General features: G+C 65.0%; 88 protein-coding genes and 1 pseudogene (1 of these 89 running past the window's edge). 67 read left to right on the top strand and 22 right to left on the bottom strand.

The window, feature by feature from the left end; all coding sequences use genetic code 11:
* Nucleotides 1-2: 2 nt before the first annotated feature.
* Both KGZ40_01395 and KGZ40_01390 read right to left on the bottom strand, forming a co-directional pair.
* Nucleotides 3-1,547 carry a threonine synthase gene (locus tag KGZ40_01395; protein MBS3956179.1) on the bottom strand — a complete coding sequence of 515 codons (1,545 nt, stop codon included), beginning with the start codon at nt 1,545-1,547 and terminating at the stop codon, nt 3-5.
* A gap of 65 nt (nt 1,548-1,612) precedes the next feature.
* Complete coding sequence (locus tag KGZ40_01390; GenBank protein MBS3956178.1) at nt 1,613-2,152, bottom strand: GNAT family N-acetyltransferase; 540 nt, start codon at nt 2,150-2,152, stop codon at nt 1,613-1,615.
* 120 nt (nt 2,153-2,272) lie between these two features.
* On the opposite strand from KGZ40_01390, the gene KGZ40_01385 reads away from it, so the two are divergent.
* Nucleotides 2,273-3,457, top strand: coding sequence for a cofactor-independent phosphoglycerate mutase (locus KGZ40_01385; protein ID MBS3956177.1), 1,185 nt, complete (start codon nt 2,273-2,275; stop codon nt 3,455-3,457).
* Between the two features lie 40 nt (nt 3,458-3,497).
* On the opposite strand, the gene KGZ40_01380 is transcribed toward KGZ40_01385, so the two are convergent.
* From KGZ40_01380 to KGZ40_01360, 5 genes are all read right to left on the bottom strand, one after another.
* A complete protein-coding gene (locus KGZ40_01380) occupies nt 3,498-4,106 on the bottom strand; it encodes a flavodoxin family protein (protein ID MBS3956176.1) in 609 nt (202 codons plus the stop codon).
* On the bottom strand, nt 4,103-4,732 hold the full coding sequence (locus KGZ40_01375; protein ID MBS3956175.1) for a PadR family transcriptional regulator: 630 nt from the start codon (nt 4,730-4,732) through the stop codon (nt 4,103-4,105). Before KGZ40_01375 ends, KGZ40_01380 begins: the two co-directional genes overlap by 4 nt.
* 183 nt (nt 4,733-4,915) lie before the next feature.
* Complete coding sequence (locus tag KGZ40_01370) at nt 4,916-6,703, bottom strand: ABC transporter ATP-binding protein (protein MBS3956174.1); 1,788 nt, start codon at nt 6,701-6,703, stop codon at nt 4,916-4,918.
* On the bottom strand, nt 6,703-8,469 hold the full coding sequence (locus tag KGZ40_01365) for an ABC transporter ATP-binding protein (GenBank protein ID MBS3956173.1): 1,767 nt from the start codon (nt 8,467-8,469) through the stop codon (nt 6,703-6,705). The genes KGZ40_01370 and KGZ40_01365 overlap by 1 nt, the downstream gene beginning before the upstream one ends.
* Nucleotides 8,470-8,607: 138 nt before the next feature.
* Complete coding sequence (locus tag KGZ40_01360) at nt 8,608-9,609, bottom strand: EamA family transporter (GenBank protein ID MBS3956172.1); 1,002 nt, start codon at nt 9,607-9,609, stop codon at nt 8,608-8,610.
* 357 nt (nt 9,610-9,966) lie between these two features.
* Here KGZ40_01360 and KGZ40_01355 point away from each other — a divergent pair, with 357 nt between their 5' ends.
* From KGZ40_01355 to KGZ40_01330, 6 genes are all read left to right on the top strand, one after another.
* Nucleotides 9,967-10,278 (top strand): hypothetical protein, encoded by a 312-nt coding sequence (locus KGZ40_01355; GenBank protein ID MBS3956171.1) that lies wholly within the window; start codon nt 9,967-9,969, stop codon nt 10,276-10,278.
* Nucleotides 10,279-10,611: 333 nt separating this feature from the next.
* Nucleotides 10,612-11,271 carry a cupredoxin domain-containing protein gene (locus KGZ40_01350; GenBank protein MBS3956170.1) on the top strand — a complete coding sequence of 220 codons (660 nt, stop codon included), beginning with the start codon at nt 10,612-10,614 and terminating at the stop codon, nt 11,269-11,271.
* 93 nt (nt 11,272-11,364) lie between these two features.
* The gene (locus KGZ40_01345) at nt 11,365-13,806 is read left to right on the top strand and encodes a homocysteine S-methyltransferase family protein (protein ID MBS3956169.1); all 2,442 of its coding nucleotides are present in this window, start codon (nt 11,365-11,367) and stop codon (nt 13,804-13,806) included.
* Nucleotides 13,803-14,471, top strand: coding sequence for a methylenetetrahydrofolate reductase C-terminal domain-containing protein (locus tag KGZ40_01340; GenBank protein MBS3956168.1), 669 nt, complete (start codon nt 13,803-13,805; stop codon nt 14,469-14,471). Before KGZ40_01345 ends, KGZ40_01340 begins: the two co-directional genes overlap by 4 nt.
* Complete coding sequence (locus tag KGZ40_01335; GenBank protein MBS3956167.1) at nt 14,468-15,340, top strand: methylenetetrahydrofolate reductase; 873 nt, start codon at nt 14,468-14,470, stop codon at nt 15,338-15,340. The genes KGZ40_01340 and KGZ40_01335 overlap by 4 nt, the downstream gene beginning before the upstream one ends.
* 193 nt (nt 15,341-15,533) lie before the next feature.
* Nucleotides 15,534-16,277, top strand: coding sequence for a helix-turn-helix transcriptional regulator (locus KGZ40_01330; GenBank protein MBS3956166.1), 744 nt, complete (start codon nt 15,534-15,536; stop codon nt 16,275-16,277).
* Here the strand turns inward: KGZ40_01330 and thiF are convergent.
* The 3 genes from thiF to KGZ40_01315 form a co-directional block, all read right to left on the bottom strand.
* Nucleotides 16,203-16,841 (bottom strand): sulfur carrier protein ThiS adenylyltransferase ThiF, encoded by a 639-nt coding sequence (gene thiF / locus KGZ40_01325; protein ID MBS3956165.1) that lies wholly within the window; start codon nt 16,839-16,841, stop codon nt 16,203-16,205. The two genes, KGZ40_01330 and thiF, sit on opposite strands and share 75 nt — an antisense overlap.
* Before the next feature lies 1 nt (nt 16,842).
* Nucleotides 16,843-17,082 (bottom strand): MoaD/ThiS family protein, encoded by a 240-nt coding sequence (locus KGZ40_01320; protein ID MBS3956164.1) that lies wholly within the window; start codon nt 17,080-17,082, stop codon nt 16,843-16,845.
* Between the two features lie 83 nt (nt 17,083-17,165).
* Entirely contained in the window at nt 17,166-18,944 is a 1,779-nt protein-coding gene (locus KGZ40_01315) for an aldehyde ferredoxin oxidoreductase (protein ID MBS3956163.1), read from the bottom strand.
* A gap of 175 nt (nt 18,945-19,119) precedes the next feature.
* On the opposite strand from KGZ40_01315, the gene lpdA reads away from it, so the two are divergent.
* Complete coding sequence (lpdA, locus tag KGZ40_01310) at nt 19,120-20,520, top strand: dihydrolipoyl dehydrogenase (GenBank protein ID MBS3956162.1); 1,401 nt, start codon at nt 19,120-19,122, stop codon at nt 20,518-20,520.
* A 13-nt stretch (nt 20,521-20,533) separates the two neighbouring features.
* Complete coding sequence (gene lipA / locus KGZ40_01305; GenBank protein MBS3956161.1) at nt 20,534-21,439, top strand: lipoyl synthase; 906 nt, start codon at nt 20,534-20,536, stop codon at nt 21,437-21,439.
* Nucleotides 21,440-21,456: 17 nt separating this feature from the next.
* Here the strand turns inward: lipA and KGZ40_01300 are convergent, their stop codons facing one another.
* Entirely contained in the window at nt 21,457-22,512 is a 1,056-nt protein-coding gene (locus tag KGZ40_01300) for a diguanylate cyclase (protein MBS3956160.1), read from the bottom strand.
* Nucleotides 22,513-22,723: 211 nt separating this feature from the next.
* Between KGZ40_01300 and KGZ40_01295 the strand changes: the two genes are divergently transcribed.
* Nucleotides 22,724-23,017 (top strand): DUF2469 family protein, encoded by a 294-nt coding sequence (locus KGZ40_01295; protein MBS3956159.1) that lies wholly within the window; start codon nt 22,724-22,726, stop codon nt 23,015-23,017.
* 8 nt (nt 23,018-23,025) lie between these two features.
* Nucleotides 23,026-25,191 carry an NAD-dependent DNA ligase LigA gene (gene ligA, locus KGZ40_01290; GenBank protein MBS3956158.1) on the top strand — a complete coding sequence of 722 codons (2,166 nt, stop codon included), beginning with the start codon at nt 23,026-23,028 and terminating at the stop codon, nt 25,189-25,191.
* Here the strand turns inward: ligA and KGZ40_01285 are convergent.
* Entirely contained in the window at nt 25,177-26,427 is a 1,251-nt protein-coding gene (locus KGZ40_01285) for an MFS transporter (GenBank protein ID MBS3956157.1), read from the bottom strand. The two genes, ligA and KGZ40_01285, sit on opposite strands and share 15 nt — an antisense overlap.
* A 268-nt stretch (nt 26,428-26,695) precedes the next feature.
* On the opposite strand from KGZ40_01285, the gene gatC reads away from it, so the two are divergent.
* The 13 genes from gatC to KGZ40_01220 all read left to right on the top strand — a co-directional run bounded on the left by gatC (nt 26,696) and on the right by KGZ40_01220 (nt 46,054).
* Nucleotides 26,696-26,998, top strand: coding sequence for an Asp-tRNA(Asn)/Glu-tRNA(Gln) amidotransferase subunit GatC (gene gatC, locus KGZ40_01280; protein MBS3956156.1), 303 nt, complete (start codon nt 26,696-26,698; stop codon nt 26,996-26,998).
* On the top strand, nt 26,998-28,530 hold the full coding sequence (gene gatA, locus KGZ40_01275) for an Asp-tRNA(Asn)/Glu-tRNA(Gln) amidotransferase subunit GatA (protein ID MBS3956155.1): 1,533 nt from the start codon (nt 26,998-27,000) through the stop codon (nt 28,528-28,530). Before gatC ends, gatA begins: the two co-directional genes overlap by 1 nt.
* On the top strand, nt 28,491-30,137 hold the full coding sequence (locus KGZ40_01270; GenBank protein ID MBS3956154.1) for a HAMP domain-containing histidine kinase: 1,647 nt from the start codon (nt 28,491-28,493) through the stop codon (nt 30,135-30,137). The genes gatA and KGZ40_01270 overlap by 40 nt, the downstream gene beginning before the upstream one ends.
* Before the next feature lie 112 nt (nt 30,138-30,249).
* Nucleotides 30,250-31,755, top strand: a complete 1,506-nt coding sequence (gene gatB, locus KGZ40_01265) for an Asp-tRNA(Asn)/Glu-tRNA(Gln) amidotransferase subunit GatB (GenBank protein ID MBS3956153.1) — start codon at nt 30,250-30,252, stop codon at nt 31,753-31,755.
* Between the two features lie 132 nt (nt 31,756-31,887).
* Nucleotides 31,888-33,570 (top strand): hypothetical protein, encoded by a 1,683-nt coding sequence (locus KGZ40_01260; GenBank protein MBS3956152.1) that lies wholly within the window; start codon nt 31,888-31,890, stop codon nt 33,568-33,570.
* A gap of 115 nt (nt 33,571-33,685) precedes the next feature.
* Nucleotides 33,686-34,711, top strand: a complete 1,026-nt coding sequence (locus tag KGZ40_01255) for a tetratricopeptide repeat protein (GenBank protein MBS3956151.1) — start codon at nt 33,686-33,688, stop codon at nt 34,709-34,711.
* 58 nt (nt 34,712-34,769) lie between these two features.
* Nucleotides 34,770-36,263 carry a hypothetical protein gene (locus tag KGZ40_01250; GenBank protein ID MBS3956150.1) on the top strand — a complete coding sequence of 498 codons (1,494 nt, stop codon included), beginning with the start codon at nt 34,770-34,772 and terminating at the stop codon, nt 36,261-36,263.
* A gap of 488 nt (nt 36,264-36,751) precedes the next feature.
* Nucleotides 36,752-38,143 (top strand): twin-arginine translocation signal domain-containing protein, encoded by a 1,392-nt coding sequence (locus KGZ40_01245; protein MBS3956149.1) that lies wholly within the window; start codon nt 36,752-36,754, stop codon nt 38,141-38,143.
* 28 nt (nt 38,144-38,171) lie between these two features.
* A complete protein-coding gene (locus KGZ40_01240; protein MBS3956148.1) occupies nt 38,172-40,385 on the top strand; it encodes a nickel-dependent hydrogenase large subunit in 2,214 nt (737 codons plus the stop codon).
* 20 nt (nt 40,386-40,405) lie between these two features.
* Nucleotides 40,406-41,695 (top strand): hypothetical protein, encoded by a 1,290-nt coding sequence (locus tag KGZ40_01235; GenBank protein MBS3956147.1) that lies wholly within the window; start codon nt 40,406-40,408, stop codon nt 41,693-41,695.
* A 158-nt stretch (nt 41,696-41,853) separates the two neighbouring features.
* Nucleotides 41,854-43,215 carry a hypothetical protein gene (locus tag KGZ40_01230; GenBank protein ID MBS3956146.1) on the top strand — a complete coding sequence of 454 codons (1,362 nt, stop codon included), beginning with the start codon at nt 41,854-41,856 and terminating at the stop codon, nt 43,213-43,215.
* A 21-nt stretch (nt 43,216-43,236) separates the two neighbouring features.
* A complete protein-coding gene (locus KGZ40_01225; protein ID MBS3956145.1) occupies nt 43,237-44,076 on the top strand; it encodes a hypothetical protein in 840 nt (279 codons plus the stop codon).
* Between the two features lie 22 nt (nt 44,077-44,098).
* Nucleotides 44,099-46,054 carry a cell wall-binding repeat-containing protein gene (locus KGZ40_01220; protein MBS3956144.1) on the top strand — a complete coding sequence of 652 codons (1,956 nt, stop codon included), beginning with the start codon at nt 44,099-44,101 and terminating at the stop codon, nt 46,052-46,054.
* A 36-nt stretch (nt 46,055-46,090) separates the two neighbouring features.
* Here KGZ40_01220 and KGZ40_01215 read toward each other — a convergent pair whose 3' ends face one another.
* Nucleotides 46,091-46,282, bottom strand: coding sequence for a hypothetical protein (locus KGZ40_01215; GenBank protein MBS3956143.1), 192 nt, complete (start codon nt 46,280-46,282; stop codon nt 46,091-46,093).
* Nucleotides 46,283-46,436: 154 nt separating this feature from the next.
* On the opposite strand from KGZ40_01215, the gene KGZ40_01210 reads away from it, so the two are divergent.
* Both KGZ40_01210 and pncA read left to right on the top strand, forming a co-directional pair.
* A complete protein-coding gene (locus KGZ40_01210) occupies nt 46,437-47,903 on the top strand; it encodes a nicotinate phosphoribosyltransferase (protein ID MBS3956142.1) in 1,467 nt (488 codons plus the stop codon).
* An 86-nt stretch (nt 47,904-47,989) separates the two neighbouring features.
* Entirely contained in the window at nt 47,990-48,562 is a 573-nt protein-coding gene (pncA, locus tag KGZ40_01205; GenBank protein MBS3956141.1) for a bifunctional nicotinamidase/pyrazinamidase, read from the top strand.
* 12 nt (nt 48,563-48,574) lie between these two features.
* Here the strand turns inward: pncA and KGZ40_01200 are convergent, their stop codons facing one another.
* From KGZ40_01200 to KGZ40_01190, 3 genes are all read right to left on the bottom strand, one after another.
* Nucleotides 48,575-49,147 (bottom strand): hypothetical protein, encoded by a 573-nt coding sequence (locus KGZ40_01200; protein ID MBS3956140.1) that lies wholly within the window; start codon nt 49,145-49,147, stop codon nt 48,575-48,577.
* 142 nt (nt 49,148-49,289) lie between these two features.
* Entirely contained in the window at nt 49,290-50,249 is a 960-nt protein-coding gene (locus tag KGZ40_01195) for a carbamate kinase (protein ID MBS3956139.1), read from the bottom strand.
* Between the two features lie 4 nt (nt 50,250-50,253).
* Nucleotides 50,254-51,591, bottom strand: coding sequence for a GTPase (locus KGZ40_01190; GenBank protein ID MBS3956138.1), 1,338 nt, complete (start codon nt 51,589-51,591; stop codon nt 50,254-50,256).
* A 233-nt stretch (nt 51,592-51,824) separates the two neighbouring features.
* Between KGZ40_01190 and KGZ40_01185 the strand changes: the two genes are divergently transcribed.
* From KGZ40_01185 to KGZ40_01170, 4 genes are read left to right on the top strand one after another with little or no spacing between them, the layout of a single operon-like run.
* Entirely contained in the window at nt 51,825-52,703 is an 879-nt protein-coding gene (locus tag KGZ40_01185) for a DegV family protein (protein MBS3956137.1), read from the top strand.
* 12 nt (nt 52,704-52,715) lie between these two features.
* Nucleotides 52,716-53,297, top strand: a complete 582-nt coding sequence (locus tag KGZ40_01180; GenBank protein MBS3956136.1) for a flavodoxin family protein — start codon at nt 52,716-52,718, stop codon at nt 53,295-53,297.
* A complete protein-coding gene (locus tag KGZ40_01175; protein MBS3956135.1) occupies nt 53,294-54,196 on the top strand; it encodes an NAD(P)-dependent oxidoreductase in 903 nt (300 codons plus the stop codon). Before KGZ40_01180 ends, KGZ40_01175 begins: the two co-directional genes overlap by 4 nt.
* A 4-nt stretch (nt 54,197-54,200) precedes the next feature.
* Complete coding sequence (locus KGZ40_01170) at nt 54,201-54,527, top strand: hypothetical protein (protein MBS3956134.1); 327 nt, start codon at nt 54,201-54,203, stop codon at nt 54,525-54,527.
* A 403-nt stretch (nt 54,528-54,930) separates the two neighbouring features.
* Here the strand turns inward: KGZ40_01170 and KGZ40_01165 are convergent.
* A pseudogene (locus tag KGZ40_01165) lies at nt 54,931-55,194 on the bottom strand (redoxin domain-containing protein).
* Nucleotides 55,195-55,203: 9 nt separating this feature from the next.
* Nucleotides 55,204-55,341, bottom strand: a complete 138-nt coding sequence (locus KGZ40_01160) for a redoxin domain-containing protein (GenBank protein MBS3956133.1) — start codon at nt 55,339-55,341, stop codon at nt 55,204-55,206.
* A gap of 138 nt (nt 55,342-55,479) precedes the next feature.
* Between KGZ40_01160 and KGZ40_01155 the strand changes: the two genes are divergently transcribed.
* The 4 genes from KGZ40_01155 to KGZ40_01140 are packed head-to-tail and all read left to right on the top strand — an operon-like array spanning nt 55,480 to nt 60,873.
* Nucleotides 55,480-56,259: an NYN domain-containing protein gene (locus KGZ40_01155; protein MBS3956132.1), complete on the top strand. Its 780-nt coding sequence runs from the start codon at nt 55,480-55,482 to the stop codon at nt 56,257-56,259.
* A 33-nt stretch (nt 56,260-56,292) separates the two neighbouring features.
* The gene (locus tag KGZ40_01150; GenBank protein MBS3956131.1) at nt 56,293-57,801 is read left to right on the top strand and encodes a cell wall-binding repeat-containing protein; all 1,509 of its coding nucleotides are present in this window, start codon (nt 56,293-56,295) and stop codon (nt 57,799-57,801) included.
* 7 nt (nt 57,802-57,808) lie between these two features.
* A complete protein-coding gene (gene rlmKL, locus KGZ40_01145; GenBank protein ID MBS3956130.1) occupies nt 57,809-60,097 on the top strand; it encodes a bifunctional 23S rRNA (guanine(2069)-N(7))-methyltransferase RlmK/23S rRNA (guanine(2445)-N(2))-methyltransferase RlmL in 2,289 nt (762 codons plus the stop codon).
* An 8-nt stretch (nt 60,098-60,105) separates the two neighbouring features.
* Nucleotides 60,106-60,873, top strand: coding sequence for a DUF45 domain-containing protein (locus KGZ40_01140; GenBank protein ID MBS3956129.1), 768 nt, complete (start codon nt 60,106-60,108; stop codon nt 60,871-60,873).
* Nucleotides 60,874-60,904: 31 nt separating this feature from the next.
* Here the strand turns inward: KGZ40_01140 and KGZ40_01135 are convergent, their stop codons facing one another.
* Nucleotides 60,905-62,080 carry an acetoin utilization protein AcuC gene (locus KGZ40_01135; protein MBS3956128.1) on the bottom strand — a complete coding sequence of 392 codons (1,176 nt, stop codon included), beginning with the start codon at nt 62,078-62,080 and terminating at the stop codon, nt 60,905-60,907.
* Between the two features lie 252 nt (nt 62,081-62,332).
* Here KGZ40_01135 and nifV point away from each other — a divergent pair, with 252 nt between their 5' ends.
* The 12 genes from nifV (at nt 62,333) to serA (ending at nt 76,794) form a co-directional block, all read left to right on the top strand.
* Complete coding sequence (gene nifV, locus KGZ40_01130) at nt 62,333-63,472, top strand: homocitrate synthase (protein ID MBS3956127.1); 1,140 nt, start codon at nt 62,333-62,335, stop codon at nt 63,470-63,472.
* 48 nt (nt 63,473-63,520) lie between these two features.
* On the top strand, nt 63,521-64,780 hold the full coding sequence (locus tag KGZ40_01125) for a 3-isopropylmalate dehydratase large subunit (GenBank protein MBS3956126.1): 1,260 nt from the start codon (nt 63,521-63,523) through the stop codon (nt 64,778-64,780).
* A 53-nt stretch (nt 64,781-64,833) separates the two neighbouring features.
* Nucleotides 64,834-65,337, top strand: coding sequence for a 3-isopropylmalate dehydratase small subunit (locus tag KGZ40_01120; GenBank protein MBS3956125.1), 504 nt, complete (start codon nt 64,834-64,836; stop codon nt 65,335-65,337).
* A 13-nt stretch (nt 65,338-65,350) separates the two neighbouring features.
* Nucleotides 65,351-66,028: a hypothetical protein gene (locus tag KGZ40_01115; GenBank protein MBS3956124.1), complete on the top strand. Its 678-nt coding sequence runs from the start codon at nt 65,351-65,353 to the stop codon at nt 66,026-66,028.
* Between the two features lie 170 nt (nt 66,029-66,198).
* Nucleotides 66,199-67,290 (top strand): isocitrate/isopropylmalate dehydrogenase family protein, encoded by a 1,092-nt coding sequence (locus KGZ40_01110; protein ID MBS3956123.1) that lies wholly within the window; start codon nt 66,199-66,201, stop codon nt 67,288-67,290.
* A 21-nt stretch (nt 67,291-67,311) separates the two neighbouring features.
* Nucleotides 67,312-68,616 (top strand): PD40 domain-containing protein, encoded by a 1,305-nt coding sequence (locus tag KGZ40_01105; protein ID MBS3956122.1) that lies wholly within the window; start codon nt 67,312-67,314, stop codon nt 68,614-68,616.
* A 476-nt stretch (nt 68,617-69,092) separates the two neighbouring features.
* Nucleotides 69,093-70,751, top strand: a complete 1,659-nt coding sequence (ilvD, locus tag KGZ40_01100) for a dihydroxy-acid dehydratase (GenBank protein MBS3956121.1) — start codon at nt 69,093-69,095, stop codon at nt 70,749-70,751.
* Between the two features lie 8 nt (nt 70,752-70,759).
* Nucleotides 70,760-72,505 carry a biosynthetic-type acetolactate synthase large subunit gene (gene ilvB, locus KGZ40_01095; protein ID MBS3956120.1) on the top strand — a complete coding sequence of 582 codons (1,746 nt, stop codon included), beginning with the start codon at nt 70,760-70,762 and terminating at the stop codon, nt 72,503-72,505.
* Complete coding sequence (gene ilvN, locus KGZ40_01090; GenBank protein ID MBS3956119.1) at nt 72,506-72,991, top strand: acetolactate synthase small subunit; 486 nt, start codon at nt 72,506-72,508, stop codon at nt 72,989-72,991. It begins immediately after the preceding gene.
* Between the two features lie 23 nt (nt 72,992-73,014).
* The gene (gene ilvC, locus KGZ40_01085) at nt 73,015-74,019 is read left to right on the top strand and encodes a ketol-acid reductoisomerase (protein MBS3956118.1); all 1,005 of its coding nucleotides are present in this window, start codon (nt 73,015-73,017) and stop codon (nt 74,017-74,019) included.
* A 34-nt stretch (nt 74,020-74,053) separates the two neighbouring features.
* Nucleotides 74,054-75,217 carry an alanine--glyoxylate aminotransferase family protein gene (locus KGZ40_01080; GenBank protein ID MBS3956117.1) on the top strand — a complete coding sequence of 388 codons (1,164 nt, stop codon included), beginning with the start codon at nt 74,054-74,056 and terminating at the stop codon, nt 75,215-75,217.
* The gene (gene serA / locus KGZ40_01075) at nt 75,214-76,794 is read left to right on the top strand and encodes a phosphoglycerate dehydrogenase (GenBank protein ID MBS3956116.1); all 1,581 of its coding nucleotides are present in this window, start codon (nt 75,214-75,216) and stop codon (nt 76,792-76,794) included. The genes KGZ40_01080 and serA overlap by 4 nt, the downstream gene beginning before the upstream one ends.
* Nucleotides 76,795-76,805: 11 nt before the next feature.
* Here the strand turns inward: serA and KGZ40_01070 are convergent, their stop codons facing one another.
* Nucleotides 76,806-78,134, bottom strand: a complete 1,329-nt coding sequence (locus tag KGZ40_01070; protein MBS3956115.1) for an ATP-binding protein — start codon at nt 78,132-78,134, stop codon at nt 76,806-76,808.
* Between the two features lie 146 nt (nt 78,135-78,280).
* On the opposite strand from KGZ40_01070, the gene KGZ40_01065 reads away from it, so the two are divergent.
* On the top strand, nt 78,281-79,861 hold the full coding sequence (locus KGZ40_01065; protein ID MBS3956114.1) for a 2-isopropylmalate synthase: 1,581 nt from the start codon (nt 78,281-78,283) through the stop codon (nt 79,859-79,861).
* A 137-nt stretch (nt 79,862-79,998) separates the two neighbouring features.
* Here the strand turns inward: KGZ40_01065 and KGZ40_01060 are convergent, their stop codons facing one another.
* Entirely contained in the window at nt 79,999-80,298 is a 300-nt protein-coding gene (locus KGZ40_01060; protein MBS3956113.1) for a hypothetical protein, read from the bottom strand.
* A gap of 302 nt (nt 80,299-80,600) precedes the next feature.
* Between KGZ40_01060 and leuC the strand changes: the two genes are divergently transcribed.
* The 8 genes from leuC to KGZ40_01020 all read left to right on the top strand — a co-directional run bounded on the left by leuC (nt 80,601) and on the right by KGZ40_01020 (nt 90,591).
* Entirely contained in the window at nt 80,601-81,863 is a 1,263-nt protein-coding gene (leuC, locus tag KGZ40_01055) for a 3-isopropylmalate dehydratase large subunit (GenBank protein ID MBS3956112.1), read from the top strand.
* A gap of 22 nt (nt 81,864-81,885) precedes the next feature.
* On the top strand, nt 81,886-83,592 hold the full coding sequence (locus KGZ40_01050) for an O-antigen ligase family protein (GenBank protein ID MBS3956111.1): 1,707 nt from the start codon (nt 81,886-81,888) through the stop codon (nt 83,590-83,592).
* A 199-nt stretch (nt 83,593-83,791) separates the two neighbouring features.
* Nucleotides 83,792-84,595 (top strand): hypothetical protein, encoded by an 804-nt coding sequence (locus KGZ40_01045; protein ID MBS3956110.1) that lies wholly within the window; start codon nt 83,792-83,794, stop codon nt 84,593-84,595.
* Entirely contained in the window at nt 84,592-85,842 is a 1,251-nt protein-coding gene (locus KGZ40_01040; protein MBS3956109.1) for an NHL repeat-containing protein, read from the top strand. The genes KGZ40_01045 and KGZ40_01040 overlap by 4 nt, the downstream gene beginning before the upstream one ends.
* Nucleotides 85,843-86,050: 208 nt before the next feature.
* The gene (locus KGZ40_01035; GenBank protein ID MBS3956108.1) at nt 86,051-87,415 is read left to right on the top strand and encodes a hypothetical protein; all 1,365 of its coding nucleotides are present in this window, start codon (nt 86,051-86,053) and stop codon (nt 87,413-87,415) included.
* A gap of 105 nt (nt 87,416-87,520) precedes the next feature.
* Nucleotides 87,521-88,531 carry a hypothetical protein gene (locus KGZ40_01030; protein MBS3956107.1) on the top strand — a complete coding sequence of 337 codons (1,011 nt, stop codon included), beginning with the start codon at nt 87,521-87,523 and terminating at the stop codon, nt 88,529-88,531.
* Entirely contained in the window at nt 88,524-89,783 is a 1,260-nt protein-coding gene (locus KGZ40_01025) for a hypothetical protein (GenBank protein MBS3956106.1), read from the top strand. The genes KGZ40_01030 and KGZ40_01025 overlap by 8 nt, the downstream gene beginning before the upstream one ends.
* A gap of 94 nt (nt 89,784-89,877) precedes the next feature.
* A complete protein-coding gene (locus tag KGZ40_01020; protein ID MBS3956105.1) occupies nt 89,878-90,591 on the top strand; it encodes a SagB/ThcOx family dehydrogenase in 714 nt (237 codons plus the stop codon).
* Nucleotides 90,592-90,606: 15 nt separating this feature from the next.
* On the opposite strand, the gene KGZ40_01015 is transcribed toward KGZ40_01020, so the two are convergent.
* Nucleotides 90,607-91,599, bottom strand: a complete 993-nt coding sequence (locus KGZ40_01015) for a flippase-like domain-containing protein (protein MBS3956104.1) — start codon at nt 91,597-91,599, stop codon at nt 90,607-90,609.
* A 113-nt stretch (nt 91,600-91,712) separates the two neighbouring features.
* On the opposite strand from KGZ40_01015, the gene leuD reads away from it, so the two are divergent.
* The 12 genes from leuD to KGZ40_00955 form a co-directional block, all read left to right on the top strand.
* Nucleotides 91,713-92,210, top strand: a complete 498-nt coding sequence (gene leuD / locus KGZ40_01010) for a 3-isopropylmalate dehydratase small subunit (protein ID MBS3956103.1) — start codon at nt 91,713-91,715, stop codon at nt 92,208-92,210.
* Nucleotides 92,207-93,316 (top strand): 3-isopropylmalate dehydrogenase, encoded by a 1,110-nt coding sequence (gene leuB, locus KGZ40_01005; protein MBS3956102.1) that lies wholly within the window; start codon nt 92,207-92,209, stop codon nt 93,314-93,316. The genes leuD and leuB overlap by 4 nt, the downstream gene beginning before the upstream one ends.
* A gap of 170 nt (nt 93,317-93,486) precedes the next feature.
* Complete coding sequence (locus tag KGZ40_01000) at nt 93,487-93,903, top strand: FxLYD domain-containing protein (GenBank protein ID MBS3956101.1); 417 nt, start codon at nt 93,487-93,489, stop codon at nt 93,901-93,903.
* A gap of 1 nt (nt 93,904) precedes the next feature.
* Nucleotides 93,905-94,441, top strand: a complete 537-nt coding sequence (locus KGZ40_00995) for a hypothetical protein (protein MBS3956100.1) — start codon at nt 93,905-93,907, stop codon at nt 94,439-94,441.
* Nucleotides 94,442-94,471: 30 nt separating this feature from the next.
* Entirely contained in the window at nt 94,472-95,173 is a 702-nt protein-coding gene (locus KGZ40_00990) for a tetratricopeptide repeat protein (GenBank protein ID MBS3956099.1), read from the top strand.
* Nucleotides 95,174-95,251: 78 nt separating this feature from the next.
* Nucleotides 95,252-96,742 (top strand): NHL repeat-containing protein, encoded by a 1,491-nt coding sequence (locus KGZ40_00985; GenBank protein MBS3956098.1) that lies wholly within the window; start codon nt 95,252-95,254, stop codon nt 96,740-96,742.
* A complete protein-coding gene (locus KGZ40_00980) occupies nt 96,742-97,308 on the top strand; it encodes a GerMN domain-containing protein (protein MBS3956097.1) in 567 nt (188 codons plus the stop codon). The genes KGZ40_00985 and KGZ40_00980 overlap by 1 nt, the downstream gene beginning before the upstream one ends.
* Before the next feature lie 240 nt (nt 97,309-97,548).
* Nucleotides 97,549-99,000 carry a hypothetical protein gene (locus KGZ40_00975; GenBank protein MBS3956096.1) on the top strand — a complete coding sequence of 484 codons (1,452 nt, stop codon included), beginning with the start codon at nt 97,549-97,551 and terminating at the stop codon, nt 98,998-99,000.
* 32 nt (nt 99,001-99,032) lie between these two features.
* Nucleotides 99,033-99,296 (top strand): hypothetical protein, encoded by a 264-nt coding sequence (locus KGZ40_00970; GenBank protein MBS3956095.1) that lies wholly within the window; start codon nt 99,033-99,035, stop codon nt 99,294-99,296.
* An 81-nt stretch (nt 99,297-99,377) separates the two neighbouring features.
* On the top strand, nt 99,378-99,998 hold the full coding sequence (locus tag KGZ40_00965) for a hypothetical protein (protein MBS3956094.1): 621 nt from the start codon (nt 99,378-99,380) through the stop codon (nt 99,996-99,998).
* Nucleotides 99,999-100,173: 175 nt separating this feature from the next.
* A complete protein-coding gene (locus KGZ40_00960; GenBank protein MBS3956093.1) occupies nt 100,174-100,611 on the top strand; it encodes a hypothetical protein in 438 nt (145 codons plus the stop codon).
* A 12-nt stretch (nt 100,612-100,623) separates the two neighbouring features.
* Nucleotides 100,624-100,789, top strand: the 5' portion of a protein-coding gene (locus KGZ40_00955) for a cell wall-binding repeat-containing protein (GenBank protein MBS3956092.1). 2,336 nt of this gene lie beyond the right edge of the window; only the first 166 of its 2,502 coding nucleotides appear in the window; the start codon lies at nt 100,624-100,626; its stop codon lies off the right edge, out of view.

The following is a 100,789-nucleotide window of genomic DNA, read 5'->3' as shown; positions in this document are numbered from 1 at the left end:
CGCTAGCCGAGCCACTCACTAATCGCGCGCTCGATGCCTTCGCGGCTCGCGTCGACCACGGTGCTGAAGCGTTCGGTCGCCCCACTGAGCGCCGCGAGTGTCTGCGGGACACAGGCGCTCGCGGGCGCGAGCGCCTGTACCTCGGCGAGGATCTCGACGCCTGAAAGCTGGGCGACAGCAGGCGGCAGGGCATCTGCGCAGGCGAGCCCGGCGAGCGCGCGGTAGACGTCAGCGCCGAACTTCGCCCAGTGAGCGGTGGATACCACGAGCATGGGGTTGTCGGCGCGCTGCCGCTCGGCGACCTCCCACGCCACGGCCGTGTGCGGGTCGAGCAGGTAGGCGTGCTCCTCCCACACGCGGCGGATGGTGGCGAGAGACTCGTCGTTGGTCACGTAGTCGCCGCTGAAGTGTTCTCGCAGCGCGCGGTGCGTCTCACGGTCGACCTGGAAGCGTCCGGTTTCTCGAAGCGATGTCATCCACCCGGTGATGCGCTCCGGGTCGCGGGTGAGCTCGTAGATCTGGCGCTCGAGGTTGCTCGACACGAGGATGTCCATGCTCGGACTCGGCGTGGTGACGAAATCGCGTCCGGAGATGTCGTAGGCACCGGTGGCGATGAAGTCGGTGAGCACGTTGTTCTCGTTGCTGGCGCACACGAGACGTCCAAGCGGCACGCCGATGCGTTTCGCGTAATACGCGCCGAGGATGTTGCCAAAGTTCCCGGTGGGTACGCATACGTCGATCTCGCGGCCCGCGATCACGCCGCCGGATGCGACCATGTCTGCGTACGCGCTCGCGTAGTAGGCGATCTGCGGGAGCAACCGTCCCCAGTTGATCGAGTTTGCCGAGGAGAGGCGGAGGCGATGGCGATTGCGAAGATCGGCGGCGAACGTCGCGTTCGAGAACGCGTTCTTGACGGCGGTCTGGCAGTCGTCGAAGTTGCCGCGGGCACCAAAAACAGCGACGTTGCTCCCGTGCTGGGTCACCATTTGGGCGCGCTGGATGTCTGAGACACCGCCTTGGGGGTAGAAGACGGCGATCTTGGTGTGCGGCCGGTTGGCAAACCCTTCGAGCGCCGCCTTGCCGGTGTCGCCTGAGGTGGCCACGAGCACGAGGAAGTCTTCATCGAGCGTGTTGCGGGACTGCTTGATCGAGATGGCCTCCGAGAAGAACAGCGGCATGCACTGGAGCGCCATGTCTTTGAAGGCGCTTGTTGGGCCGTGCCAGAGCTCGAGCACGTGGATGTCGGGGCGGACCTCGACTACCGGCGCGATGCGCGGGTCTGCCCACTGGCGGCCGTACGCTTCGCTCATGAGCGCTTCGATGCGCTCGCTTGGCAGATCGACACCAAGGCGTGAGAAGATCGCGGCCGCACGCTGCCGGTATGGCCACTGGGCCATGACGAGAATCTCGTCGAGGGTGAGCGCGGGCAGCTCGTCGGGGATGTACAGACCGCCTCCGGGCGCGATGCCGGCGACGATGACGTCGGTAAAGGCGGGGTGCGACGTGTCTGCGCCGCGGGTGTCGTGGTACGTTGTCTCTCGTCTCATGCGAGCATGATACCTGAGAGCCTGGCGGGTTGGGCACTGGTGGCTCGGCCAGGCTGGCGTGGTGTCTACTCCGAGAACTCGCCGGTGAGATCCTCGGCGAGAAGGTCCATCAGAAGTCCGTCGCGCCATTCGCCGTCGGGGCTTTTCTCGTAACGTCGCAAGATGCCAACCGGCTGGAACCCGACCTTCGCATATGCACGGATGGCACGCGCGTTCTTGGCGGTCGGATCGATCTGGATACGGTGATGGCCGCGTGTCTCAAACAGGTAGCGTGCGAGCGTGCGAAGCGCGTCCGGGCCGAGGCCTCGGCCCGAGTAGGGCGAAAGCACGGCGATGTCGATCGCGGCGAAGCGGTAGTCGGGGTCGTTTTCTTCGGTGTACATGATCACACCGGCGAGCGTGTCAGCGAACACGATGGCGAAGACGTGAGAACCATCCTCGGTAAGCCAGCGTCTCACCTTGTCGGGATCCGTTCCCCACCAGGGTGATGTGGTTTCGTCGGTGGCGATGGCCGCCGAGAGGAGACCCGCATCGGTCGCGGTCGCAGGGCGAAGCGTGACGCGGGCACCGGTGAGAACCGGTTCACTGGCGGTATCAGCGGTCATGCGGGTCCTCCATGTGGCTGGCGGCGGTCTAGCGGTTGCGGGTTCCGGTGTCGCGGACCGCGCGCGATGTCAGGACGATGGTGTACGCTTTGATTCGTACCCGAGCGGGGAGGGATACGTGTGCGGTACTGCGTGATCATTTTGGATGGCGCCGCGGGCTGGCCGATGCCCGAGTACGGCGGACGGACGAGTCTTCAGGCCGCCTCGACGCCGCACCTTGACCGGCTTTGCCGAGAAGGCGCTGTGGGGCTTGCGCAGACGGTGCCAGAAGGAGCGGAGCCGTCGTCGTCGGCTGCGTGCACGTCGATCCTTGGCTACGATCCGATCTCAAACTATGTGGGACGCGGTGCGATCGAGGCTGCGAGTATGGGCATCAATCTCGCGCCGGATGAGGTGGCGCTGCGTCTCAACCTTGTGACACTCGATGATGGCCTTATGGCGAGCTACTCGGCGGGCCACATTCCCACGTGTGACTCGCGCGAGCTCGTTGGAGAGATCGCGGCCGTGCTCGATGACGGCGTCACCCGTTTGTATCCTGGGATCGCTTACCGGCACATCCTCGTGGTCAAAGGGCACAAGGAGTTGCTGGCGTGCCGCTACACTCCGCCCCACGACATCTCGGACAAACCCTGGGCCGACCATGCGCCTGCCGGAGCGGGTGCTGAACTCGTGATCGACTACATGGAGCGCGCCCGTCCGGTGGTCGCCGCTAGCGCGGTCAGGGCGCGGCGAGCCGAACAGGGTCTCGCGCCTACGGATGTCTGGCCGTTCTGGCCTGGTGAGGCGCCGGCTGGGCTCGCGTCCTTCTCTGCGCGCTACGGCGTGCGCGCCGCCATGACTTCCGGTGTCGACCTGCTCAACGGACTCGCGGTTCTTCTCGGCATCGAGCGGCTCGCGATCGTCGGCGTGACGGACGGCCCCGACACAGACTACGCCGCGCAGGCGGAAGGCGCGCTCCTGGCGCTCGACTCACACGACCTGGTGGTGGTCCACGTCGAGTCGCCGGATGAGGCGGGACATGCTGGCGATGCCGCCGCCAAGATAGCCGCGATTGAGGCGATCGACGCAAAGATCGTCAGCCGCGTCATGGCAAGCGCCAACGGTGACCTGCGCATCCTTGCGATGCCTGATCATCCCACGCCAATTGAGATCAAAACTCACGTGGGTGAGCCAGTCCCGTTCGTGCTATGGGGCCCGGGTGTGAAGCGAGTTGCGGCCAATACGTACGATGAGTTCGCGGCTGGCGAGACAGGTCTTGTCGTTGATCCTGGGCACAGTGTCATGGAGATGCTGCTCGAGCGGTAGTAGTGGGACCGGGCATGCTCGAGGATCGGTGTGCGGCGTCTTAGATCTTTCCCGCGAGAATCCGTCCTAGCGAACGCGCGGTATCGCGTTCCGGTTCCGGTGTCTTGGCTTGACGCCATGTGCCCGTGACGGCGAGTGAACCGATGGTCCGAATGCCGCCGGCGCCTAATGCGCCGCGCAGGTGACGCACCGGGCCTGTGGTGTAACCGAAGAACGTCGCGAGCGGCTCGGGCGCTGAACACGCGGTGATGATGACCGCCCGCCGGGTATTTGCGGCCACGGGGCGTGGCGCGATCTCCCGCGGGCTCATCCCTGGGAGTCGCAATTGTCCAGAATCGGCGAAGTAGCGGCCAATACGGTCGAGCAGGGCCGATGTCACTTCTTCGGGCCTCCGGAAGTACGATGGAGTGCCGATGATCACACCCTGGGCGGAGTCTATAAGTAACGCGAGGTGTCTCAGGTCGTCTTCGATCTTGCACCATCCGGCGACCTTGCACATCCCGCACCCAGTGCACGTGCGAATGTCGAGTTCCGCAAGGCGCACCCGTTCCACCACGGCCCCTGCGGCCTCTGCCGCCGTAGCGGCAGTCTCGACCGAGCGGCTCACGGCGCCCCGTCGCCTGCTTGTGTCGATTGCGATGATCTTCATCGCGCTCCTCCTTCCGGCGTGCTGGTCTTGGGTGCGAACAAGCGGCCCTGTGCGCCCGGCTCGAGCACTCGTTCCTGTTCGAACGTAGTAGCGAGCATCTCGACCGAATCGTCGATCCAGTCGATCTCGGCTCTAAGACGCGCCATTGCGGCGTCGAGTGACAAGCGGCTGAGGACCGACGCGTGGCCAACAGGCTCGTGGGGACCATGAACGGTTGAGGCGCTCGCGCGTTTCCTTAGCGTTTCGAGACGCTGCTGCAGGGTTTCCCGGCGGGCGTGCAATACGCCAAGCAGGTCCGCTTCGGTGAGATGCTCTGCGAAGCGGAGCCGGACAAGGAAAGGGTCGCGGACGGGAGGGGGAGGCTCTGCTCGCGTGATCCAAGTGTCGAGATCGCGGGCGCCGCTGGCGGTGATCGAGTAGATAAGCCGGTCGGGCCGTGAGCGCTGGCGCTGCCGTTTGACTGAGACCTGAGCACGGTCTTCCAGCCGGTCGAGGGTGCGGTAGATCTGCGACTGGTCAGCCGTCCAGAAGTGGGAGGCGGACACGTCGAAGCAGGCGGTCTTGAGCTCGTAGCCGGTCATGGGCCGCTCACGGAGGAATCCGAGGATCGCGTATTCGAGCGACATGGTTCGTCCCGCCGTAACGCCATATAGGACAACGCAAGTATAGGACAGAACGTATAGGGATGCAAGTGGCTAAAACTAGGGGTTAGGATGATGAGTCTAGATCAAGTGGTACTTGAGGGTTTGGGATATAACCCCTGGTGAGACGGCATAACAGAACCTCAATCATGAATCGAGGTCTCATTATCAGCTGAACTGGCTCCGATGGAGACGCGCGAAGACACCGTCTAACGCGAGGAGGTCGGTATACGTGCCGTCTTCGACGATGGCGCCGCTGTCGATCACGATGATCCGGTCCGCGTCGCGCACGGTGGACAGGCGGTGAGCGATGATGAGCGCGGTACGCCCGGTGAGGAGTTCGCTGAGAGCCGACTGGATGAGCGTCTCTGTGCGCGTGTCGACCGAAGAAGTCGCTTCGTCGAGGATTAGGATGGCCGGATCGGCGAGTATGGCGCGAGCGAACGCGATCAGTTGCCGCTGTCCTGTCGAAAGTGTGCCGCCTCGCTCGGTCACCTCGGTGTTGAGCCCGTCAGGGAGGCGATCGGCGAGATCGAGTATTCGCGCGGCACGGGCTGCCGCCTGAACTTCGGCGTCGGAGGCGCCATGCTTGCCGTAGCGGATGTTCTCGGCGATCGTGCCGGCAAACAGGAAGGGATCCTGCAGTACGATGCCGAGATTGCGGCGAAGCGAGCGCATTGTGACCGAGCGTACGTCGTGACCGTCGATCAAGACGGAACCGCAGGTGGGGTCGTAGAAGCGGGGTACGAGATTTACGAGGGTCGTCTTGCCCGCTCCAGTCGCTCCCACGATGGCGACCGTGGCACCTGGTTCCACCAACAGGTCGATGTCATGGAGCACTTGTGGGCCGGAGTCGTAGGAGAAGCACACGCCGCGCAACTCGATGCGCCCCGCTATGCGGCCGAGCACAAGCGCGTCCGGGGCGTCGGCGACGGTCGTCTCTGTGTCTAGCAGGTCGAACACTCGCTCCGCTCCTGCGAGCGCGGAGTGCGTCTCGGCATAGAGGCTGGAGAGCTGGCTGATGGCGTTGAAGAACGAGCGCGAGTAGCCAAAAAACGCGACGACCACGCCGATTGTCACGAGGTCACCCAACGCGAGCCAGCCGCCAACAGTCGCGACGATCGCCGTTGCCGTGGCTGAGATCACCTCGAGTGTGGGAGGGAACGCCGAGGAGACCGCGGATGCGGCGATATTGGCGTCGCGGTTGGCGGCGTTTCGCTCCGCGAACATCCCGCGGTCTGACTCGGTGCGGTTGAACGCTTGCGCGACGCGGATGCCCGCAAGCTCTTCGGCGAGTGTCGAAGAGACGTCACCGATCGCCTCCTGGCGCCGACGGAAGGCCCGCCGCGCGATCGTGCCAAACAGGCGCGTCGTGCCGAGCATCACCGGAACGGCCACGAGCGTGGCGAGTGCCAGCCGCCAGTCGACGATAAGCATGCCCGTCAGGGTCGCGACGAGTCCGAGGCCCGCTCCGAGCACACGTCGGAAGCTCTGCGAAAGAAATGAGTTGACCTGCTCGACATCGTTGATGAGGCGGCTCATGAGGTCGCCTGACTCGACCGTTTCGAAGAAGGACACAGAGAGCCGCTGTACCGTCGAGAAGACCTCTTCGCGCAGGTCGAAGAGCGCCCGCTGTCCAGCGGCGCCCATCAGGAGGATCTGTGCACGCTGTGCCCACCAGCCGACGGCCGCGGCCGCGAGCAAGAGCGCACCAGGGAGTGCGAGTACGCTGGCATCGCCGCCCGTCTCGGCGGCGTTGAGCGCGGTATCGATAATCAGCCCGGTAAGGCCCGGTTGCGCGGCCAGCGCAGCGGATGCAACGACAAGCCACACGATTGAGAGCGCGGCGTCGCGGCGGTACGGCACAAGATAGCGCAGGAGTCGGCGCACCGCTTCCTGCGTCGAGCGCGGCTTTTCGGACTTGGCTATTGAGCGCAGCGAGGTGCCGTGTGGCATCACGCATCACCCGCCATTGCCGAGCGGTCGGCTCGCTCGGCGCCTGCGAGCTGGCTCGCGGCGATCTCGGCGTATGCGCAGCTCGTCGCTAGGAGTTCGGAGTGGGTGCCGGTCTCCGTGACGCGACCGTTTTCGAGCACGACGATGAGGTCGGCTCGGCGCACCGTGGACAGCCGCTGAGCGACCACGAAGACCGTGCGGCCCTCCATGAGTTCGTCCAAGTTTGCGCGGAGTGCGGCTTCCGTCTCGGCGTCTACGCTCGACGTCGAGTCGTCCATGATGAGAATGCGCGGGTCGATCATGAGCGCACGGGCAATCGCGATGCGCTGACGCTGACCGCCTGAAAGCTTGATGCCCCGTTCCCCCACGCGGGTGTGGTAGCCGTCCGGAAGCGCTGTGATGAACGCGTGCGCCTGTGCCGCGCGCGCGGCGGTTTCGATCCGTGCGTCATCTGCGGTTGGCAGCCCGTATGCGATGTTGTCCCGGACCGACCCCGAGAAGAGCACCGAGTCTTGCATGACGACGCCGATGCGGCTACGCAGGCTCGCAAGCGTCACGTCACGCACGTCGCGTCCGTCGATGAGCACCGCACCGCCGGTGACGTCGTAGAAGCGCGGAACGAGGTTTACGAGACTCGTCTTCCCGGATCCGGTCGCGCCCACGATCGCTACCACCGTGTCCGGTTCGGCGAAGAAGCTCACCCCCGAGAGAGTCTCGCGCGTATCGCCCGGATAGCGCAGATGCACGTCGCGAAACTCGATCCGCCCGACCGGATCCGGCAGCACGAGCGCGCCGGGTTTCTCGGCCACGTCAATAGGGGAATCGAGGACTTCAAAGAGGCGTTCGGCGCTCGCGCTCGCACGGGCGATCTGCTGCGCTCCGAAGCCGAGAATGAACAGTGGCTGGAGGAGCAGGAAGAGGTAGCTCGTGAATGCGACTAGCTCGCCTACGGTAAGCGAGCCATCGATAATGCGCGCCGCTCCGGCCACGGTGACGAGTCCGACACCCATCGTGCCGATGCTGAACAGGAGCGGGAAGGCGTCGGCGACGGTGCGGCGCACAGTGAGCGCCTGTTCGAGGAGAGCATCATCGGCGGCGCGGTAGCGTGTGGCCTCGTGCTCCTCTTGCGCGAATGCCCGGACCACGCGTACGCCGGCGACGTTTTCTTGCAGCACAGTGTTGAGCGCCGAGAGCCGCACCTGGAACTCCCGGAACATCGGACCGAGACGCCTTACGAACAGCAGGAGAACCGCGAGCGTAGCGGGCAGGGTGAGAAAAGCGATGAGTGCGAGGACGGTGTCCATTGCGAGCAGGAGGACGATCGCGCCGATGAGCAGGAGCACCGCCGATACCGCCTGCACGAGGCCTCCGCCGACAAACTCGCGCACAAGGTCGACGTCGCTCGTCACGCGGGTGATGAGCTGACCGGTGCTTGCCCGGTCGTGGTAGGAAAACGAGAGTCGCTGAAGCTTTTCGAAGATGGCGTTACGCATGTCGAACGCGACTCCGTGGCTCACTTTGGCCGAGAGGAATCCTTGGAGGAATGTAGCGATCCCGCCAAGGAGCGCCGCCAGCACGAGTCCGCCCGCGGCTTTCGCGATGAAGGTCATGTCACCCTCGGCGATGCCGCGGTCGATGATGAGGCGTACGATCTGCGGGGAAACGAGTCCCGCGCCTGAGGCCGCGAGGACGGTGAGGACGGCAAGCGCGGCAGTGAGCCGGTACGCGTGCATGAAGCGCAGTGCGCGCAAGAGTGCTGTCGACACGTGACTCCTCGGAAGGCGGGTGGGCGGTTAGATAGTACCCGCAATTACGTGAAGGTGGGTCGCGCAACGAGAACAGGCCCCCGGGGGGTCGGAGGCCTGTTCTCAGAAGAGGGGGGGGGTACGTCTGCTTTATCACTTCTATGGTTGCTTACGAGTATCTCCTGCGGTGGCGTAGGAGGCGTGAATCGGTTGTGGAGATGGCGTGGAAGCGTGTGCGGACGCGCGCGTGGGTGCGGTCGTAGTGAGCGCGACGCCGACGACGATAATCGTCATGCCAGCGATTACCCATGCGTCAACCGGTTCGGGTGTCGCTATGACGCCGAGTACTCCGGCCGCCCATCCGAGGAATACCGCGACGACAGGGTTGACGTAGGTGTACGTCATGACCTTCGAAGTGGGCACGTTTGCCAGCAACCACACGAACGCGGTGAACGCGATGCACGACCCAAAGACGGTGAGGTATGCGAGCACCCACATGCCTGTGGGCGTTACAGCTGCCATCAGGGGCGCTTCACCCAGGACGATCCCGAGCGCGGTAAGGAGAATTCCGGCGATCGCGAGTTCGTATCCGGTGGCGACGATAGCGTTGACTTTGACCGGGCGGCGCTTGGAGATGAGCGAGCCGGTGGTCCACAACAGGGTCGCGAACACCTGCAGCGCGACCCCGATCCACTCGGCGCTTGATCCGTGGAGGCCCGTGATGCGCGGCCACATGAGCACGCCAAGACCGATAAAGCCGATGACGAGACCGGCGATCCCGCGTCCCGTGGGACGCTCGAAGCCGCGAAGCAGCCACTCGGCGCCGGCTACCCATAGCGGCACGACCGCGACGATGAGCGCCGAGAGGCTCGACGGGATGTACATTTCGGCGAGCACGGTGAAATACATGCCGCCGCATAGCAGGAAGATGCCTACGATTGTGAGGGTCTTCAGGTCGTGCGCGGAGAGGTTGAGGCGCCAGCCGCGCAGGCGCGCGAATGCAAGCAGGATGGCGCCGGCGGCCGCGAGGCGCACTCCGGTAAACAGCGTAGGCGGCATGTCGTGTTCAAGCCCGATGCGAATCGCGAGGTATGTGGAGCCCCAAACTATGTAAAGGGCTGCGAAGGCAGCGATGAGTTTGGTGAGCGGTACTCGCGGCACGGGTGGTCCTTTCGATGCCCGAGAGAGCGCAGAGCGCGGATGCCAATCGGCACAGCATACTCCTGTGTGGGGCGAAGATGCATCCCGAAACCTGGACCAAGATGCAACAGGCATGTAACAGACAGGTAGCGCGGATTTCACCACTGCTCTTGCGATGCGCGTTACCGTGGGAGCGGAGCTGGTGCCATGCCTACCGCGCATCGCTCTCCCTTCCGGCCCGGGCGCCACACCCCGGGTCGGCCCCTTTCCGGGCGTCGTGGCATCCATTCCGATTGGCACAACCTTAGCTAAGCTAAGGGCGGCTCACGAAGGTGGGTCTCTCTTGATGATCGCCTGAGGAGAGGACCATCCCGCTCGATGGAAAACGGCAAGCTCAACTGCTGGGAATATCAGGGGTGCGGAAGGGGTCCAGGCGGACCTCGATCCCGCGAGGGGGCACGGTGTCCCGCGTCGGCGTGTGAAGCGCTCGCTGGAGTGCACGAGGGAGTTGCCGCAGGGCGCGCATGCTGGGTGATCGAGGGGACGTACTGCGACGGCTCTTCTGCCGGGCCGTACGAGATAAAGATCCACGTCTGCCGGAAGTGCGCGTTTTACGCACGCGTCCAGGTCGAAGAGGCGTTCACGCTTGTCTCAGACGAGGACCTCGTGAGGCGCACGTGCGTTGAGTAGCCGGGTGTCCGTGCCGCGGTCATGAACTTCGGGTACGGTGGGGATTTTTCGCAATACGAGGCGAGGCCGCCGATTTCCCCGAGCGAACCATCGTCCTTGCGGCTTCAGGCCCATTCGAGTTCTTCAACGACCTCGCAATTAGGATTATGCGCCATCACGCGACAGATACAACGGATCTGCGCAAATTTGTTGCAGCGAGATGACAAGCGGTCGCTATCGCCGCTAGACTGGTTCGAACGGGGGGCTTATCCACACTATCCCCAGAATCCACAGGATGGACCCTGTCCGCGCGTGCCCCGTACGAGACCAGTTACCGAGCCGGAGAGGGCTCCGATGTTCCCGAAACAACTGCATGTGCCCGTCCTTGTTGCGATAGCGGCAGCCCTCGTCGGCGTCATCGTCATGCTTGTGGCTGACCCGGGCACGCCAGAGAGCGTGAAGCAACCGGATGCCGCCATCTCTAGAGTCATGACCAACGCGGAAACCGACACCTCGGCCGATTTTCCGGTCCGCCTGCTTGAGGGTAGCGACATTCAGCATGAGTCTGTGCACATGTTCGAGGCGCTCATGGGCATTGAAGGGGTCGGCACGGCCACGCTCGATCCTGAGGGCCTCGTGTTGAACGTTGCGTACGACTCAACGGTTGTGTCCGAGGATTCTATCCGCGCCGAGTTGATCGCATCGCGCTACCTTGCGGTCACTTCCGCTGACGCCACGCCGATGGAGCTCGCCGCGGACGGCGCCGTCCAGCGTATCGGTATCGTCGACAAGCAAGGCTTCGAGCCGGCATACATCCTCGCCAAAGCGGGCGTGCCACTTGAGCTTGCCTTCGGTCCGGCCACCGATTGCCGGACCAACATCAAGTTCCCGCAACTAGGAGTCGCCGAGGACATCTCTTCCGGTGCGACGGTGAAGTTGCCGGCGTTGCAGCCGGGCACGTACGACATCGTGTGTGGCGGGGATGGAAAGAAAGGTGCCATCATCGTCGAGTAGTCTGGGCACGTGAGCATGCGTGCCAGCGCGACCACCCGTGGCGACCACCAGTGGCGACCACGCTCGGCTTGTTGACCCGGAGGTAGACCAGGAATGCCTGACATCTCGATGAGGCTCGGAAGAGACGTGCTCGTGATCGACGGCGGGTTTGGCACCATGCTGCAGCGCTTTGGGATCCCCGCAGAGCAGTGTCCGGTCCAACTCAACGTGACGGCACCGGAAATCGTGCGTGATATCCACAGTGCGTACGTCATCACCGGCGCGGAGTGCGTGACTACGAACTCTTTTGGCGGATCGCGGGCGAAACTTGCCGAGTATGGCCTTGCGGACCAGGTGGAGGGGTTGAACCGCGCTTCCGTGCGACTCGCGCGCGAGTCCGGTGCGCAGCATGTGCTAGCCGACGTGGGCCCTACAGGACTCGTGCTCGAACCGCTCGGGCGGGCCGTCTTCGATGAGGTTTTCGAGATATTCGCCGAGCAGATCGCCGCTTTGGCTGCCGAGAAGCCCGACGCCATCCTCATCGAGACGATGACCGACATAGCTGAGGCCCGATGCGCTGTGCTTGCCGCGCGCAGCGTGTGCGATCTTCCGGTGCTGGTGACCGTGACGTTCAGTGCGGGCGGAGTCATGGATCTTTCAGGAACCGGCCCCGAGGTCGCAGCGGTAGTGCTCGAAGCCGCAGGCGCCGACGCGGTTGGAGTGAACTGCGGTCTTGGGCCCGCACAGATGTTGCCGATCGTCGAGGTGATGGCTGCGACGACGGCCCTGCCGATCATTGCGCAGCCCAACGCCGGGATGCCAACCCTCGCCGACGGTGTGACGGTCTTTCCCGGCACCGCCGATGAAATGGGGCTGTTCGCCGCGCGCTTCGTAGAGGCAGGGGCCTCGCTCGTGGGCTCGTGTTGCGGGTCGACGCCGTCGTTTACCGGCGCGATCGCGGACTTTGCCAAGAGCGTGCCTGTGCGATCGGGTCGCACCGGGCTACCCGGAACAGTGCTCGCCGGACCGCGCGGGCTTGCGATCATCGGCGCAGGCGGGCCTGTCGCGGTGATCGGCGAGCGCATTAACCCCACCGGCAAGCCGGAGCTCGCACACTCGTTGGCCGCAGGCTCGATGTCGGTCGTGCGCGCCTACGCGGCCGAGCAGCAGGCTGCTGGTGCCGACGCACTCGACGTGAACGTAGGGGCCGCGGATGTTGACGCGCGCGAGGCGCTCAGCGCCGCCGTGCTCGCGCTCTCGGGCACCGCCGACGTGCCGCTCGTGCTTGATACGACGGATGCGGCGGCTCTCGAGGCGGCGCTGAGCGCCTACCCCGGCCGCGCCCTCGTGAACTCCGTGAACGGTGCCGAGGATTCCCTCGGCACCGTTCTTCCGCTCGCGGCCCGCTACGGCGCGGCCGTGGTCGCGCTTGCGCTCGACGATGACGGGATCCCGCCGACCGCCGAGGGACGCGTGCGCATCGTCGAGCGCATTCGCGCGCGCGCCCACGCGCTCGGCATGCGCGACCGCGACCTTGTTGCCGACACGCTCGTGATGACCGCAGCCACCGACACGAGCGCTCCACGCGTGACGGTCGATGCGATGGAGGCTGTCAAGAAGCTCGGTATTTCGACGCTCCTCGGAGTGAGCAACGTGAGTCACGGTCTGCCCGACCGTCCCGTCCTCAACGCCGCCTTCGCTACGGTCGCGGGTGTCGCTGGACTCGATGCGGCTATTGTCAATCCATCTGACGTGGTTGTGCGTGGCGCGATCGATGTCGTGAACAGCGCGCGCGCCGCCGGCTCGAACGCTTACGCCCACGGCGATGCATGGGCCGCGTGGGATGCGGCGCTTGCAAGCGCGCTCGATAAGGCCGCCGGCGCAGCGGATGGCGCCTCGGACGTCGCTGACGGCACCGCCGCCCCCGACGCCGCTGTGCGGCTTGCGGTCGCGGTCGCTCGTGGCGACATCGATGGGGCACCGGCGCTCGTTGACGAGGTTGTCGTGTCCGGCACCGCCCCCGACCGGCTCATCGGTGAGGTCCTCACGCCGGCGATGCAGTCACTCGGTGACTCGTTTGGCAGGGGTGAGGTGTTCTTACCGCAGCTCATGGTCGCCGCGGAGGCTATGAAAGTCGCCGTCGCGCGGGTCAAGACCTACTTGCCCGAGGGCGGCGACGAGCCTGCGGGACGTGTCGTGTTTGCTACCGTCAAAGGTGACATCCACTCCATCGGCAAAGACATTTGCGTGTCGCTTCTCGAAAGCCAGGGATTTGCGGTGAACGATCTCGGTGTCGACGTGGCCCCCGAGAGGGTCCTGGAGGCCGCCGCCGAGGCGGACGCAGTATGTCTCTCGGCACTCATGACCACGACGCTTGGAGCGATGGAGGAGACCGTTCGCCTGATCGCCGCACACCACGGCGGTGTGCCGGTGCTGGTGGGAGGCGCGGTAGTGACCGGGGAGTGGGCGGCTCGCGTCGGTGCGGGATACTCAGACGACGCACCGGGGTGCGTACGGCTCGTGAGCGAGGCGCTCGGGTCGAAGGGGCCGAGATGATCATCACCAGACCACGCGAGTGGGAGCGCGTCATCGCCAACCTCGATGAGGTGCAAGCGAAACGCGTCTTCATTATGGGATGCGGTCAGTGCGCCACCATTGCCGGGACTGGCGGTGAGAACGAAATCCGCAACGCGATTGTGCGCCTCAAGGAATCCGGCCGAGAGGTTACCGGCTGGGCGGTAGGCGAAGTTGCCTGTCACTCCGGTGGTACGCGGTTGGAAACGCGACGCCACTCCGGTGGCATCGGGGAGGCCGATGCGGTGCTCGTGCTTTCGTGTGGCGCGGGTGTCCAGACTGTCGCCGACGCAACCTCCAAACCTGTCTTCCCGGGTCTTGAAAGCGCATTTCTTGGCAACGTCGTGCGTCACGGCGTGTTCGAGGAGCGTTGTCAGATGTGTGGCGAGTGCGTACTCGACCTCACTGCAGGTATCTGTCCCGTTACGACGTGCCCCAAGGGCCTGCTCAACGGTCCGTGCGGCGGCATGTGGGACGGTATGTGTGAGGTCGTGACTGATCGCGAGTGCACGCACGTGCTCATCCGCCGTCGCCTGGTCGAGCAGGACCGCTCTGGCTTTGGCGCGCTCGCTCCCAAGGACCACAGCAAGAAGCTCAAGCCTGGCAGCGTGAACCTGCGCGGCGAGCGCGGGAAGAGCCGCCGATGAGCCGCCTGCGCGACGCCCTGGAGCGCGGCGAGTTCGTCGTGACCGGCGAGGTCGCGCCGCCGCTCGGTACCGACATGGCCGCCATGCGCAAGTCGGTCGCCGTACTCGGGCCGTCGTGCCACGCGCTCAACGTGACCGACAATCAGGGTGCGACGCTGCATCTTTCGAGCCTGGCCGCCTCTCGAACGGTGCTTGAAATGGGCTTCGAACCGATCTTTCAGCAGACCTGCCGGGACCGCAATCGTCTTGCGCTCCAGTCTGATCTGCTCGCCGCATGGACGCTCGGGCTCGAGAATCTGCTCGTGGTCACTGGCGACGATCCTCGCGGCGGCGATTACCCAGCGGCCAAGGGCGTCTTTGACCTTGACTCAACGCAGCTCCTCGCAGTTGCCCGCGGTATGAACGAAGGCCACGACATGCAGGGTCGCGAGCTAGCGGGAGGAACCGGCTTTTACCTGGGCGCAGCAGCGTTTCTCGAGGCCGAGCCGTGGGACGTCCAGCGCGAGCGAGCGTTGCGCAAGATCGAGACGGGCGCGGCGTTCTTCCAGACGCAAGCGGTCTTCGACATAGACAAATTCGCCCGCTCCGCCGCCGACCTGCGCCCCACCGGGGTCAAGCTCATTGCAGGGATATTGCTGCTCAAGAGTCCCCGTGTCGTGAAGTTTATCAACGAGCGGCTCGCCGGCCTCATGGTGCCCGATCACATTGCTGAGCGGATCGAGCGCGCATCAGACCCTCTTGCCGAGTCGATCGAGCTCGCCATCGAGCAGGTTAGAGCGTTACGAGAGATTGCCCACGGAGTTCACATCATGCCGCTCGGGGTCGACGACGCGATAGCCGAGATCCTCGGCGGCGCCGGTCTCTCGTAGGTTGTCGGGTTGACCGCTGGATAGCCCTGGTTTGGAGGCGCGCGATAGGGTTCGCCTGAGTCATGCGGCACCGGGTCCTCGTGGTAACGCTCGAGTAAGTGGGAGCGATTGTTCCAACTAATCAGAGGGTTATTGAGCACCGCCCGGTACCGATGCCGTCGGCGATATGGCCGACTGAGGAGGCAGGGCACTCATGGGCAGGCCGCCGTATCCGGGCAGGTTGCACTACTTCATAGGCCGGAAGACTCGCGCGCTATTGATCGAGCGCTTCGCAAAACATCCCGATCACGAACCTTACCTGCGAGAGCTTGGGCGCGGCATCTGCGGCGGTATGGGAGCGCTCCACACAGAACTTCGCGAGCTGTCGCGGATCGGACTCATCAGTTCGAGCGCGCGCGGAGGTGCCAGGTATTTCAGACTCAATCTTAGTCACCCGCTCACTCGCCCGCTGTGCGATCTGGTGGCCGCGTGCGACCTGGTCGACTCGACCCCGATCGATCGATTAAAGGGTTTGAGTGTCGATACTTGTTCGTTCATCGTCGATAGACGAGCACCGTGCACGTATGTACGAACACGCGACATCGACGCAGAGCAACTTGCTCGTGTCGGCCGCGCCCTCGCTCACCCGGCGCGCATCCGCATCCTTCAGATCATCGCCGAACACGGTGAATGCAGGGGCCAAGAGGTGTTCTCGGGACTCCCGCTGGCCCAATCGACGATCTCGCAGCACCTAAAGGTGCTCGGCGAGGCCCAGCTGATCTCGTCACACGCCGTGGGGACCGCGCTTATGTATCGCCTGAACCGCGATACGCTGGACTCGTTCGCTTACGACATAGCCGACGGCTTCGCGAGCCCACACGCATCAGGGCTCCGTGTGACCGAGAAGGATGCGAATGGCCGCGTGCGCCTGGTGCCCGGCGGCGATCGCCACCCGTGATGCCAGCAGTGGCAACCCGTGGCGCACGTCGCTGTGCAAGTCGCCCACAAGGTAGAAGTTCTCGGCGATTCGTTCAGTGAGCACGTCGTTGGCGGTCGCGAACCCTGCGAGCCCCGAGGCGGTTACGAGCGGGATGTGCGGCGTGTGGCGCAGGGCGACGTTCGCGATCATCGCTTTTGTCTCGGCGCTGTCGACCGCCTCCACGACAACGTCGGCCCCATCGACGGAGGCGAGCAAATTCTCCTCGGTCATGCGTTCATCGACGATGGTGAGAGCGACATCTGGCATGATGCGGCGTAGTACGTCGGCAAGCGCGACGGTCTTTCGCATCCCGATGTGCTCGCGAAAGAAGTACTGGCGGTTGAGGTTATCCTCTTCGACGATATCGAAGTCGATCAGCGTGACGCGGCCGAGCCCCGAGCGCACGAGCATGACGGCGGCGTTGCTCCCGAGCCCGCCACAGCCCACGATCGCCACGTGTGAGTGCGCGAGCCGGTGCCGGAGCGCCTTTTCGTCGTCGTGGGCGATCGGAAAGCCACCCGGTGCGGTGTTGTCGTCGAGCACGTCAGCCCCCCGCCACCGGCGGGAAGATGGCGAGCCGGTCACCGTCGGAAAGTGCCGCGCCGTCGTCTGCGTGTCGGCTGTTCACGAACACTACGCGGGGCTCGTTGGGCAGTCCAAGGCGCGCGATCACGTCGGCGACCGTCGTTCCTTCGGGCAGATCGAACTCGCGGGGAGCGCGGCCTCCGAGACCGTCGGGCTGGTAAGCCGACAGGTGCGCGAACAGTGCCACGTGGACCTTCATGTGACGTGAGCCCTTCGGAGCGCGGATGGGCGGGAGAGAGACCGGGTGCGACGCTCGAGCGCCGCACCCGGTCGGTGCACGTGCTACGCAAGGCCCATCTCACGAGCCGTCTCGGGCACCCAGGCAAAGACCGTGTCGAGGTCCTCGTCGGTCACCTGGAACACAATGTTGTGTGGCGGAAGCGGCTGCGTCTTAAAGAAGCCCGGCAGGCGATCGTCTGCGGCGGTGAACCCCGCTCGTTCGTTGAAGAGGCGCTCGTAGACGAGCGCTTCCTTGCCGAGCTGCATAAGCGCGTCAGCGTCCCACGCATCACCCGTGTGCGCTTGTACCATGTCGTGTATCGCGGTGAACGCATCGGGGATGTCGAGCACGGCGAATGCGACGAAGATGCACAGCCCCACGCTGTCGAGCATCGCGGTTGCGATCTGGAGGTTCTTCGAGAGCTCCGCCTGACCGTCCGGTTTAAGCGGGTCGATGTCGCCGCCCACTTTGAGGATGTTGGCGGTGATGGTGTAGCCCGCAGTGTGGTCGGCGCCTTGCGTGCTGGTCGCGTAGGTTACACCGATACCCATGACGGAGCGCGGGTCGTACGCGGGCATCGCCTGTCCCTTGACAACCGGGATGCGCGCCACACCAAACGCCTCGCCCGTCGCGAGCGCTCCGTCCCAGAGCACCCGACCAGGCTCTCCGTCGCCAGCGCCGCTCATGAGCGCCTTGAGCGCCGCGTCGGCGTCACCGAACGCGATTGCGCCGGAGTCCATGTAGACCGCCATCGTGGCACCCATCTCAATGGTGTCGAGCCCGAGATCGCCGCAGGCGCGGTCGAGCTCGGCGATCTCGTCGAGGTCGCCGATCCCGCAGTTCGCCCCAAACGACCACGTGGTCTCGTACTCTGGGCCCTTGGTCTTGTAGTGGCCGTCTTTGTCCATCCAGTAGCGCGAGCACTGGATCGTGCAGCCTGTGTGGCACGCGTGGTGCTCGTGGCCGCCGCGGGCAAGAATGATCTCACGCTGGCGCTCGCCGCCAATGTCATCGGCCTTTTCGAACGAGCCTTCTGAGAAGTTGCGTGTGGGCAGGCCTCCCGCTTCCGAGAGGATGTTTGTCAGCACGTTGGTTCCGTAGGTGGGAAGCGCCTGGCCGGTGACCGCATGCTCTTTGAGGGCAGCGGCGAACCGGCGCATCGCTGACTGGAACGCGTCCTTGTCGGCGTGTTCCTTGTACGGCAGGCCCTTGTCGGAGATGACGATCGCCTTGAGCCCCTTGCTTCCCATGACCGCGCCGAGTCCTCCCCGACCGGCGAAGCGGTTGGGGTAGCCCTTGGGATCGGAAATCGCGATGCCGGACGCCTTCGCGCCCATCTCGCCGGCTGGTCCGATCTGGATCGTAGCGTAGCGGTCGCCCTCAGGGCGGGTTGCCGCGATCGTCTCGGCGAGGTCGTAGTTGCCGAGTCCGGTCCACTCGTCGGCCCCGTTGATCGAAACGGTGCCGTCCGCTTCGATCGTGAGACAGTAGCGTGCCGCGCTGGCGGCCGGCTTGCCCGTTATGACGAGCGCGGCGATGCCGAGGCGCGCGAGCGCGTGTCCCGCCTGCCCGCCCGCGTTCGACTCTTTGATGCCACCGGTGAGCGGGCTCTTCGCACCGACCGACAGGCGCCCGCCGTTAGGAGCACTCGTGCCGCCGAGCAGACCGGGCGAGAAAACTAAGACGTTGTCCGGTCCGAGCGGATCGGCCCCGGGCGGGACTTCGGAGAAGACGATCGCATCGGTGAGTGCGCGGCCGCCGTAGCGGTGCCACGCATCGGGGAGTGGCTCGCGGATCACGCTCAGGTTACCCATGTCCACCCGCAAGATGTCTCTTGTCATGCAGGACCTCCGATCTCCGGTGGGATAGCGGCGGGGGCGGCGAACCCGCCCCGCGTAAACTCTATACCCATGAAATGGGGCGGCCACGGGCCGACTGTGCCGCGACCGAATGCGCGCGTCCGGGTGCTAGAATGCGCAGGACGCAGACGGGCGCGATATCGCCGAGGAGGACTCGATGAGGATCGTGGTGCTAGGTGGAGGGCCGGGCGGGTACGCCGCCGCGTTCGAGGCGGCCCGGCTCGGTGCCGAAGTCGTGCTTGTTGAGAGAGAGCGCCTGGGCGGGACGTGTCTGAACCGGGGGTGCATCCCCACCAAGACCATCCTTCGTTCGGCGCACATCGTGCGCGACACCGCGCGCGCGGGCGAGTTCGGTCTCACCGTGCCCGGCGTGGCCACAGTCGATGTCGAGTCCTTGCGGGCCCGCAAGGAAGCGGTCGTCGACGAGCTCGTGAGCCAGGTCGAGGCAAGCGCGAAGCGGCTCAAGGTGCGTGTCGTTTACGGCGACGGCCGCCTCGCCGGGCCGCGCACCGTAGAGGTGCGACCTGTCTGTGGTGCGCAGACCGAGCGCTTCGAGGGCGACGCGGTCATCCTCGCGACGGGGTCTGTCCCGTTCCGCCTGCCGATGATCGACCACGACCTGTCTGGCGTGTGGACGAGCGACGACGCGATCGCGCTTAGCGAGATTCCCCGTGAGGTCATCATCGTGGGCGGCGGCGTGATCGGGCTCGAGTTCGCGTGCGCGTACGTGGCGTTTGGTTCGGACGTGACGGTGGTCGAACTTATGGAGCAAGTGCTCCCCGGCACCGACCGGCGCGTGGTGAAGGCGATCCAGGCCGCTATCGAAGAGATGGGTGTGCGCTTCTTCCTCGGCAACGCGGTCGAGAGTGTTGCGCAGGAAGGCGATCGTGTGACCGCGACGTTGCGCAGCGGCGAGACGCTCGAGGCCGATGTTGTGCTGTCGGCACCGGGACGCATGCCCAACTCGGCAAATCTCGGCTATCCCGAGGCTGGCATCGAGATGGATCGCGCGGCCGTGAAGGTCGACGAGTTCTTCCGCACGAGCGTTGCTGGCGTCTGGGCGATTGGTGACCTTATCGGCGGGATGATGCTCGCGCACGTCGCCGAGGAGGAGGGCGTTGTCGCGGCCCGTAACGCCGTCGCCGAGCTAAAAACTGTGGGTGCCGCGCCGCACCTCGAGAGTGTGCGCTACGAGTGCATTCCCGCGTGCGTCTACACATTCCCTGAGGTTGCGGTGGTAGGTTCTTCGCGCGACAGTGCCAAGGAACGCGACATCAACGCCGTGCAGGCGGTCGCGAAGTTCGCCGCCAACGGCAAGGCGCTCGGCGAGGGCGAGGCAGAGGGCTTCGTGCAGATCGTCGCCGAGGAGGGTTCCGGCCGCATCGTGGGCGCTCAGATAGTTGGCCCGCACGCTGTTGAGATAATCCATGAGATAGCCGTCGCGATGCGTCACGGGCTTTCAGTGCGCGATCTTGCCGAGACGGTGCACGCGCACCCCACGGTGAGCGAGGTCGTCAGGTTCGCCGCGCTTGACGCCGCCAGGAAGTGCGGTTGCTGATGCGGACCGCTCGATGAGGCCGCGCGCTTACCGGCACGGTCACGACGCGGCCACAAGGCGGATGCCCGCGTGGCTCAAGCGTCCGCTTGCCACCCCCGGTAAGGCGGCCGCGGTCGAAGGGCTTCTCGGCGAGCTTAGGCTCCGAACCGTCTGTCAGAGCGCCAAGTGTCCGAACCGCGGTGAGTGCTACGCGAGCGGGACGGCGACATTTCTCATCATGGGCGACGCGTGCACGCGCGGTTGCCGCTTTTGCGCGGTCGACACGCGCGAGCCGGCGCCGCTCGACGCTGACGAGCCAGCGCGCGTGGCCGAGGCGGCGCGGCGGATGGGGCTTGTTCATGTGGTTGTCACGTCGGTGACCCGCGATGATCTGCCCGACGGCGGGGCGGCGCACTTTGTCGCGGTGATCGAGGCGTTGCGCGCCGCGGTGCCCAAAGCGGCCCTCGAGGTGCTCACGAGCGATTTCGCCGGCAGGCTCGAGGGCGTCGACGAGGTGATCGACGCTGGCCCTGATGTCTTCAACCACAACGTCGAGACGGTCCCGCGGCTCTACCCCGAGGTACGTCCCGGTGCCGACTACGCCCGCTCGCTTGCGGTGCTCGCACGTGCCGCGGGGCGCCATCGCGCGACCGGTGCTGCGCGCACTCCCGCGAAATCTGGCCTCATGCTCGGCTTCGGCGAGAGCGTCGACGAGGTGCTCGGCGTGATGCGCGACCTGCGCGCGTCGGGGTGCGAGACGCTCACCCTCGGCCAGTACCTGAGGCCGAGCCCGGCACACCTTCCCGTGGCTGAGTTCGTCGAGCCGGAGGTGTTCACGCGGCTCGCGCGTGAGGCGCGCGCGATGGGGTTTGCGGCGGTCGCCTCGGCGCCGTTCGTGCGCTCGAGCTACCACGCCGACGAGCTGTATCAGAACAGCTGACTACCGGGTTCGTGACGCTACGGTGCAGCGGCGGTCGTGTCGAGCACGTTTGCCGCTCCGGCCTGGTCGCGTCCCGCCGATTTCGCCGCGTAGAGACTTACGTCGGCAGCGGCGAGCAGGGAGTCGAGGGTGTCCTCGGTGTGCGGGCTTCCGGGAAGCAGCACGCCGCCGCCGATGCTCACCGACAGTGCGAGCCGCTCGCCGCCAGCACCGTGACAGACCGAGGTACGGACCGCGTCAAGAATGCGGCCGGCAAGGAAGCGATACTCCGCTACATCGGCTTCCGGAGCGACGATGGCAAACTCGTCGCCCCCGTAGCGTGCGACGAGGTCGCTTTCACGTGTAGCGGATTGAAGGTTCTTCGCGATACACAGGAGCGCGGCGTCGCCGGTCGCGTGTCCGTGCACGTCGTTGATGTCTTTGAAGCGGTCGACGTCGATGAGGAGCACCGTGAGAGGGTGTTCGTAGCGGTGTGCCCACGCGACCCACTGCTTGAGGTGGCTGATAAACCCACGCCGGTTGTACAGCCCGGTCTGCGTGTCGCGTACCGCGTAGGAGGCGAGCGCGACGTTGTCACGAAGCGCGCGCCTGAACACGCGCGCAAGAAATCGAGCGAGAGAGTCCGTGCCACGCGAATGTTCGATCGCGGCGATGAGCCGTTCGACGTGACGTGAGTACGCTTCGCGGTGGATGCCCGTGCGCCCCGGTTCCGTGAGCTCGAGCAGTTCGGTGAAGACTGAGTCGAGCATGAAGAACTCGAAGTGGGCTGCGATGTCGAGCATCTCGGCGGGAGACAGGGTGGTAACGTCATCGGGAATTGCTGAGCGCACGTCGTCCCGGACGCGTGAGAGGGTGGCGAGCAAGTCGTCCGGATCGGACACGACATCAGGGATGAGGCCCTGTTCCCATGCGGTGAGCAGGCCGCTCCACCATGCGACATGCGTCTCTTCTTCGCGCGCGAGGTTCTCAAACAGGGCAGCGAGTCCGGCATCGGGGCAGTTCATGCTGAAAGAGCGGTATGTTCGCGCCGCCAGCGTATCGAGCTGAACGCACATCGCAAGGATTTCGCGCATCGCGTCGCCCCTCTTCGTCGTTGGCCCGTACAGAGAGTATATGCCTCTACGCCGGTGAGGTAACCGGCTGCGTAACCGGCGAGCGTGCTTGCACCCTGCCCGTCACACGGGGAAGATAGCCGTATGACGTACGAACCCCGTGCGGGGCGGTATTGGTGATGTGACAGATCGATAGATGGCGCGCCGTCATGGCGTGCCGGTGAGGGGCATGATGGACAGCATCGACGAACTGGACATGTATGAAGCCGAGAAACGGCTCGCGCTCTACAACGAGTACCGCGACGCGACGCGGGTCTTCCGTTACTACGTCGAGACGGAGTTGCGGGCCTACCTCGCCGATCAGGTTACCGTCGAGCCGGTCGAGGCACCGGGCGGGACGTACTTCAAGGTGCACTTGACCGACGTTTGGATCTACGAGGCCGAGCGGCCCAACCGGTCCGCTCCGGAGGTCGTCGTCTACGAGGTGGGTCCGGTACACGTCCAGCGTCTCAGGGTCGAGGAGTAGTCGCCCAGATGCCCGGCGCGCCTGCCGAGCGAAACGCGGCGGCAACGCGGGCCGCGGCGTTGCGCGAAGAGATCGCGCTCCACAATCATGCCTACTACGTGCTCGACGCACCCGAGCTAAGCGACGCCGCCTACGACGCGCTCGTGCGCGAGCTAGGGGAGATTGAGGCCGCCTACCCTGACCTCATCACTTCCGACTCGCCCACCCAGCGGGTCGGCGCGGCGCCAGATTCGCAGTTCGCGCCGGTTGCCCACGCGCACCGCATGTACTCTCTCGACAACGCGATGGATCTCGGCGAGCTCGACTCGTGGCTCGCACGCGTGCGTGACGCGGTGGGTGAGCGGCCGTGCGCGTACGTGTGTGAGCTTAAGATCGACGGGTCCTCGCTCTCGCTCACGTACGGTGACGGGGTGCTTGTACGGGCGGCGACTCGCGGAGACGGGCGGATGGGCGAGGATGTGACCGCAAACGTGCGCACGATACGTGACGTGCCGCTTCGATTGCACGCCGAGGCACCCGGAACGATCGAGGTGCGCGGCGAGGTGTACCTTCCCATCGCGAGTTTCGTGAGAATCAACGAACAGAATGCTGACGCTGGGTTACCGCCTTTCGCCAATCCGCGCAACGCCGCAGCCGGTGCGGTGCGGCAGAAGGATCCAGCCGTGACCGCCGCACGCGACCTTGCGACATTCATCTATCACGTCGCAGACCCGCGCGACCTCGGACTCGCGTCGCAAAGTGAGGCGCTCGGCTGGTTGCGAACGGCCGGCTTTCACGTCAACCCCGATGTCATCGTGTGTTCGACCGCCGAGGAGGTCCACGAGTTTTGCGCTTCGGCGGCACAGAAGCGCGACGCGCTTGCGTACGAGATCGACGGCGTGGTCGTGAAGGTCAACTCATTCGCGCTGCAAGATGAGCTCGGCTACACCGCGAAGGCCCCCCGGTGGGCGATAGCGTTCAAGTTCCCGCCCGAGGAGAAGACCACCGTTTTGCGCGACATTCGCGTTCAGGTTGGACGCACGGGCGCTCTCACCCCCCTTGCCGAGTTTGACCCGGTCACGGTTTCTGGCTCGACTATCGCGCGCGCCACACTCCACAACGCCGATGAGATCGCGCGCAAGGACGTACGCATCGGCGATACGATCATCGTCCGCAAGGCAGGAGACGTCATCCCTGAGGTTGTCGGTCCGGTTCTGGGAATCCGGCCTCAGGGAGCGGAGCCGTGGCGGATGCCCGTCAGGTGCCCGTCGTGCGGGGATGAAGCGTGGCGCCCCGAGGGCGAGGCGGTAACTCGCTGTGTCAACGTCGCGTGTCCCGCGCAGCGCCTCGAGCGCCTTGAGCATTGGGCGGGCCGAGGAGCGATGGACATCGACGGCATGGGTGCCGAGATCATCGCGCGCCTCGTCGAACACGGCCACGTGGCGGACGTGAGCGATTTCTACCTGCTCGATGCACAGACGCTCGCTTCACTCGACATGGGGCGCGAGAAGAAGGACGGCGCGCCGGTCACGCTCGGCCCGATCGTGGCGGACAAACTCGTCCGGGCGATCGACATCTCTCGCGAGCGGCCACTTGCGCGTGTGCTGTTCGGTCTTGGCATCCGGCACACCGGTGCGGCTCTTGCCGAGGTGATCGCAGCCGAGTTCCGCACGATCGACGCGCTGATCGAGGCGGCGCAGGCCGCACCGCTCCCGGCGGGAAGGGGAGTGAGTGTCGCGGCCGCGCTCGCCTCGGATCCGATCGCGCGTGTCGATGGTGTGGGTCCCGCGATAGCTTCGAGCATACGGGCGTTTTTTGGCAATCCAGGGAACCGGGCTCTGATTGAGCGGCTCCGCGACCGAGGCGTGCGACTCGCCGAAACTGAGGGCGAACCCGCGAGGCCGCAGACACTCGCCGGACTGACGTTCGTGCTCACCGGCGCGCTCGAGCGATTCACGCGCGACGAGGCCGCTTCAGCGCTCAAGGGACTCGGAGCGAAGGTGTCGGGATCGGTGAGCGCAAAGACGTCGTTCGTGGTCGCCGGAGCCGATGCCGGGAGCAAGTACGACAAAGCCATCTCGCTCGGCGTGCCGGTACTTGACGAGGCTGAACTCGTGCGTGTGCTGGAGACAGGCGAGCTTCCCGGAACCGATGCCGGGCCGGCGAGGGTTAGTCCTGCCTTACGGGTTGGGTGAGAACGGCTCGTCGGTGCCCACCCGCGCGCTTTTCAGCTCGACGGCGCGCGGGGGCAGCCCGCGGTCGATTCGCGCGGCCGGGATGAGCGCCGCCGCGGCGATAACGATGATCGCCACACCGCCGGCGATGAGCGTTGCCTGCACGCCAAAAGTCGCGGCAAGCAGTGGCGCGAACGCGAGTGGCACAAGCTCGCCTGCGCGATGATGCACTTCGCTAGCTCCTATGACGCGACCAAGATACTCGCGCGGGGTGTCTCGGTGGATGAGGGTCCGCTGGAGTGGCGAGAAGATGCCCGCTACCGTGCCGAGCAGGAACGCTCCTGTACCGATCACCGCGAGTTCGGGGGTGAGCACGTAGAGAGCCGCGCTCGTCCCGATAGCGCCAGCCGCGACTGTGAGTCCGCGAGCGGTGACCGATCTCGTAGGGAGCCGGTCGAACACGAACGCGCCCACGACGAACCCGAGACCGAGCAGCGAGTTCATCCACCCGATGGTCTCGACCCCGGTGCCTACGACATCTCTGAAGAAGAGCGGTTCTAAGGCGCCGAACACGCCAAAACCGAGCCAGACCGCCGTGCCGATGAGTACGTAGAAGCGCACGCTTGCGATCGAGTAGGTGATGCGCATCCCTTGGGTCATCTCGGCCAGCGCGCCTCCGGTTCGCTTGGACCGGGTGTGCGGAGCGAGCGAGACGCTCCAGACGATGATCGCGGCGGCGATTGAAGCGCCGGCGTCGATGTAGAAGACAAGATCGACGTTCGCGTACGTCGCGATAAGGGCGCCGATCGCTGGACCGATCACGAATGCCGCGGACCCTGCGCCTTCGATGAGCGCGTTGGCCCGCTTGAGCTCTTCGGCACTTGTGGCGATGAAGGGCGCGAACGATGCTCCGGCTGTGAGTATCGGGGCGCCGGCGAACCCCCAGATGCCCACCAGGACGGCGAGGGCGGGGATTGAATCGGCGAGCACGATCGCGAGAGCGGCGGGCACGAACGCGATGTGCGCGTAGATGAGCACGTTTCGCGGCCCGAATCGGTCGACGAGCACACCACCGATCGCGGCGCCAGCGATGAGCGCGATGCTGAGACTAAGCATCACGAGTGCGAGCTGGGCGGCGGAGGCCTGGAGCTCGTAGGCGGCCTTTCCCCACACGCCGATGAAGAATGCGGCCTCGCTCCCGGCGCGGGCGAGGAAGCGCGCGGCGACGACGCGTTTGATATTGGCGCGAAATGACATACGAGGCCCCCGGCGAAGTGTCTGGCGATGCCGGCGCCAGGCGTCGCAACCCTTCGGTGAATGAATTGTTGCAGTCTGCGGTTGCATACGATAGCACACGGGAGTGACGTCAGAGGCGGCACGCAGCGCGAGGGACGTGCGAACTCATTCGACCTCGAGTGCCACTCTCCGGCGAGCTGCGGGGTATTATCGTGATAGCGTGCGAACACCATGCCCCGGCGTGTCGTGTCGCCGCAGGTGTCCGCGTACGACCGGGAGGAACCACCCGATGGCGATTTCTGATGAGGATGTGCGGCATATCGGGCGGCTCGCCCGATTGTCGCTCACAGAAGACCAGGTTGAATGGCTCGGCCACGACCTCAACTCGATTCTGGACCACATCGGCACGATCCAGCAGCTTGAACTGTCCGGTGTGGAGCCCACCGCCCACGCCCTCGATGTTGTGAACTCGACGCGCGATGACGTTGTTCGCCCGGGCCTGGATCGCGATGCCGCTTTGCGCAACGCGCCTGCCGAGGAAGGCGGCGCGTTTGTGATCCCTCGCATCGTGGGCGGAGGGGATGACGCGTGATCGATCTGTCACGCATCACCGCAAACCAGATACGCGACGCCATCGCGGGAGGCGTCTTCACCGCTCGCGAGATGGCAGACGCCGCCCTCTCCCGCATCGACGCTCTCGACGGCGATGTGCACGCGTTCAACCAGGTCACCCCTGAGCTTGCGTATGAAGCGGCGGCGCGCGTGGACGCCGCTGTCGCATCGGGAGCCCAGGTGCCCCCGCTCGCGGGCGTGCCGGTTGCCTTCAAGGACAACATGAATCTCATCGGGACCCGCACGACGTGCAGCTCACGTATCCTTCAAGACTACGAGAGCGTCTACGATTGCACAGCGGCCCGCCGTCTTCTAGACGCCGGCGCGCTGCCGGTGGGCAAGTGCAACATGGATGAGTTCGCGTTTGGTTCCTCAACTGAGAACTCGGCGTTTGGGCCTACCCGCAATCCGTGGGGGCTCGACCGCGTTCCGGGCGGCAGCTCGGGAGGTAGTGCGGCGGCGGTGGCTGCTGGGATGGCGACTATAGCTCTCGGCTCAGACACCGGCGGGTCGATCCGTCAGCCTGGATCGCTCACGGGCACGGTCGCGCTCAAGCCCACCTACGGCCGCGTCTCGCGCTACGGGTGCGTCGCGTTTGCCTCCTCGCTCGACCAGATCGGCCCGTTCGCGCGCTCGGTCGCCGACGCGGCGCTCGCTCTCGAGGTGATCGCGGGTGCCGATCCGATGGATGCGACGAGCGTGAAGCGCCCGGTTGAGGAGTACACCGCGATGCTTGGTGAGGGTATCTCGGGACTTCGCGTGGGCCTCGCGACAGACCTGCTCGACTCAGAGGGCTGTAGCGATGAGGTGCGAACCGCGATCCGTCAAGCCGCCGAAACGTTTGCAGCGCTCGGCGCGGAAGTCGGAGAGGTCGAGCTTCCCACTGCGGCGCACGCTCTCTCGGCGTACTACATTATCGGTCCCGCCGAGGCGAGTTCGAATCTCGCGCGTTTTGACGGCATCCGGTATGGGCACCGTGCTCAAGGCGCTAAGGACGTCTCTGAGCTCTACATGCGCTCGCGCACGGAGGGGTTTGGCCCGGAGTCTCTTCGCCGGATCATGCTTGGGACGTATGCGCTTTCAGTCGGGTACTACGATGCCTACTACGGTCAGGCGCAGCGGGCGCGCACGCTCATCAAGCGTGATTTCGCTGATGCGTTTACGAGCTACGATGTGCTGCTTACGCCAACGTCGCCCACCGTGGCCTTTGCGATAGGCGAGAAGAGCGACGACCTTGTCGCGATGTACCTCTCTGACGTCTACACGATTCCGGTGAATCTCGCGGGCAACTGCGCGATTAGCGTGCCAGCGGGGCTGAGCGCGAAAGAAGGGCTTCCGATCGGATTGCAGATCATCGGCGACCACTTTGCCGAGGCGACCGTATTACGGGCGGCGGCGGCGTTCGAGGCGGCCACCGGGTTTGACCCGGTGCCGCCGCTCGTCAGAGAGGAGCGACTGGGGGTGTATTTGGCGTGCGCAAAGCGAGCCAGACCGGGAGGTGGCGCTCGATAGCCACGCGGTTGACTTCGGGCCGCTTGTTCTACGTCGCCCTATGGACGGTGATGACCGGCCTGGCACTCAGCGCGCTCGTTGCGATCAACGGTGTCTATGTGTCTCGCGAGATCGCGAGGGAACGGGTGGTGCTCGAGCGTTCCGCCGAATACGCCGCATCGCTCATCGAATTCGAACTCGACCGCCTCGATGAGAACGCGGTCGCGGTGTCCCAGATGCGAGGGTTCGCTGTCCGTACCGCGTCATATCTGGAGGGCGACGAGTCGATCGGCCCGCTTCTCCAGGACAGGATTCAGGCCGAGGTCCGGGCGCGCGGCTACACGTGCGTCCAGATCATCGCGCGCGACGGAACCGTATTGTTTGTAGCGGGCAGACCGGAGCGATGCCCTGATACCGAAGCCAAGCTCCTCGAGGCCGCATTCGATTCCTCCGAGATTGTCCGGAGCGACGTGATGATGAGCGAAGACGAGCTTGGTCCGATGCGGTGGGCGGTGCCTCTCGTACCGCAGCCCGGTGGGGAACCGGTCGCGGTGACGCTCATGAACGCCGACCTCGACCCGGTAGTCGATGCCGCGCTCGCACTACCAGGACCGTGGAGTTCTATGGACGCGGAGGTTATCGATGCCGGGGTCGGCCTCACAGACCAGCCCGGTGGGCAAGTGACTGGCGCCGCGCTTGTTGCCGGTACGCCGTGGGCGATCGTGATGTCGGTCGATCGCGCCCAGGTGCTACGTTCAGCGGCTCCGCTCACGATCGCGGGTGCTCTTGCGGTGCTTGCGGTAAGCGTGGCGTTTGCGCAAGGGCTTGTGATCCTGCGGCGAGTCGCTCATCAGCGTGACACCGAACAACACGCCAGGAACGTACTCGCCCAAAGGATCGACGCCGAGGAGCGCTTCGTCGCGAGCATGAGTCACGAGTTGCGCACTCCGCTCAACTCCATCATCGGATTCGCCCGGATACTGGAGTCAGGATCTGCCGGCCCGGTCAACGAAGAGCAGCGGACGCAGCTGCGTCACGTCTCTGCGGCAGGCAAGCGGTTACTCGCGCTCGTGAACGATCTTCTCGATCTGTCAAAGGCACGCGCAGGGATGACGATTCCCCGGGCGGTGCAGTTCTCCGCGTCCGACGTCATTACAACGGTGTTCGACATCGTGTGTCCTATGAGCAACGAAAAGGGGTTGCACTGCGCTCGTGAGGTGCCAGAGCACGCTGTGGATCTCTACACGGATCGGGATCTGCTTGAGAGAATCCTCATCAACATCGCCGGCAACGCGGTCAAGTTCACGCCGGAGGGCGGGAGCGTCACGATGAGCGTGCGGGAGCCGGATCCGCGACACGTGGAGTTCGCGATCACCGACACGGGATACGGTATCCCGCCTGACGAGATGAGTCGCGTGATGGACGAGTTCTTCCAGGGGACGTCGATCCCTGAGGCGGAGCGTGCCTCAGGAACCGGACTAGGGCTTTCGATCTCGCGCCGTCTTGTGCATATCCTGGGCGGGAGCATCGACATCGTGAGTGAACTCGGAGTGGGATCGACGTTCACGGTGCGGATACCAAGGCAGGTTCCTGTCCCGCAGCGGAGTTACAACGGGACCGGATTTTAGTCTCGCGCCTCGGGTAGAATCGCACAGTACCGCGAGGTGGTGCGCCTAACGAGGTGCGCCCGTGCCGGATAAAGAAGGAGAGCTAAGCGTGGCGTCAGACCGTCTCACAGAGGTGCTCTCAGAGTGGGAGGCCGTCATCGGCCTGGAGATCCACACCGAGCTTACGACACTTGCGACCAAGATGTTCTGCGGATGCCCCGTCGCCTTTGGGGGCGAGCCCAACACCCGGGTGTGTCCGGTCTGCCTCGGGTTGCCCGGAGCGCTTCCGGTTCCAAACGCCGCGGCGATCGAGGCGACGGTGCTCGCGGGACTTGCGACGCAATGCGAAATCGCTCCGTGGAGCCAGTTTCATCGGAAGAACTACTTCTACCCGGATATGCCCAAAAACTACCAGATCTCCCAGTACGACCTGCCGTTTTGCTCCAAAGGTCACGTTGATGTCGAGATCGAGCCCACCGCAGGCGCCTCGCCGCGGCCCGACCGGCAGGGTGACTACGTCGCGCGCGTTGGCATCACGCGCATCCACCTCGAAGAGGACACCGGCAAGATGGTGCACGTGGGCGGCTCGGAAGGCCGTATCGCCGGAGCCACGCACTCACTCGCGGATTTCAACCGCGCTGGCACCGGCTTGATCGAACTCGTCACCGAGCCGGACATCCGCACGCCAGAAGAGGCTCGCCGATTCGCCCAGAAACTCCGGCTCATCTGGCTTACGCTCGGCATCTCTGACTGCAACATGGAAGAGGGCTCCATGCGTGTCGACGCCAACGTCAGCGTCCGGCGCCGCGGTCAACACGCGCTCGGCACGAAAGCCGAGATAAAGAACATGAACTCGTTCAAGTCGCTGCACGACGCGCTCGCCTACGAGATCGTCCGTCAGGCCGAGTTGCTCGAGAGCGGGGGAAGTGTCGTGCAAGAGACGCGCCATTGGGATGCTGGCGCACGGCGAACCTCTGGCATGCGATCCAAGGAGGAGGCGCACGACTACCGCTATTTCCCGGAACCCGACATGGTTCCGTTCGAGTTCACGCCCACGTGGGTGGAGGAAGTACGCGAGAAGCTGCCCGAACTACCTGATGCCCGAAAGGCGCGCTTCATGCGTATGTTCGATGTGCCTGCCCACGATGTTGCGGTACTCACCTCCGATCTCGACATCGCGGACTTCTTCGAGGCAGCGACGATGATCACGGGGCCTGAGCGCGCTCGCCAGGTGAGCAACGTAGTGATCAATGAGTTCCTAGGCCACCTCAACGCTGAGGGGATCGGGGTGGGCGACAGCCGCGTGACGCCTGCGATGGTCGCCGAGCTTGTTCGGCTCGTGTGCGAAGGCGAGATCTCGAGCAAGCAGGCAAAAGACGTGTTCGCCGAGATGGCGAGCTCTGGTGAGCCACCGGGAGCGATCGTCGAATTGCGGGGCGTGAAACAGGTCTCAGACACCGCCGTCATCGAGGCAACTGTTGACCGGGTGCTCGCGGCGCATGCGGGACAGGTCGAGCAGTATCGGGCAGGCAAGAGCGGACTTCTCGGCTTCTTTGTGGGTCAAGTGATGCGCGAGACCGGTGGGCAGGCAAACCCGGGATTGGTCAATGACGTGCTCAAGAGCAGGCTCGACGGGTAGCCGGAAGGACCAGTCTAGAGAGCCGCTGAATTGACCGCAGTGGTGCCGGGGTACTACTCTCATTAGCTGTACGTGCGCAACGTTTGCCGACGCGAACGGAACCGGCCCCGTGACGCTGTCTGGATCGATTCTGTGAGAAGTACTGTTTCCTCATCTGTCCAATCGCGCGCGGCGCTCGTGTTGGCCGCTGTGTTCTGTCTCGCCGTCATGATCCTCGTGGCTGTGGCCACGCGTGTGCCTGCCGCGACAGGACCCGTTATCGATATCGGCGCGCCGGTCACCACCGAGCAGTGTTCCCCGTGCCATGCGCAGATCGCCGATTCTCAGACCCCGGGTCTGCGATTCCGGCACGCCGCGCACATCGTTGTGGCGTGCGCTACGTGCCACGTGCGCATGCCGCACGGCCCGGAGGGGACTGAGCGGCCTTTGATGCAGTCGTGCTTTGGCTGCCATGGGCAGTATCATGCCGAGGTCGCTGGAACGGTCGCACGAGACGGCTGCGACGTGTGCCACACGGATCCGTCCGCCCTCCGTCCAGACGGGCATACCGCACAGTGGGAGCTCGCACCGCACGCTGAAGAGGCGCGCCGCGAGGGGACCAACACGTGCGTGATGTGTCACGCGGCCCCCGTCGATTGCGACACCTGCCACCGCGAGCTCGTACCCGAGGTGGCGCGGATCAACCCGGTGTACCTGCCACTGCTTCCCGCGCCCGAGCCGCGTCCGGAACTCTCGATCGATCTCGGAGCTCCGGTGAGCGCTGGACAGTGCCTCTACTGCCACCGGGACATCGATCGGTTTGTCGCCGAGGGCCGGATCATCTTCGTCCACCAGGTGCATCTCGAGCGTGACTATCAGTGCGCGAGCTGCCATCCTTCAACACCGCACACCCCCACGGGTACGCGCGTGAATACGATGGCCGACTGCTATCGGTGCCACAGCTTGAACCATGCGGGCCAGGGTCTTGTGGCGACCGAGGAGTGCATCGCGTGCCACACGCCCGCTTTTGATCTGAAACCCGTCGCGCATACGCCCGCGTTCGAGGCGCGAGACCATGGTGGCGCGGTCGCCGAGGACGAGGCGTACTGCACGCTCTGCCACAAGAGCCCGTTTTGCGTGGCGTGCCACCGGGCGCAGCGTCCGCTTGCGGATGGTTCACCGCCGCGCTGGATCGTGCCCGAAGATCACACCGATGCGGTGTGGCTCTCTCAGCACGGCCCCCGCTTCCTCGACCGTGCGGGGACATGCTGGGCGTGTCACGACTCACCGTCGTGCGAGCGGTGCCACCAGACGCCGATGCCGCATCCCGGCGAGTGGCTGCGCTCTCACGCGGCCTACGAGCCGCCGGACGGCATGGAAAGCGACTGCTCGGTCTGCCACAAGGACCGGGAGTGGTGTCAAGATTGCCACCACGAACAGGTGCAGAGACTCGACCTCGTGGAGGCAAACTGCGTTCCGTGTCACGATGAGATGTCGCAGAAGCCAGCGACGAGCATCCGCCACAAGGCGTTCGCGGAACATGCGGTGCACTTCGAGGTCGCGGAGTCGAAGGGCCGTCCGTACCGCTGCTACGAGTGTCATGCGACGTGGGCGATCCGGCCGGACAACGGGCATGCGGCCGGGGGAGCGCAGATAGGCCATGACCTGCGCTTGTGTTATGACTGTCACGGTGCGCTCGACATCAGGAGCACGCTCATCGCCCCGTATCGGGGCGCGGAGCTCTGCGCCCGCTGCCATACGAAGGGTCCGTCCGCGCGCGACGGCTCGGCTGCGCCGGAAGACGCCAGTCCAGCCGGCATCGGCGGGCCACGATGAGATGTGGCGGATTGACACAGGCTCCCCTTAGTCGCTAGTGTCTGTCTCACTTTGGCGCTGCGCCGTAGTGGGACGCTTTGACCGGCATCACGTCTCGTACGGATGGAGTCTCCACGTGGAGAACAGAATCGCTGCCGATCCGGGCGCTCCCGGCGGCAATCGCACGGATGTCGCGCTTATCATCGCGGCAGCAACGCTCGCTCTCGCGGTGATCGCGTCAGGTGCCTACCTTGGGTACGCGATCTGGAACGCTCGCGTCCTCGAGCAGGCGGCCACACCCACAGCGCGCGCAATCGAGGCCATGTACACCGATATGCGCGCCAATCCCAGCGACGTTGTGCTGCGTGTGCGGCTTGGTGAGGCGCTCGCGGCCGCCGGCCGTTACGACGAGGCGGTGCGTGAGCTGCAGTCGGCGCTCGAGATCGACCCGGAGCACACCGGCGCGCACCTCATGATGGGCGTCGTGTCGATGACCCAGCGCGACTACTCCGCCGCAGAGCCCTACTTCCTCAAGGTCATCGAGCTCACGACGGGAATCGAGTTCCAGGATGCGAGTGACCGCAGGGAGCTCGCCTTTTTCTACCTCGGTGAGATCGCGCTGAACCAGAAGCGGTTCGACGAGGCGGCTGGATTCTTCAAGGAGGCGCTACGGATACGCCGCGACTCCTCGGTGACCTACTTGAACCTCGGCCTGGCCCTCAAGGGGTTGGACGAAACAGCTGGCGCGATCGAGAACTTCGAAAACGCGCTCGTGTTCGACCCGACATTTGCGCAAGCCCACTACGAGCTCGGCCAGGTCTACCTCGCGAAAGGTGACCGGGTGAACGCGGCCACCCATCTCGTGCTCGCGGCGCGTAACGCGCCCGAACAAGAGGAGCCAGCCCAGGCGCTCGTGTCGCTTGGGAGCGCGGACCAGTGGGCGGCGACCGCAGCCACGGCGCTTGCCGAGCGCGATTTCGAACGCGCGCTCGAGGCCGCGCTCATCGCGCGCGTGCTTGACGAGGCGAACGTGGAGTACGTGCGCATCCACGCGCGGGTGCTTGAGGCGCGGGGATCGCTTACCGACGCGCGCGAAGTGTGGGGCGAGATCCTCGTGATGGCGCCGCAAGACGCCGAGGCGCTCGATCGTCTCGGCGAGTGACGGGTGAGGGTGCGATACGTGACGGCTGTGAAAGCGACAAGAGGGAAGAGGTAGCGCGGTGACCAGAAGGCGCAAGCGGCTCATCGCGATCATCACCATCCTGATCGTGTTTCTCGTGATCCTAGTGGCGACAATCATCAACTACCAGGCGACCAAGCGTCTCGCCATGCCCTTCATCACGGTTGCCGAGGATACGCTCACCTCGCCGGAGTACCTCTACTCGTTTAGCGGCGTTGGTGATACGAGGCTTGAGCGTCCGACCGGCGTTTATGCCGATGGGTCGCGCGTCTTTGTCACCGACGCGCGGCTGGGTCAAGTCTTCGAGTTCAACCCCGAAGGGGAGCTGCAGGGCACGTTTGGTGCCGATGAGCTCACAACCCCGCTCTACATCGCCGAGAACCCCGCTGACGGGCGTCTCTACATCACCGATCGCCGCAACCGGTCGATCGCCATCTTCACCAAGGACGGGACCTACGAAGGGGAGTTCGACCCTGCGCTTCCCGAATCCGAGCTGCCGGATTTTGAGACCGGCGATGTTCAGTGGGCACCGCTCGCCCTCGACTTCGACAACGACGGCAGGCTCTACGCGACCGAGATCCTCAACGGCCATCGGCTCATGATCTTTGATGCCGACGGGAAGTTCGAGCGCTCGGTGGGGACCGCGGGGCAATCCGACGCATCCGGGTCTCAGCCGGAGCTGTTCTTCTTTCCCAACGGCGTTGAGGTCGTTGGCGAGGAGGTGTGGGTCGCCGACAGCAACAATCGGCGGCTAAAGGCGTACACGCTCGGCGGTGAACTGCTGCGTCTCGTGCCGACGGAGGGCCTGCCGCGCGGGTTCGACGCGATCCGGCCGCTGTCTGAGGAGGACACGCGTACCATTCTCGCGGTGGCCGACACGCTCGCTCACGACGTGACGCTGTGGGATGGCGAGGGCGGCAGGCTGCTCACGTTTGGCACACGCGGATTCCTTGAAGGCCAGTTCTTCTATCCAAACGACGTCTCGGTCGATGAGATGAACCGCATCTTCGTTGTCGACGGGGCCAACGCTCGCATCCAAGTGTGGGGCTGGCCGACCGAGGTCGCTCCGGTGCCGGCGGTAGAGGTCCCGGCGTACTGGCTCCTGTGTCTTTCACCGCTACTCCTCCTGCCGTTGCTGCTGCTCGCCCGCCGCAAGCGCTTCCTCGCGACCGCGGAGTTCATCGATGCGATGGTCGAAGGTGAGCTTGTCGACCAGATGGCGCACGGCAGGGGCCGCAAGTACTGGATGGCTACTCCGGCCGATTACGAGAGCTACCGTGGCGTGAGTGCTGGGGACATCCACTTCGAGCACCTGCTCCATCCTGTCGAGCACTCGGATGCCGATGCGCGTGCGATCGCGGAACGCCTTGAGGTCGACTACGAGACCGCCGCGTTGCTTGCGACCGCTCGGAGGGCACGCGTGTTTTGCACGGAAGACCTCGAGCTGCGAAGGATGGCTCGCGCGCTCGACATTGACGCGATCGACAGCGAGACGTACATCGAGCGATTTGGGAAGCGGCAGGAGCGGCGGTGAGCCGAACATCGTGCGCACCGTGAGCGAAAAATAGTGAGTGAAGAATAGTGCTTGCCACCGGGTGAATGGCCGGTGTACAATGCGCGATGTAACAATTGTTACAAAACGTATCCGACCAGGATACGGCCGAACAGGTTCGACCGCTTGCGAACGCACGGGACCGGCATCCTGTTCGCGAAGCGGGAGATCGAAGGGGTACGAGGGACCGGCATGCACACGCGATACACGACTCGCGCGCTTGGATTCACGGCGCCCACAACGCTGACTCACATGACCTGCCGAGTGCGCCACGCGTTCCTCACCGCACGCAACACGTCAATCGTGTCGGCGCTTTGTGCGCGCGACGCGGTTTTAGCGTGGGCAGGGTTTCCTGCGACACCTGTCGCCACATGGGCGCGGAAGGGGGGACCGAGTAGCGCGCAGCGCGCGTGACGCGCACAACCGTATCGATTCCAACGCGGAAAGAAGATGAAAGGGGGCAGGGTAACATGGCGATAACCAGACGACAGTTTGTGGCCCGCTTGGGCGCGCTGGCTGCCGCCGCGGGGTTTGGCAGTGTCGATGTCCAGCGGATCACCGAAGCGATCGCGCTGGGATCCACGCAGTGGAACTCGGCGTCGGGTAAGCCCACCGTGGTCTGGATTCACGGCGCAGAGTGCACTGGCTGTTCGACATCCTTGCTTGGTCTGTTCGAAGACGTTCGCGGAAAAGCCGTCGAGGGCACGTCCATCACGACACTCGCCGCGCTCGACCTCGCAAACGGCGGCAGTGGCAACGGCGCGTCGGTCGTGACGGATCTGCGTACCTTCAACGGTGCGGGGCTCAATGTCGACGGTGGCGAGTTTGGCACGGGCGCAGGCATGGATATCACACTTGGGCTTCCCGAGTCCGCGCTAGTAGCCAACATCCAAGACGTGCTCGTGGACGTGATCGAGCTGAACTACCATGAGACCATCATGAACATGGGCGGCGACTTGGCCGCACAGTGGCTCAAGGACTTCATGACCAACGTTCCGCCGAACCGTCCGTTCGTGCTGGTGGTCGAGGGCTCGGTACAGCGTACGGACTTCAGGGGCGCATGGAACGATGCCTCGGGTCACGTGCCGTGGTGCTCGATCGGCATGTCGCACAATTACAGTTACAACGCCCAGACTCAAACCTACACGGGTTTCGAGCTTGGGATCGACACGGTCGTTGAAACGCTCGCTAGGAAGGCCGCGATCATCATCCCGATCGGTCAGTGTGCGACGTACGGCGGCTTCCCAGGGTGCAGGCCTCCGATCGACTCAGGAGCGGCGGGTTTTGACACCTCTCGTTCGCAGACCGACGCAATGGGCGTCGAGGACTTCTTGTTCAGTCTCGGCGGAGACGCTCGCGATTTCGACACCAAGAAGGTCATCAACGTGCCCGGATGTCCCACCAACCCCTGGTGGTTCGTGCTGACTGTGGTTGCTGTGCTCGTCGATATCGAGAACCCCGGGGCTCTCGGTGTACTGAACGGACTTTCGCCCAACCCGGCCGCGCTCGACAGCACGCGTCGGCTCAAGCACGCGTATCCGGCGAGCATCCACAGCCCGTACTGTCCGCGGTTCAACGACTGGTCGATGGGCAGGTTCGCAAGAAAGCCGGGCGACTCCGGATGTCTGCAAAAGATCGGCTGCAAGGGTCCCGGCGTCAAATCGCTCTGCGGCTTGCACGGCTGGAACGCCCAGCAGCCGCACAACAGTGGCGACTGGGAGTACGGCCTCTCGGAGGTCAACTCGATCCCAACGAACCCCGGCGCCTTCCGTGGCGGCCACTGCACGAGTGCGGGTCATCCCTGCATGGGCTGCACCGAGAAGGGCTATCCGGACAGTTTCGTTCCGTTCGTGAAGTTGTAGGACGGACTCAGAAAGGAGGGAACACTAGATGGCTGTTTATGAAGTCGACCCGATCTCACGCATCGAGGGTCATCTTGGCGTGAAACTGACTGTCACCGATGGCAAGGTCAGCGGTGCCGATGTCCATGGCAACCTGTGGCGCGGATTCGAGAACTTCCTGCTTGGCCGTGATGTGAACGATGCGATCACGTTCACGCAGCGGATTTGCGGCGTGTGCCCTGTGCCGCACGGACTCACGGCGTCGTACACGGCAGACGCGGCGCTCGGGTACAGCCGAGGACACATCACGTTTGCCGGCCCCGACAGCGCAGGTTACGGAGTGCCGCCCAAGGCGGTGCACATCCGCAATATCGTGCTCGCCGCCGAAATGCTCATGTCGAGCATCACGCACTTCTACCACCTGACAGCACTCGACTACGTTCAGGGACCCAAGACCCCGCCGTGGACCCCGTTCTTTGACAGCAGCTTTTATCACACGAAGCTGCTGAATCCGTCTGACACCGATTACGACGGCACGTCTACGAGCGATGGTGTCCTGCCCGCGAAGTCCACCAACGGGTTCTCCACGGGCCTATGGGACGCGGCAGTGACGCAGTACGTCAAAGCGCTTCGCATCCGCCGCGTTGCTCTCGAGGCAGGCGCGCTGTTCGCAGGCCGCATGCCGATGACATCGTGTTTTGTCGCGGGGGGTGTCACCAACGATGGCCAGGAGAACCTCTCCGGCAAGCTCGATAAGTTCAAGAAGATGACCGCCGAGGTGCGCGAGTTCATCGTCAAGGAGTACGTGCCGCTCGCTCTCGCTCTCGGGGCTCTCTACGACGACTACGACAACAAGTACAACAACAACGTACCAAACGCCGCCACCGCGCCTGACGTAGGTAACTACGAAGGTAACGACTACGGCTTCGGCGCTGGCTGCGGCAACTTCCTGTCGTGGGGCGCGTATCCCGAAGCTGACAACCTCACCATGGGCGCAAAGCTTCAGCTACCGGGCGGCGTGAAGATCACCAAGCCGCTTGAAGGCCGCGAGACGGAGGCTCTCTCCTTCACTGTCACCACTAAGCAAGACGTGTACAACCGCTTCCTCGGCGACGATGGTGGCGCGTCTAGCGTCGAGAACAACCTCACAGAAACCATCAAGTACGCGCGGTACGGGATCGCTGATCTCGATACGGCCGTCTATGATGCGGATGAAGAGGCGTTCCCCGGCGATGTCAGGCGCACCAAGCCCCAGCGCGACAAGGCCGACGCGTACACGTACTCCAAGGGGCCGCGCTGGAACGGCTATCCGTGCGAGGGTGGTCCGCTTGCTCGCCTTGTGGTCGGCGGACTCTATCCGGTCGATGGCACGCCGTTGCGCAACACGCTTGGCAGCGCCACGCTTGGCGTGGACGGCTACGATGCGTATGTGAAGACGTACAACCATGTCGGCAATCCAGCCACGACGCCCACCACGCCGCCCACCACGACCACGGGCCTTGCTCCCGCGATGATCGCAGCCGACCTCGCGGTCGCTTGCGTACGTGACGGGCTCGCGACGCTCACCATCGACTTCAACTTCTACGGCACGCCGTGGCAGTCCGCGGTCGAGGGTCTGCTCTCGCTTGCCCCGGGCGCGCTTCCAAATCAGGTCGCGACCTACACGGTCAACGCCGCGATCCTCGCCGCGCTTGAAGCGGTTGACGGCTCGATCACCGGCGCGGCATACGGGCTGGACTCGGCGGTCATCACCGGCGCGGTCGCGAACTGGGTCTACGGTCTCAAGGGCGGCCTTTCGGTCATGGACCGCATACGTGCTCGCGCGCTCGAGTCGCTTGTGCTCGTCCAGCTGCTCGGTGGTAAGGTCACCGATCCTAACACCGGCTGGAATTCGGCCGCCTCGCTCCTGAGCACCGCCGCCGGATCCACATGGCGCGACAAGGTGCCGCCTACAGGCGCTACCAAAGGCTACGGCGCCACCGAGGTTCCGCGCGGCTCTCTCGCGCACTTCGTGTCGCGCAGCGCACAGGGCAAGATCGATTCGTACCAGTGCGTCGTCCCCACCACATGGAACATCAGCCCCAGGGATGCCGATGAGAACCTCGGCCCAATGGAGGCGGCGATGATCGGTGTTCCGTACAGTATGGAGACGTCCGAGTTCAAGAAGGCCGGAACCGGGGTTGTGCAGGAGACCCACTCCCAGGTCGAAGCGTTGCGTGTGGCCCACACATTCGATCCGTGCATCGCGTGCGCGGTTCACTAGAGATGAGGGAGGTGCAGTAGATGAAGAGACTTTCTGTCGTGACCGTGCTGGGGCTCGCGATGCTGTTTGCGTACAGCGCGGTCGCGTTTGCCAACTTCGGTCCTCACGGCGGGTACTCGAAGGACACCGATGCGTGCGCCGGTTGTCACCGCGCACACACGTCGTTTTCGGATCTAACCTGGACCGACGATACCGTTGCGAGAGCGGAGCACAGCGCCCTGCTGATCTCAAACGCGACCACGATGAGCGAGTTTTGCAACGTGTGTCACGGTGACAACGCGCCCGGCGCGTCCACCAACGTCGTGAGCGGTGTCTTCGACGGCGGTCCGTCCGGACCGCAGAACGGAGGCGAGTTCCGCTGGGACACCAACTCCGTATGGAACGCCACACTTAACGGCGGCGGCTTTGAGAGCATGCCAGATCCCGCCAACCCTGGCGATTTCATGGCGATCACATCGTCTCACCGCATGGACGTAGTTGCCGCCCAGATGTACCCCGCGTGGGGTCAGTACGGCGCCGGCAACGCTCTTCCGGCTGCTACTAGTCTCACCTGCACAAGCTGCCACGACGTCCACGGCAGCTCAAACTACCGTCTGCTCAAGGACTACGTGAACGGCCAGGTCGTGGGAGGGTACATCGACGACTACACACCCACACCATTCGTTGTGTCGGCCGAGCAGGGTTACCCGGCGGTCGGCTGGAAGAAGCATGAGGTCGGAGCGGCGCAGATGGCCGATTACCGTCCCAACTACACGTCGCCCGAGTACGCCACCACCAACAACGATGCCGAGAAGGGCATCTCTGGCTGGTGCGCATCGTGTCACCAGGCGTACGTTGTCCGAAACGATGCCGCTGCGGGTCTGACCTACAACTACGGCGATTTCCTGCCTTCAACAGAGACCACTAAAGTTGGGGCCGAGACCTTCCACCGTCACCCGGTGAACGTCTCCCTCGCCGCTGGCGATCCGGCTGGCTACGCCCTCGGCGTCTCGTGGTTGCGCAGTGCCGTGGTCACCGACACGCTCATCCCGCTTGAGGCGCGTGCCGGTAGCGACCATGCCGCGTTCCGTGCTGGCAATTGGGGCTACGATGACTTCATGGGTTGCCTGACGTGTCACCGCGCCCACGGCTCGACAGCGCGGATGACCGGCTACGCTTCCGCTGAGCTCAAGTGGGAGGTCGGTGGATCGCTTATTCCCGTTCCCTACGAGGCCAGTTCCGCCGCGACCGCGGGCGTCGATCCCACCTTTACGAGCGCGTTGCTCAGGACCGACGACCGAGGCGTATGCCAGAGGTGTCACAACAAGTAGGTGTCGATGTCGTACGCGTGCTGTCATGGCGGCGTACGGCGCACGAGGGGGTCCCGGACGCGAGGTCCGGGACCCCTTTGCCCGGCTGGTCGATACATGAGAGTGCCGTCGGTGAGCTTGCGTCACCTGATGGGCGCCTACAGGGAGGGATGCGGGTCGTGAACGACGTGCACGAGACAGCGGGATCCGCCGAGCGCTACCGGTCGCTCGGTCTGGTTGCCAACCCGTTCGCGACGAGAGACGAGCGTCAGGGCGCGTCTCGGGCGACCCTGCTTGAGATGCAGGCCGAGTCGAACCGGCTGCTCGCGACAGTGGCTGCCGCTGCAAAGACAGGTCGCGCCTCGGTCGTGTGGGTGTCGAAATCAAACGAGGTCGCCGGATTCTTCCACATGTCGGCTGAGAGTGACGCTGAGCAACGCATGATCGTCGATTACTCACTGCGCATGCTGCCGTGCTACGTGCAGCTCTACATGGCGCGGGTCGGCCGGATCAGGAGCGCGCTCAACGTCTTGGCCGAGCGCGTGGCGACCCGGTCGTTTGAGCTCACACTCGTCGAGCTTGTGCGCGCCATCGCCTCGGCGCCCGACACATCTCTTTCCGAGTGGCTCCCGGTCGCGGGGGAGGCGTGGGAGGGCTTCTCGGACGCGATGGAAAAAGACCCGATCGCGGCGGTGCGAGAGCACTTTGGCGAGTATGTCTTACAGAGAACCCCCAGGTTCGAACCCCCGCCCACCGATATCCGCGAGATCTCGCTCGACCCGGAGCCTGAGGAGTTAGACGATTCGCCCGAGACGGATGTGTTCACTGATGGGGCGCCGCGAGCCTTCGGCGGCTCAATACCCGACGACGCTCTCGCAACGCCCGATCCACGCATCGCCGTGCGCGCATTCCTTATCGCGCACATCCGGGCCCACTACTCGCCGGTCATCGCACGGGCGATCCAGGCGTACGCCGACGAAGGGTTTGGCCAGCTCATTACCGAGCTCAAGATCACCGCGGCTCCGCGTAAGACGTTCAAGGCGCTCATGCGGCTCGCGACGTTGCGGTTCGACAGTGTGGTCTTTGTCTACGACGGGCTAGAGAGCTGGAGATCGGTCCCGGAAGAGCTCCAAGAGAAGTTCATCGCGGCGCTAAGTGAGATCCGGGTGATGGCGGGCAAACACGGGGTGATGGTTTTCCTCGCCGAGCAAGACGCCGCTCCGGAGCTAGAGGACCAGTTTGGGATCGGGCAGCGCATCGAGTGGACGTTTCCCAACTTGGCCCGGGTGGATGAGCGCGCTGGTGAATTTGACGCCGAGGCGGTGCGGTGGTGGCTTGAGTGTGCGACGATCCCGGGCCACAGGCCGCACAGACTTGAGGATGGCGGCTGGCCCCTGCTCATCGAAGCGGCGGATGGAGACATGGAACGTTTCTGCGCCATCGCACAGCAGGCGATTGAGAGAGCGGCCGATAAGGGCTGTGAGACTGTCGATGAAGAAGTAGCGCGAGCGGTAGCGCTCGGAGAGTGTGCGACAGCGTAGCCCGGCGTGGCGGAGGTGAGGATGAGCGAAGGCGACACCAAAGGCGCGTCTGTCCGCGACGGCGGACGTATGCGCACGTTCGCGCTCGGCGCGGCGGGGGTGGCACTGCTTGCCGCGGTGATCTTTGGCGTCTCGGCTCTGAGCGGGCCGCGTGACGTCACTGGTCCCAACCTCCCCCAAACAGCTCTTCCCGCCAACGACAGCGGTGACCTTTACGTCGGCGCGATGGACGCGCTCGCTTCCGGAGAGACGACACGCGCGGTCGAGCTCCTCGAGCGTGCGCTCATCGCGGACCCCTCGAACGCACAGGCGCGCGCGGAGCTCGACCGGATCACGCGCGATCCCGCTCTGGCCGCTGAGCCGGGCGGACCGGGGAACGCAACCGGAGAGCCGAGCGCGCCACTTGATGAGCCTCCCGCGGTCATGAACCCGGACGCTGGCTTCACCAGCTCGGTAGCCGACGTCGGCGTGCTGCTTCCCGCAAGCGTTCCGGGATACGAACTCGCGCTTTCTGTGGTCGTCGGGCCGGATGCCTCGGTTGCCGCTGATCCTGTCGAAGGCGGGCCGGTGGGCACGGTGAGGCGCGCGCTGTATTCCGTGCACGATCGAGCGACTCCCGATGCAGCGGACGCGTTCCTGCGCGATGTCACGCGGATCGCTTACCCAAATGATTCTGCGAACGTCACCATTGACGGCGTGCCCGCGTACTTTGGCACCGACGGGACCCGGTTTGCTGTTGTCGCCTACAAGCGCGGCAGGTTCGTCTTCGAGGTCGTTGTTACCACGGCGGGACAATCTCCCGCTGCGCTGAGGGATGCGGCGGTATCTGCCGCTCGTGCGTTTCCCGATGCGCTCCGATAAGAGTGAAGCGAGGTAGGCCAAGATGAGATCGATCTCCCGTTGCACCGGTAGCCCGGTTGCCCGCTTCATGCTGGTCGTTGCGCTGGTCGTGCCTCTCGCGGTGTCAACGTTCCCCGGCCCGCAAGAAGCGTACGGAACCACGGCGCCGCAGTTCGCTCCAACGACGATCTGGGAAACCGGCTTCGAGGGTACCTATCCGCCGGCGGGAATGACGATCGGCGCCAATCCGGCCCCTAGCCAGAGCCCCGTCGCGGCGTGGTGGGGCAGGATCACGCTGAGCAAGCGGAGCGGCTCAAACGGGCTGTGGTGCGCTGGGAACAACCTTGCCAATTGGAGTGCGTATCCGTCGAAGACTTCAGGCAGGGCGGCACTTTCCCTTCCCCAGCTTGCCGATTTCTACTCGTCCCAGCTTTCGATGTGGTACACGATGCCCAGCCGTGGAGCCGCCGATTGGCCTTCGTTCCTCGTGGGCTGGCACGGCACCGCTGATCCTGGCAACTGGCACACGTACGCAAACTTCTCGATCGCCGCAGGCTGGGTCAATCGCGCTTTTGACCTGTCGAAGCCGAGCAACGACCCGTCGCTTTCTCGGCAAGCGGGCCACATCATCTTCGAGTTCGATGATCGCGTCGAGGGAACCGGTCAGTCCCCCGCCACGGGCAGGGGCCCCACGATCGATGACATCTCGGTCACGGGGTACCGTTTCGGCCCGGTGCGCAGCGTGCAGGCGGTCTCGAATGTGCCTGGCCGGGTCGACCTGTCGTGGGTCAAGCCGGCAGCGTCCACTGCGACGACATCGGACGACACGCGCACGATCGTTTACCGCGTGTGGCGCCGCCCACTCGGCGGCTCAACATGGACGCAGATTCCGGGCTCGCACACGAGCGCGCTCTCACTGAGCGACACGACGGCCGTCGCCGGCACCACGTACACCTATCTCGTCCAGCCGTGGGGGACGGGCGCGGACGCGAACTTCTGGGGCGCGCACCAGGCGCTGAATGTGACGGCCGCCGGCGCAGGCAAGGTGAGCGTGGTGGCGCTCGCCGGTGAGAATCGCTATGACACCGCGATCGCCATCGCGAGGGCGGCGTATCCTGCTGGCGCGGGCGCCGTGGTCATCGCGACCGGTCAGAACTGGCCTGATGCGCTCGGCGCCTCCGCGCTCGCGCGCGCTGTGGGAGGCCCGCTGTTGCTCACGCGAACCGCCGAGTTGCCTCAGGCAGTGCTCGATTACCTCACCGGCGAGATCAGGCCGTCCCGCGTGTTTGTCGTTGGCGGGGAGGGTGCGGTCAGCGCTCGGGTGGTGGAGCAGCTCGCATCCGCGCTCCCAACGGCGACACGGGTCAGAGTGGCGGGCATCGATCGCATCAAGACCGCTGAGGCAGTAGCAGCCCGGGCTGTCGCGGAGCGTGTGGGCGGTCCGACGGATGTCACCGCGTTTGTCGCCACAGCGCACAACTATCCTGACGCCCTCGCGGCTTCACCACTGGCGGCGGCGCACGCGTGGCCGCTGTACCTGACACCCGGCACATCCATCGCCGATGAGACCATCGTGGCGATGAAAGCGGCCGGTGTCACCCGAGTCGTCATCACCGGGGGGATAGGGGCCGTTTCACCCGAAGTCGAAGCGAAGCTCCGGCTCGAGTTCCCATCGGTCCTGCGGCGACACGGCGTGAATCGCTACGAGACCGCGGTGTCGGTCGCGCAGTGGGGCGTGGCCGAGGTCGGCCTGTCGTGGGAGCGTGTCGCGATAGCGACGGGCGTCTCGTTTCCCGACGCGCTCGCCGGCGGCGTGCTTCAGGGGCGCGACCGCGGCGTGCTGCTGCTGACCGACCCGCTCGTGCTGAGCGATCCCACAAAGGACGTGCTCGGAGCGAACCGTATGACCACGACCGCTGTGAGGTTCCTAGGCGGAACGGGAGCGATCTCACAGAGTGTGCGTGAAGAAGTTATGCGCGTCCTTAACGAACCGTTGTAGGGGGCAGGCAAGCGTCTTCGTTTGCACCGCCGAGACTCAGGCGCTCTCCGCCTTCGCCTTGCCGAGCACCTCTTCAAGCGACTCACGCCGCCTCTCGCGCTCCTCTCGCGCGTAGATCGTGTCGACGAGGTCTACCGCGCGCGTCGCGACGCTCTTCCTCGACCCGCCGTCCCCGTGTCCGGTCGTTGCCGACACTCGATCAAGTGGTGCTTCGTACGGCTCGCTCATCGGATCCCCCGTTCAAGCGCTGATGTGCCGAGATGCATATACCCAGCTGCCAAACTCGCTCACGCGTGGAGCGTCACCCCCTCGATAGGGTACGCTCAATGTCGAGGAATCGCAAAATGAAGCCCGCGACCGTCCGATACCAAGGAGGTGGCCCGTGAGCGTGTACGCGTGGCGGCAGGCGCCCGGGCTCTATACTGATCTCTATCAGCTCACGATGGCCCAGGGCTACCTGCTAGCGGGCGTAGACCGCACAGAAGCGTCGTTCTCGCTTTCCTTTCGCGACAATCCGTTTGGAGGCGGATACGCGATCGCGTGCGGGCTCGATCAGGCCGTAGAGTACCTCGAGTCGTTGCGCTTTTCGGACGACGATATCGCCTACCTCGCCTCTCTCGAAGGTAACGACGCGCGGCCGCTGTTTGGCAGCGAGTTTTTGACCTATCTGGAGACGTTTCGTTTCGACGCGGATGTCGACGCGGTTCCCGAGGGGACAGTTGTCTTCCCGCATGAACCGCTCCTTCGCGTGAGCGGACCGGTGATCTCGGCGCAGCTTGTAGAGACCGCGCTCCTGAATACCGTCAATTTTCAGACGCTCGTCGCGACGAAGGCATCGCGGGTCTGCCGGGCGGCCCACGGCGACCGCGTGATCGAGTTCGGGTTGCGCCGAGCGCAGGGACCCGACGGAGGGCTCTCGGCGTCGCGGGCCGCGTTCGTGGGCGGTTGCTCGGGCACGTCGAATACCCTCGCGGGCCGTGTGTGGGGAATTCCGGTGGCTGGAACACACGCGCACAGCTGGGTGATGCTCTTCGACGATGAGGACGAGGCGTTTGCGCGATACGCCGAGGCGATGCCCAACAACTGCACTTTCCTCGTTGACACCTACGACACCCTCGCGGGGGTAGCCCGCGCGGCGGAGGCGGGAGTTCGTTTGCGCGGAAGCGGGCATGCGCTCATCGGTGTGCGAATCGACTCCGGCGACCTCGCGTGGCTCTCGCGGCGCGCGCGAGAGATACTCGACGCGGCCGGTCTTACCGACGCGCGCATCATCGCCTCAAACGAGCTAGACGAGCACTTGATCGCCAGTCTGAAGGAGCAGGAGGCGGCGATCGACGTCTGGGGCGTGGGCACCAAGCTCGTGACCGCCTACGAGCAGCCCGCGCTCGGGGGTGTCTACAAACTGACCGCAGTCAGGCGGCCTGGAGGTGAGTGGGAGCCGCGAATCAAGGTATCCGAGCAGACCGCTAAGGTCACCACGCCAGGGGTGCTCGGCGTTCGCCGGTACCACGACGCCGAGGGACATCCGGCGGGCGACATGGTCTACGATGTGAGCCGTCCGCCCTCAGGCGATGCCGTCATGGTCGACCCAGCCGACCCCACTCGTCGCAAGCGTTTCGAAGCGGGCACGTCCTCAGAGGAGCTCCTCGTTCCCGTCTTTCGTGCGGGCACGCGCGTCTGGGAGCCCCCGCCCCTCGCCGAGGCCGCCAGGCGAGCCCGCGAGCAGATGCGCGCCTTCGACCCGTCGATTCTGCGCTTTCTGAACCCTCACTCGTATCCGGTGGGACTTGAGCGCGGAGCGCACGCGGTCAGGACGAAGCTCGTCGTCATGTCCAGATCGCGCGGGTGAGCGCGGGTGAACCGCGCAATTCCGCACGAGCGCAAGGAGATGGTTTCGTGCAAGCGCTGATACTCGTAGACATCCAAAATGACTTCATGCCGTTCGGAGCGTTGCCGGTGGCCGCAGGCGACGAGGTCGTGCCAGTGGCCAACACGCTCGCCCCGCTCTTTGGCCTTGTCGTGGCAACACAGGACTGGCACCCCGCTGATCACGCCAGCTTCGCCGTCAACCACCCCGGAGCGTCTTTGGGCGATGTCATCGATCTCGACGGGATGGCTCAGGTGCTCTGGCCGCCGCACTGTGTGCAACAGACGCCCGGAGCGAGCTTTCACTCCGCACTCGACGTCGGTCTTGTCACACACGTGGTGCGCAAGGGCGCCGACCCGCGCGTCGACAGTTACTCGGGATTCTTCGACAACGGACGCCGCAAAGCGACCGGTCTCGAATCCTATCTGCGTGAGCGCGGCGTGTCTGAGGTCGTTGTAGTCGGCCTGGCGACCGAGTACTGCGTGAAGTACACCGCGCTCGACGCGCGAGAGCTGGGGTTCGCGGTTACGGTGGTCGCTGACGGGTGCCGTGCGGTGGACCTCGTACCTGGCGATGGTGATGCGGCGCTCGCCGAGATGGCCAAGTTTGGATGCTCGGTCCGCTACGCGCCCTGGCCCTAGGTCGAGACGGTTCTAAAACATGTCGTCGACGTAGGTGATCGACTCGCGCGCGTACTCGAGATGCCAATCGTCGAGAGAGAGGTGGAGCGTGGGGTTGTGGACCACGCCCATCGCGCGGATTATCTCCAGCACGGTCGCGAACAGGTGCTCGCTCATGATCAGGTGTTGCACGATTCCCGGGTCACACAGATCGTGCTTCGCGGGCACCGGCGTCCAGAATCGTTTCTCGTTTTCGTACTTGATGACAAGGTCGAGAACGAGGTTGCCCGCTGTGGTTACCGCAACGACGTAGCTGTCGGGCGTCTCGCGCTTAAACATCGCAAGATCACGCCGCATGCCTCCCGCGCGCACGAGGGTCTCTTCGTCGACGGCCATGCGAAACGGCGTGGCCGGGACCGCTCGGATCGCTTCCCTCAAGTTCACCGCCGAGACGATCGCCCGTTCTGGCACTGTCTTTGAGAGCAGATCGAGCGCGATCGTCGCCTCGACGTTCGAGGTCGAGCACACGAGCACCTGGAACAGGTAGCGGGTGTCCGCGTTAAAGTACGTGCGTATGGTCGAAAGCCCCGAGACCGCGGTGACCATGGAGCGCTCCTGAAAAGACGTGTGGACCCTCTCGGAGAGCGTATCGGCACATATGTATTCCCGCATGAGCCGAAATGATGAGCGGTCGCGCGCAAAAATCGTGAGCGTGGCGAAGGGATATTCCGAGACCTAATACGCGGCGCTAGGCCGTGATGCGGGTCCCTGACTTGCCGACAAGTCCCTCTTCGAGACGGTTTGAGGCGCACATCAGGGCTTCTTTCCCAGTGTACTCGACAAACATGACGCACGCGGCGAGCTTGGGCGCGATGCTGCCGGCGGCGAGGGCTCCTGAGTCGAGCAAGACATGCGCGTCGCCCACCGTGATGCGGGGGACAAGACGCGCCGTGTCGCTTCCCCAGCCCAGGTAGAGCGCGTCGGCTTCCATGAGGACAGCGAGCAGGTCCGCGCCGATGTCGCGGGCGAGCAGCGCGCTCGACCAGTCCTTGTCGACAACCGCGTCGATAGGGGTGAGTGTGGCTCCGTCGGCGGACTCGAAAACGGGGATGCCGCCCCCGCCTGCGGCGATCACGACGTCGCCAGCGTCCACGAGCGTGCGCACGACCGCGGTCTCGATGATGCGCAGCGGTCTTGGGCTCGGCACCACGCGGCGCCACGCGTCAGCCCCCACCTTCGCGAGCGTCCAGCCGCGCAGGTTCGCTAGCTCACGCGCGCGCGCGGCGGCGTAGTGCGGCCCTACGGGTTTGCTCGGCGCGGTGAACGCGGGATCGTTCGGGTCGACAGCGACCTGTGTCACGATAGTCGCGACCTCACGCGTAACGCCGATTCGGCGCATGAGGTTGCGCAACGTGTTTTGCAACATGAAGCCTATGCCGCCCTCTGAGTCGGCGTCCGCGATGTACAGCGGCATCGGCGAGACGCTCTCCGCCGCGGCCTCGTTGCGCAATAGGATGTTGCCGACAACCGGCCCGTTACCGTGCGTCAGCACGATACCCGCACCCTCAGCGGCCAGCCGGGCGACCGGCTCGAGCGCTTCTGAAGCGTGCGCGACCTGCTGCTCGATGGTTCCGGCCTCACCGGGCCGGATGATCGCGTTGCCTCCGAGGGCGATGACGTAGAGCGGTGTATTGATGTGTTGGTGCATCGGCTTAGCTCTTCCCTCTAGCCTCGCGTGCCAGGAACGCCGAAACCACCTCATCGAGCGTGGGGGAACCGACGTCAGCGGCGCGGTACGACACGCGCACGACTGGCTGGCGGATCTCGATGAGACGCGAAAGGTCGATCGGGGTGCCGATGACCACCGCGTCACACGGGGCGGCCGCTATCGTCGCTTCAAGGTCGGCGAGCTGATCTGCCGAGTAGCCCATTGCCGGCAGGACGGAGTCGAGGTGGCGGTAGTGCGTGAGGGTCTTGGCAAGCGAGCCGACCGCGTACGGGCGGGGATCGACGAGCTCAGCCACGCCGCCCGCCCGCGCCGCGATGGCGCCCGCACCAAACGCCATGCCGCCGTGTGTCACGGTGGGCCCGTCTTCAATGACGAGCACACGGGCGTCGGCAAGCAGGGACGGGTCGTCGACGGTGACCTCCGAGGCCATCTCGACCACGACCGCGTGCGGGTTGTGCGTCTCGGCGGCGTCTCGAAGCGCCTTGACCGCTCCCGGAGGGGCGGAGTCAACCTTGTTGATGACGAGCACGTCTGCGCGCAGGAAGTTTGTCTCACCCGGGTGGTAGCGGCGCTCGTGACCAGCGCGGTGCGGGTCGAGCACGACGATCTCCAAGCCGGGACGGATAAACGGCATGTCGTTGTTGCCGCCGTCCCATATGATGAGCTCGGCTTCCTTCTCGGCCTCGGTGAGTATCGCTTTGTAGTCGACTCCGGCGAACACCACCGCGCCTACCTCGATCAGGTGCTCGTACTCCTCCCGCTCCTCTATCGTCACGCCGAGGCGGTCGAGGTCTTCGATGCTCGCGTAGCGCTCGACGGCCATGCACGAGAGGTCGCGGTAGGGCATGGGATGCCGGATGTCGACCGCGTGTATGCCGCGGGCGGCGAGCAGTTCCCATATCCGCCGAGAGATGCCGCTCTTGCCCGCGCCGGTGCGAACGGCGCAGACGGATATCACCGGGACGCTCGAGCCGAGCATCGTGCGCTCGGGTCCGATGATGCCAAAGTCCGCCCCAGCCGCGAGCACGGCCGAGGCGTGGTGCATCACGGTCTCGTGACTCACGTCGCTATACGCGAAGAGCACACGGTCGATCCGGTCGGTCTCGATGAGCTCGGCCAGCCGCTCCTCGGGCACGATGCGGACACCGTGAGGGTAGAGCGGACCGGCGAGGTCCGCGGGATAGACGCGGTCATCGATGCCGGGGATTTGTGCGGCGGTAAAACCGACGACCTCGACTCCGGGGTCGTCGCGGAAGCACGTGGCGAACACATGGAAGTCCCGCCCGGCCGCTCCCATGATGACGATCCTCTCGCGCTCCATCGCGGCTCCTTCGATGTCACGGGTACCGTGTTGGCGCGCGGTACGGTGCATAGAACCTGATCATAACTGTATCGTCCCCCAATGCGCGGCACACATCACGCCCATGACGTCCAGTTACGCGTCCAATTTAGCTTCTCCCGCACGCGGCCTGGGCATCCGGTTCGGGTACAATTCAACCTACACGTGCGCGGTATGAGTCGCGCACATCCCCGATGCGGCTGGAGGCGGCGGCCATGCCTGTTCGTGTAGTCACAGATTCGACGTCGTATGTGCCCACAGATGAGCGTGAAAGGCTCGGCATTAAGGTCGTCACGCTCTTCGTGAACTTTGGGCAGGAGTCCTTCGCTGAGGAAGGGCTCGACAATGAGTGGTTCTACCAGCGCATGGCTTCAGGAAGCGAGCTTCCCACCTCCTCCCAGCCTTCGGTCCAGAGCATGGTCGATGTCTTCACCGAGGCGGTCGAAGCTGGAGAAGACGTGTGCGGCGTGTTCATCTCGGCGGACATGAGCGGCACACTGGAGTCGGCCCGGATGGCCGTTGAGATGGTGCGGGAGACGCATCCCGACGCGCGTATCGAGCTTGTTGACTCGCGCTCCAACTCGATGCAGCTTGGGCTCGCGGTTCTTCAGGCGGCTCGCGCGGCGGCAGCGGGCGCCTCGCTCGATGAGGTCGCGGCCGCTGCGCGCGCCACCATACCGCGCACGCGCTTCCTCTTTGTTCCCCACACGCTTGAGCACTTGCGCAAGGGCGGGCGGATCGGAGGCGCGTCGGCGTTGCTCGGTTCACTCTTGCAGATCAGGCCGATCCTCACGGTCACAGGCGGTACGACGAATGTCTGGGGCAAGGTGCGGACGAAGAAGCGCGCCCTTGCCGAGATGGTTTCGGTGCTCGCCGCCGACATGGAAAGCTCTGGCCTTGCGGAGGTCTTTGTCCACCACATTAACGCCGAAGCCGAGGGACGGGAGTTCGCGACGATGGTGGAGGAGGCAACCGGCCAGGCGCCGAGGATCGTTGGCATCGGCCCGGTGGTAGGATTGCACGTGGGACCGGGCACACTCGCCATCGCCTACCGTGCGGAGCGCGATCTTCCCTCCGCCGCAGCGGCCAGCTAGCAGGGGTCACGCATGAGGGTTGTAGCGGTTAACGGGTCGCCAAGAACGGGCGGCAACACAGCGATGCTCGTCGAGGCGGTGTTTGAGCCGCTGCGGGCTTCTGGGATCGAGTGCGAGCAGATCGCGCTTGCGGGCCAGACGGTAGGCGGATGCACGGCGTGCATGCGGTGCCGTTCTGCGGCGGATCGCCAGTGTCATGGGCGCAGCGACTTTGGCAACGAAGTCATCACCGCTCTCGACGGCGCGGACGGCATCATCCTTGCGTCACCGGTCTACTTTGCGGATGTAACCGCGGAACTTAAAGCCATCATCGATCGGGCGGGCTACGTCGCGCGCGGTAGTGAAGGGATGTTCGTGCGTGCTTTGGGGGCGGGCGTGGTGACGCACCGCCGTGCGGGCGCGATTCACGCGCTCGACACCATCAACCACTTCTTCTTGATAGGCCAGATGATCGTCGTAGGCTCAACTTACTGGAACCTCGGCGTGGGCGGGGCGAGGGGCGAGGTCGCTAACGACGAGGAAGGGCTTCGCACGATGAGAACGCTCGGCGAGAACATCGGCTGGCTGCTGGGCAGGATCGGGGGCGAGCGATGAGCGGCACGCTTTCGCCCGGAGAGTCGACGGTCGGGTTTATCGGCACCGGCGTGATGGGCGCGCCGATGGCGGGACACGTGCTCGCCGCTGGGTTCGACGTGGTGGTGTGGGCGCGCTCGGCCGAGAAGGCGACAGGGCTCCTTGAGGCCGGAGCCCAGTGGGCCGAGACGCCGACGGAGCTTGCGGCGCGGGCCGACGCCGTTGTGACGATCGTCGGCTACCCTGCTGATGTGGAGGCGCTCTACTTTGGTGACGATGGTGGCGGCGACGGCTCGCTGCTGGGCGCCGCGCGGCCGGGCACGTACCTAATCGACATGACAACCTCTTCTCCTGCGCTCGCCAGGCGGATTGCCGAGGCGGCCTCGGCTCGGGGGCTTCGCGCGCTCGACGCTCCGGTGACCGGCGGTGACAGGGGCGCGCGCGAGGCGCGGCTCTCGATCATGGTGGGGGGCGAGGAGGCCGACGCGCACGCGGTCGAGCCGCTGCTGCGTGCGATGGGCACGACGGTCGTCCATCATGGCGGTCCTGGCTGCGGTCAACACGCCAAGATATGCAATCAGATCGCGATAGCGGCATCGATGCTCGGCGCGTGCGAGGCGCTTGCATACGCGCGCGGCGCGGGACTCGACCAAGCGCGCGTGCTGGAGTCGATCGGGGCTGGCTCCGCGGGCTCGTGGACACTCGCGAACCTGGCGCCGCGCATCCTCGCGGGGGACTTCGCGCCCGGGTTTTTTGTTAAGCACTTCGTGAAGGACTTGCGAATCGCACTCGCCTCGGCCGAGGAGCTCGGGCTGGAGGTGCCAGGCACGCAGCTCGCCGCGCGCCTGTACGAGACCTTGCTCGCGGCCGGGCATGGCGAAGAGGGCACGCACGCGCTCTACCACCTCTACGAGAGGTGATCCGGTGGAGATCTTGCTTCTGACAGCGGCGGCGCTTGCCGGTATCGCCGCCGGGCTCTGGCTCGGGCTTCGCACGGGTGGTCGGCTGCAAGGCGGGCAGGCGTGGCGGTACTGGATGTGCAACGCACTCGCCCTTATCGGCGGGATGCTCTTCGCGTTTCTCGGTCAGCTCGTGGGCGCGCAGTGGCTCGCGGTAGCCGGACTCGGGTTTTCAGGCGGAGGCATTACCGGACTGAAGTACGGGTACGGCGCACGCGTAGGGGTGTGGGCGATCCACGACCGCCTCTTGCGCTCCGGTGATCTTCCGCAAGAACCAGCAAAGCGGCGATGAGCGTCGCGCCCTACGTCGCATGACGGCGGTCCATGCCGAGCAGCTCGCTTAATCTGTCCGGCCGGAAGTCGACGCATACCTCGGCGCCAAACTCGAACGTGGGCGTGTGCAGATGACCGTGATTGTGTGCGGCCGCTCTGGCCCGGGCGTCGGGGTCGCGTGAGACGTCGATCTCGCGGAAAGGGATATCGTGCGCGGCAAGCCAATCTCGGGCGGCGCGGCAGTCGGGGCACCATGCGGTGCAGAACATGAGCAGACCGGGTTCGCCTGAGTCTTTGGCTTCATCCGCGTGTTCGTCCGCACCGTCCCGGGCTGCGGCCTCTTCGGCATGCAGCGCCTCGGCACGCCCGGGTTCGAGGATTTCGAGCACCCCGAAGAGCTCGGCGTTGTCGGGTTGATCGGCGATGTCGTGCACGTCGGCGTAGCGGACGATGCCCGCCGCGTCGACGATGAAGATCGCGCGCTCGCTGGAGCCCTCCTCCTCGCGAAACACTCCCCATTCGCGCGCAGCCTCACCGTGCGGCCAAAAATCGCTGAGCAGCGGGTAGGTAATTCCGCCGAGGGATTCGGCCCACGCCTTGAGCACGGGCACGTGATCGACGCTCACACCCACGACCTGGGTGTTAAACCGCTCAAACCGGGCGAGGTCTGCCTGGTAAGCCGGTATCTGGCTGCTTCAAACAGGCGTGAACGCTAGCGGGAAGAACGCGATAACGGTGTTGGAACCGCGCTGCGCGGCCAGTGAGAACGTCGTGTCGAGGTGCGTTGGAAGGGTGAGCGCGGGGGCGGGTTCACCTACTGCTGGTAGTGGCATCGGCCGATTCCTCCTCGGCGTCAAAGGCGGGTGTTGTGGTACTCGATATAGCATTCCACAACGGGCCGGGGTGATACCATGGATGCTGGTAGACCGCCACCACGCCGGGAGCCTTCGGCACGAGGGGACGAGGTATCCATGCCGGACGAAGCACACGCGCTTGCAGTGTTCATCGACTTCGAGAACCTAGCCGTCGGGGCCGAGCAGTCCTCGCGGCGCCCACGTTCTCGAGCCGCCCAGAAGGCGGCGTTCGACATGAAGCTCGTGCTCGAGCGGCTCGTCGAGAAGGGCAAGATTGTCGCGAAGCGAGCGTACGCGGATTGGGCGCGCTTTCCGGAGTATGTCACGCCGCTGCACGAGCTCGGCATCGAGCTCACGGAGATCCCGCAACGCGGGATGACCGGCAAGAACTCGGCGGACATCCGGCTTGTCGTCGACGCGATGGAGCTCTCATACACAAAAGAGCACATCGACACGTTTTGCATCGTGTCGGGTGACAGCGATTTCACGCCGCTTGTGGGCAAGTTGAAAGAGAATGGCAAGACCGTCATCGGACTTGGGATGAAAGAGTCCACGAGTGACCTGCTTGCGGCGAACTGCGACGAGTTCATCTACTACGAGGACCTGGGGCGGGCCACGTCGACACCCGCGTTGGGGCAAGAGGTCCCCAAAGCAAAGCGTCCGGCGTACAAGCTGTTGTTCGAGTCGATAGAGGCGCTGCAGCGCGAGAACGTCGACCCGATCCACTCGTCGATGCTCAAAGACACCATCAAGCGCAAGCAGCCGCAGTTCACCGAGTCGTCGTATGGCTACAAATCGTTCACGCAGCTGCTTGAAGACGCGCAGAAGCTCGGATTTGTCACGCTGCGCAAGGACCAGCGCTCAGGCACGTACGTGGTCGAAGGGTTCGCGCGCTGAGTGGCCGGTTCGCCGCGTGCCGATAGATGAGACATGAGTAGTCAATACTACAGCGCACTTTGCCGCGCCGGTCGCGCGTCGAAATCGAGCGTGGTGGTCTGCGTTTTCGCCGCGGCGTTCTTTTTCGCCGCGGTCGCCGATGCCTCTGCGATCTCCTGTCCGGAGGTCATGGCGCGAGCTCAGCGCTGGGTCGACCTCGCGGTGCCGTACAGCCAGACGTCGTTTTTCGAGGGGTACCGCCAGGACTGCTCAGGTTTCGTTTCGATGGCGTGGAGGCTCACCTGGCCGAGCGGTGCCGCGAGGTCGCTCGCGACCGACACGCTCCCGGGGGTGTGCACGCCCATAACGCGTGAGGACCTGCGGCCGGGAGACGCGATCATCAGGCCCAAAACGGCGACGGTTTGGGGGCACGCCGTCATCTTCGGTGGCTGGTCGAACGCCGCGCGGACGCACTACTGGGCGTTTGAGGCGAGCAACTCGGCGGGCGGCACGCGCATGAGGGAGACGCCGTATCCGTACTGGGCGGCGTCCGGCGTCGGCTTCGCGCCCTACCGGTTCAACGGCATCGAGGAAGATCTCGGAGCGTTTATCGACCCGGTTGCCGGGGCGTGCCGCTACGAGACCGCCGTGGCGGCGTCGAGGCGGGCGTTCCCTGACCCGGCGGCGGTGGAAACCATCGTGATCGCGACGGGAGAGTCGTGGCCCGACGCGCTTTCCGGGGCCGGACTCGCCGGTGCGGTCAAAGGCCCCGTCCTGCTGACGCGCCGCTCGGCGCTGCCCGCGAGTGTTCGCGCCGAGATCGTGCGGCTCGCACCTGCGCGCGCGATCGTGATCGGGGGCGAGGGCGCGGTGGCCGAGGACGTCGCGGAGGCGATCGGCGCTCTCGGCGTCAGGCGCGTGGATCGCGTTGCTGGCACAGACCGCTACGAGACTTCCGCCGCCGTAGCGCGGGTGACCGTGGCCGAGGCGAGGGCGGCCAGCCCCGGATACGTGCCTGTCGTCTACGTGGCGACAGGAACTGACTTCCCCGACGCGCTCGCCGCCGCTCCGGTCTCGGCGTTTCTCGCCCGACCCGTATTGCTGGTGCACCCCTCGGGCGTGCCGACGGCCACGGCAGCCGCCCTCGCAGATATCAGCGCCACTCGCGCGTTCATTGTTGGCGGGGAGTCGGCGGTTTACCCGGCGATCGCCTCAGAGCTTGCGACTCACGTCGCCGAAGTGCGGCGCCTCGCGGGGGCGGATCGCTACTCTACCGCGCTTGCTGTCGCCGGACATGGTGTCTCAGCTGGACTCACGCGCGCCAACGCTGGTCTTGCGACAGGGGTCGATTTCGCCGACGCGCTTGCTGGAGGTGCGGCGCAAGGTCTGTCGGCCCCCGCATCGGTGCTCTACCTGACGCCGCCCTCGCGCCTGCCGGAGGCGGTCCGCGCCGAGATCTCGACGCACCGTGCCGCAATCGGGCGGGTGCGTGTGTACGGAGGCGTCGCGGCGGTCCCCGATTCCGTCCGCGTGCAGGTGGCCGCGGCGCTCCGCGGCTGGTAGGGCGTCGATGGCGACAGTACACACCCTGTTCGCGCCCGTACCGCTCGGGCTCGAGGCACCTCTCGCCGAGGAGCTCCGCGCTCTTAGGGCCGGCCGCGTGCGTGAGCGGCGGGCGGGAGTCTCGTTTCTCGCGGACCTTGAGGGTGCGGCGCGTGTGCTCATGTGGAGCCGAGTCGCCTCGCGCGTGCTGTTGCGCATCGCCGAGGTGGATGCGCCCGATCCCGACACCCTCTACGCCGCGGTGCGCGAACTGGCGTGGGAGGAACACGTGCCGGTCGACGGCACGCTCGCGGTCGACGTGGTCGCCTCGCGCTCGCCGATCTCGCACACCGGCTACGCCGCGCTCAAGGTCAAGGATGCGATCGTCGATCGGCTGCGCGACCGGTTCGGGAGGCGACCGAGCGTGGACACCGAGCGCCCCGACGTGCGCGTCAACGTCGCGCTGCGCGGCAAGCGCGCCACCGTGAGTATCGACCTGGCTGGCGACGGGCTCCACCGACGCGGCTACCGCGCTCCCGGCGAACAGGTGGTCGCGCCGCTCAAAGAAAACCTCGCGGCCGGTGTGCTCGCGCTCGCGGGCTGGCCGCGCAGGGCCGAGGAGGGCGGCGCGTTTTGCGACCCGATGTGCGGTGCGGGCACGCTCGTGATCGAGGCCGCGTGCGTGGCGTGCGACATTGCGCCGGGGCTCGGGCGCGCCTACCTCGGCGTGCACGGGTGGCTCGGGCGCGACGACGCGCTCTGGGAGCGGCTGGTCGCCGAGGCCCGCGAGCGAGCGGAGGCCGGGATCGCGGCGGCGCTCGGCACCGGCGCTGCCGTCCCCCGGTTCCTCGGTAGCGACACCGACGGCCGGGCCCTTGCGCTCGCGACCGCCTCGGCGGGTCGCGCGGGACTCGCGCGCGTGGTGCGCTTTGAGAAGCGTGACGCGCTGCGGGCCCGGCCGCCCGCTTCCTCACCCGGCCTCGTCGCGTTCAACCCGCCCTATGGCGAGCGGCTCGGGGCCGAGGAGATCGGCGAGTTGCGAGCGCTCTACTCGGGCGTGGGGGCGCGGTTGCGCGAGGCGTTTGCGGAGTGGGACGTGTGCGTCGTGACGGCCGCGGTCGACGTGCTGCCGCTCATGGGACTCGACATCGCCGCCGAGCACGCGACGTTCAACGGACGCATCCCGGTCACCGTCGCCGTTGGGCGCGCCGGACGGGTTGGGACACTCTCGGATCGCACATCCGCTACGTCTGGCACCCCCGCCACCCCCTCGGCCCCCGGTCACCCGCCCGCCACGCCCGAATCCGAGGGCGTCCGCCAACTCGCCAACCGCCTGCGCAAGAACGTGCGCCACCTCGGCAAGTGGGCGCGCCGCGCCGACATCACCTGCTACCGCATCTACGACGCTGACCTTGCCGAGTATGCGCTCGCCGTCGACGTCTACCACGGCGCCGGCCCCGACGAGGGCCGCACGCTCGCGCACATCGCCGAGTACGCGCCGCCGGACACGGTCGCACCCGAGCTCGCACGCCGCCGCCTCACCGAGGCGCACGCCACCGTCGCCGACACCCTCGGCATCGATCCCGCCGACGTCTACCTGAAAGTCCGTACGCGCCAGCGCGGCACCGCACAGTACGAGCGTCAGGCCGCCGAGCGTCGCACGCTCACCGTGGCCGAGGGCGGCCTGCTCTTCGAGGTCAACCTCTCGGACTACCTCGACACCGGCCTGTTCCTCGATCACCGCATCACGCGCGGGATGGTGCGCGACGCCGCCTCAGGCACCCGCTTCCTCAACCTGTTCGCCTACACCGGCACCGCCACCGTCTACGCAGCTTCCGGTGGCGCCGCGTCGACGACTACGATCGACATGTCGCAGAACTACCTTGACTGGGCGGCCCGCAACATGGCGCGAAATGCGTTCGAAGGGCGTCGGCACACCCGCGTGCGCGCGGACGTGCTCGCGTGGCTCGACAGCCCCGCGGCGCGCTCGGCCGGCCCCTTCGACCTCGTCTTCTGCGACCCGCCCACCTTCTCGAACTCCAAGCGCATGGACGGAACCTTCGACGTGCAGCGCGACCACGCGGACCTCATCGGCCGCATCGTGCCGCTCATGGCGCCCGGCGGCACGCTGCTCTTCTCGACGAATCGCAAGCGCTTCGCCTTCGACGCCGACTCCCTCGCGGCCGCCGCGCTCACTTCGGCCAGCGGCGACCCCGCCGCGCTCACCTGGCGCGACATCACCGCCGAGTCCATCCCTCCTGACTTCGCGCGCACGCCTCGGGTACACACCTTGGTGAGGATCGAGGTCGGCCGATGAGGAGGGACATGCAGCCGCTGCCCGGCACGCCGGTGCCTGCGCCCGCCGGGTGCGGGCTCGCCGCCGCACTGCCTCCCTACACCGTGCGCCTCTCGTGGCGCGCACGCCGGGTGCGGCTGACCGTGAGCGCGCGCGACGGGCTCGTCGTGTGCGTGCCTGCGCGCGCGCCGCGCGGGGTGGCCGAGCACGCCGTCGCGTCCCGCCGCGCGTGGGCCGAGGCCGCGCTTGCACACGTTGCCGAGCGCCGCGCGGTGTTCCTCGCACCCGCGGCCGAGCGGCTCCCGGCGCGCGTGGCGCTCCCGACCGCAGGGCTCGATCTCGCGGTCCTCTACGAGAGTGCGTCGGTCGCCTCCCGCACGACCGCCACCGCGCGCGGCGACTCCCTCGTGGTCCGCGGCTCGGCCGACCCGGATGCCCGCCTCGCCGCCCTCCGGCGCTGGCGCGACCGCACCGCCCGCGCCGTGCTGCCCGAGACCCTCGCCGCACTCGCCGCCGCGCACGACCTCCCGCTGCCCGACCGCGTCACCATCCGCGGCCAGCGCACCCGGTGGGGGAGTTGCTCGGCCCGCGGCACCGTCTCGCTCAACCGCGACCTCGTCTTCTTGCCGACGCACCTCGCCCGCTACGTGCTCGCGCACGAGCTCGCGCACCTCGTCCACCTCGACCACTCACCGCGCTTCTGGCGCCTCGTCGAGACCATCTGCCCGTCCGCTCCGGAGGCGCGCGTCGAGATGCGCGGCGCCCGGTCGTTTGTGCCGGTGTGGGCGGATGCCTGATCGCTTTCGCCGCGCCGCAACTCACACGGCCTCACTTGAGCAGCGTGACCGACCGCAGCAGCTGTGTCACGACCGAGCGCGTGTGTTCTAGCGCGGTGCCCGGGTCGCCCGGGGGCGCGGTGTCCTCGGTGATCGTGCGAGGCGCCTCTTCATCGCTCATCGACGATGAACGAGCACGCCACTCCTCCGGCAGAGCGTCCGGGACATCGACGCCAGCAAGCACCGCGGCGAGCATCGTCCAGGCGCGGGGCACCACCGAGTACGTGCCGTAGCCGCCGCCTCCGCAGCAAGCGAGCCGTCCACCGCATGACGCGTCCGCGATTTCGACGATCCGCCGGTAGAGGTCGCGCATCCCCGAGAGGGTGAGGCCGAGGTGGGTGAGCGGGTCGGCGTGGTGCGCGTCAGCGCCGCACTGTGCGACGAGCGCGTCGGGCGAAAACGCGGCAAGTACGGGCGCAACGACCTCGTCGAAGACAACCTTGTAACACTCGGCGTCAGCAAATGGCGGTAGTGGCACGTTGATGGCGTAGCCGGTTCCTGCGCCGATGCCGGTTTCCTCGGCGTGTCCGGTTCCCGGGAACAGGTAGCGGCCGGACTCGTGAAGCGAGATGGTGAGCACGTTGGCGGTGTCATAGAACGCCTCCTGGACGCCGTCGCCGTGGTGGGCGTCGATGTCCAGGTAGGCGATGCGGGTTCCCGGGCGCTCACGGAGCGCCACTGCTATCGCCACGGCCGGATCGTTGTAGATACAGAAGCCCGCTGCGGAGTTCCGGTGGGCGTGGTGCAACCCACCGGCGGGGGCGAAGGATCGTGCCGGACCGGGCGCGTCGAGCACGCGGGAGAGCGCGGCGATGGTTCCGCCGCAGATCAGAGCCGCTACGTCATGCAGTCCGTGCGCGGCTGGCGTGTCGCCCACACCGATGCCATGGCGCGTGACGAAGCGGTAGCGCTCGGGATACGCCGAGGCGTCCTTGACGGTGGCGATGTACGCCTCGTCGTGGACGAGAGCGAGGTCCGCGCCTGACGCGGGGCCGCTCGGCGAGAAGAACTCGATCGGGTGAACTGGGTCGAGATTCCGTTCCTCGCCGATCAAGCCGTAGGCGCGCATCAGGTCCACCGCGAGCGTGAAGCGTTCGGGCTTGAGTGGATGATGAGGGCCGAGGTCGTAGGCGGCCATGGCGTCGCTGTAGAAGAGGGCAGGGCGCACAGGCGTGTCCAGTCGTGTGGTGCCGCGTCGGATGCGTCATACGTTTCGTACCCGTTGCCAGCGCCGTTGGCTCCTCGACGCGCAGCGTCCTTGGCAAGACGGGGCACACTCGTTTGTCCGCATAGGGCGCGCTGTCGTAAACTACTCCCCTGCGCTCGACTGAGGAGGTGCCTGTTCGCCGTGCGGCACGAAGAAGCCAAAGCTCACAGCGTTCCATTCACGTTTGCAAGCGAACTCGGCACGCGCCAAATCATGCTTGACGATACGACCCTGCGCGACGGCGAGCAGACCGCCGGCGTCGTTTTCGCCAATCAGGAAAAGATCCGTATCGCGAGGTTGCTCGACGAGATCGGCGTGCATCAGATCGAGGCGGGTATCCCCGCCATGGGAGGCGACGAGCGCGATGTGATCGAAGAGATCGCGCACCTCGGCCTCAGAGCGTCCGTGCTTGGGTGGAACCGCGCGAACGTCGAGGACATTAGGCAGTCGATCGAGTGCGGTGTTGACGCGGTCGCGATCTCGCTCGCCACTTCGGACATCCACATCGAGACCAAGCTTCGGAAAGATCGCGCGTGGGTCTTACACTCCATCCGGGAGTCCGTCGCGTTCGCCAAGAGTCATGGCGTCTACGTCTCAGTCAACGCCGAGGACGCCTCACGAACCGAGATGGGTTTTCTCATCGAGTACGCCAAGGCTGCGGAAGCCGAGGGCGCGGACCGTATCCGGTTCTGCGACACGATCGGCGTGATGGAGCCGTTTCGCACGTACGCGGCGATCCGAGAGCTCAAGCAGCACTGCGGACTCGATGTCGAGATGCACACGCACAACGACTTTGGGATGGCGGTCGCAAACGCCATCGCCGGTATCCACGCCGGTGCGAACTGGGTGAACGTGACCGTTGGCGGCCTTGGCGAGCGGGCTGGCAACGCGGCGCTCGAAGTCGTCGTCATGGCGCTCAAGTACATCGAGGACCTTGAAATTGACATCGACACCACCCGTTTCCGCGAGATCGGCGAGTACGTGTTTGGCGCGGCGGGACGCCGCCTTCCCGCATGGAAGCCGGTCATCGGCACGAACGTCTTCGCGCACGAGAGCGGTGTCCACGCGGACGGTGTGATCAAGAACCCCAAGACATACGAGATCTTCTCGCCCGATGAGGTGGGTCTCGAGCGCCAGATCGTCATCGGCAAGCACTCCGGCTCACATGCCATCGAGATGAAGTTCGCCGAGTACGGCATCGAGCTTGCCCCCGGTCAGGCCGCACAGATGTTGCCGCTCGTCCGCACGCTGTCGATTCAGCTCAAGCGCTCGCTGTTCGACAAAGAGTTGCTCTACGTGTACAACGACTACTCCGCCGCGCGCGGCGGGGACGATTCCAAAGCATCCACGTGAGACTAAGGCGTCAAGACACGGCCGCCGCGATCCAGGAGGGTGATTCCCATTCCCGGTAAGACCATTTCCGAGAAGATATTCTCGGCCCGTTCGGGCCAGGACGCCAAGGCGGGCGACATCGTCATCGCCGATGTCGACTTCGTGATGGGCCAGGACGGCACGAGCCCGCTCGCGATCCGCGCGCTTGAAAACATGGGCGTCGATCGGGTCTTTGACCCGAGCAAGGTCGCGCTCGTCATCGACCACTCGTCTCCGAGCCCCATCGAGGGCGTGAGCGCCCTCCACACGATGATGCGCGAGTGGGGCAAGAAGACCGGCGCGCGAGTCTACGACATCGGCGAGGGAGTGTGTCACCAGGTCGTGCCGGAGCACGGTCATGTGGTCCCGGGCGACCTGATGGTGGGCTGTGACTCGCACACCTGCACGTACGGTGCGCTCAACGTGTTCTCGACTGGGGTTGGGAGCACCGATGGGGCGGCCGCGATGGCCTCGGGTAAGCTGTGGTTCAAGGTTCCCGAGACGATCAAGGTCACCTACACGGGGAAACTACCCGCGGGCGTGTTCGCCAAGGACCTCATCTTATACCTCGCCGGACTGATCGGCGTGGATGGAGCGACCTACCAGGCACTTGAGTTCCACGGACCCGTCATCGACGCGCTTTCGATCGACGCACGCATGACCATCTCGAACATGGCGATCGAGGTCGGCGCCAAGGCGGGCCTCATGCGCGCCGACGAGAAGACGCTTCTGTGGTTCGAGGGCCGCTCAGAACGCACGCCAGAGCCGGTCGACCCTGACGCTGACGCTGTGTACGTCGAGGAGATCGTGATCGACGCGGGAAGCGTCGTGCCGCAGGTCGCCAAACCCCACGCGGTCGACAACGTCTCGCCCATCGGCGAGGTCGAGGGCACGCCCATCCAGCAAGGGGTTCTTGGCACGTGCACGAACGGCCGCCTGGAGGATCTCGCGATAGCCGCCGAGATGCTAACGGGGCGTCGCGTGCACCCCGACGTTCGCTTCATCGTCGCCCCGGCGTCCAAGCGGATCTACCTTGACGCGATGGCCGCGGGCTACATCCAGACCCTCGTCGAGGCCGGAGCGGCGGTCGTGACCCCAGGCTGCGGACCGTGTGTGGGTACCCATAACGGCGTGCCGAGCGACGGAGAGAACGTTATATCGACGGCAAACCGCAACTTCAAGGGCCGTATGGGTAACAGCAACGCGTTTATCTACCTCGGCAGTCCGGCAACAGTGGTCGCCTCGGTCATCGAGGCGAGGATTACCGACCCGCGCACGTACTTCGGGTAGGCGGACGGGTCGGCAAGACGACGGACCTTCAGGAAAGCAGGGGAGTACAGGCGATGGCAGAGCTCAGGGCGAAGGCCTTCAAGTACGGCGACGACATCAACACCGACTACATCATCAGCGGCAAGTACAAGTTCAAGTCCGCGGACATGGAAGCGATGGCGATCCACGCGATGGAAGACCTCGATCCGGAGTACCACGCGAAGGTGAAGCCATCGGGCGGTTTTCTTGTCGCTGGCAAGAACTTTGGCATGGGCTCGTCGCGTGAGCAGGCGCCGCTCGTGCTTATCCACAGCAACACGCGAGCGGTGCTGGCCAAGAGCTTCGCGCGCATCTTCTTCCGCAACGCGATCAACACCGGTCTGCCGGTAGTGGAGTGCGACACCGACCTCATTGCTGACGGCGACGAGCTCGTCGTGGACCTGGAAGCGGGTGTCGTGCGAAATCTCACGTCCGGTGCCGAGATCGAGTTTCCGCCCCTGCCGCCGGTAATGGCGCAGTTGCTTGCGGACGGCGGTCTGGTGGAACACTTCAAGAAGCATGGTGGCTTCAATCTCTAGGGGGTAGCGTCGAATGGCGGTCAGGGTCGACCCGAAGTCCGAAATGCTCGAGTTGCTGCGAAGCGGTGACAAGGAAGCGACTGCGGCACGTGCCGCGGTCAACAAGCGATCGCTCGCGACCCTGATCGACGGGCTTTCTGGCGACGATCGGCAGTTGCGCATCGCCGCCGCACGGGCGGTGCACGCGCTGGCGATAGCGAAGCCCGAGGCCCTCAAGGGGTTCGGTGCTGAGCTTGCAGACGCGCTCGACCGTCCCGAGGCGCAGACACGCTGGGAAGTCCTCGCGGCGCTAGAGAAGATCGTCGCGACAGACGCCCGGGTTGCCGACAAGGCGATAGAGGCGGCGATGGCCGCGGTTCATGACGCGGAGTCCGGCGTCGTTCGTTTGGCTGCTTTTCGCCTGCTCACGGCGTATGGGGCCACCACCGCTCGCCGCTCCGAGCGAGTGTGGCCGATCGTCGACGAGGCGATCCGTGTGTACCACGGCGACCCGGAGTTCCTCGCCATGCTCATCGGCGTGATTAGGCTCGTGAGCGGGGATGCCTCGGATGAGGTACGGCTCGCGGCGGCCGAGCGCATGTCGTTCGATGCCGAGCACGGCAAAGGATTGCTTGGCAAGCGGGCCAAGCGGATACAAGCGTGCGCGCCCGAGAAGGGGCGAACGGCGTCCGTGACGCAGGCCGAAGGGTAGCGCTGCGAGCGGCACCTGGGCACCCGGGCACCCGGGCGCACGCCTCGGCAGCCGCCTCGCCGGCCGGTGTGGGAATACCTCCAGACGTCGCGTACAATCGATGACACGCTTTTCGCCGCCCGCGCGCCTGCGACGCGCGCGCACCTGACTCGTTGGAGGTATTGCCCTGTATGGCCAAGCACACAGTGACACTTATTCCCGGTGACGGCATCGGTCCGGAGATCACCGCCGCGATGACTCGCGTCGTCGAGGCCGCTGGCGTCGACGTTAAGTGGGAGGTCGCCGAGGCGGGCGCTGACGTGATGGACAAGTACGGCACCCCGCTCCCGGATCACGTGCTGGAGTCTGTCCGCAAGAACAAGGTCGCCATCAAGGGTCCGATCACCACGCCGGTCGGCACCGGGTTTCGCAGCGTGAACGTGGCGCTGCGCAAGGAACTCGACATGTACGCGTGCCTGAGGCCCGCGTTCTCGATCGCGGGTTCGGGCGCGCGCTACGACGGCATCGACCTCGTCATCGTGCGCGAGAACACAGAAGACCTCTACGCGGGCATCGAGTTCCCCGAGGGCTCCGAGGGCGCGGCCAGGCTCATCGAGTTCGCGGCCGCTGAGGGCGCGGGCACTATCCGCCCCGACTCCGGCATCTCGCTCAAGCCAATCAGCATCACCGGCACGCGGCGCATTGTGAAGTTCGCGTTCGACTACGCCATCGCCAACGGCCGCAAGAAGGTCACCGCGGTCCACAAGGCCAACATCCTCAAGCACTCCGACGGCCTCTTCCTCAAAGTCGCCCGAGAGGTGGCCGAGGAGTACGCCGGCTCGGGCATCGAGTTCGAAGACTACATCGTCGACGCGACATGCATGCAGCTCGTGCTTCACCCCGAGTGGTGGGACGTACTCGTGCTTCCCAACCTCTACGGCGACATCGTGAGCGATCTTTCGGCAGGGCTTGTTGGAGGGCTCGGTATCGCGCCCGGCGCCAATTTTGGGACTGAGTGTGCGGTGTTCGAGCCGGTGCACGGCTCGGCGCCCAAGTACACCGGCAAGGACGTCGCCAATCCCACAGCCGAGATACTGTCGGCGGTGCTCATGCTCAACCACCTTGGCGAACGCGACGCGGCGGATCGCATCTTAGGTGCGGTGCGGACCGTGATAGGCCGAGGCGAGAAGGTCACGTACGACATCAAGCGGTCCAACACCGGCAGCACGGAAGGTTCGGTCGGCACGCAGGCGTACGCCGACGCGCTCATCGCGGAGTTGTAGGTTACGGCCCCTGGGGGCGGCGTGGACGAGACACGCATAGAGATGCCCACGTCATGGCGGGAGCGACTCGCTGCTGACAAGCGGTGTCTTGCGCTCTTCGTTCTTGGGTTGCTCGTACTGATCGGCGGCGCGGGCGTGCTCCTCGCCGCCGTGCTCCAGCGGGAAGCGGCCGATGTTCGCCGAGAGGTACCGGTAGGCGTCCTTGACCCCGTGGCGGCATCCGGCGGTGTGGGTGACGCGACAGGCGGCGTTGATGCGAGCGGCGGAAGCAAGGAGCCGACCAGCTCGGGCACCGGCTCTGGCGGTACCGGTGCTACCGGCGGCGGCCCTGGCGGCGCCACTGGCGGCGATGGTGCCCCGATCAGGAAGCCGGGTGAAGTGCCCGTGTTCGAGCGCGCGCCGTACATCGCCTATCGGCTTGACGGCGCGGTGTGGGTGGCACGAGAGGACGGCACCCAGCCGCGACAGGTTGCCGCTTCGGCCGAGGTCTATGAGCTCTCACCCGACGGCACGAAGCTCGCCATCATCGATCGAGGAGAACTTGCGCTCGTCAACGTTGGTGACGGGTCGCGGATCGGCGTGGGCCCGGCGCTCGTGCTAGGGCTTGCCTGGCACCCCGACTCTTCCGAGCTGTACTTTGTCCGCGACGCGGGCGGTCCTCACGGAGATACCGATGTGCTCGTTGTAGGCAGCGCCGGCGGCACGCCCGGATTCGTGGCGCGCGGAGAGGCGCCGGCGGTGGGTCCCGACGGCACCGTGGTCGCCTTGCCGCCCAGCGAGTCGATCCGTGTGGGACGCACAGTCGAAGGCGACTCGGTGTCCGGCTCGCTTCTGCTGGTTCCGGCGGTTGGACACGCACGTACCCTCACGGTTGGCGCCCCGGCTCTCGCGTGCGCCGTCTTTGGCTCGACGATCGTCTACTCGGTGTCTGACATCGGGTGTCTCGGCAGCACTGACCCTACGTGCGAACCTGACATCCGAGTCCTTGGGGTAGACGGAACCGGGGAGAAGCGCCTTGTGGACCCGCCAACGACGCTGCGTCCGTTCGGCTACGCGGAACTCATGATCTCCCCCGACGGCAAGCGGCTTCTTTTTGCCGAGACGGGAGACGACGGCTACTCGCGAGCGTGGGTAGTGTCGCTTTCAGGAGGACGTCCGGTGCCGCTCACCATCAGGCGATCCACGTATCCTGTGGGATGGAGCGCAGACGGTGAGCGTGTCTTCTTCGTGGAAGGCAACGCGTTTCAGGGCGAGCGGACAGCGCTGTATTCCGCTCGCTACGATGGTGTGGGCCGCAGGATGGTCGTGGAGGGCGCGAGCCGCTGAGGCGCGAGCTGCCGAGTCGCGCTGATAACCGGAGCCGATAACCGTAACCGTGACCGCCAGCACGACCCATTGGCGTCGCTCGGCTCCTCGGCTATACTCCCGACCTACACAACCGGATACGGTGAGTGGCGCTGAGGGGGAGCGGTAGAGGCCAATCCTCGCTACCAGAGAGCCGGGTACCTGTGGAATCCCGGCGCAGGACGTCTCAAGACCGTCCCCTGAGCCATTCAGAAGAACGCTGCCAGCCCGCGCGCGGACGACCTCCGACGGGGCAGACGGCAAGTACGCTGGATCGGTGGCATCCGTTACCTGCCGCACGAGTGGACGCGAGAGCACGAGGTCGCGACCGCGGTCTTTCGCGTTGCGGAGGACTGTCGGCCGCGTCACTTCTTTTCGTGTGGCGAACCCACCTTACTCGTGCGGCCGCCCGGACGCCCGCGACCTCTTACCGCGACAAGGGAAGGTGGACGATGGAGCTGAGAAGCGCTGTCATGAAGGGCGGCCTGGCCAGGGCGCCGCATCGCAGTCTGCTCAAGGCTAACGGGCTTACCGATGAGGAGATCGCGCGTCCGTTAGTAGCCGTGGTCAACTCGGCGAACGACATCATTCCCGGTCACGTCATGCTCGACAAGATCGCCGAGGCGGTCAAAGCCGGCGTGTACATGGCAGGCGGCACCCCACTCGAATTCTCCACCATCGGTATATGCGACGGGCTTGCGATGAACCACGCAGGGATGCGGTACTCGCTTCCCAGTCGCACCGTCATCGCCGACAGCGTTGAGCTCGTGGTGCAGGCGCACGCGTTCGACGCGATGGTGCTCATCCCCAACTGCGACAAGATCACCCCCGGCATGTTGATCGCCGCGGCGCGACTCGACATTCCCACCGTTGTCGTCTCAGGCGGGCCGATGCTCGCCGGCTCTTACCGCGGCGCGCCCGTCAACTTGGAGACGGTGTTCACGTCGGTGGGCAAGGTCAAGACCGGTGAGATGTCCGAGGAGACCTTGCGGGAGATCGAGGATGTCGCGTGCCCCACGTGCGGTTCGTGCGCGGGCCTCTACACCGCGAACTCGATGAACTGTCTGACCGAGGCGATCGGCATGGGGCTTCCCGGCAACGGCACCGTCCCCGCCGTCTACTCGGAACGGATCCGGCTTGCCAAGCGTGCCGGCATGAAGGTGATGGAACTGCTGGCTGAAGGTATCACCGCCCGGCGGATCATGACCCCGGAGGCGATCCGTAACGCGATGGTCGTCGACATGGCATTTGGCGGCTCGAGCAACACGGTGCTGCACCTGACCGCGATCGCGCACGAACTCGGCCATCCGATCACGTTCGACGACTGGTCCGAGGTCTCGGCGAGCACGCCCAACATCTGCCGCCTGTCGCCGGCGAGCCACTACCACATCCAGGATCTGTACGCGGCCGGCGGGGTGGGCGCGATCCTTGTCGAGCTCGACAAGGCAGGGCTGCTCGCGCGCGACGTGATGACCGTCTCGGGGCTCACGATGGGCGAGATCATCGACGCGTCCGAGAATCGCGATACCGACGTCGTGCGCCCGGTAGAGCGCGCGTACTATCCCGAGGGCGGCCTGCGCGTGCTCAAGGGAAACCTCGCGCCTCGTGGCTGCGTGATCAAGCAGTCGGCCGTACCTGCCGAGATGCGCAAGCACACCGGACCTGCGCGAGTCTTCGACTCGGAAGGTGCGGCGGTGGCCGCGATGTACGGCGGCGAGATCCGCCCCGGAGACGTGGTGATCATCCGCTACGAGGGTCCCAAGGGCGGTCCCGGGATGAGCGAGATGCTTGCGCCAACCGCCGCGATCACCGGCATGGGACTGGCGTCGAGCGTTGCGCTCATCACTGATGGACGTTTTTCGGGCGCCACCAGCGGTCCCGCAATAGGGCACGTCTCGCCAGAGGCCATCAACGGCGGTCCCATCGCGTTTGTGGAGGAGGGCGACGAGATCACCATCGACATCGATGCTGGCACACTCACGCTCGCGGTGACCGAGGAGCGTCTCGCGGAAAGGCGTCGCCACTGGACGCCGCCTGAGTCCCGCGTCACGAGCGGCTACCTCGCTCGCTACCTGAAGTCGGTCTCAGGTGCAGATGAAGGGGCGGTGGTGTCGTGAGCGAACGGATCACCGGCGCCCAAGCGCTCATCCGCAGTCTCGAGGCGGAGGGCGTCGATGTCATCTTTGGGTACCCGGGCGGCGTGGTGCTGCCCATCTACGACGCAATCTACGATGCCGAGAGCATCCGGCACGTGCTCGTCAGGCATGAACAGGGCGCCGTCCACGCCGCCGACGGATACGCCCGCGCCACCGGCCGACCTGGCGTCGTCATCGTGACGAGCGGACCGGGCGCGACAAACACCGTTACCGGGATAGCGAACGCCTACATGGACTCGATACCGCTCGTAGTCTTTACCGGGCAGGTCGCAACGAGTGTCATCGGCACCGACGCGTTCCAGGAGTCCGACATCACCGGTATCACAATGCCCATCACCAAGCACAACTACCTGGTCAAAGACGCCGCGGACTTTCCGCGCATCATAAAAGAGGCGTTCCACATCGCGACCACCGGCCGTCCGGGCCCGGTGCTCATCGACGTGCCGGTCGACGTCTCGAAAGGCGAGGTCGCCTTCGACTACGACGCGCCGGTAAACCTCCCGGGCTACAAGCCCACCTACCGCGGTCACGCCAAGCAGATCAAGCAGGCGGCGTCTCTCATCGCGCGTGCGCGCAAGCCGCTACTCTACGTGGGTGGAGGCGTGATCGCGGGCGGAGCGGCACCCGAGATCAAAGAGATCGCCGAGCTCATGCAGCTGCCCGTGACGTGCACGCTCATGGGTAAGGGGGCGTTTCCCGAGGATCACCACCTCTTCATCGGCATGCCGGGCATGCACGGCGCGAAGTACACCAACTACTCGATCACCGAGACCGACCTGCTCATCGGCGTGGGCGTGCGCTTCGATGACCGCGTCACCGGCAAGCTCGCGACCTTCGCGAGCAAGGCCAAGGTCATCCACATCGATATCGATCCCGCTGAGATCGGCAAGAACAGGCCCGTGGACGTGCCCATCGTTGGCGACGCGAAGCACATCGCCGCCGCGATCACCGCCGAGCTCCGTAAGACCGGCGCCGAGCCGCGCACGGATGCGTGGATGCGCGCGATCGACGACTGGCGCAACCGGTTCCCGCTCCACTACGAGGCTCCCGACGCCGAGACCCTCATGCCGCAATACGTCATCGAGCGTATCGACGCGCTCACCGCCGGCCGCGAGACGATCGTGTGCACCGAAGTCGGGCAGAACCAGATGTGGGCGATGCAGTTTCATCGCGCCCTCAAGCCGCGGACGTGGGTTTCCTCAGGCGGGCTCGGGACGATGGGCTTTGGTTTCCCGGCCGCGATCGGCGCGCAGGCGGGACAGCCCGGCGCGCTCGTCATCGACATCGCGGGCGACGGCTCGTTTCAGATGGTCTCCCAAGAACTCGCCACGGCGAAGGTGCATGAGCTGCCGGTCAAGGTCGTCATCCTCAACAACGGGTTCCTCGGCATGGTGAGGCAGTGGCAGGAGCTGTTCTACGGCAAGCGTTACAGCCACTCGGTCCTCCCGCGGGACTGCCCGGACTTCGTGAAGCTGGCCGAGGCGTACGGGTGTCTCGGTGTGCGGGTCGAGCATCCCGATGAGATCGACCAGGCGCTGCTCGCGGCGTTCGCCTACGACGGACCGGCGGTCGTGGACTGCCGCATCATAGGCGAGGAGTGCGTCTTTCCGATGGTGGCGCCGGGCGGAAGTATCGACGAGATGCTCGGCGGGGTGCCGGGATGCCCGGTCTCTGAGATGCTCGACGACGAGTTGCTCCAGGAGGTGTGGGAGTAGATGCAGCACACACTATCGGTGCTTGTGGAGAACAAGCCAGGCGCGCTGACGCGCGTGACCTCGCTGTTCGCTCGGCGCGGGTTTAACATCGACTCGCTTGCGGTGGGAGTCACCGAGGACCCCACGCTCTCGCGCATCACCATGGTGGTGAGCGCCGCGGACACGCCGCTCGAGCAGATCACCAAGCAGCTCCACAAACTCGTGAACGTCATCAAGATCCAAGACCTCGACCCGGCCGAGATGGTCGATCGCGAGCTCGTGTTGTTCAAGGTCAACGCGCCGCCTGATCGCAGACACGAAGTCATCGAGGTCACGAACGTGTTCCGGGCAAAAGTCATAGACGTGGGCAAGAACACTCTTACCATCGAGGCAACCGGCACCAAAGAGAAGCTCGCCGCGATGGAAGACTTGCTGAGGGCGTACGGCATCAAGGAGTTGGCGCGGACTGGGCGTATCGCACTGGCGCGTGGATCGCGCGAGAGCTGACGAGACGGAAGAGGAGACGTACCATGGCGAAGGTGTACTACGAGAGTGACTGCGACCTGTCGCTTGTCACCGGACGCAAGATCGCGGTCATCGGCTACGGCTCGCAGGGTCACGCGCACGCGCTCAACCTGCACGACTCGGGGTGTGACGTGAGGGTGGGCCTGCGCGCTGGCTCGGAGAGCTGGGACAAGGCCAAGGTCGGCGGCCTCAAGGTCATGACGGTGCGCGAGGCGGCGGCTGACGCCGATATCGTCATGATGCTCACCCCCGACGAGACCCAGGCGCACACGTACTACGCCGAGGTCCACGAGTCGATGGGCGCAGGCAAGACGCTCGCGTTCGCGCACGGTTTCAACATCCACTTTGGACAGATCGAGCCGCCCGCGGACGTCGATGTCATCATGATCGCGCCTAAGGGCCCCGGCCACATGGTTCGCCGAGTCTTCCTTGAGGGATCCGGCGTGCCGTGCCTCATCGCGGTGCACCAGGACGCGAGCGGCTCTGCGCGAGAAGTCGCGCTCGCGTGGGCGGCGGGTATCGGCGGCGCTCGCGCCGCGGTCATCGAAACCACCTTCCCCGAGGAGACCGAGACCGATCTTTTCGGCGAGCAGGCTGTGCTCTGCGGTGGCGCCACCCACCTCGTGCAGATGGGTTTCGAGACCCTCGTCGAGGCCGGCTACCAGCCCGAGATCGCGTACTTTGAGTGCCTGCACGAGCTCAAGCTCATCGTCGACCTCATGTACGAGGGCGGCATGGCCAAGATGCGTGACTCAATCTCTAACACCGCCGAGTACGGCGACTACATGACCGGGCCGCGCATCATCACCGAGGAGACCCGCGAGGCGATGCGCGAGGTGCTCTGGGAGATCCAGAACGGCACGTTCGCGCGCAACTGGATCCTGGAGAACAAGGCCGGAAGCCCGCACTTCAAGGCGACCCGCCGCATCCACTCTGAGCACCTCATCGAGGACGTAGGCGGCGAGCTGCGCGGCATGTTCAGCTGGATCGCCGAGAAGAACAGCGAGTAGGCCACGCCCGGTACACGCGAAAGGAGGACGCGCGATGAAGAAGAACTACCTCATGACGCCGGGTCCCACACCGGTTCCGGCCGAGGTCCTGCTCACGCAGGCCGCGCCGATCATCCACCACCGCACGCCGGAGTTCTCGGCGGCTTTCGCGCAAGCGATCAGGGGTCTCAAGTACGTCTTCCAGACGGAAGGCGACGCGCTCCTCTTCGCGAGCTCGGGCACGGGCGTCATGGAGGCGGCCATCGCGAACTGCTTCTGTGCCGGTGACACCGTAATCGTCACGCGCAACGGCAAGTTTGGCGACAGGCAGAAGCAGATAGCCGAGGTCTACGGGCTTGAGATCATCGACCTGACGTACGAGTGGACCGAGGTCGTCAACCCCGCTGACGTCGCGGCGGCGCTCGAAGCGAACCCGCATGCGCGCGGCGTCATTGTCACGCAATCGGAGACGAGTAGCGGCGTCCTCAACGACGTCAAGGCTATCGGCGAGATCGTGCGCGGTTTTGACGAGTGCGTGCTCATCGTAGACTCGATCACCGGCATCGGCGCGGTGGAGTGCAAGACCGACGAGTGGGGCCTTGATGTGGTCATGACCGGCTCGCAGAAGGGCCTCATGGTGCCGCCGGGACTCGCGGCGTGCACCGTCTCGGCGAAAGCGTGGCGAGCCTACGAGCGCTCGACGCTTCCCAAGTATTACTTCGACTGGATGCGCTACAAGAAAAACATCGCCAAGGACACCACCCCGTTTACTCCGGCCGTCTCGCTCGTGTTAGGCCTGAACGTGGCTCTTGGCCTCATTCGCGAGGAGGGGCTCGAGAACACCATCGCGCGCCACTTCCGCCTCGCCGAGGCTACGCGCCGCGGCTGCGAGGCGCTCGGCCTAGCGCTCTTCGCGCCGCCCGAAGGCCGAGGCGGCGCGGTCACGCCGGTGTGGGTGCCGGAAGGTGTGGACGGAAAGGCGCTCGTCAAGACGATGAAAGACGCCTACGGTGTGACGATCGCCGGAGGCCAGGACGACTACACCGGCCGGATCTTCCGCATCGGCCACCTCGGCTATTTTGGAGAGTTCGACATCATCGTGACACTCTCGGCGCTTGAGATGACGCTTGCCCGTCTCGGGTACGAGTTCGAGCGTGGAGCCGGTATCAAGGCGGCCGAGGCCGTCTTCATGGGAGAGTTGGGAGCTGGAGACCAATGAGGGTACTTGTTGCCGAGAGGATCGCTGACTCCGGTGTCGAGTTACTGCGGCAGCGGTTCGACGTCGACGTGAAGGTCGACCTGTCGCCTGAGGAGCTGATCGAGGCGATCCCCGCGTACGATGCGCTCATCGTGCGCTCAGCCACGCGCGCGACGCGCGAGGTCATCGAGGCGGGCGTCAAGCTCAAGATGATCGGCCGCGCGGGGGTGGGGGTCGACAACGTCGACGTTCAGGCCGCCACAGAGCGCGGCATCATTGTGTGCAACGCGCCGACCTCAAACATAGTGTCTGCCGCCGAGCACACGATCGCGCTCATGCTCGCCCAGGCGCGCAACATCCCGCAGGCGGCCGCGAGCATGCGAGCGTGCAAGTGGGAGCGCTCCAAGTTCACTGGAGCGGAGGTCTACGAGAAGACGCTTGCGATCTTTGGGCTCGGACGGATCGGTTCGCTCGTGGCCGAGCGAGCCCGCGGGTTGGGCATGAAGCTCATCGGCTACGACCCGTACGTGACGGAGGACCGCGCCGCATCGATGGGTGTTGAGCTTTACGCCGACTACGAGGCGTTGCTCCCGCTCGCCGACTTCATCACCGTGCACCTGCCTAAGACCAAAGAGACGATCGGGATGTTTGGGCCGGAGCAGTTCGCCAAGATGAAGGACGGCGTGCGTCTCGTGAACACGGCGCGCGGCGGCATCTACCAAGTCGAGGCGCTCGCAGATGCGCTTCGCGCCGGCAAGGTCGCGAGTGCGGCGATCGACGTCTTCGAAGTCGAACCGTGTACGGATTCGCCGCTTTCCGCGTTTGAGAACGTGATCCTGACGCCGCACCTCGGCGCGTCGACGGCCGAGGCGCAAGACCGCGCCGGCGAACAGATCGCCGAGTACGTCGCCGCCGGGCTTGAGGGCAAGATGGTGCCCACTGCGGTCAACATCGCGCCCGTCGCGCACGAAGTGCTCGAGAAGGTGGGGCCCTACATCGACGTCGCGGAAGACCTCGGCAAGATGGTGGCGCAGATGGCGCGCGGCGGGGTGGAGTCCATCGACATCCTCACGGTGGGTGGGCTCGCCGAGACCGATACACGCATCCTGAAGACCGCGGTGCTCAAGGGTTTGCTTTCCGTGGTGGGCGCGGAGAGCGTGAACTTTGTCAACGCCGATTACTACGCCGAGCAACGCGGGCTGTCCGTCACGGAGACCAAGCGCGCCGAGACGCACGACTTCGTCTCGATGCTCGTGGTTCGCACGGTGACCCCGACCGGTCCGGTCGAGATCGGCGCGGCGCTTGTAGGAAAACGCAACGAGCCGCACATCGTGACGCTTCTCGATTACGACACAGACCTTGAGGTCGCGCGCAACATGGCGTTTTTTGTCTACCCCGATCGCCCCGGCATGATCGGCAAGGTGGGCACCATCCTGGGCGAGGAGAACATCAACATCGGCTCGATGGAGGTCGCACGCAAGGGCGTGGGAGGGACCGCGCTCATGTGCATCACGGTGGACTCGCCCATTAGCGGCGAGTTGCTCAAGCGCATCGTGGACGTGGCCGGGATGGAAGACGCATGGAGCGTGGAGCTGTAGCCGCGCGCGGCCTACTCGGTCGCGTTCTGTGCCAGCTCAAGCAGATGTCCAAGTTGGTCGGCCATGAACAGCGGCACGTTGAGCAGTCCGTCTCTCAGCTGGAGGTTGCGAAGCGATAGTCTGACGGCGATCCGCGGGTTATACGTGTTCCGGTAGACGCTCAAGCCTTTGGCTTTGACGTTGATCCCAGACTTCACCTCCACCGGATGGATGTCGTTGCCGTACTGAAGCAGAAACTCGACCTCGGCTTGTCCGGCAGACGTCCAGTATCGTGGAGCGACGTCGAAGCACGCGGTGAGCGATTGTAAGACGTAGTTCTCAGTGAGCGCTCCTTTGAACTCGGTGAAAGGAGTGAGAGGGTCTGCGAGGGCTGACGGTTCTAGACGGGACTGCCGAGCGAGGAGGCCCGTGTCTGCGGCGTAGAGCTTGAACGCAGAGAGGTCATCGTAGGCCGAGAGGGGCAGTCGCGGCGTGGGGCAGTGAACGACCCTTGTGACAATCCCGGTCTCGGTGAGCCAGTTGAGCGCGTCCTCGTAGCCGCGTGCCCTCCCGCCTTCACGCGCTACCCGGTAGAGGAACTTGCGGTTCTCGCGTGCGAGCTGAGCAGGCAGTGAGTTCCACAGGTGGCTGATGCGAGCGATGTCCTTTGGCGGCGCATGTTTGGCGAAGTCCAGTTGGTACGCGTCGAGTATCGCCTGCTGGACCTTGATGACCTCGCCCATGTCGCGCTCTGCGGTCCACATGTGGACCGCCTCCGGCATGCCCCCGACGACGAGATAGCGCGCGAGCTCTTCTGTCAGTGGTTGGGTGATGATGTCGGGCAGAGCGTCGAATCGGCTGATTTCCCGGAGGTGTTCGTATAGTCGTTCGTTGCCACTTGCCAGCAGGAACTCTGAGAATGTCATCGGGTGGAGTGTGAGGAAGTCGACCTTACCAACGGGGAACGACGCTGGCCTCGACAGGGCGATTCCCAGGTGCGAGCCGGCGCACACGATGTGATACTCGGGTGCGTTCTCCTGGAAGTATTTGAGCGAGTTGAGGGCGGCGTTGCTCTCCTGGATCTCGTCAAGGATCAACAGGGTACTGTCTGGCCTGATCGGCGAACCAGCGACTAGGGAGAGATGCTCGAGGACGCGATCAACGTTCTTGGTGGTCTCGAAGATGGCGCCGAGGGCGGGGTCTTCCTCGAAGTTGAAGTACGCCACATGCGCGTAGTGATCCCGGCCGAAGTGCTTCAGCAGCCAGGTCTTGCCCACCTGACGTTGGCCTCGCAAAATTAAAGGCTTGCGGCGCGGACTGTTCTTCCAATCAAGAAGTGTTGCCGTGAGGAAGCGCTCCATACGCTACCAACCCCTCTGAGTCGTTTTGAGTGCAGTATAGCACATGTTACGTACGAATAATGTGTGGATGTGCACATAAATGTGACGTAAGAACGCTCAACCAGCGGCTGGCGACCGCCGAGCGGGGCGACTGATATACTTCCTGCATGAATACGACAAACAACACCCCCGCGGCCCTCGGCCTCGACAAGGTCCACATCTTCGATACCACGCTGCGCGACGGCGAGCAGTCGCCCGGGGCCAGCATGAACACCGAGGAGAAGCTCGAGATCGCCCGCCAGCTCGTGCGTCTCGGCGTGGACGTGATCGAGGCCGGGTTCCCGATCTCTAGTCCTGGCGACTTTGAGAGCGTGCGTCGCATCGGGGCCGAGGTGGGCGACGCGGTTGTCGTGTGTGCGCTCTCCCGCGCGGTGCCCGCAGATATCGAGACCGCCGCCGCGGCGCTGTCCACGGCCGCCCGTCCGCGCATTCACACCGGGATCGGCGTGTCCGAGTCACACCTGCAGCACAAGTTGCGGATCGATCGCGACACGGCTGTCGAGCGCGCGGTCGCCGCCGTCAAGCTCGCGCGCTCGTTCGTCGACGACGTTGAGTTCTACGCGGAAGACGCCGGGCGCGCCGAGCCGGCTTTTCTCTACCGGATGGTCGAGGCGGTCATCGCCGCTGGCGCGACGGTCGTTAACATCCCGGATACCACCGGCTATACGTATCCCGAGGAGTTCGGCGCGCTGATCCGTGGGCTCTTCGAGCACGTGAACGGCATCGAGGACGTCACGGTGGCGGTGCACTGCCACAACGATCTCGGCATGGCGACCGCCAATGCGCTCGCGGGCGTGAAGGCGGGCGCGCGCCAGGTCGAGTGCACGGCGAACGGGATCGGCGAGCGCGCCGGCAACACCGCGATGGAGGAGGTGGTGATGGCGCTCCGCTCGCGTCGCGAGTACTTCGGCGCGGACACCACCATCAACACGCGCGAGATCATGCGCACGTCGCGCCTGGTCAGCAACATCACCGGCATCTTCGTCCAGCCCAACAAGTCGATCGTGGGCGCAAACGCGTTCGCCCACTCCAGCGGCATCCATCAAGACGGCGTGCTCAAGGAGCGATCGACCTACGAGATCATCGACCCGGCCGACGTGGGCGTAGGCGGCAGCGCGATCGTGCTGACCGCGCGCTCCGGCCGGGCCGCGCTCCGACACCGGCTCGTACAGCTCGGCTACGATCTTGCCGAGGCCGAGTTCGAACGTGTTCACACCGAGTTTCTAGAACTTGCCGACAAGAAAAAGGAAGTCTACGACGAGGACCTCGAGACGCTTGTGAGCGAGACGGGCCGCACGTCGGTAGGCGAGGTCTACCACCTGCGTTCGCTCCACGTCATGTGCGGCGAACCCGGCATCCCCACCGCGACGGTCGAGCTCGTCGAGGCCGCGACCGGTCAGCCGATCATCGACTCGAGCCACGGCACCGGCCCGGTCGATGCCGTCTACCGGGCGATCAACCGCATGATCGACGTGGAAAACGACCTCATCGAGTTTAGCGTGCAGAGCGTGACGCGCGGTATCGACGCGCTCGGCGAGGTGACGATCCGCGTGCGCAGCGGCGACGGTCGCGTGTTCACCGGCCGAGGCGCCCACTCCGACATCATCACCGCGTCGGCGCGCGCCTACGTCAACGCGCTCAACCGCTTGTTGGTGGCCGAGCGCCCCCAGGTCACCGACGAGGTGTAGGCGGCGGGGCCCTCCGCGCGGGCCTCGGGGTTGTTGCGAACAACGCGTCGTCCATCGTCGATCGTTCATCGTCGATTGACGATGGAGCGCTCTACTCGCTTGAGGGTTGCTCGAACCATCCCGCTACGCCACAAGACTCACCGCAGCGAGTCGACGAGGTCAGCGAATACCGCAGGCGCCAGCACGCGATATTCGGCGTGGCCGGGCGCGGGCTCCGTCGTTGATTCGAGATCGAGAAGGTGCGCGTCTCCCGACACGAGCGCCCCAGCCCTGTTCGCGCGGGCGAGCGCGAGCAGGTAGTCGTCGCCGGGGTCGGGTGAGAGCGCTACGATGCCGACCGGGTCGGGGGCCACGATCGCCACGCGCTCGAGCCATGCGACGAACGCGCGGGCGTCCTCGGGCGCGACGCGGGATGCGAGCTTGGGCCGGGCCAGCACGCCTGCAAGCTCGGCGAGCAGGGCTGGGCAGAGAGGGGCCGAGAGGCAGGGCGGGGGGTCTCATGTTCACTCGGGTTAGTGGGAACGATCGTTCCCACTAACCCGAGTGCCACTTGGAGGATCCCCGAGCGGTCTGCCTGACGCTCCACGTGAGCAATTTGCCACCCGGCACCCGCACACCGGCACCCACACACCACCACCCACAACCACCACCCGCACCCTCGCGGCAGCCGCCCCCATCGCGTAGAATGCACGGACTGGAAAGTACGTACGTCGAGGAGGACCACCGCATGCCCCGACCGATGACCATCACAGAAAAGATCCTCGCCGCCCACGCTGGTCTCGATGAGGTCGAACCCGGCCAGCTCATCACGGCTTCGCTCGACATCGTGCTCGCAAACGACGTGACCGCACCTATCGCGATCCGCGAGTTTAGACGGATAGGCGTCGACAAGGTCTGGGACCCAGAGCGCATCGCGCTCGTCCCGGACCACTACACCCCCAACAAGGATATCAAGAGCGCCGAGCAGGCCAAGATCATGCGCGAGTTCGCTCGCGAGCAGCAAATTACCCACTACTACGAGATCGGTTGCATGGGAGTGGAGCACGCGCTCCTGCCCGAACAGGGCGTGGTAGGTCCAGGAGACGTCATCATCGGCGCTGACTCCCACACCTGCACATACGGCGCGCTCGGAGCGTTTGCGACCGGTGTCGGCAGCACCGATGCGGCCGCCGGTATGGCGACCGGCGAGGCATGGTTCAAGGTGCCCGCGTCGATCAAGTTCGTCGTCGACGGCGAGTTCCAGCCGTGGGTCTCGGGCAAGGACCTCATCTTGCACATCATCGGCATGATCGGTGTTGACGGCGCGCTCTACCAGGCGATGGAGTTCACGGGTTCCACCATCGACGCGCTGTCGATGGACGACCGCATGACCGTCTGCAACATGGCGATCGAGGCGGGGGCGAAGTCAGGCATCATCGCGGTGGACGACATCACTCGCGCCTACGTCGAGGGGCGCGCGGAGCGCCCGTGGACCGAGTACCGCTCGGACCCGGATGCCCAGTACGCGCGCGTCATCAGGATCGACGTCTCGACGCTCAAGCCCACCGTCTCCTTCCCGCACCTGCCCTCCAACACACGTCTGGCGGAGGAGTCGCGCGACATAACCGTCGACCAGGTCGTGATCGGCTCGTGCACAAATGGGCGTCTCGAAGACATGCGGATCGCGGCGGGGATACTCAAGGGGCACAGAGTGCACGAGCGGGTCCGACTCATAATCATCCCCGCCACGCAAGAGGTCTTTCGCGCGTGCATGCACGAGGGCCTCACCGACATCTTCCTCGACGCGGGTGCCGCGGTCTCCACGCCCACGTGCGGACCGTGTCTCGGTGGCCACATGGGCATCCTCGCGGCGGGAGAGCGTGCGGTGGCGACGACCAACCGCAACTTCGTGGGTCGAATGGGGGATCCGACGAGCGAGGTCTACCTGTCGAGTCCGGCGGTCGCGGCGGCCACCGCGGTTGCCGGGCGTATCGCGCTTCCGGAGGACATTGGGATAGGGTAGCGCCGTGTGGCTGAGGATATCGGTGGTTTTGGCCGTTTTGACGGCCGCTTCAGCGTACCCTTCGCGCGGCATCTGGATGGCAACCGATGGGCCTATGCTCCTGACCGCGCTCACGCTCGTCGCGCTCTCGGTAGCCGTCTTCACGTCGCATCGTCCATTCAAGGTGCCGCGCGCAACCGTGTTTCTTGCGGCGGCGCTCACGCTCGTCGCGCTTTCCACCGCGTTTTCGGAGTTCTGGCCGTTTGCGCTCTTTGGTTCTCCGCGCATCCGCCTCGGGGTGATCTCGCTCGTGCCGCTCGGCGCACTTGCGGTCCTCGCTGCACCGTTTGCGCCGGAGATACGTTCGATCCTCAGACAAATCGCTCCGTGGGCATGCGCCGCGTGGGTCCTTACCGTGCTCGGCCAAGTGATCGCTGGACTACCCATCGCCTGGGGACTCTCATCGAACGGGGCTCTAAGCGCGCAGTTCCTCGTGCTGCTCTTGCCGGTTCTCCTTTCGACGGTTAGAGCCGCGCACGTTCGCTTGCTTGTTGGGTGTGGTGTTGCGGGCGTGCTCTGGTACATCGGCTCTGCGCTCGGGGTTGTTCTCGCGCTCGTGTGGAGCGCTCTGCATGCCGGGTTGTCCCGCGACCGCATCGAGCGCATGCTCTGGCGTGCCGCGCCTGTGCTCCCTGTCACGCACGCTCTCATCTCTGCTGCGGGAGTTGCCGCGGTGCTCGGCTCAGGCACGGCGGCTGCCGGGTATCTCGGGACGCGGCCGCAGTTTTGGCGCAGTGCGCTCGATGTGGCGAGGGAGTGGTGGGTGATCGGCGCCGGACCCGACTCTTTCCCGCACGTCGCGGCTCGCCTCATCACGCCTGCGTCCGCATACATCGAGGGAGACACCCCGGCACTGTCGGTGAGCGCGCACAATTTGTGGCTCGATATTGGTGTGCACGGCGGGATCGCGGGAGTCGTACTGGCGTTGGTCGCGGCGACGGCGCTCGCGCGCACGTGGTCTCGCGCGCGCGATCCGGGCACACTTCCGTTCATCGCGGGTGTGCTTCTGTTCTTCACGAGCACGCTGCTGCAGCCGGTGTCGCTGCAATCACTGCCCGCTCTCGTGATGATGCTTGTGGCGACGCTTCCTGCGCGAAGTGGCGGCGTCGCCATAGCGCACGCGACGCAACGTCGCGGCTTGAGCTGGGTTGCCAGGCGCGCACCTGGGATCGCTGGGCTTGCGTGCGCAACGCCGCTGCTCTTCTTTGCCCTCACGTGTCTTGCGGTCGGTCGCCCTGACTACCATCCGGCGTCCGCGGCGTTCACAGAAACGGCCGCGCGGGCATGGCGGTACGACCCTGAATTGTGGGCGCAAAGCGCGTACCGGCACGGACTTGAGATCGAGGAGCCGCCTGGCCGAGAAGCGCGTACGAGGTACCTCGAGGCCGGGCTCACGCGCGCCATCGAGCTTGTCCCGTCAGAACACCGGTATCTACTCGAGCGCGCGCACGCGAGCGACGCGCTCGGGATGGAACCTGCCGTCGTCGCGGTCCGCTACGACGCGGCGTTAGGGGCGTTTCCGCTCTCGCCGGAGGTAAACTTCTCGCGCGGCCTCTTTCTTGCGCGTCAGGGTGATCTCGCCGGGGCGCGTTCCTCCTACGCTGTGCTGGAGTCGCTGTATCCAGAGTGGTCGGGAACGCGCAACTTTGAAGAGCAGGCGCGCGGGTTTGGACTCGACCTCGCACGGTAGACCGCGAGCGGGCAAAGACGCGAAGGCCTCACCCGCGATGAACTTACCTGACGCCACATTATGTTGTATGTGTGAACTTGGCACACGAGAAGCTACACCTGTCGCGGCGCAGTGCTAGACTGCAGACGTTCGTGTCCGGTGCGCGACCGTTGGTCGCGAGTTCTCGGGCACTTGATGCGTAGATACGTGAGGAGGCGACATGAACCAGTCTGAGGAGAGCGGGTTGACGGACCGAGAATCCGACCGCGCTTCAGAGCCTGGTAGTACCCCCGGGTCCGCAGATGCGGCACGGCGAAGGCCACTGTTCCGGGATCCGTTCGTGCGGCGAGCCTTCTACTTCACAGGCGCGCTCGTGACACTCTTTCTCGTCACGGTAGTATCCGCCCTCGTGATGGGGCTTCACGATCCAGAAGCGCCACGAACGTCCGCCGAGCGCGCTCTGCGGATCAGTGAGCTTACGGCCATGCAGAATCCGGAAGATTCGGAGGCCTGGGGTGCGTATCTCCAGGCGCTCATCGCTTCAGGACAGCTCACTCAGGCTCAGAACCTCATAGATCAACTCGCGGGTGTTGTCGACGAGTCCGGCACAGAAGAGGTCGCGTTCTTCCAGGCTGCAGTTCATATGGAGTCGGGCAGGTACGAGGATGCGATCAAGGCATCAGAGGAGCTCCGCACCCGGCTGCGCGCGTATCACGAAACGCAGAAGCAAGCTGCTGACACGCCAGAGAGCCGCGGCGAGCCCGTCCACGAGAACTACTGGCAGGCATTGATCGTTATCGCTGAAGCCAATGTCAACCTTGGCAACGTCGAAGCGGCTATCAAGGCGCTCGATGAGTTCCTAGAGGAGAAGGAGACGGCGGCGGACGTGCTTATCAGACGTGGCTACCTCAAAGAACAGCTCGGCGACCTCGAAGGCGCCGAAACAGATTTCCGCGCGGCGCTCGTGTATATGCCTGGCGACCCCGCAGTGATGGAACACCTTCAGAGGATCGGAGCTGAGTGATGACCGATTCGGGCCAAGACACGTACGGCGATTCCACGAGCGCCTCCCGTGACGGGAGGGCGACGCGGCGGATCCGTATGCTCGTAGTAGCGATCATCATCATATTGCTGCTTGCGCTCGCGGGAGTCGGGATCATGCTCGCAAATCTCATCTCTCCGAGGTCAGGGGTAGCCACAGCGGATGCGACAGGCGGGATTGAGTGGGTCCGCTCTATCTACGGCTGGGGAACCACCCCGGAGGAGCAGTTTGTGCAACCGCACAAGCTCGACATCGCTGAGGACGGTACGATTTGGGTCACCGACGCGATGTACCCGAGCCGGGCGTTTGCTTTCAGTCCGGAAGGCACGTACGTGTCATCCGTCGGCGATGAGGCGGAGGTGCCGTTGCGCGGGCTTGGTCCAATCGCTGTGGGAATGGACGACCGACTCTTCATCGGCGAGCCGATGCTTGACTGGGTCCGGGTATTTACGAAAGAGGGACAGGATCTCGGAGCGTTCTCGGTGCCAAACCCGATCGACATTGAGTACGCACGTGGCACCATGGTCATAGGGTCGACATCCGGCTTTGCCATCATCGATCCGGAGACAGGCGCGCCACGTGTAGTCATCGGCACACGCGGGCAAGGCGACAGCGAGTTCGACACGGTAAACGGCATCGCGATCGATGACGACGGGGCGATCTACGTGTCAGACGCGTACAACAATCGCTTGAGCAAGTACGACGCGGAGGGCGAACGCGTCTGGATGGTGTCAACCGGCGCTCCAGGCAACCAGGTGGAGCTTACCGGTGGCACCGCGATGGCCGAATCACGGGTCACCACGGCTCCCGCACAGATGCAGCTGCCCGGTGGTGTGACGATTGACGGATCCGGCCGGATCGTGGTGGTCGACGCCTTTGATTTCTCGATCTCGGTGTTCAACCAAGATGACGGAACGTTTTTGGCGAAGTACGGTGAGCACGGGAGGCTGGACGGCCAGTTTGTGTGGCCTGTGAGCATCGAGTACGACCCGCAGCGCGATTGGTTCGCGGTCGCGGACAAGGGTAATTCACGCGTGCAAATCATACGCCTGCCGGGCTCTGCCCCAGGAGTCGACGTCGAGTCCCAGATCAGAAGGTCGCTCGCGGGACCACTGAGGGCTTGCGTGCCTCCGGTTCTCCTGATCCTCCTTGTGCTGATTGTGCTGGCAGTCCGCTCATTTAAGAAGCGCAAAGACTCCCAGAGCGGGGTTGCGGGCGATTCAGTCTAAGCATCTTCGAGCGATGCGAAGACCCTGTGCGCGTAGGAGCGCGCGGGGTCTTCTTTCTCAGATTTCTTGCTTGCGAATCAGATCACTTAAGACTACAATAGGACACATCATGTGACCGTAAGACGTGCACATGGAAATCCAATCTCGGAAAGGAGGTGCAAGAATGAAAGAGATCACACCATTAATCTCGATCCAAGGAGTTCGCACAATGAAGAGAAGTGTATTGGTTCTGACTCTCGCGGCGGTGCTTGTCGTCGCGTTTGCGGGTGCGGCGTTTGCGAAGACGCCGGTCACCACGCCGGGTATCAGTTCGGGCGGCGGAGTGGGAACGCAGGCTTGGCGGAATCTGTTCAGTGGTCCGTACAATCCTGGGTTCGGAACAACGCTGACCGTTGACAGCACGTTTGAAAACTTGCCCACTACTGGGTTCGCTGGCTACCTGCGCTGGGATGCCTCGGCCAACGGTAGCGGTGCTGAGGTCTGGAGCGGCGATGGCTCGACGAGCCCGCACGGCAACTACACTACGACCACGAACAAGTGTGCCGTGTGTCACTCGGTCCACCAGGCCACTGTTGGCGGGACGGTCCTGACCGCCTGGGAGGGTGTCCCCGTGGCAAACCGTGGTGGGACGGGAAGCACCGATGTGCGTGCCCGTGCGAGTTCGAGCTGCATCTTCTGCCACGGCCAGAATGCCACGTTTACCCCGGTGCGCGTCAACAACCTGACGGCGACATCAATCACCCCGCACTCGTATTGCGCGCGTTGCCATACGGTGAGCCCGCATGGGGCTGGCGCATCGGAGTTCCCTGTTCTCGCGCAGAAGCTGATTCACGACGGAGCTGACGCCAACATAAACACGGACGCGGCCAAGCTTACCGCGGCCACCGGTCTTGCTACCAACGAGTTGCTCGGCTTTGCTGGATCAGCGGCCAACCGTGCTGACGGCGTGGTGCTTGGAACCGGCTACCTGTGCGGTTACTGCCACTCCGGAGCAGCGTTTGCCGTTCCGGTCGCCGGGTACTCTCCCACGGCCGGAGGCTACGCAGGTCCGGTCAATGAGGGAATCACCTTCGCGAACACAGGGTTTACCAAGGCCCAGGACCAGATGACCGGTCACCGTGTGCTCGCTGAGGCGACTAGCAGCTGGAACGCGACCGTGACCGCGGGCAACCGCTTGCCTGATGGCACGATTGCTGCTACTGACACCCCCAACCCGTTCAGGGTCGCCCAGTTCGCGCCTGACTGGACCGGCGACCGGACGATCGCGTGGGCGCCCGCTAACTCGTGTCAGGCATGCCATGCCGCACGGACCTTCTGGGGCCAGCCGGCGTTCCCGCACAACTACGTCAACAACGTTGGGCAGTCGGTTGCGCGATTGACTACCACCACCCCCGGGCTCGGATCCTCGTACGTGTGGCTGACCTCCGCTGGCGACGCCGATGATGCGCAGGAGATTGTTGTTGGCACGCGAGCGGGCACTCCCCACAACGCGGAGCCGCTCACACGTGACGGCCTGTGCCTCAAGTGCCACGTTGCTGGCGACGGTAGCGCTGGTGTAGGTATCAACTACTAGCATAAGACGCGAGCGCGAAGCGGATCACGCTTCATAGCCGCACGCAGGACGGAGTCGGCCACACGGTCGGCTCCGTCCTCACGTTCAGATGCTATAATGTGTCGCATGACCGACTCTTCAGTCTCCACGCCAGACGGACGCTTGCGGCGCGCTCGAATTGTTCGGGTGCTGAGCACGGTTCTCGGTCTCGTGTTGTTCGTGGTGCTGGCCGCATACGCTGGTGCGGTAGGGTACACCGCGGTGACGCTGCCTGAGTGCGCTCGGTGCCATCTGACCGGCGATTTCGCCCGCGCGACCGGCGCGGCAAGCCATGCGAATGTTGAGTGCTCATCGTGTCACGGGGGGCTGACGGTCGGTTCGCGCGTGGAGTTTGCCAACGCTCAGGTTCTCGGCATGTATCTGCGGCTCGTGGATATCGACCCGGCGCTAGCGGCGGTTCAACAGGAATCGTGTGTGGCGTGCCACGACCGTGTCTTTACTGGCGTCGTCGAGACCGGCGGTCTTAGAATCCTCCACTCAGAGTGCGCCCAGACGCGTACCTGCACCGAGTGTCACTCCACAGTCGCGCATGCGGATGCCGTCTCGTGGCCTCGCACCACGTCGATGGAGATGTGCTTCGACTGTCACGGCGGCGACGGCATAACCGACGATTGCATGGCGTGCCACACCGGACGCCTGGCGCGCGACCGCATCAGCACGGGCACATTCGCCGTGACTCACGGCCCCGAGTACTTGCAGACGCACGGTATGGGCCGCATGTCGACATGCGTGCCGTGCCATCAGCCGCAAAGATGCGCCGGGTGCCATGGAGCGGGACTTCCGCACGGCCCCGACTTCATGAGAACTCACGCGCGCTCAGCGACGGATGCCGATGCCCGCTGCCAGACGTGCCACCAGGCCACCTTCTGCAGCGACTGCCACGTCTACGAGATGCCGCACACTGAAGAGTTCGTGCGCGGGCACGCGTCCACCATCGAGGCCGACGGCGAGGACGGGTGCAGGCGTTGCCACCAGGATCCAGATTGCACGGAGTGTCACGAGCGTCACGTCCATCCGGTCACCGCCGAGCAGTTGATGCAGTTCGGCTTCACCCCCCGGAGCGTTCCGCGTGAATGACGACCTCGTGACACGCCTGCTGGAGGTCACCCCGGGGCAGCTGTGGGCCCTCATCGTTGGAGTGCTCTTAAACCCCTCCTCTAATCCCACCGCGTTCATGCTCGTTCTTGCGTTGATCACGGGCGTGGTCCTGCTCATCGTGCTGGTACTCGTCCTGATCGTCTTGCGGGAATCGGCGCGAATGGAGCCTCAGGCAGAAGGGGCGGTTCCACCGCGCGCGCAGGATGCGGCCGAGCGCGATGCGGAGCCCCCAACGCCGCCCACTTCGACCGCGCGCGAAGTCAGGTGGTACGTCACCCAGGCTGTCTGGATCGTCATCTTTGGCGTGGTCTGGGTCGCGGGAGGGTACGTGAGCGGCCGAGACGCCGTGTGTCTGTCGTGTCACGCAGACGATTCCATCCACACCGCGCGCTTCGAAGCTCCGCAGACGGATCCGCACGTCTCGGTGAGATGCGTCTACTGCCACGAGACCGCGCATCCTGTCGCGACTCTCACGACCGCGGTTGTCAGCCGTGCGGTGCATATCACGAGCGTCGCGTTTGATGAGACGTCGGGGGCGGGGTACGGTGCCCCTACGCCCAACCGGGCGTGCGCGTACTGCCATTCAGGACAGATTTCGGTGACTACCGAGAACCAAGAGCGTGGCGTCAGAATGTCTCACGCCGAGCCGCTTGAGGCCGGGGCGCTGTGCGGGGATTGCCACGTGCCCCACTCGGGGACGGGCGTGGTTGACCGGTACACGGTGGGCATGGACCCGTGCATGCGCTGTCATGACGCGCAGATCGCCTCGGCGCGGTGCGAGGACTGTCACACGAAGGACTTTGGTTTCGCCGTCAGGGCGCGCTCAGCAGTTGAGCCTCGCGCGCACGTCGATCAGGTCGAGTGCGGAGCGTGCCACGATGAGGTGCGTGAATGCGATGTCTGCCACGGCCTGAGGCTCCCGCATACGAGGGAGTTCATGGGACCGGGGCACGCGCGCGTCGCTGTCGAGGACATCTGGTTCAACGACGGCCGCACGTGCCAGGGTCTGTGCCACACGCCAACAAGACGTCCGTGCATGCGATGCCACCAAGGAACGTTCCCCTCGCATCCGTCCCCGTCATTTGCTCGCGAGCACCAAGCGGCTGACCCGTTCAACAACGGGTGCGACCAGTGCCATGGGTATCTCGAGTGGAGGCGCGACCGCAACTTCTGCGCGAACTGCCATCCGCGCTACGCGCCCGGCGAGGTGCCGATTCCCCGGGATCGGTGAGAGCCGGGCCGCGCGCACGGTGAGCTGTGTGCGCGGCGCAGAGGGTGGGTATGTTCGAACACAAGCGGCTCCCGCAAAGCCAGGGGTGATCGATGTGCTCGACAGACGCGTGTTCGTACTGGGGCTGGCGGTGCTCCTGGCGGGGTGCGCCCCGCGCCAGATGGAAGATACCGGGGCAGGGCTCGTGAGCGACCCAGCGACCCCCGGCCCCGCTCCGCCTGCCCCACCCGCTCCGCCCGCGACCGGCGAGGCGCAGGCCGCCGCGGATCTCTTCGGCGCCATCGAACGCCGGCGCTCGGTGCGCGCGTTTGCGGCCGACCCCGTCTCCGGCGAACACATCGCGCTGATGATGCGCTCTGCGCAAGGTATCACCGACCCCGCCTCGGGCTTTCGGGCGGCGCCTTCGGCAGGAGCGCTCTATCCGCTCGAACTCTACGCGGCGGCAGCTGATGGCGTGTACCGCTACAGCCCCGCCGATGACGAACTCCGGCGCCTAAACGATAACGATGTGCGGCGGGTCCTCGCCCTCGCCGCGCTGGCTCAGATGTTCATCGCCGAGGCGCCCGTCGTGTTCGTGGTGAACGCGGTGTACGCCCGGACTGCCGCGAAATACGGTGAGCGAGCGGAGCGCTACGTGCACCTGGAGGCGGGACACGCCGCGCAGAACCTGATGCTTACGGCGGTGCACCTGGGACTGGGCAGCGTGGCGATCGGGGCGTTTGTGGACGAGGGTGTGCGACGCGCGATCGCCGCCGGAAACGACGAGACGCCGCTTTATTTGATACCCGTCGGCACACCGGAGCGGTGAGCGCGCGGCACTCCCTTACGCGCCCTCCTCCTCGCTTACCGCTTCCGCGAGCGCCTGACGCGAGAAGGCGGCGTGCGCGAAGTACATGACGGCGCCCACGCCCACGCCCCACCACAGCGTAGCCGCCCGGGTCACGATGGTGGAGCCAGCGGCGATGTCTCGGGGTACTCCCTGCTGCTCGAAGAGCACCGTCATCCCGCCCTCGGTCGCGCCGAGTCCGCCAGGGAGCATCGAGAGCGCTCCGGCGAGTGTCGCGGTCGCGTACGTGAACGTCGCGCCGATGACCGTCACGCCGGTCTCCCCAAACCCGCGCAAGACCACGAACGCGGCGAGGCACTCGAAGAACCACGCAAGCCCGCCAAGGAGTGTTCCCACAGCGAGCGGTCTGCCACGCAAGAGCGTGCGAAAGGTCGCGCCTGATTCCCGCGCCCAATCCGTCTCAAACGAGCGGCCCTTGAACAGCGCGCGTGAGAGCAACGCGCCCGCCCGGTCGACCATCTTGTCCGACGCGCTCAACACCACGAACACCGCGAGCATGAAGATGCCGCCCACAATGAGGATCGGCCCCGCCCCGGAAAACTGCGTCGCGCCGATGGCGACGAGCGCGAACACGCCCACGATATCGGTGTAGCGCTCGGCGACCACAATCGGCGCGGTCTTGGCTATCCGCGTGCCGATACGGTCACGCAGCATGAAGCATTTCAGAAGCTCGCCGAGCTTTCCCGGTGTTATCGACATCGACAGTCCGGAAAGGAAGATGCCCGCGCTCATCCGCTTGGGCGCCTTGATGCCGAGGTGGTTCAGGTAGTAGTGCCACCGCACAAACCGTACCGTCAGGTTGAGTGAGGCGAGGGCGACGGCCAGCGCGAGCGCTCTCAAATCAAACGCTGCGAGCGCTGCGAACAAGCTGTCCGCGTCGGCGTAAAGCGTGATGCCAAACATCACGAGAACAGTGATGACGGCGACGGGGATCAGCTTCTTGGCAATGGGGTGACCGGCTGTACTCACGTGCTGGACTCCTCAAGTCGTCAGGCAATGTCTTTCGAGAGTATACGACGACAGCCCTGCAGTGTTCGCGTGGTAAAATCCCTCACACCAACGGTCCCCGGGAGAGGAGCCCCGTGAAGTTTCACGGCACCGCGCATAAGTACGGCCGCGACATCGACACCGACGTCATCATCCCCGCGCGCTACCTCAACACAAGCGTTCCAGAGGAGCTCGCCAAGCACTGCATGGAAGACCTCGACCCGCACTTCGTGAGCAAGATCGAGTTTGGCGACATCCTCGTTGCCGAGGAGAACTTTGGTTGCGGCTCGAGCCGGGAGCACGCGCCCATCTCGATCAAGGCCGCGGGCGTGAGCGTGGTCATCGCGAAGTCGTTTGCGCGCATCTTCTACCGCAACGCGATCAACACCGGCCTTGCGATCATGGAGTCCCCGGAGGCCGTTGACGGCATCTCCGACGGAGACGAGGTCGAGGTCGACGCTGACGCGGGCATCATCACCAACAAGACGACGGGCGCCACCTTCAAAGCCCAGCCGTTCCCGCCGTTTGTGAAAGACATCATCGAGAAGGGCGGGCTCATCGAGGCGGTCAAGGCCAAGCTGGCGCAGCGATGACGGCGACCCATCGCATATGCCTGCTGCCCGGAGACGGCATCGGTCCAGAGATCACCGCCGAGGCGGTCAAAGTCCTGGGCGCGATCGGAGCGCGCGAGTCGGTGGAGTTCGAGTTCGTCGAAGCGCTCCTCGGCGGTATCGCGATCGACGAGACCGGCACGGCGCTACCAGAAGCGACACTCGAAGCGGCGCACGCGGCCGACGCGGTTCTGCTCGCGGCGATCGGCGGTCCCAAATGGGACACGACCGACCCTGCGAAGCCGAGGCCGGAGCAGGGGTTGCTCGGCATACGCAAGGCGCTCGGGCTCTACGCGAATCTGCGGCCCGTAAAGCTCTTCGACGCGCTCGCCGCGGCGTCCACGCTCAAACCCGAGGCGCTTGCGGGCGTGGACATGCTGATCGTGCGCGAGCTCACCGGCGGGCTTTACTTTGGGGCGCGAGAGCGCGAGTACGGCGTGCCCGGAGCGGGGCGAGGCGGAGCGCCCGGGCAGCGCGCCTACGACACGATGGAGTACCGCGAGTATGAAGTGGAGCGCATCGCGCGGGTGGCGTTTGAGGCGGCGCGCACGCGGCGCGGGCGGGTGCACAGCGTCGACAAGGCCAACGTGCTCGAATCGAGCCGGATGTGGCGCGAGGTCGTCCACTCGCTTCACGCCGCCGAGTACAGCGGCATCGAGCTTCTCGACCAGCTCGTCGACAACACCGCGATGCAGCTCATCCGCGCCCCGGGACAGTTCGACGTCATCGTGACGGAGAACATGTTTGGCGACATCCTCTCAGACGAGGCGTCGATGCTCACCGGGTCGCTCGGCATGCTGGCGAGCGCTTCGCTTGGCGACGGGACCGCGCTCTACGAGCCGAGCCACGGAAGCGCGCCCGACATCGCCGGGCAGGGGATCGCCAACCCGCTTGCGATGTTGCTCTCCGTCGAGCTCATGTTGCGCCACTCCTTCGCGATGCACGGGGCGGCCGACGCGCTGGCGCTTGCCATCGAAGAGACGCTGGCCGAGGGGTGGCGCACGCGCGACATCGCCGATGCGGCAACGCCCGCCAAACGCGTAGTGGGAACCGCCGAGATGGGCTCGCTCGTCGCGGATCGCCTGTAGCCAGGAGGGCCGCACCGCGCCGTGGATGTTTCGTGGAGACGGCGTTGTCGCGCCGCGGACTCATGCTACTATGTGCTTGTGATATCTATCTCGAATCCTGCGGAAGCGGGTTTCGCGGCCCTCGATGAGGGCTTCTGGCCTGGCAGTCTCAAGCAAACGGTGGTGTTCAGTTGCGATTCGCACTTGTGGTTGCTGTCGCGGTGATCCTGACAGGCTCGGCACTCCTCTACCTCAGCTCGGATCGTGGTCAGGCCGTGCGCGACATGGTCACCGGCGTGGATCAGACACCTGAGATGAGCACGGACCCGGAGTTGCTCAGCGGCCTCCAAGCCAGGGTGATACGCGCATACGCGGACGCCTACAAGGTCGCCCGCGTGTACGGTGAGGTCGCCAACACCTCCCAGCAGGATTGCCGAGTGGCCGCCGTCGAGCTTGTGATCCGCGACGGAAGCGGTAACGAGCTCAAAACCATGGAGATCAACGTGAGGGACATCCCGGCCGGGGGCGCGAGATCCTTTGATGTTGAGATCGGCCTGTTCGACACGGGATTTGCCGCCGAGCCGACGGTGACGGGGGCGGCGTTTTAAGATGGCCGCCGCCTCGCACACGACCCCATGGCTTCGCCGCATCGCCGTCGTGCTCGCCGCCGTGGCGCTTCTCGCGAGCGTGACAACCGGATGTAGGCCACCCGCGGTCGAGGTCGTGAACGTCGAGGCGAGTGAGGAGCAGGGCGGGCGCAACCTCGCACCTCTGCGCGAGCAGGTGCTCGCGGACGCGAAGCTCGCTGTCGAGGCGTGGCTCTCTGGTGATGAGGAGCAACTTGGGGCCGTGTTCACTCAGAACATGATCCACGAGTGGGCCAGAGCGCGCGGGCTCGACGAGAATGAGGGGGTGGAGCGCGTGCGCGTCCACTCCCAACAGGAGTTTACCGTCTCCGATCTCAAAGAGGACCGGCCGCGTGTCTCGTACAAGTTTCTGGACGATTCCTACTTTGTCGACGCCGATACGGGGGACTCGGTTAGCGAGCCCTACGGTCTCGAGCGCGAGCTGGTCATCGTTCTTGTTCTTGACGGGGAAAGTTACAAGATCGACACGATCATCGGAAGCGCGGACGCGCTGAGATAGCGAGCCGCGCGAAGAACCGGAGGTGTGGCGTTGAAATCGAGTACGCTCCTGACCATCACGAGGGTGTCCATCGCCTCGCTCGTAGTCGCGGTTGTCGTCGTGGCGGGGCTCGTGCTCGACACGGTCATGAACCCGCGAAACGCGGGGACGCCCACGACAGAGGGTGAGCGCACGATCCTCGTCTCAGAACGGGCGGTGCAGGCCGCCCCCGATGACCCAGAGGCACGCTCACGTCTCGCCGCGGCGTACCTCTCGGTAGGACGCAACGCTGACGCCCTGCGCGAAGCCGAGTACGCGATCCGTCTCGATCCCGAGCTCGGGAACGGCTACCTGGTCAAGGGTATGGTGGAGCGGGCGCTCGGGCGCTACGAGCAGGCGGTCGCGAGCTTGCAGCAGGCGCTGGGCCTTGGCGAGAACGAGACCGCGGATTGGCGCTTCCTCTTGCAGATGGAGCTCGCCGAGGCGTACAAGGGTCTCGACGACCTGGAGAGCGCGCGTGATGCGCTCACCGAGGCGCTCGCGTCATTCCCCGAGGCGGCAAACATCTACTACGAGCGGGGCCGTATCGCCGAGCAGATGGGTGACTTAGAGTTTGCGCTCCAAGATTTCCAGACAGTGCTCACGTTCATCCCCGATGACGAGGCCGCGACGGAGGCGATCGCGCGGGTCAGCGCCTCAATCGAGGCGAGTCCGTCTCTCGAGGCGAGTCCGGCGCCTCAGGGTTCCGAGTGACCAGAGACCACATGCGTGTGAAACGGCTGACGATGCCCCATGCGGGCGTGAACGCGTTGCGAGACTCGGAGGTAATCAGTGGCTAGCGGAGTCATGTTTAGGGACACTCGGATTCGCCGCAATCTGCTCGCGCTCCTCGTGCTGCTGCTCGCGCTGCTCGCACTGCTGTTCGCCTACTACGTGATGACTCGCCCCGCTCAGCTTGTCGGGGATGAGGGACCCCCCGACACTGAGGAGTTCCGGTACCTCTTCTCGATCTACGGGTTCGAGGGAGACCTGCTGAGCAGGCCTACAGGAGTGGCGTTCGGCCCTGATGGCAACATATACGTGGCCGACACGCTCAAGCACCGCATACTCGTGTTCGACAGCAGGGGCGCGTTTGTCGCCCGCATCAGCGGGACGGATCTGGGCGAGTTCTCATTCGAGCACCCCGTCTCAGTGGCGGTCGCTCCGGACGGCCGCATCTACGCGCTTTCGAAAGGCGACCGCAAGCTCGTCATCTTCGATCGCGACTTTCAACCGGTCCATCAGGTCGAGTTCCCCGACATCATCCCAACATTCGTGACGGTGCGCGGGGAGACGCTTTACGTGGTTACCGACGGAACCATCATGAAGGGGACCCTTGACGGCACGTACGTGACGCAGGTCGGCACACGTGGTAGAGAAGAAGGCCAGCTCGATTTGCCGGGAGCCGTCGTGCCCTCCGCTGACGGCGCGATACTCTACGTGGCTGACACGCTGAACTATCGCGTGCAAGCGCTCGACGCGGAAACAGGCGAGGCCCTCTGGGCGTATGGCGCGCCGATACCCCCTGACGAGGCGATCAAGTACCGCGGCGAGGGGCGCCTGTTTGGACTCCCGGCCAGTATCACCCTCGATGAGATGGGCAACATCTATGTTGTCGACGGCACCAACAGCGAGATCGTCGTCTTGTCTGAAGAGGGGTCGCTTCTCAAGACGCTCGGTGAGGTAGGACACGCGGATGGCCGCTTCTACTTCCCCGACGGGATAGCGTACGGGGTCGGCGGCTACATCGCCGTCGCCGACAAGTTCAACGATCGCGTTCAGGTGTTTCAGGTGCCCGCACCGCAGGTTGCGCCGATGGCGGCGAGGTGGCTACCGCTCGCGCTGCTGCCGCTTGCCGCGATTGCGCTCTGGCTGTTGCTCAGGCGCCGCACCAAGTACGTCGCCGCACCTGACTTCATCACCGAGGTGATTGATCGTGAGTACGTTGACGAGATCGCCCGCCATGTCAAAAAGCTCCACGTGACGCCGGCTGTCTTTGAGGTGTTTGGCGGACGCTTCGAAAAGCCCGCACTCGTGAGCGTTGAGCCTGATCCCGAGCGCATGGAGGAGTTTGCCGGGCGCTTCCTCATCGAGGGCCCGGAGCTCGAGGCGCTGACGCTCGCGTACCAAATCAGGGGCAAGACGGTGCTGCTGAGCGAATCGGAGCCTGTGAGGGAGACAGCTCAAGAGCTCGAGCTCGTTGCGGTTCGCCTCGACGAGCTGATCGAGCGTGCGGACCTGGCGGAAAGCACGCCCGCCGAGAAGAGCGAGGTGGAGAAGTGATGCGCTCCGCCGGATCGGTCAAGGCCATAGTTTGGGCGGCTCTCGGCGCGGGAGCGTTTGCGATGTTCGTGGTGCTCGCAACAGCCGGGTGTTCACCGTCCGTGCCTTCGCCCACCGAGTCGAAGATCGCCGGTGAGACCACCGCGATCTCTGTGTACTACCCAGATGGCGAGATCATCATCGAGGAGCGGCAGGTGGTCCCGGTAAGCGATAACCTGCCTGAGGTCGCCATGCAGCGCCTGTTCGCGGTCAGCCCCGAAAAGGAGCAAATCGCGATCGTGCTTCCGCAAGCGACGGTCAACTCTGTCACGGTCGATCAGGGAACCGGTGTCGGCACCATCGACTTCTCCGCCGAGGTCCTCGACTTCCCGGTGGAAGACGAGCAGGCGAGAGTCGTTGCGTTTGGCGCGGTGCTCGAGACGCTGCGGCAGTTCCCAGAGATCACATCAGTGCTAATCACCGTCGACGGCAAGAGTTCAGGGGAGGTCGACGGAAGGCGGATCGAGGAGTTCTGGGGGAGCGTGAGATTGCCCCGCGAACCGCTCGATATCACCGCGAAAGAGTAAGCGCGCGACGCTGTCCCCGCGTGCGATACCCTGGGGGTATACGCTTTCCGGGGGTGTTCAATGCCGCTCGTGACCCCTCCCACCGCATCGTATAAGTAGTCAGAATACTAAGACTTCTTAAGTTGTGAATTAACGCACGAAATCCCTTGTACGACACATCTGACCACGGTACGCTTGCCTGTGGAAGGAGGTGAATTCATGCACAAACTTACATCTGTCTCATCTACGGAGGGAGGTTCCATGCGTGTTAGATTGTTTCTGACTCTCGCTCTTGGATGCCTGATGCTCGTGTCAGGCGTGGCGGTAGCGTTCGCATCGCCTGATACCGAGGGCCAGGAGGCCACTACGGTCATCGGCGCCGATGGCGCGAGCCGTTGGTGGTATCAGGATCTCAGGGATCCCGCGCGCAAGACTGAGGGCGGGTACCGGGCCTTCGACGCTACGGCAACCGCTACCCATCCTTCGGGCGCGGGCTTTGACATCTACGGCACCAACCCGCACGGCGGCTACGACTCGACTTCGAACAAGTGTAAAGTCTGTCATGCCGTCCACCGCGCGGAGGGCGCCTACTACCTGTTGAGGGCCAACAGCCAGGACGACGCGTGCAACTACTGTCATATCGGCAACTCGGCTCGCTCCCGCAAGATCGTATACGACAGCAGCGGTGCCCAGGGAATCTACACGACCAACGGTCACACGATCGGCGCGAGCTCGATCATCCCTGATAGCTCGGTGCGCCAGTGGCTTACTGACACCACCATCTCAACGGTCGACGCCTCGATGAACACCACATCGACGACCATCCAGGTGCGCCGCTACGAAGAGCGTCGCAACGCCATGTTCCGCTTCACGCGGGATCACGGCAACTTTGGTCATGGTGGCTTCGGTGACTGGGCGAGGGTCGGTCCCAACGCGCTTACCTGCATGAGCTGCCATCAGGTCCATAACGCGCAAGAACTTGTGTGGAGGACGGCCGACGCTCCGGCTGGCTACAAGCTGCTCCGCAGTTCGCCGTCAGGTTCGGTAAATGACCAGGCCATGATGGTAGGCCGTGCTGGCGGCACGGTCACCACAGCGGAGATTATCGACGTTCCAACGACCGACCTCACGGCGGCCAACACCGGTCTTCCCGACACTGTCTGGACCGACTGGCGCCAAGCCGGCCGGTATCACAACGGTGTGTTCGTAGCTGTCGATCCCCAGCTTGATCCCGCACAGGTGACGAGCCGGGCGCTTTCGGTGTGGTGCGCTGATTGCCACAACCTCAACATCGGCTCGAGTTCCGCAGTGCCCTCGCAGTTCGGTGGCGAGATGCACGGCGACCGTACACACCCCGTTCCCTACACGGGTACGTCGAGCGGTGGCCCGGCTCAGTGCTACAGCTGCCACCGTGCTGACATGCCGCTCACTCCGGCAAACTCAGTCGGCGGCCCCGATGCCACCTGCAACCAGTGCCACTTGGGAACCGTCGGTTACGCGACGATGCGTACCGCGGCTGAGAACGCTGGCAACTGGGCTCTGTACGACTTCCCGCACGCCGGTCCCGCGAACGACTTCAAGATGCTCGGTCGCTGGACCTCTTCGATGGACGCAACAGGTTGGGCGACACCGTCCCAAGTCGGTACTCTCAGCGCTGGCAACCTCGATGCGGTGTGTCTCAGGTGCCACACCGGTGTTGGCGTCAACCACTAACTAGCGACCCAACTTGAAAGGAGGGTTCTTAAGTGGATAGAGATATCATGACTCCTGAAGCCAACGGAATCTCTCGTAGGGAGATGCTGATAGGCGCGGGAATCCTGGCAGCCGGTTACGGCGTAGGCCAGCTTGCGGTAGGCACTGACAAGGCGTACGCGGATGCGGCCATCGGCCCCTTCACCGCGCAGAACCTGCACTGGCCGGTCGCGTGGAGTACTCCTGCGACGTTTGAAGCTGCATGCCAGTTGGCCGCCGTGCGTGGCTTCAACCAGTTCGTCGCGGGCGGTGGTTGAGCGAACGCAGCCTACCATGCACTGGTTTCAGTGATAATCGATGCAGTAGTGCTTGAGACCACCTATCTAACCGGTAGTGGCGTGCGTAGTCCCTGGGAGTACATGCACGGCGCGTACAGCCGCGCCACTCCTGGCATGGCCGTGACCTTGACCCCGACAGCGTTCGGCGCGGCCGGTATGGCTGGCTGGGGTGCGACATGCGGTATAGCTATTAGTTGCGCCGTCGTGACCGAGATAGCCACCACGCGCGGTTTGACGAATGCGAGGATAGACGAGATATTCGCGCACTTCTGCGAAGACCCGCACCCGTTTGTGGATGTCGGTAACGCTGGTTGGTTCTTGAACCACACAGCGAAGGTTGCAGTTGGAGGAAGCGTGCGGAGGCAATCGGTGACCGGCTTCACGCCGCGGAGCCTGCAGTGCCACAACATCGTCGAGCAGTATCGCAACCCGGCAAACGGGTACCTCGCGCAGCTTGGCACCGGTCTCACTCCTGACCTGCTTCGCTCAGAGCTTTGCGGACGCCTAGTGGCGGATAACGTGGTCCGTACCCTCCAGCAGATCAACAACCTCAAACACGGAACAGCTACCCCCACCAGGGCGTTCAGCACGCGCAGAGTCGCGTGTGGTGCCTGCCATGACGCTCTCGACGTCGGTGCTAACGTTATGCCCAAGGAAGATTGTACGGTGTGTCACCGGTAGTATCGGCGTGCACACGAGCGGAAACATGTGTGTTCGCACGGGAGTTGAATGTGTGAGAAGGCGCATGTGAGTCAAGCCGGATACCGCTCCGTTGACCCGGAGCGGTATCCGCCGCTTACAGTACGTGGGACTTCAGGGCCGCTGAGAGCAGGCGGCGACCAAGGATGTGACATTGGTGAGACGGGTTTTCAGCAAGAGGAAGTTGATGCTTGCCGCTGCGCTACTGTTCGTCGCAGGTGTTGCGGCGGCCACGGCTGAGGAGTCGTGGCAAAGCAGCCGTGAGCGTTCCTACTCCTCAAGTTTGGCAGATGGCGCAAGCGCCGTGCCGGGCAACGATGCGAGCGTTGTCGCGACGGATCCCTGTAGCGGGGAGCCGGTCGCTATAGAGAGTACGAATACGATTACGCCAGCGAATCGATCGGACGCGGCCGGTGATATGCAAGACGCTGAGAGCGGCGCTCCGGCAGCCGGTAACGCTGCGGGCTCTGATGTCCCGGACGGCGGCGCTGCGGATACTCCACCTTCCGGGTCAGCGGGAAGCGGACAGGTGCGCCCCCCCCATGACTGGGAGCAGGACTCATCGGCGTGTCCAGGTCTCGAAGCTGGTCAGTGAGTGAGGAGCGCCGTGTCGCGAATAACGTTTAGCACGGTGCTCGTTCGCGTGGGCGTGCTTGCAGCGCTTGTCGCAAGCTGGTTTATTCCGCTCACGTACCTTCCCGCGACCGCTCATGCTCTCACCGTGCCTCAGGCAACGCAGGCAGCCGCGAAGATATCGGCGGGGTACGCGCACT

It is taken from the genome of Clostridiales bacterium (assembly GCA_018333995.1).
Lineage (GTDB): Bacteria > Actinomycetota > Coriobacteriia > Anaerosomatales > SLCP01 > JAGXSG01.
This window is presented reverse-complemented; position numbering and strand designations above follow the sequence as displayed.

What these genes read in the sequence shown, in the direction of transcription:
- leuC (MBS3956112.1), top strand. Translation starts at nt 80,601, where the DNA reads ATGACCATCACAGAAAAGATCCTCGCCGCCCACGCTGGTCTCGATGAG.
- ilvN (MBS3956119.1), top strand. Translation starts at nt 72,506, where the DNA reads ATGCAGCACACACTATCGGTGCTTGTGGAGAACAAGCCAGGCGCGCTG.
- KGZ40_01340 (MBS3956168.1), top strand. Translation starts at nt 13,803, where the DNA reads ATGATCATCACCAGACCACGCGAGTGGGAGCGCGTCATCGCCAACCTC.
- nifV (MBS3956127.1), top strand. Translation starts at nt 62,333, where the DNA reads ATGCTTGACGATACGACCCTGCGCGACGGCGAGCAGACCGCCGGCGTC.
- KGZ40_01185 (MBS3956137.1), top strand. Translation starts at nt 51,825, where the DNA reads ATGCCTGTTCGTGTAGTCACAGATTCGACGTCGTATGTGCCCACAGAT.
- KGZ40_01190 (MBS3956138.1), bottom strand. Translation starts at nt 51,591, where the DNA reads ATGGAGCGCGAGAGGATCGTCATCATGGGAGCGGCCGGGCGGGACTTC.
- KGZ40_01225 (MBS3956145.1), top strand. Translation starts at nt 43,237, where the DNA reads ATGAGCGAAGGCGACACCAAAGGCGCGTCTGTCCGCGACGGCGGACGT.
- KGZ40_01150 (MBS3956131.1), top strand. Translation starts at nt 56,293, where the DNA reads ATGAGTAGTCAATACTACAGCGCACTTTGCCGCGCCGGTCGCGCGTCG.
- KGZ40_01200 (MBS3956140.1), bottom strand. Translation starts at nt 49,147, where the DNA reads ATGGTCACCGCGGTCTCGGGGCTTTCGACCATACGCACGTACTTTAAC.
- KGZ40_01030 (MBS3956107.1), top strand. Translation starts at nt 87,521, where the DNA reads ATGACCGACTCTTCAGTCTCCACGCCAGACGGACGCTTGCGGCGCGCT.
- KGZ40_01175 (MBS3956135.1), top strand. Translation starts at nt 53,294, where the DNA reads ATGAGCGGCACGCTTTCGCCCGGAGAGTCGACGGTCGGGTTTATCGGC.
- KGZ40_00975 (MBS3956096.1), top strand. Translation starts at nt 97,549, where the DNA reads ATGCGTGTTAGATTGTTTCTGACTCTCGCTCTTGGATGCCTGATGCTC.
- KGZ40_01215 (MBS3956143.1), bottom strand. Translation starts at nt 46,282, where the DNA reads ATGAGCGAGCCGTACGAAGCACCACTTGATCGAGTGTCGGCAACGACC.
- KGZ40_01285 (MBS3956157.1), bottom strand. Translation starts at nt 26,427, where the DNA reads ATGTCATTTCGCGCCAATATCAAACGCGTCGTCGCCGCGCGCTTCCTC.
- KGZ40_01115 (MBS3956124.1), top strand. Translation starts at nt 65,351, where the DNA reads ATGGCGGTCAGGGTCGACCCGAAGTCCGAAATGCTCGAGTTGCTGCGA.
- KGZ40_01035 (MBS3956108.1), top strand. Translation starts at nt 86,051, where the DNA reads ATGAAGAGAAGTGTATTGGTTCTGACTCTCGCGGCGGTGCTTGTCGTC.
- KGZ40_01245 (MBS3956149.1), top strand. Translation starts at nt 36,752, where the DNA reads ATGGCGATAACCAGACGACAGTTTGTGGCCCGCTTGGGCGCGCTGGCT.
- KGZ40_01070 (MBS3956115.1), bottom strand. Translation starts at nt 78,134, where the DNA reads ATGGAGCGCTTCCTCACGGCAACACTTCTTGATTGGAAGAACAGTCCG.
- ilvC (MBS3956118.1), top strand. Translation starts at nt 73,015, where the DNA reads ATGGCGAAGGTGTACTACGAGAGTGACTGCGACCTGTCGCTTGTCACC.
- KGZ40_01220 (MBS3956144.1), top strand. Translation starts at nt 44,099, where the DNA reads ATGAGATCGATCTCCCGTTGCACCGGTAGCCCGGTTGCCCGCTTCATG.
- KGZ40_01140 (MBS3956129.1), top strand. Translation starts at nt 60,106, where the DNA reads ATGCAGCCGCTGCCCGGCACGCCGGTGCCTGCGCCCGCCGGGTGCGGG.
- lipA (MBS3956161.1), top strand. Translation starts at nt 20,534, where the DNA reads ATGAGGCCGCGCGCTTACCGGCACGGTCACGACGCGGCCACAAGGCGG.
- KGZ40_01195 (MBS3956139.1), bottom strand. Translation starts at nt 50,249, where the DNA reads ATGCACCAACACATCAATACACCGCTCTACGTCATCGCCCTCGGAGGC.
- pncA (MBS3956141.1), top strand. Translation starts at nt 47,990, where the DNA reads ATGCCGTTCGGAGCGTTGCCGGTGGCCGCAGGCGACGAGGTCGTGCCA.
- KGZ40_01320 (MBS3956164.1), bottom strand. Translation starts at nt 17,082, where the DNA reads ATGAAGGTCCACGTGGCACTGTTCGCGCACCTGTCGGCTTACCAGCCC.
- serA (MBS3956116.1), top strand. Translation starts at nt 75,214, where the DNA reads ATGAGGGTACTTGTTGCCGAGAGGATCGCTGACTCCGGTGTCGAGTTA.
- KGZ40_01330 (MBS3956166.1), top strand. Translation starts at nt 15,534, where the DNA reads ATGGGCAGGCCGCCGTATCCGGGCAGGTTGCACTACTTCATAGGCCGG.
- KGZ40_01045 (MBS3956110.1), top strand. Translation starts at nt 83,792, where the DNA reads ATGAACCAGTCTGAGGAGAGCGGGTTGACGGACCGAGAATCCGACCGC.
- KGZ40_01235 (MBS3956147.1), top strand. Translation starts at nt 40,406, where the DNA reads ATGAAGAGACTTTCTGTCGTGACCGTGCTGGGGCTCGCGATGCTGTTT.
- KGZ40_01300 (MBS3956160.1), bottom strand. Translation starts at nt 22,512, where the DNA reads ATGCGCGAAATCCTTGCGATGTGCGTTCAGCTCGATACGCTGGCGGCG.
- KGZ40_01155 (MBS3956132.1), top strand. Translation starts at nt 55,480, where the DNA reads ATGCCGGACGAAGCACACGCGCTTGCAGTGTTCATCGACTTCGAGAAC.
- KGZ40_01240 (MBS3956148.1), top strand. Translation starts at nt 38,172, where the DNA reads ATGGCTGTTTATGAAGTCGACCCGATCTCACGCATCGAGGGTCATCTT.
- KGZ40_01345 (MBS3956169.1), top strand. Translation starts at nt 11,365, where the DNA reads ATGCCTGACATCTCGATGAGGCTCGGAAGAGACGTGCTCGTGATCGAC.
- KGZ40_01390 (MBS3956178.1), bottom strand. Translation starts at nt 2,152, where the DNA reads ATGACCGCTGATACCGCCAGTGAACCGGTTCTCACCGGTGCCCGCGTC.
- KGZ40_01375 (MBS3956175.1), bottom strand. Translation starts at nt 4,732, where the DNA reads ATGTCGCTCGAATACGCGATCCTCGGATTCCTCCGTGAGCGGCCCATG.
- ligA (MBS3956158.1), top strand. Translation starts at nt 23,026, where the DNA reads ATGCCCGGCGCGCCTGCCGAGCGAAACGCGGCGGCAACGCGGGCCGCG.
- KGZ40_01065 (MBS3956114.1), top strand. Translation starts at nt 78,281, where the DNA reads ATGAATACGACAAACAACACCCCCGCGGCCCTCGGCCTCGACAAGGTC.
- gatC (MBS3956156.1), top strand. Translation starts at nt 26,696, where the DNA reads ATGGCGATTTCTGATGAGGATGTGCGGCATATCGGGCGGCTCGCCCGA.
- KGZ40_01370 (MBS3956174.1), bottom strand. Translation starts at nt 6,703, where the DNA reads ATGCCACACGGCACCTCGCTGCGCTCAATAGCCAAGTCCGAAAAGCCG.
- KGZ40_00995 (MBS3956100.1), top strand. Translation starts at nt 93,905, where the DNA reads ATGGCCGCCGCCTCGCACACGACCCCATGGCTTCGCCGCATCGCCGTC.
- KGZ40_01295 (MBS3956159.1), top strand. Translation starts at nt 22,724, where the DNA reads ATGGACAGCATCGACGAACTGGACATGTATGAAGCCGAGAAACGGCTC.
- KGZ40_01180 (MBS3956136.1), top strand. Translation starts at nt 52,716, where the DNA reads ATGAGGGTTGTAGCGGTTAACGGGTCGCCAAGAACGGGCGGCAACACA.
- KGZ40_01380 (MBS3956176.1), bottom strand. Translation starts at nt 4,106, where the DNA reads ATGAAGATCATCGCAATCGACACAAGCAGGCGACGGGGCGCCGTGAGC.
- rlmKL (MBS3956130.1), top strand. Translation starts at nt 57,809, where the DNA reads ATGGCGACAGTACACACCCTGTTCGCGCCCGTACCGCTCGGGCTCGAG.
- lpdA (MBS3956162.1), top strand. Translation starts at nt 19,120, where the DNA reads ATGAGGATCGTGGTGCTAGGTGGAGGGCCGGGCGGGTACGCCGCCGCG.
- KGZ40_01110 (MBS3956123.1), top strand. Translation starts at nt 66,199, where the DNA reads ATGGCCAAGCACACAGTGACACTTATTCCCGGTGACGGCATCGGTCCG.
- KGZ40_01350 (MBS3956170.1), top strand. Translation starts at nt 10,612, where the DNA reads ATGTTCCCGAAACAACTGCATGTGCCCGTCCTTGTTGCGATAGCGGCA.
- leuB (MBS3956102.1), top strand. Translation starts at nt 92,207, where the DNA reads ATGACGGCGACCCATCGCATATGCCTGCTGCCCGGAGACGGCATCGGT.
- KGZ40_01355 (MBS3956171.1), top strand. Translation starts at nt 9,967, where the DNA reads ATGGAAAACGGCAAGCTCAACTGCTGGGAATATCAGGGGTGCGGAAGG.
- KGZ40_01315 (MBS3956163.1), bottom strand. Translation starts at nt 18,944, where the DNA reads ATGACAAGAGACATCTTGCGGGTGGACATGGGTAACCTGAGCGTGATC.
- KGZ40_01335 (MBS3956167.1), top strand. Translation starts at nt 14,468, where the DNA reads ATGAGCCGCCTGCGCGACGCCCTGGAGCGCGGCGAGTTCGTCGTGACC.
- KGZ40_01395 (MBS3956179.1), bottom strand. Translation starts at nt 1,547, where the DNA reads ATGAGACGAGAGACAACGTACCACGACACCCGCGGCGCAGACACGTCG.
- KGZ40_01160 (MBS3956133.1), bottom strand. Translation starts at nt 55,341, where the DNA reads ATGCCACTACCAGCAGTAGGTGAACCCGCCCCCGCGCTCACCCTTCCA.
- KGZ40_00980 (MBS3956097.1), top strand. Translation starts at nt 96,742, where the DNA reads ATGCGCTCCGCCGGATCGGTCAAGGCCATAGTTTGGGCGGCTCTCGGC.
- KGZ40_01080 (MBS3956117.1), top strand. Translation starts at nt 74,054, where the DNA reads ATGAAGAAGAACTACCTCATGACGCCGGGTCCCACACCGGTTCCGGCC.
- KGZ40_01120 (MBS3956125.1), top strand. Translation starts at nt 64,834, where the DNA reads ATGGCAGAGCTCAGGGCGAAGGCCTTCAAGTACGGCGACGACATCAAC.